Here is a 115,343-nt window from a genome sequence, read left to right as displayed (position 1 = left end):
TAAGCAGATACGCTTCCATTAGATAGCAATGTTTCAAACTGACTTTTATATACTCCTTGCTCAAACAGTGCTTCAGCAACACTTTTCATATTCGAATCTAGTCTGTCTGGATGAAAGTGTAAAGCAATCCTTGCATGAGATTTTAAATTAGCGACAGCTTCTTCAAATATTTCATCTGTAATATTAGACATTTTAAGTATATGATTAATCGTTGCTTTAGCCCCACGTTTTTCGTTCTCTGCATATTTTGAAATATACTCTAAAGCAAATAATTGAGATCTTAATAATTCCATAATCCAATCTCCCCTTTAATTGAACTGCCCTTAAACACTTCAATTAAAAGCTTATTCTTTCCTTCTTATGAAACGAACCTCATTTATTAAAAAAGTAATTTACTAAATCTTAATTATGTATACACGCATTTTTCATAGGCAAATGTACACATTCTACAGAAATTTGATACCCTAGCCATCGCTCAGCGATATGTTCAAATGATAAAACAGATCCCGTTGTAAAAAAGCGATGCTTCGGATTCAGATTGTCAGACAAAATTCCTTTGTGCTGTAAAATGGTACTTAACTCTATCGCTGTTTCTTCTGCAGAACTAATAATCGTTATGTCTTCTCCTAGTTCCTTTTTTATATAGGACTCTAAAAGTGGATAATGCGTACATCCAAGAATTAACGTATCTATATCTTCTTTCGTTAATGGAAGTAAAGCTTGTTTCACTTGCTGCGTGACATATGCTGTATCTTCTAATTGATTTTCTACAACTGTGGCTAAAGTCGGGCAAGCATAGCTATGCACTTCCAAATATGTATCCAGCTCGTGTAATGCTTTTTCATACATATTAGATTTTATCGTACCTACAGTTCCAATTACCCCGATTTCCCCTTTCTTTGTAACTTTAATTGCCGCTCTTGCTCCTGGATGTATAACGCCAATAACTGGAATGGAAAGTGCTTCTTGCAGCGCATTCAATGCAGCAGCTGCAGCAGTATTACATGCTACGACTAGCGCTTTTAATGGAAACTGTTTGAGGAACTCAACCATTTCAAATACGAAAGATTGCACCTCCTCTACACTTCTTGGCCCATACGGACAACGCTTATTATCACCAATATAATAAATGCTTTCTTTAGGCAATTGTCTTATAATTTCGCTCGCAACTGTTAATCCTCCAACTCCCGAATCTAGCACACCTATTACTGAATGTTTATGACATACAGACATTTACTTCATCCCCTTTTCAATCATCTAGCGCTAATAACATGTATTATATTACGAAAATTCAAATATCACATAACAATCCCTCTTACTTTTAATCACAAACTCTTCTCTATAATCTGATTATTACTATATCCATTGACGTATAAAAATTCATTTGTTACTCTTAAAGACGTTAATTTAATATTTAAATCCTCATTCGTATCTCGGTGAGGTAGAGGTTGCAATCATTAAGAGTATCATTTCAGGAGATGTAGTGGCATTGATGAAGGAATGAGAAAGGAATGGTTGCCGAAGTAAGTCGTGTCCACCATGCACGCTTGCTGGGTCTGCATTTAATAAGTGCAGAACTGTCACAAACGTTTCGTTTGTGGAGAGCTATCGAGAGGTATGTCGTGGGTTTCTTATAAGATAGAAAGCATGTAGCGGCAAATTACGTGCTTTTTTTGTTTTGTTTGGGACTTCTCTTCCTGACTCAGGAAGACATACATATCTCCTCGCTTGACTTGGTTATACTAACTTTGGAGGTATTTTCTATGCAACAAAAAAAATGGGGCTTTTGGGTACTAACAGCTTTCGTTGTCGGTAACATGGTTGGCGCTGGTATTTTCATGGTGCCAAGTACGTTGGCACAAACAGCAAGCCCACTCGGTGTCACTTTAGCTTGGTTAACTACAGGGTTTGGTGTTTTAATGCTAGCTCTTGTTTTCGGTAATTTAGCAATTCGTCGTCCTGATTTAACGACAGGGCCACAAAGTCATGCATATGCTTTATTCTCAACACCAAAAAAGAAAAAAATGGCTGGCTTCAGTATGGTATGGGGATATTGGGTTGCAAACTGGGCAAGTAACGTTGCCATCATTACATCATTTGCGGGATATTTATCACTCTTCTTCCCAATTATGAAAGATACGCGACTACTATTTTCAATCGGCTCGTTTAACGTAGAAGTCGGAAAACTAATTACATTTACGATTTGTTCCATCTTACTTTGGGGAACTCATATTATATTAACAAACGGTGTAAGCGGAGCTGGAAAACTAAACTTCTTAGCAACAACAACGAAAGTAACTGGATTCCTTTTATTCATCGTCGTTACGTTATTTGCATTCGAAGCTTCTAAGTTTGGACAATGGTACACACCGATGATTGATAAATCAGGTGCATCACACGGTCTTCTTTCACAAGTGAATTTAGCTGCTCTTACAACACTTTGGGCGTTTATCGGAATTGAATCAGCCGTTCTTTTATCAAACCGTGCTGTTTCTCCAAAAACGGTAAAACGCGCAACAGTTGCGGGATTACTTATTACAGTTGCCATCTACTTAGGAATCACAATTTTAACAATGGGTGTACTTCACGTTGATAAATTACAAGCTTCTGAACGTCCATTAGCAGATGCACTAAACGCTGCAATGGGTCACGGCGGCGGGAAACTGATGGCATTACTTGCTCTTACTTCCCTGTTCGGTTCTATCTTAGGCTGGATTTTATTAAGCTCAGAAGTACCTTATCAAGCAGCAAAAGAAGGTTTCTTCCCTTCCTTCTTCACGAAAACAAATAAAAAAGGAAGTCCAATTTACTCATTACGATTAACAAACATTATGTCGCAAGTATTCCTATTCTCAACATTATCAGGAACCATTGCGGAAGCTTATACATTCGTTATTACCGTATCAACACTGGCCTACCTCATTCCATATCTCGTTTCACCAATCTTCCAGTTAAAACTAGTCGCAACTGGTGAAACATATAAAAATGAAATGCGGGCAAGAATTACAGATGGCATAGTCGCAGTTATCGCACTTTGCTACGCACTATGGGTTATTAAAACCGGCGCATCCGATATAAAAACGTTCCTTCTCGGAATTGGTTTATTCGTAATTGGATTTGCTTTCTATCCATTAATGAATCGTGATCAGAAAAAAAATAACGAAAAGAAAAACGGGCAAGTTGCATAACGCAATTTGCTCGTTTTTTCTTTTGTAAAACATATATAATAGAACAAAGAGGTGAAAAACATGTCAATCGAATCGCTATGGAGCAGTCGCTTCCAACAACATATTCAAAATATCATTACATACTTTGCACGTATGATTAACGGTTTACTATATAGCTTTATCTTTATTTCATGCGTTGGTGCATATTATTATGCTCAGTTTCTAAAAGCATCTCCTTCTAAAGGAATATCTTTAATAATTATAACGATTGTACTTACATTCATTATAACGAGATGCCCTATCCGTACATTTATTCAAAAACCTGATGCTGTCTATTTACTAGCACTAGAAGAGAAATTAACATCTTATTTCAAAAAATCTCTTCTATACAATTACATCATTCAGCTTTTCCCATTGTTATTTACGTTCCTTATTCTCGTTCCACTTGCTATGCAATCATTACAATTAACGGTACCTTTTTTATGTACAATCTTTATCGTGTTAATGATTACGAAAGCCTGGAACATGTACATACATTGGATGTGGCGTGATAGTCACGAAAAAAATATATGGCTAATCATTTGTATTACTTGTAACGCCCTAATCATTTACATGCTGTTTTATTCCGCAAATGTTCTCATATTGGGCGGACTACTCTTACTACTTGCTTTCCTACTTCTATATACGAAAAAACAGCCTACAAAACGAATACCGTGGGATTACATAATCGAGCAAGAAGAAAAAATGAACGTTCGTTTTTATCAATTTGCTAACATTTTCACAGATGTTCCGCAACTGAATAAACAAGTAAATAAAAGAAAATGGCTTACAAATTGGATTGAACCTTTATTACATAAAAAACGAGCAACTTTCTTCTACTTACATACACTAGCATTTTTACGTGGAAATGATTATTTCGGTATATATATTCGCTTAGGATTGATCGGTGCTTTCGCCTTATATTTCATACCAAATATATACGTAAAAGGCGCTATCGCTTACATCGTTTTATATATGATCTCTATGCAGCTTCGTTCACTATGGAAATATTTTTCGGGAAATATTATTGTAGCATTATATCCAACCCATACTGAAGAAAGGATGAAGCAATTTCTTAGCTTAATCTTTATATCGCTAAGTATTCAACTCATTGTATTTTCAATTGTTATACTCATTGCTACAGGACAATTTTTACATAGTCTTATCATTATGATTATCGGATTAATCTGGATCAAATTTATTATTGTACCAAAAACGAAGCAAAGAATTTCCGCATTTTAACGAAAAGAATTATCTAAAAAGCCAAGGAGAAAATAAATTTTCTCCTTGGCTTTTTTATTTTTTAATGTTAAACCTATCGTTCATACTTAATTAAAAACTTTAGGTATGTTACTCCTGTTTTTCTTAAGCATAGGGTGCTATACAAACTCCCTTTCTTCCCCTTGATGTTTTAGGGTTTAATTATGATTTTTACATACAAAAATCATAATACATGTTTACATACTAATAAAAAGGGTATCTATTAAATTAACAGAGTAAAGGAGGGGCCTATATTGTGAATAAAAAAATGGAGCAATTGAAGCACCATGTTACGGATAATCAACGCAAACATGCTTTAACAACAAATCAAGGGGTAAAAATAGCTGAAGATGAATTTTCTTTAAAGATGGGCTTAAGAGGCCCAACCTTAATGGAGGATTTCCACTTTCGCGAGAAAATGACCCATTTTGATCACGAACGAATTCCCGAAAGGATTGTTCATGCACGCGGGGTTGGCGTACATGGTTATTTTCAGCTTTATGAATCGTTAGAAGCCTATACAAAAGCAGATTTCCTTACTAATCCTTCAAAGAAAACACCTGTATTTGTACGGTTCTCAACCGTTCAAGGTTCTAAAGGATCCAACGACACAGTAAGAGATGTACGTGGATTCGCCACAAAATTTTATACAGATGAAGGAAACTATGATTTAGTGGGTAATAATATGCCAGTATTCTTTATCCAAGATGCTATTAAATTTCCTGATTTTGTCCATGCAGTTAAACCAGAACCACATAATGATATTCCTCAAGGAGCTAGCGCTCATGATACCTTTTGGGACTTTGTTGCGCATAATCCTGAGTCCACTCATATGGTCATGTGGCAAATGAGCGACCGAGCTATTCCGCGTAGTTTACGAATGATGGAAGGTTTTGGAGTTCACACATTTCGACTCATTAACGCAGCAAGAAAAGCCCATTTCGTAAAGTTTCACTGGAAACCTACCCTCGGGGTTCATTCATTAGTATGGGATGAAGCTCAAAGGATTGCTGGGAAAAATCCTGATTTTCATCGTCAAGATTTATACGAAGCAATTGAAAAAGGGGATTATCCTGAATGGGAGCTTGGATTACAATTAATTCCAGAAGAAGATGAACATAAATTTGATTTTGATATTTTAGATCCAACGAAATTATGGCCAGAAGAAGAAGTTCCCGTAAAATTAGTTGGTAAAATGACATTGAACAAAAATGTTGATAACTTCTTTGCTGAAACAGAGCAGGTAGCTTTTCACCCTGGTCATGTCGTACCAGGTATTGATTTTTCAAATGACCCTCTTCTGCAAGGAAGATTATTCTCCTATACAGATACACAATTATCTCGTTTAGGGGGCCCTAATTTCCATCAAATCCCTATCAATCAGCCCGTATGTCCTTTTCATAATAATCAACGTGATGGTATGCATCAAATGCAGATTCATCGCGGTCAAACAAGCTATCATCCTAATGGATTAAATAACAATCAACCTGCAACCGTCCAAGCCGAACAAGGAGGATATGAACATTATCAAGAAAAGATTGATGGGCATAAAATTAGAGGTCGCAGTAAAAGCTTTCTTAACTTTTATTCTCAGGCTAAACTTTTCTACAATAGTATGAGCCCTATTGAAAAGCAGCACATAAAAGAAGCTTTTTGCTTTGAAGTTGGGAAGTGTAAATCAGACATAGTGAAGGCAAATGTAATTGCTCTCCTAAACCACGTCGATCGTCAATTAGCACAAGAAGTCGCTAACATTATTGGAGCTCCTTTACCTAAGGAAAATCACGAAGTAAATTCAGATGCAAAATCACCTGCACTAAGTATGTCCAATACTATTTTTAAATCTGATTCCAAAAATGTTGCAATTCTATTAAATGGCGACCCAAGCGTCTCCCTTCTGTCCGAATGGATTCAAGCTTTTGCACAGCATCGTATTAACTATAGCATCATAGATAATAAAATTTATCAGTTCAATGCTTCCATTAAAGTAACTGATACTTATACAACAACAGACTCCTCCCTTTTTGATGCAGTATTAGTGTTTAGTAGTGAGTCTGTCATTCACCCCCCTGTTTTAGAATTTGCAGAAACTACTTTTAAACATTTTAAACCGATAGCTCATGTCCTTAGTAATCCTCATGCTTTGGACCATAGTAAGATTAAACTGGATGGAGCAGGAGTTTATAACTTAACAAACACTTCAATTGAATCATTTATAGAAGGCATTGCCCAAGGAAGATTCTGGAGCCGATAATATAATATAAGGAGCGGATTAGAATGAGTAAAAAAATTGCTATTTTAATAACGGATTATTTCGAGGACACAGAATACACAGAGCCAGCAGAAGCTTTTAAACAAAAGGGATATGAATTAACAACTATTGAAGCAGAAAAAGGTAAAACGGTACACGGTAAGCAAGGAAAAAGTGAAGTCGTGATTGATAAAAGTATTGATGATGTTTCTCCAGAAAACTTTGATGCCCTCTTCATACCGGGTGGATTTTCTCCAGATATACTTCGTGCAGATGAACGTTTTGTTCGCTTTAGTAAAGCATTTATGGATGCGGAAAAACCTGTTTTCGCTATTTGTCACGGACCTCAGCTACTCATCACTGCACAAACACTTGAAGGACGTGATGTCACTGGATATAAATCTATTGAAGTCGATTTGAAAAATGCCGGCGGGAACTTTCATGACAAAGAGGTTGTCGTATGTCAAAATCAGCTAGTAACAAGTAGACAGCCAGAGGACATCCCAGCGTTTATTGAAGAATCGTTGCGTATATTAGGATAACTACCCTCCTTTTATTTACATGAAAATAGTTAATCATTGGGGTTTTATTCATCCCCTACTGATTAATTAGCCCTCACCAACTGGTCGTTTACAGGCAATCCGACCACCACAAATAGCAAGATAAATAAAAAGAGGGGAATCCAAAAGTTCAGTTTTAATAATCTTTTGGATTCCCCCTTTTCTCGCCCAAAAATTCCTTATCACTTTTCATAGGCAGTTCTCATATAGTGAAAATGACTATATAATTCCTATCCATAAGTTAAATAATGATTTCGCACATATATAAATACAAAAGATGGGAGCCTTATTTATGAATAACAATCCACCTTCAACGCCCCCAAATCCAACGGAAACGAATAATAATGAAGTGAGCTTACAAACGTTACGCGTTATTGGGCTAATTGTACTGATTAGTGGCTACATATTAGTAACGCTTTCTGAAGTAGGCACATTAAAAAATCTTTTGCTACAGCCTAGTACTACTCCAAATTTAGCTGAAGTTGATCCGTTCTAAAAATTATATAAAAAGCGAATCCCAGTATAACTGGTTCGCTTTTATATAGTTTCATCCAATTTGAGAAACATTTCTCTCATCCTCATACTTCTCTTTCCCTATCGCTTTCATAAATAGTAAAATACTGCTCATACCAACGATAAAGTACAGAGCACTCATGCCCCAAGATGCAATAAATGAACCTAGCATAACACCTAATGCCCCGTTCATTTTTGCCACTTGAAAGACCATTCCGTTAATCGCCATATAAGAACCTCTTGCCTCATTTGGCACCATATCTGCCATAATAGATTGACGCACTGGCACATACATCATCTCACCTACCGTTTGGAAAAGCCCTGCAATTAATAAAATCCATAAGCTATTGCTCGTTCCGAGTATTGTAAATCCAATTGTATAAATGAATAAACCTACATATAAGATTTTCAAATCGTTGAAGCTTTTCAGCATTTTAATAAGAAGTGCTGAACATAACACAACTAAAATTGTATTCTCTGCAGAAATCCAGCTCAGCATGCGAATCCCTGTTAAATCAAACGTAACACCATTCCCGAATAAAAAGTGCACCGTTTCAAATTCCTTCTGCAAGCGAACACCTAAATAATTATTAATTTGAAACTCTAAAGACAATGTACATATACTCGCTGCACAAAAAATTAAAAATGCTTTATCTTTCATCACGACTTTATAACTATCTGCCATATCTTTTAATACATTTTTCTTCTCCACCGTTTTTCGTGCTACATACACTTCTTCCATATACACAGCCATCACATATAAAGTAATAATTGCAACAAGCGTTAATACGATAAACAATTGCAATCTATAGTTTTCAAATAGTAACCCACCAAATATTGCTCCAATCGCAATGGATAAATTAATAGCCCAATAATTAATGCTGTACATTACTTTTCGATTTTCAGGTGTACTCACATCAATTAACATCGCCTCTGTCGCAGGATTCATAAGTCCAGATCCTAAACTATTCACTAGCATAAAGATAAATGTTAACCACGGTGAATCTACATAATCCGAATTCGCAACTCCCATACAAGCAATAGAAATGACTTGTATACTTTGACCGATAATCATAACCTTTTTACGCCCAAGCCGGTCTCCAACATATCCACCGTATAAACCAATTACTAATGAAGCTATGACATTAATGAGTAGTAACGCACCAGCAACCGCACTACCTAACTTTATTGAAAAATAAATCGCCATAAATGGAAAAATCATCGTGGACACAGTACGTGTTAAAAACGAAGTTATAATTCTAATTTTTATATTTCGATGCATACTCCAAAATCCCATTGTTTCCCCCTCCTTATGCTTACTTATTTTACTTTGAAAAAAAGGAAGAAAAAGGTTAGAATATTCTAAAGAGTTTCCCCTTTTATGATAGAAGGAAGTGTATATATGAAAATTATGGACTATTACATTAGACTAAGACTACATGCACAAGATCAACAACATATGCGAAATAGCTTACAAGAATTAGCTGATGTTTTATATTGCAGTACGAAAAACGTAAAGATTTTATTAAAGAAAATGAGTGAGGAACAATTAATTCGCTGGACTCCAGGACGAGGCCGCGGAAATAAAACGGAAATTCTATTTATACATAATTTCGTAGAAGCGATTGAGTCCTATACAGATGAACTGTTAGCGCAAGAAAAATTAAAAGATATCTTTCTTCTTTTAAAAGAACCCCTCCCCCTCGCACTTCAAAAAAAGATAGAAAATAAACTACATCATCATTTTGGATACGAACCTTCAAATGATATGTACGACGTATTAAAGATTCCTATATCAAGAAAGATATTCCCATTAGATCCGGCTTTTGTGGCTGTAACTACAGAGAGCCATCTTACGAGTCAAATTTTTGATACGTTAGTCGTCTATAACGATGTTACTGAAAAAATGGAACCACACATTGCGCATACGTGGGAATTAAGTGAAGACGGGCTTACGTGGACTTTTTATTTACGAAAGGATGTATATTTTCATAACGAAACAGTTTTAACTTCTAAAGATGTACAATTTTCATTTGAAAGACTAAAAGAAGTTCACTCTCCTTTCGAATGGTTAACAGAAGAAATTGTTCAAATTGAAACGCCATCACCACTGCAAATTCGATTTCATTTAGCAAAACCAAATTTATTTTTCTTACACTATGTAAGTTCCATGCAGCTCGCAATTTTACCGCGTGATACGAGTATTCAAAATCATCATTATATAGGTACTGGACCTTTCAAACTTGCTCATTACTCTGAAGATAATATCGTACTCGAAGCGTTCACTCATTATTTTAAAGAGCGCGCATTATTAGACCGTATTGAATTTTGGGGTATTCCTGACCATGTGCAAATAGATGCTGATTATGAACTACCAAACGAAGAGGAAAATGAAAGGCATGATATACAAATAGAAGAAATAGGTTGTATTTATGCTAGCTTCAACTTTACAAAACCTGGTCCTCATCACGATATTTACTTTCGAAAGGCTTGGAGAGAACTATATGATGTTGAAACGATACTTCGTAGCATAGAGGGTAGACGAACAATTGCTGCATCAAGCTTCTTCCCTGATAGAAGCCGCCTTGCAACAAGAAGATCCTACTCTTTAGAAAAAGCAAAAGAGTATTTGAAAAAGAGTACATATAATGGAGAAACGATACATATTTACTTCTTCGCATTTAAAGATAGTGCAAATGATGCATATTTCTTAAAAGAACGATGTGAAAGTTTAGGTATACAAGTAGAGCTTCACCCATTTCCCGTTTCAGATTATATAGATCGCTCTATTGATAAACATGCTGATATTATTTTCATGGGAGAAGTCTTTGCTGCCAATCATGAAATTGCATTCTTAAATGTATTTAAAAATAAAAGTTGCTTCGTAAATCGGTTCATGGACCCGCACTACGAAAAACAAATTAACTGTTTACTAGATACATTTTTACTAGAAGAAAATAAAGAAAAGCGTTATGAACTCATGTATGAGATTGAAGAGTTTTTACAAGCAGAACACATCATTTTATTTAACTATCACGTTTTAAAAAGAAAAACATACCCTTCTTCTTTAAAAAACGTAACAATTGATTCATTTGGTTGGGCAAATTTTGCGAAGTTATGGATACAGCCATCCACGTATTAAAGTGTGAGTTTTTATAAAAGGAGAAGGTACTACATCCTTAGTAGTACCTTCTTCACATACTATTATTTAATTACTCCATCTAAATGATCTTTCAAGTTCACTAAAAACTTCTCTATATCCGGATTCTTCACCACATCATAACAAGCAAAACTCTTTAACGGACTCATACCGAGAAACTTTTGCACGCGATGTAAATGACTAAGCGCTGATTCTAAACTTTCTCCTTCAAAGAACTTCGTCTTATCTCCAAATGCTTTTTCAGGTGCATTCCAAGTTGTAGAGAACATATACTCTTTCTCTTTTAATAAACCACCTGTTCCATATTCATCTGCACCTTTAAAGAACAAACCGTATTCATATACTTCATCCATATACGTTTTAAATAAGCCCGGTACACTAAACCAATAAATCGGTGTTTGATAAATAACAACATCGGCCCATAAAAACTTATCTTGTTCTTCTTTAATATTGTAACCATCTTGAATCGTTGTTGTTTTCACATGATGATTCTCGCCTAATACAGTAACCATATAATCTACTAACGTTCTATTTAATCGTCCTTCCTTTGTACCGTATTTTTCATGTCCATTTATAATAAATATATTTTTCATCGTTTTTCTCTCCCCTATATGATCTACTCTTCGGCTATTAAGCCGAGTTGCTGCTGTAGTGTAAGATTATCTTCTAAATGCCAATCTTCCGTTATCTTTCCGTCTTTCACATGTAAAATATCAATTGCAAAAAAATTAATTTTCTTACCATTATGCTTTCCTGTAAAAGAAAGACGGGCTGTTACTTTATCACCAACAACTAATAAGTCTTCAATCTCACAATGTATATCAGGCACAACTTTACGAAAATTTTGCGCTGCAAACTTTAATCCTTCAATGCCTTGTGGTCGCCCTTTCGGCAATGTATTATCGAAAAAATTTTCAGTAACAGTCTGCGGAATAAGTTCCTCCTTACCTGTATCCCAAAATGCATAAAAACGCTGCGCGGCATGAACCATTTCTGTCGCTTCTTTTTTACTTAGTGAGGGATCAATTGTCATTGCTTTTGGCCTTGGCATTTCTTTTAATAACTGAACTTCACCTTTTTGTTCCGCGCCGCATGCTACAAGCACAATACAAATAACAAACAAACTAAGAAATCCAAGTAACTTTTTTATCCCCATGGAAATCACCACCTCCTTATATAAATCCTTTTTGTTCCGTATTGCTATTGTATATGCACTAACTTCCTTTATGGAAGTAGTGATATTTTTTTCATATAGTTACCAAAAGTATAGTTTTGTGATACTATAAAGCAAATTCATCAAAAAAAATTTTATGGAGGCTAGTTCCATGAACAATATAGATCCAGTTGAATTAACGAAAGGTTTACCTGGCATACCTTGTCCTATCGCTAAAACGCTTGATGTAATTCGTACAAAATGGACGTTTTTAATCATTCGTGATCTTCTTATCGAAGGAACATTACGCTTTAGTGATTTACAAAAATCAATGAATGGGATTAGTCCAAAAACATTATCGCTTCGACTAAAAGAATTAGAGTCTCAAGGCATTATAACGAGAAAAGTATATCCAGAAGTTCCGCCTCGTGTAGAGTACACATTAACGGATAAAGGAAAGCAATTAGAGGGGATTTTTATTGAATTAAAACGGTTTGGGTTAAGTTTATAAAACAAAAACCCCTTACAGTCGTAAGGGGCTTCATTACTTCGCAAAACTTTCAGCCAACTGTTTCTCTCTCCACATAAATGTAATAGCGAGACCAACTATTAAAACAACTCCTGAAAATGCATATGGGTAATGAATGTTCATATCAAATAATATTCCGCCCATCGCTGGTCCTGCGATATTTCCTAAACTCGTATAAGTCGAGTTCATCCCAGCAACGAATCCTTGCTCTTTTCCAGCTGCTTTTGATAAAAACGTCGTTAAAGCTGGACGAAGTAAATCAAATGCTAAGAAAATGAAGCAAGTAACGAGAAGTACAATCCAATAATTAAAGACTACAGTTGAGACGAATGCTAATACTGCACCTACAATTAAACATATTTGGATTAATACTTTCTCACCGAACATGTCTACCAATTTGCCAAACATAAATACTTGCACAACTACCCCAAAGATTGAACTGATTGTAATAATTGCTGCAATATCTTTCGGCGAGAAACCAAATTTATGATCTGAGAATAAGCTAAACACAGTTTCATACGCCGATAATCCGAATGCGAGTACAAATACGATAATAAATGCAATTGCATACATTGGATGTAATGATTTCTTTAAATCACCAATAAAACTTGATTCTTTCGTATTAGAAGAAATCTCTGCAAGTTCTTCTTTCGTTAACGGTTCTTTTAAAATAAAGATTGAAATCACACATGCTATAAAAGCAATTGCTGCTGCAACGAAAAATGGCACACGTATACCGTATTCTGCAATAAATCCGCCGATTCCAGGCCCTATAATGAATCCAGTACTAATAGCCGCAGATAAGTATCCCATCGCCTTTGGACGTTCCTGAATAGATGTAATATCCGCAACATATGCCGTAACACCAGGCATAATAAAAGCAGCACTAATTCCGCCTAATACCCTTGCTACATAAAGCATCCATACATCTTTTCCTAATCCAAAAAGAAGCTCTGAAACACCAAAAATAAATAATCCAATGATTATCATTTTCTTTCTACCGTAAAGATCAACCCACCGGCCTGTAATAGGTGAAGTAATGAGCTGTGCCATTGCAAACACTGCAACGAGATATCCCATCGTCTTCCCTGTTAAATGCATATCATTCATAAAGGACGGCATAACCGGAATGATTAATCCAATCCCTAAAAAAGCGATAAATATATTACTCAAAAGAATGACCAATACCATCTTTTGTTCTTTTATCGGTTTCTTCACTTTCTAACACCTCTTCCCGTAAGTTCCTCTCAAAAAATAATGCCCAAGAAGCTTTTTCTTTATCCTGCTCTTTGCGGGCTAGTAATGAGTGAGGATGCCTCCACTCATTAGAATTTCACTCTATCCTTCCACACATACATAAGCATTAGGTGAATGACTATCATTCAGTTTTCCTCAAAAATGAACCTACCTTTTCAGACAGGTTCATCTTACTACTTCTTTATATGTAGTGCATGTGTTAAAAAATCTAGTACTTCTGCCTTTTGCAAATCCACTTGCTCATCATCTTTATGATCATATAAATAAACTTGTTCCGCTGCTGATTCAACTAGAGCGATAAATAACTTCGCTGTTCGCTCTGCGTGAACCGAATCACGAATTTCACCAGCTTCTTTCGCCTCACTTAAAAATTCGCTTAACCACATATAAAGAGGCTCATACACAGCTTCCCACTCTTTTATATGTTCTGTAGATGCAAGACCTGCATACATTAAAGCTTGTATTTCACGATATTCCTCTATAAATTGAAACACCGCATCGATTACTTGTGCCACTTTATTTGAAAAAGGTACATCTTTTTGTACTTTCTCTTTCACTGCAAGTATCATCTTTTCAACCATCACTTCTGCTATTGCAGGCATAACAGATAGCTTAGAAGGAAAATATAAATAGAAAGTTCCTTGCGCAATGCCAGCTAATTTCACGATATCAGAAATCTTCGTTTTTTCGACGCCCTTTTCCTGAAACACTTCAATAGCTGCATAGACAATTTTCTCTTTTTTATTCATCATCTAAACCCTTTCACACGCATATTGAATGACTGTCACTCATTTTATAAGATAATTGATTGTACTGTCAATAATAGTGAACTCTAAGAGGACGTCATTTTTTTATAATAAAATCTCCTAATAAACAATTAGGAGATAAAAATACAATATATCTTTAAGAAAGTGCCTTTAATCCTGTCACTCCACATACAATAAGAAACACACTAATAATACGCGCTTTACTTTTCGACTCACCAAACAAGAACATGTTTAACAAAACTGCACCTGCTGTTCCAATACCGATCCAAACCGCATACGCGACACTGACTTGTAAAAATAAGAAAGATGTATACAAGAATGCGAAGGATGTAGCAAACCCACCTATATAAATCGCACCATTGGCTAATGTTTTATCTTTACTATACATTTTAAGTCCTATCACACCGACTATTTCACTAATTGCAGCACAAAATACGAAAAACCAACCCATCTTTAAGCAGCTCCTTCCACAGTTTCTTCTTTATTATCAGCTAGCTTTAAACCGATAACGCCAGCTACAACCATCACGATAAAGAATAACTTCCCTACACTGAAACTTCCGCCGAAAAGAAATACATCCATCAAGAAAGTACCTACCGTACCAGCTCCGGCGAAAACAGCATATACAGTCCCGGTTGCAAGATGTTCACACGCTTTAGAAAGGAAGTGAAAATCAACAGCGATAACTCCTAAAATAATAATCCAATGCCACCAAGTATTAGCCGTATTAAAACCAAACACCCAAAAAATTTCAAAGATACATGTTAATATGACATATAACCATGCTCTATTTTTCATACCTCTCACCTCTTATGACTGACTTTCAGTCATTTTTATTTTAAAAAAATATACTCTTTCATCAATACTATATAAACCAATATCATCCTCATTTACCATTGTATTTGTTCCATTTTTAAACTAACTACATCCTTTTACACGAAAATGACTGAATGTCATTCATGTATATTGTACATGAACATTTTAAAAACTGTCAATGGCGAAAGTTTATTTAAAATTTCTTTCATCTGATTTGTATATTTCTTAATAATCTGTCAATACTGCTAGTAACATAATATTTTCTCCACTCCCCCTTGGAGAGATCCCTTGAATGGAGCAGTTAGCTTTTGCTAGCTGCTCTTTTTTATTTATCCGCACACTATGATGAAATACTCATAGATCAAATCCATTTTTCATCACATAACAACATCTATTTATTTTCCAATGAGCTTTTGTAAGCACGAATTTTATTCTCGAGCATCTTCTCTGTAACTTCTAAGTTTTCTCTTTGAATCTGAATAGATTTCCTATGATCTTCTAGGAGCTGTAAACGAGCTTCTGTTGTATGCTCCCCTTCTGTATATAATCTAGCGTATTCTCTTATTTTCGCTATTGGCATTTGCGTTTGTTTTAATTTCATTACAAACTGCAACCACTTTATATGTGACTCTTCGTAAAGTCGATTTCCATTTGTATCACGATTTGCAATTAATATATTTTCCTTTTCATAATAACGTAGTGTATGTGTGCTCACGCCTAATAATTTTGCTACCTCGCTAATTGTGTACATACTAAAACTCCCTTCACATGCTTACCCTCATATATTTTATAACCGTATCAAATTTATAAAAAACGTTTGACTTAGAGTATACTCTAACAAATACAATCTAACCATAAATGAATTTGAATTTAGGGGGATTTTATATGAAATATACTGTTATTACTGGCGCAAGTTCCGGAATTGGTTATGAAGCAGCTTTAGCATTTGCATCTCGCGGAAAAAATTTAGTACTTGTAGCTCGAAGACAAGAAGAATTAAACGAATTAAAATTGAAAATTAACGAAATGCATCCAGAATTGGATGTTGTCATTCGAAGAACTGATTTATCTGTTACTGAAGATGTTTATAAACTTTATGAAAGCCTACAATCTTTTCAAATTGAAACGTGGATTAACAACGCAGGTTTTGGTAATTTCGCCTCAATTGCTGAACAAAATTTAAATAAAATCGAGACGATGTTGCATGTCAATATAGAAGCACTAACAATACTCTCTTCTCTTTTCGTTCGAGATTATTCAAAGGTTGACGGAACACAGCTTATTAACGTTTCATCGGGCGGCGGATACACGATTGTTGCTGATGCTGTTACGTATTGCGCTACAAAATTCTATGTAAGTGCATTTACAGAAGGGTTGTCTCACGAATTGAAGGAACAAGGCGCAAAACTGCAAGCAAAAGTTTTAGCTCCAGCTGCAACTGAAACAGAATTTGCAAAGCGTTCATTTGATATTGATGAATTCCAATACGATAATGTTGTACCGAAATTCCACACTGCAAAACAAATGGCACAATTTATGCTCGATCTTTATGATAGCGATAAAGTTGTAGGGCTTGTCGATGGTTCTACTTATAACTATGAACTTAAAAACCCCATTTTTAAGTTTGCAGTAAGAAAAACGAATTCAATTTCTTAATTTCCCCTAAAACATAGATGCCCACTATTACGTAAATAATAGTGGGACTTTTTCTGTCTGAAAAATTCACCCAACATACCGAATCATCGCCACCTCATCACAATAATCAACCTTTGGACAATGCCTACAATCAATCCATACTTTCTCTGGCAATGCATCTCTATTCACAAAATCAAACCCGCACTTTTGAAAAAATTCCGTTTCATATGTTAAAGAAATAACTCTACTCACTTTTATTTTCGCAGCTTCATTCATGACATGATTCACTAACATACGTCCAATCCCTTTTCCTGCATATGTATGCGAAACGACTAACGACCGGACTTCTGCTAGGTCCTCCCCTAATACATGTAAACCAGCAACTCCAACAATTCTCTCGTCTTCTTTCATAACATATAAACATTGCAAATATTGATAAAGAGACAAAAGAGAACGTGGTAAAACAACTCCCTCTTTTGCATAAACCTCAATAAGACTATAAATTTCTTTCACATCACTCGTCACCGCATTACAGATTTTCATATTACATCCCCTTGCCCCTCAATATTAATATTTATAACTTAAAATGAATTTTAATTCATAATTTTATATAATAATACATCTCTCTTTTCTCCTCGTCAATCAATTTATACAAACAAAAAACCAAGCAATCTAATCGATGCTCGGTTCCTCATCTCGTATCGGCAATATTGTTGAATATTTAATTTCACGAAGTGCCAAACTCGTCTGTATACGTGTAATACCAAGCTTATTCAGCTTTCTAATAAACTGCTCTAGTTCTTTACGATCACGATTTGCAACCTTTAATAAATAATCGTACTCCCCTGTTAAACAGTGACATTCTAATACTTCCGGCATCGATTCTAATTCTTTCTCCAACACTTCCAGCTTGTCAAATTGATGAATATTTGTACTCATAAAAATAAAGCATAATAAATCAAACCCAAGCTTTTCTTGATTTAAAATTGCAACTTGCTTATCGATGAACCCTTCCCCATCTAACCTTTTTATTCTTGCATGCATCGCAGCCGGTGATAAATTAACGCGACGTGCCAGCTCTGCATTACTTACTTGTGACTCCTTCTGCAATATATCTAAAATTTGTACATCCAAATCATCCAACACTTTAATAACAGACGACTCCATTACAATTCCCCCTTTTTTCTTACCGATGATTATTCGAAAAAACACCTTATAATTTATCCAAAACTGAATATCATTCTGTAAATATCATTCACAGATAAAAATTTTATCGAGTTTTTACCATTATACAAAAGAATATATTACATAATAAAGAAAAATGCTAAAATTATTTACAATTCGTATTGATTATAAAAAAGGGGATTTTAGCATGCCTTATTTTTACGTCTTTTTACTATTACTAACGAGCTTATTATGGGGAGGAAATTTTGTCGTTGGAAAATCACTCGTCGATCATGCATCGCCGATGACACTGACAAATTTAAGATGGATGATTGCGATTGTTTGTTTATTACCAATGGTATGGTTTAAAGAAAAGAAAATCCTTCCACCACGTACCGCAATACTTCCTTTAATATTGATGGGAATTTCAGGGGTCGCTCTTTTTAACATTTTTCAATTTTTAGCATTAGAAAAAACATCCGCTACGAATGTAGGTCTTATCTCTACATTGAATGCAATTTCAATCGCATTATTTTCAGTATTATTTCTAAAAGAAAAAGTAAATACACTTCAAATCCTATCCATGATTCTTTCATTCTTCGGGGTTATCCTCGTCCTATTAAAAGGTGATTTCTCGCTTTTATTTTCACTACATTTTAATAGCGGTGATTTATGGATGATTGCAGCAGTTTGTATTTGGGGAATCTATTCTGTTTGTAGTAAATGGGCAACAAAAACAACTACACCACTTATGGCAACGTTGTACTCTGGTATTTTCGGCGTTATTTTATTACTACCGTTTAACATAGGTAGCTTCACTGTTTCAAATATAAATACTTCTTTCATCACATCACTTTTATATACTGGGCTTATTTCGACAGTTCTTTGTATGGTATTTTGGAATATTGGCGTACAAAAATTAGGCGCAACTACATCAGGTATTTTTCTAAACTTCAATCCAATTTTCACAGCCATTTTAGCATTCATATTTCTCGGAGAAGAATTAACGTGGATACAAATTTTAGGGACAATTGTCGTTGTAACAGGATGTTATTTATTTTCTCATTTCAAAACTGTTGCCGTTCAGCCAACTAGACCTTTAATACGAAAACATTCTTAATGAAAAAACATCGTCATCTGGGTTGGCGATGTTTTTATTTATTCTTCATTTCTTTTATATACTGCTTTTCCTCTTCTGGCGATAAACGTTCCGTCGCCTTACCAGTATCTCCACCTTGAAGGCTCCATAAAAAGTTATGCTCCTCAACAGTTTGAGAAAAATCTCCTTTTTCCCATCTATTTATAATAGAAAGTAACTTCATTTTATATTGAAAACCTGTACTATTTTTAATATCCCTTTTTACATTAGAAATTTCCTTTTTTGTCATTTCTACAAATCCCCATTTTTCAGAGGATTTTACCTTTTGGTGCACCATTTTATGCATAGTAAAAATAATTTCACCTTCACTAATTTGCGGGGCTTCTTCTGCAGCTTTTTTCTCTTTTTCGTTTGCCGCTCGCTCGGTTTGAATATTTTTATTTTCTTTTTCCACATATGCAAGCAATTTCTTTCCGCCAACTATAGAAGAGATGATTACCATAATGGTAATACATATACCTACAATCCATTTAAAAAGCATTAGCTCTTCATCGCTTCCCTAACAATATGACTATCTACATATTGCTTAAACTTCACGATTTTTCCATTTTCAAGCTGCCATACATGAACAAATTCTGCTTCAAATGATTTTCCTGTTTCTTTATAAACTCCAGAATACATACCTTCAGCAATAATTACATCTTTTCCGTTTACTTCATGATATGTATTTACACTTGCTTTATAATCATCCCAGTCTGATCCTAAACGGCTAAATACATTTTCCATTATAGCTTCTACGCCTTTATATGTTCCGCCGTACGGGAAACCTTCTGCCTCTGTCCATTCCACTTTTTCAGAGAAGGCTTCTGCTAAATGCTTTGCATTCGAAGACGCTGATCCTTCATACGTGCTTTGAATAATTTCTAAATTTGATTTAGGCATATTACTTCCTCCCGTTTATTTATTTTTACACAAGACGTAACTGACATAGTTACATCTTGTGTAAAAAAATATTTAAATTGTTTTACTCTTAATCTATTTGTTGTAATCATTATAGTTACAATACTTCTTCAAGTCAACAATTATAAATAAAATTTACTTCGTTTTCATTACTTTCTCTTTTAAGAAACGATCTACATATCCTTCTGCTTTTACTACGAATAAATACGCACCCATTGATAATAATGCAAGATCTAATTCATATCCTGGATTCTTTCCATCTCCTAATAAACCTGCTGCTCCATTTACCTTTACGATAGCTCCAGCTAAAATAAGAGCGAATAACAATCCTACATATCGTACACCTAAACCGATAATTAATAATATACCACCAACTAATTCTACAGTTGCTACGCCGTATGCAAGGCCACCTGGTAAACCGATGCTTGTAAACCATCCTGCTACATTATCGATACCTGATTGAAACTTTGCTAAACCGTGTGCAAAGAACGTAACTCCTAACACGATACGAATAATTAAATTCCCAATATATTGATTCATTTTGAACTCTCCTTTTTGTTTTGTTATGGTGAACTTTTATTCACAAGTCAAAACAATACGGTATTTTATTTCATTCGTCAAATACTTTTTTAAAGAAAACAAAAAACATTATCCCTTTCACGGATAATGTTTTCTTACAAAATAGCGCTAATTCAAGCTTTTATTCTATCGCATAAAAAAAGTTGAAACATTTTTCCAGCGCCAATATAGGGCAGCAAAGAAACGTCCTCTTCCACAACCATTCCAACAACATTCACTTTCTTATCTACAAGTAAATCATGTGTGGCAACTTGCATCTCCCCTGCATATCTACCGTACAATTCATTATCAATTGTAATACTGCCTTTCTTTCTTACAATTGTATGCATCGGCTGTAACACCACTCTATTTCCTTCCCTTGATTCTACAGATCGAATAACATCACGAGCTGGATCTAGTCTATTTGTATGCACTTGCTCTACCACTTTTAATACTTCTTTATCAGTTATAAATGATTTGTAACGCAATGGAATAATCCCTCTACTTGCACTAGCTACTTCTTGCATACTTTCCAAACTTGCGCTTATATCTCCAATCAATACTTTATCAACACCACAATCTTGAACAAGTTCTAAGTACGCTTCAAGCGGGCGCATATTGCGATGTTTTTCTAACGTTGGTAACCCTTCATATAACGGACCTCGTTTTTCCGCATCTCCTGGAATAAATGCCATCGTCTTTATTCCACACTTCTGTAAATATTGATTTTGCTTTTGTAAGAAGGACTTTGCTAGTCCTGTCTCTGGACGTGGGTAAAAATTATGCCATGCTTCTACATTCTCTACTCTTATATGTTCTGCAAGTAATTCTTTCCAAAATGGCTTTGTAATCGTACTCGCATTTAAAGCTACTTTCATCTTATGAGATACGCTTGCAATTTCTTTTGGCGCAATGCCGTAATCCATTCTTAAACCGGTAATGCCCCAGTCCAATAGTTCTTCCACATTTTCATATGTTAGCCCTAAATGGTGTAACGATTTTGGAGAAACATCAACCATTAACTCCATTTCATGTGCAAGAGCTTGTTTCCCTAATATTTGAATTAACTCTTTATACGTATTTGGATCATCTTCTGGAATGTGCAGTGATGTAAAAATAGATGTAAACCCATTTTCCTTCGCTACTTTTAGCCACTCTTCTTGTTTCTCTACTCGTTCTTTTGAAAGATAAATGGAAACTCCGATCATATAAATCTCCCTTTCTATTAATAGAAAAAGAGAAAGGAATCCCTTTCTCTATATGTTTTCTGCCATTTCTTCTTTAAATCCGAAGAAGTACGTAAAGATAAATCCGAAAGCATATGCAATTACTAGACCTAAGAAATATAGTAAATATTTATTGTCAGCAATTAATGGAATTAAAGATAGCCCTGATACGCCAATTCCAAGAGAAGCTGTTTGCATAACTGCTTGGAATGCACCACCGACAGCCGCTCCTAAACAAGCAGTAATAAACGGTTTCCCAAGTGGTAATGTCACCCCGTATAATAACGGCTCACCAATTCCTAAAAAGCCAACTGGCAATCCACCTTTAATTACATTTCGAAGTCGCTTGTTTTTTGTTTTCACATAAATCGCAATCGCTGCGCCCACTTGGCCAGCACCAGCCATTGCGAGTACTGGTAATAAAGGTGTTACCTGTGTTTGATTAATAAATTCCATATGAATTGGTGTTAAACCGTGATGCAATCCGACCATAACGAGCGGTAAAAATGTTCCTGCAAGTACTGCGCCAGCAAATGCTCCGCCAATATTTAAAATAGCATTAATTCCGCTCGTAATACCATCTGATAAGAAACCTGCTAATGGCTGAATGGCTAACATCGTTACGATACTTACAACTAATACAGTAATGAGTGGCGTCACGATTATATCAACTGCATTCGGCACTGCTTTTCGAACTTGTCTTTCCACTACAACCATAAGCCATGCTGCAAAAATAACTGCAAACAATCCGCCTCTTCCAGGCACTAATGCTTCACCAAACAATTTTACGTTTGCCATCGCCGGATTGAAAATTAGAATACCAGCAATTGCCCCAAGAACCGGTGTCCCGCCAAATTCTTTCGCTGTATTCCAGCCGACTAAAATTCCTAAGAATGTAAAGATACCGCCGCCAATGAGTAGTAACATTTGTAACCACGTTGCATTTGGATCAGCACCAGCGTTTTTCGCAAAGTTAGCAACCCCGTTTATAATTCCTGACGCAACAAGACCTGGAATTAATGGGATGAAAATACTCCCTATTTTTCGTAAAAAGTTTTTCACCGGTGTATTATTTTTCTTCTTAATCTCTGATTTCATCTCTTGCCCAATATCTTCAAGGTGATGATCTGCTACCTCACCAATTCGTAGTCCTGTCAAACCTTCCATTTCAGCTGCTACTTTATTTACTGTTCCTGGACCAACGACAACTTGAAGCGTCTCATCTTCTATAACACCCATAACGCCTTCAACTTTTTTCAAAAGGTCCATGTTTACTTTACTTTCATCATGAAGCGTTAATCGTAGTCTCGTCATACAATGAGCAATACTACGAATATTTTTTATTCCTCCAAGTTGCTCCGAAATTTCCTTGGCCATTCTCTCTTCTTTCTTCATAATAGAATCCCCCTCCCTATTATTTTATAGTGCTTTCTTCACAAACCCTTTAGCGTATTTTAGTTTCTCCAGTGCTTCCCCATATTCGCACTGCAACAACACCATAACAATTGCAGCTTTTACGTTACGTTCTGCCTTTTCATAATACTCTGTCGCTACTTCATAACTAGCGCCTGTTGCTTCCACAATAATTCTTTTTGACCGTTCTACTAACTTTTCATTTGTGGATTGAACATCTACCATTAAGTTTTTATATACTTTTCCTACACCAATCATCGAAGCTGTTGAAATCATATTCAGCACTAATTTTTGTGCTGTACCAGCTTTTAAACGCGTTGATCCTGTTAATATTTCTGCACCTGTCTCTACTTCCACATTTAACTTTGCATATTTACTTATTTCAGCATTTTTATTACAAGAAATACTCGCTGTACTCGCTCCTACGCTCTGTGCGTATTTCAAGCCGCCGATTACGTAAGGAGTTCTGCCACTTGCAGCAATTCCAATCACTGTATCTTTCTCATTTAATCCAATACTTTTTAAATCTTCTTCCGCTAACTCTTCGCGATCTTCGGCACCTTCCACCGCTTTAGTAAACGCTTTCAATCCACCTGCTATAAACCCTTGCACCATTTTATCATCCGTGCCAAATGTCGGCGGACATTCCACTGCATCTAGAATACCTAAACGACCACTCGTACCAGCACCAATGTAAATTAAGCGTCCCTCTTCTTCAAAAGATTTAATAACAGTCTGTACAACCTTTTCAATTTGTTCTATCTCTTTTTCAACTGCTAACGCAACAGTTCGATCTTCTTCATTCATACTTTGCAACACTTCTTTTATGCTCATTTCATCCAGATTCATTGTTTTCTCATTACGATGTTCTGTCGATAAATTTTCTAACATATTGCCACCCTCTTTGAAATTATATTTCACACTTTTATTATAACTTTAAGAAACTAAAAATCAATAACTCTTTCTTATTTTATGAAATAAAATTTCACTACATGACATATTTTTGTCAAAGATCATAAAGTGAAACTTTAATCAGTGGGGTTTTGTTCATCCCCACTGATTATTAGCCCGCACCAATCGGGCTTTTACGGGCAGTTGATCCCCCACCTAACTTTCTTTGCTTCCGCTGAATTTTGAAGTGGGGGGCTTACTGCCCGTTAACGGGATAAAAAAAAGATGAGTCTCCTCATCTTTTCTTCTACTTTAACTTCCGTAACCGCAGCGCTTCTTCTCGCGTCTCCATAAATTGATCCAATACTTTATTACCAATTCGATTGAAAGTAATAACATATAAAGCATCAATCATATTCAGTTGCGTCATTCTCGAAGCAATACTCGCAATACGATGATCTTGTTCTACATCTGGCATACAAAGGCGAATATCCGCTTCTTTATATAGGGGTGATGATTGATCTAATTTCGTAATTCCAATAACAGTTGCACCTTGTCTCTTTGCATACTGCGCCATTTCAAGCACATCTTTCGTTCGACCAGATGTTGAAATCGCAACAAATATATCGCCTTCTTTTAAATTTGTCACAAGCGGCAACATCATATGAAAATCAGATAGCATCATCGCTGTAAATCCAAGCCGCGTAAATTTATAAGCCCCGTCCATTGCTGGCGTAGCTGATCCGCCTACGCCGTAAAATATAATTTTATTCGCATTTACAATAAGATCTGCAGCTTTCTCAAGTTCCCTCTTATCTATTGCAGTAACACTCGCCTCAATTGCAGCTTTATTCACATAAGTAACTTTATTAAATAAATCATACGGTCCATCTTCTGTATTCATCACTGAAAAATCGTTAATATTATAATCAGCAATCGTTAATTCACGAACGAGTGCTATCTTAAATGCTTTAAAACTTCCGATTCCAATCGATTTACAAAAGCGAACGACACTCGCTTCACTTGCGCCTGCATTCGTTGACACTTCTTTCGTCGTTAAATTCGGTATAATCTCTGCATTCTCCATTATGTACATGGCAACCTTCTTCTCAGCTGGTGAAAATTGATCCATATTACTTTCAATTTTAAATAGTAATGTTGAAGCTTTCACTATTTAACCTCCACTTCTTACGGTTGCGTTCACTTATTTTCTCTTGCTTCAAGAAGGTAATAACCATCATCGCCAGGAGGATGAAACACATTTACAATGCGATTCCCTTTTTGATAAACAGTTCTTTCCCCTTCTGTCCACTTCTTTTCCCAACCGTTCATCCAAATCGCAACATCAGGTAAAAAAGCAGTATATTTCAGCTTCTGACCGTACTCACCATCTGCTTCTTCCGAAAAAATAGAAACCGGAAAATCTTTCACTTTTGATTCTTTCCATGCAGTAAATGGTATACATACTGCAATAAGTACGATTACACCGATAACCTTCTCCTTCGTAATCTTCACACTTCCCTCTCCTTGTCATATCACATACATAGATTTTACCATAATTACAAACCCTTCATGCTATATGACTATTGCTTTTGGGAATAAAAAAGAGCTTACCTACATCAGATAAGCCCTTCCCGTCTATACAAAATATTTCTTCAAAAGTGGCGGTGTAATAATCGTCGTCAATATAACAACAATAACAATCGCTGTGAAATTTTCTTTCGCTAATAAATTCGCCGTAAGTCCATTTGCAGCGATGATAAGCGCTACTTCACCACGTGATACCATCCCCGCGCCAATACTAATAGAAGATTGGAGATTAAACCCTGTCAGCCTTGCTCCTAAACCTGATCCGATTAACTTTGTGAAAATCGCAATGAGAGTCATAATAATAATGAACCAAAGCTGGCTTCCAATGCCTTGAAATGTAATTTCCATTCCGATACTTACGAAGAATACTGGAACAAATATTGCATAAGCGATCGGTTCAATTTTATGTTCCACTTCATGCTTATACTCTGTTTGAGAAATAGCAATTCCTGCTGCGAATGCTCCAATAATGCCTGCAATTCCCATCATTTCACTGTAATAAGAAAAAGAGAAGCAAATAATAAGAGCTGCACTAATTAACGCTTCTGTTACACGAAGCGGGACAAGCATTTTCATAATCCAAGGAACGACTTTCCAAGCAATAAAAACAATACTTACAAAGAAAATAATTTTCTTTACAATGACCAGTGTTATATTCACATCTTGTGTTCCTAAAAAACTCATTACAAATGCTAATAAAATAACGACAATGACATCATCAAATACGGCAGCACCTAAAATTGTTGTACTTTCTCTCGTATTCATTTTTCCTAGATCACGTAGCGTCTGCACCGTAATACTAACCGATGTTGCGCAAAGTAATAACCCTAAAAAAATGGCATGGGATTGTATTAATCCAAACAGCAATCCTGTTACATAACCACCGATGAAAGGAAAAATAATTCCACCGGCCGCTACTGCAAACGACGATTTCAAATTCCGATTTAACTCTTCTAAATCTGTTTCAAGTCCCGCCATAAACATAAGTAACAAAACACCAATCTCACTCAATTCATCAATCAGTTCAGAACTATTAATAATACCAAGTACAGCCGGACCGATAATAATACCGACAATTAACTTACCAAGTACAGAAGGCTGACCAAGTCTTACACTAATGTCACCAGCTAATTTCGTACAAAGTAAAATGACGACAAGTTCAAAATAAAATAACATAGCATCTGCTCCTACTTTAACTTTAATCAGTGGGTCGTTAACCCCCGTCCATTTCTGCAAGTAGTTTCCCCTATTGATCCGCATTTTATTTGTCATATTTTTATTTGACAAAATATTCTGAATTATATTAAGATTAATCCAGCAATTTTAAAAAACTACATACCATAACTGCACCTCCACTTCCTTACTTACTCTTTTTTAATGGGCTCATACTATAGTCGCAGTTATGGAAATGAAAAAACGGGGGGAGAGTCCAAAGTGAAGTCATTATTACGAAAAAAAGCGCTTAGTACTGAATCACCAAAGCAGCTAGCTAGAACATTAACTGCACTCGATTTAACATTTTTAGGAATCGGCGCCGTAATTGGGACAGGGATCTTTGTATTAACAGGTATTGTTGCAGCAAAACATTCTGGTCCTGGTATTATGCTATCATTCCTTATTGCTGCATTTACTTGTGCTTGTGTAGCCTTTTGTTACGCTGAATTTGCTTCTTCTATTCCTGTCTCAGGAAGTGTGTATACTTACGCATACATGACAGTCGGAGAAGTCGTCGCCTTCATCGTCGGATGGTGTTTAATGCTCGAATATTTACTTGCCGTTGCAGCAGTAGCTGTCGGTTGGTCTGGTTATTTGCAATCATTACTACAAGGGTTCAATATACACCTGCCCGCCATAATCGCCTCGGCCCCCGGCGTAGGAAAAGGTGGTCTCATCGATTTACCTGCTGTCTGTATTTTACTTCTTATTACGGGCCTTTTAAGTTTTGGTATACGCGAAAGCGCACGCATTAATAATATTATGGTTCTTATCAAGTTAGCCGTTATTATCGCCTTTATCGTAGCAGGTGCAAAATATGTAAAACCCGAAAACTGGACACCGTTCATCCCATTCGGATACGACGGTATTATTACTGGGGCTGCCACTGTGTTCTTCGCCTTCTTAGGATTTGATGCAATCGCAACAGCTGCAGAAGAAACGAAAAAACCGCAGCGTGACTTACCAATTGGTATTATCGGTTCTCTTCTTATTTGTACTGTTTTATATATGATCGTATCTTTCGTTTTAACAGGTATGGTTCCTTATACGCAATTAGACGTTTCTGATCCAGTTGCATTTGCATTGCATTTCGTTGGTGAGGATACAATTGCAGGACTACTCGCTGTTGGAGCGATGACTGGAATGACAACCGTTCTCTTAGTCGTTATGTATGGACAAGTTCGCGTTTCGTATGCGATGAGCCGTGACGGTTTACTTCCAAAAGCGTTAGCACGTGTAAATAAAAAAGTAAAAATCCCTTTATTAAATACGTGGATTACTGGCGTTGTTGCTGCTTTATTAGCAGGCCTTTTAGACTTACATTTGCTAGCGAATTTAGTAAACATCGGCACGTTAACAGCCTTTACATTCGTTTGCTGCGCAGTACTTATTTTACGAAAAACACACCCTGATTTAAAACGTGGATTCCGTACACCTTTCGTACCTGTATTACCAGTTGTCGCGATTCTTTGCTGCTTATATTTAATGATCAATTTGTCTAAAACAACATGGATTAGCTTTGCAGTTTGGCTTATAGTCGGCTTATGCTTCTATTTCTTCTACTCTAGGAAACATAGTCATTTAGCTATTGAAAAAACAAATGATGAAAAGAAAAAAGCATAACAAAATAGCTCGCCGTTTTAGCGGCGAGCTATCTTTCTGTACTATTATATTTTTTCGTCAACGATTGTAAAATGAAAAATATGCCGATGCAAGCTGTAAACCATGCCCAATTTCCTATTGATGTCGAGTATTTAACCATTCCAATACCTACAAGCAATAGAAAAATAATCACCTGATATATGAGCTTCCACTTTTGCATATATTCCCTCCTTTACTTCGTTCCCTTCTTTTTATTCTTCCAGGCATTCAAACTATCAAAGAAAAAGTTAATAAATAACGTTCCTAGTCCTGCTAATAAGAAAGTCATTAAAAATAAAACCCAAATACTTTTCTCTTTTAAGAGATAATATCCTACAAGGAGCACAACCGCGATCCATACATATTCAAGAATTCTTTTTAGCTTTTTCTGTTCCAAATTATTCGCTCCTTTTTTCTATGCTATTTTTAGTATAACAAAAAAGAAGCCTATCATGATAAGCTTCTTTTCTTCTCTCTTACTTGTTTATGCTTTTTTCAACGAGTGAAATTGCATATTCCATCGTACGATTCATTGTTTCTACCTGTGTATCTTTTACTTTTACATCTTTCACTACAGCTTCTGCCACTGTAATTTTTTGACTCAGTGCTTTCACTGAACCGTCCGTTACGTTTGCAGCTTGCGCCTTTTTCACTACTACTTTTGCAGATTCAATATGAACTTGTAATTTTTCTTTCAATGTTTTCGGTTGTTCTACTACTTTAGATTGTATAAATGTTTGATTTGCAGTTTTTAATTCATTATACGCTTGAATAATTTGCTCTCCATTACTTGCTACATTTTCAAACACTTGTTTTGCATTATTATAGCTTTTCTCTAGTTCTTGAAATGCTTCCTTTGAATATTGACCTGGCTTATCACCAAATTCATACGTACCAGCTAACACTTCTTTTACTTTTCCAAGTTCTTCAAATAACGCATTTACTTGCTCTAACTTCGTACGGTTAGAAAACTCATTGTACGCTGCTAATACTTCTGAAGAACTTAACGCTTTACTATATAATTTCGCAAGCGCGATTTTACCGTTTAACGGAATACCACCATTGCCGTTACTATCAGGATCAGCTCCAAGTGCAAATGGTACATTTGGATGATACACTTTTCCTGTAGCTGGTTGGCTATTTACTTTTTTACCATCGACATAAATAGCTACTTCACTTCCGTTATACGTTCCTGTTAAGTGATATGTTTTGTTTGCTTCTAATTGAACTCCAACACGTTTATAACTGCCGCCAATGTGAGCCCATAATTCAACATAGCCGCTTCCTGTAGACTCAAATCCAATTCCACCGCTCTCTGTATTTTGCAAAATACCTTGTCCACGGATTTGATTCATTGAAAATACCGTTTCTAACGTAAATGTATTTGCTACTTTCTCTTTTTGTGCTGCTGAAAATGGAAGGTATCCAAATGTATTAGATTGTCCGTTTAACTTCATAACATTCTTTTTCAATGCTTTATCATATTCAATAGTCACATTGCCCTTCACATCACCTTTTGTTCCAAATGGTGAATTGTCTTTAAATGTACCATCTGCAAAATTCACATCAAAAACATCAGCCTTTGGCACTTTTACATTCGGATCAATATCATCTTTTTTCGTAGTAATTTCTGCCGTTAACGGTTGCGCACTTTCATTACCAAACGAATCAATTGCAACGACTTCAAGTGTATATGTTTTCCCGCCATCTAACCCTGCAAGCGTAAACGTAAGATCTTTCGGCACTGGATCACGATAAAACTCTGAGAATGCTAACAATTTATTCTTTATTTCTCCCGTTTGCTTATCTCTAGCTTGTACACGGTAAGAATGAACAAGAAGGTTGTCCAACGCTTGTGGGAATGTTACTGTTGCTGCATTTGCTGTTACATTTGATACAGCAAGCTTTGCATCCTTAGCAAAGTAAGGCTTTTCTTTATCACGATCTTCTACATGTGTAAATGTTTCTTTCTTTGCTGGTAATTTAATTTTCCAAGGCTCGCCTGTCCAAGAATTTGTATGGAAATCACGGCGATTAATCGTCACTTCTTCTTCATCTACTTCTACTAATAAACCTTGGCTTAACGTACTAGCTCCTGGCGGGATATTCCCTTGTACTTTACCACCTTCAACTTCCATATAACTTACTGAAGATGTACCAACTGATGTAAAGTCTTTTTGATGTATCGATCTCGGATCATCTAACGGATAATGTGAATGACCTGAAAACGTAATAACTTGTGGATATTCTTTTAATACTGCATTAATTTTTGCGCTATCTTGCGTTCCCCATTCTTGGCTACCGTATACTGTATCTTTAATGTGCTGATGTAAAAATACAAAAATCGGTTTTTCTGGATCATCTTTTTGTGCTTTTACCATTTCTTCTTTTAACCAATTAATTTGCTTGTCCGAATAATAGCCATGAGTTGTTCCATTCTCGGGAGACATAACAAGGAAGTGATAACCTTTTACCACTTTATGATAATAAATTGATTCCATACCTGTTTTTTCTAAGAAACGCTTCTGTGCGCCCTCTACAGATAAACCGTTCCAATAATCATGGTTACCAAGAGAATTCATTCTCACGGCATCTTTATTTGCATTTTCATTATACACTTGCATGAAACGATCATATTGCTGCACTGACCCTGTATCCGTGAAATCACCTACAATAACAAATGCATCTTGCTTTGGTGCTAGTGTATTAAATTGTTCAATCGCTCTTTTCCAGCGAAATGTATCATCTGTTCCACTGTTTTTAATATGCACATCACTTACAACTGGAAAAACTATCTTCTTCTCACTTGATGCCCTTTCTTGCTTTTTCTCTTCCGCCTTGACTGATGTACTCCACGGAAATGATACGAATGCTAATACAAAAACCATTAATAATCCAATAAGGCCTTTTACTTTTCTTAAAGCATTTCTGTCCACTTGAATCCTCCTCATAATAATTGATTCATTACAAGGGCTATTTTATCTAATACATGTTAATGTCGTTTAAATAACAAATGAACTTTATTAGATTTTTGTAAATATACAGTTAATTAGAAATTAAGTCCAACATTCCTCGTACTATGGTATACAACCACCTTTTGTCTAAAAGAGTCTAATCATTCTTTTCCTATGACCATTTACATATAATCTTTTCTATAACACTAATGATAAGTTAAGGTTTAAGCCTATTAGACAATCTTAATTTTTAATATTTCCTTCTTTTTTTAACACATCGGCCATGCTTTTACATTTAATAGTAATAAAAGACAACTTAAAAGGAGGGGTTGTATTGAAGAACAAAAAAAATATTGGCTGTTTCGCTCCTTTATCTATCATTTATCCAGACCCTTGTCCACCGCCCCCTCCTCCAAATCCAAATTGTGAACGAGTAACAAATGAATTTGCAGGAAATTTCCTCATAACGAATAACACCATCCCCTCTGTCAAAGATGGATCACAATTAATGATACTGTGGCAAAGTGATGGGATACTACTTATATCAGGTACTGTCTCGGTTTACAATAGTACTAGCAGCACGGAAGCAATTATGATTCAAATTGTTGGAGCAGTAACTAATGTTTTCACTGTGTTTCCTGGTAATACAATATCTTACACAGGAAAAGACTTAGAGTCAGTCAGTATTATCAATATACAAAGTAACCCTTCACTATATTTAGAAGGTAAGTACTGTTGCGAATTTACATGTTGCTTATAGAATACCAATTTCATTGCTTTCTCAATAAAAAAGCATACCATTTACGGTATGCTTTTTTATGAAATCGGATAACGTACAGTAATACAAAACTCTCCTTGATTAACAGTTGTTCCTGTCGTAGTAATTCGAACAGTCGTAAAATATCGGACAGTGAAAGTACCACTACTTTGCGGTTGTACAGTAATTGTATCAATTACTGTAGCTCCAACTAAAAAATCAACTGTAATCGGGTTCGCACCTACATCATATTTCACGTAACCTGAACCATATACTTCTTGCGTGATATTATTTGTATATACAATTTGAGTACCAGCACCTGTAATAGACCAGTCTGTACATACTTGGTCTTGCACAAGTGTTTTATTAGAACAACAAGACAAACTGGAACTTCTCATTCCCATTTCGATCCTCTCCTATTCTGCTATGAAAGTGGATAACGTGTTGTAATACAAAATTCTCCCTGATACGTTCCAGCAGGTGTTGCAGGTAACACAACTTGTATACTATCAAAGCGACGATACGTAAAAGCAATACTCGTTCCTGGGTTTAATGTTTGTGTATCAATTGTACCCCCAGCAGAATCAAGCGCTTCTACAGTAATTGGGCCTGGTCCAACATCATATTTAACAAAACCAGTACCAACTACGTTTTGGTTAATATTATTTGTATAGAGAACATTATCAATTGCTGTTGCAACTACAGTAGCAGACCACGGACTACACACTTTATCTTGCACATAATTTTTATCTGGACAACAAGTTAATGCTGACCCTAAGCACTCACAAGACATAGTTGTTTCCCCTCTCTCTTTTATATTCCCTATATGTGTATGTCCCTCAGAGTCTTTTGCCTGTACTATTCATCTATTTTCAAAAAATATTCAAATGACTAGATAGATTCCGTTTTGTTTCTTTTCTTCATATATTTATAGACAAAGATACTAGCAACAATAAGAATAACGCCTCCTAATATCGGTAGCATATATTGTCCAACAACATCCGCTGCTTTTTCCCAATGCGGACCTAATTTCATTCCAAAATAAACATACAAAGTCGTTAACGGGAACATTGCTACAAATGTATATATGCTAAATTTCCATATGTTCATTTTCGCCATACCACACGGAACAGAAATAAGCGTTCGAACCCCTGGTACAAAGCGTCCAACAAATGCTACAACTGGTCCATATTTCTCAAAGAAATCATCTGCTTTTTGAATTTGTTCTTCTTTAATAAAGAAGTATTTTCCGTATTTTATTAATAGCGGACGACCACCATAATAACCAAGTGCGTATAACGTTAACGGTCCTGTCGTTCCGCCAAGTGTTCCAGCTAATACAGCTAGCCAAAAATTCATATCTCCCTCGTATACCCAATACCCAACCATAGGCAAAACAACTTCTGCCGGAATAAATTCGAACGTTAAAGCCAATACAACTCCAAAATAAGAAAACTGCTTTAAAAACTCGATTATATCTAAAATCATTTGCTCCATATTTTAACTCCTATCCTACGTTTACGTTATGCTTTTCTTGTAATTGAACTGGCGCCATTTTTACAATTCGGTTCAAAATAAATAACACAATTCCAATATCATCTAAAATACCGATAAACGGTAGGAAGTCTGGAATTAAATCAAGCGGCATCGCAACATAACCAACTAAAAAAGCAACAGATAAAATTTTCTTCTTTATTGAAACCTCTTTTGAAGTAAAAAAGTCAAATAGGAATGGAACAAATCGGCGAACATGAAATACAACTCTTAATCTACTAATAAGTTTTTTCATTTTTATATCTCCTCTCTTTGTATACGAAAAGGACCCTACCAAATATGGTAAGGGTCCTCAAAAAGACAGAAAGGGGCCTTTACCATTGCTGGTAAAGGTCTCACTAACAACGAAACGTTGCCAATAAAGCCGAGGGTTTCTCCCTGTAATGACGACTTTACTGTAATAAGTTACTCCCCTTTATACACAATTTTATACACTCACATTAAAATATTTCAGAGGGCTTGTCAATATATTTTATATCCCAATCCCTTTCGTAAAAAACAAAAAACGTATAGGAAATTTCTTACTATCTCATAATATACATAATCATTTTTGAACGAAAGGAGATGTTTCATTTGCATACCGTCTGGAAAGGTGCACTTTCACTTGGACTATTAAATATAGGAATTAAACTATACAGTGCCGTAGAAGAAAACGATATAAAATTTTTAAGCCTCCATAAAGAATGTTTAACACCTATTAAATATAAAAAATTTGCTCCTGATTGTACGGATGAAGAAATTGATGATAACGATATTGTAAAAGCCTATGAATACGCACCTCATAAATATATTATTATGAATGAAAAAGAATTAGCTGAATTACAACAAGCTCATGAACCACGATCCATTCGTATTATATCTTTTGTCCAAAATAACGAAATCGATTCTGTTCTTTATGATCGCTCTTATTTTATAGGTCCTACCCCAGGACATGAAAAATCGTATTTATTATTAAAAGAAGCTCTTGAACGTACAAATAAACTTGGGCTTATTCATATTTCTATTAGAAAAAAACAACATTTAGCTATTATCCGTAACTTTGAGGATGGTCTTATGTTGCAAACTATTCACTACCCTAATGAAATTCGCGCTATAACAAATACACCTAACTTACCAAGTAACGAAAATTATCCGATTCAAAAACAAGAACTCACAGCAGCAATCAATTTAATCCACCATCTTACAAATCCTTTTGAACAAGAGATGTATACAGATGAGTATAAAGAAGCCCTTACCGAACTAATCGAAAACAAAATTGAACAGCAGGAAAAAACCGAAACAATCTCTCCAGCTCCGAACATCATTAATATTATGGAGACATTACAGGCAAGCATTGAACAAGCAAAAATAAAAAGAGACAATAAAACAGAAAAAGAGGCCAAATAAAATTGACCTCTTTTTCTTTAAAGCGGATTACATTTCGGCATTTCAAGTCCAGACGATTGAGCTAGTTTTAATAAGTAGTAACATTCTTCTCTTGCCATATGATCTGCCATTCTAGCTGATAATGCACTTAATACTTCATGAGATAACTCGAGCTCTTCCACTTCATGTAAAAAATGCGAAAATAATTTCAATTCAAGTGAAACATCTTTCGTAAACTTCTTTAATGCAGGAAAATGATGCAGCTCTGTCCGTAAATACCCTGTCATTTCAACTGCCTTTAAGTAAAATTGTTCAAAATGCTTCGTAAATTCTTCGCTTTTCTCTTTCAATCTTTTTTCAACAAGATCTAATCCACCAGAAATAGAGCCTGCATGACCAGCCGCATCCGTTAACCAAACGAGATGATAATGTAATTCATGAAAAACAGGCGGAACTTCCCCTTTCTTCAAAAACTCTAAAACTGTTATATACTCTTCCACTTCGTTTACCATATGATTAATAAAAGTTGGCGTAAAATGAATCGTAATTTTCCCTTCCAGCTGTTTCTGTATAATATTTAATTTAAACGCCCGAATCTCCTTAGCGGCTTGTTCTGCCTCTTTTGAAAATGCCATCAGATTCACATTCCGAACTTTATTTAACAAATTCGTAAATGTTTCAACAAAGTAAGTAGCTTTTTTTATATCCTCTTTTTCCTTCGGAGCTAATGCATCCAGTAAAAATTGTGCATGATCAGTAAGTACCTTTAACCAAAATTGATGCTCAAACAACGCACTTTCTTCATAATTTCTCTCCACTAAATCCCCTCCGTCTATTCATCCTTCTCTATCACTTGAAGTTTATATCCATCCGGGTCTTGTACCACAATACTCTTCTCACTTTTGTTTTCTGTATATGCGATTTTATAAAATACTAACCTCTTCTTTACATTCCCTATGTTAGAAATTGAAAAGGTTAGAACATCAACTGAGTCCGTAACACTCTTCTCACGCCCGCCCAAACTGCGATTCATCACAAAACTAATTCTCGTTGAATCAGTATCATACCAAACCCCTGTAATATCTAATTGCGGCCTTTCTGAACTAGGTGTTATCCCTAAAATCCCTTCATAAAAATACAGAGTTTCCTTTAAGTTCTTTACTTCCAATACAATGAATTGTTTCACAGTCTCCACATTCATTCCCCCCGTACCTATTACTTTTTTATATGTGTCATAAATGCTCATTATGTCTGAATACAATACGTAGTAATGAACATGTAAGGAGGTTTATTCGTGAATAAATATATGAGATCATTCGTGCCCTATCATAGCCCTCTCGATCCTTGTCCTCCTATCGGAAAAAAATATTATTCTACTCCTCCTAATTTATTTTTAGGCTTTCAACCGCCAAACTTGCCGCAATTCACACCAAAAGAAGCACTACAAAAAGGGACTTTATGGCCTGTTTTTTATGACTATTATGAAAATCCTTATAAAAAAGGGCGGTGACTACTGACGTGAATCAATCGCTACCAGAAGAATACTATCAGCTTTTACTGGAGCTTCAAGAATTAGACTTTGTACTAGTTGAACTCACTCTTTATTTAGATACACATCCAGATGACACCGCTGCGATTAATCAATTTAATGATTTTTCCTATAAACGGAGAGTATTAAAACAAAAGATGGAAGAAAAATACGGACCACTCCAACAGTTTGGAAATAGCTATTCTAATGCCCCTTGGGAATGGAGCAAAGGTCCTTGGCCATGGCAAATATAAAGGAGAGAAACTATGTGGATTTATGAAAAGAAATTACAATACCCAGTTAAAGTGGGAACTTGCAATCCCGCACTTGCAAAATTATTAATCGAGCAATACGGTGGTGCAGATGGAGAATTAGCTGCTGCACTACGTTACTTAAATCAACGTTATACAATTCCTGATAAAGTCATTGGCCTACTTACTGATATTGGTACAGAAGAATTTGCTCACCTTGAAATGATTGCTACGATGGTTTATAAGCTGACGAAAGATGCGACCCCTGAACAAATGAAAGCTGCTGGTCTTGACCCTCATTACGCTGATCATGACAGTGCTCTTCATTACCATAACGCTGCTGGTGTTCCATTTACTGCAACCTATATACAGGCTAAAGGTGATCCAATTGCCGATCTATACGAGGATATTGCAGCTGAAGAAAAAGCACGCGCAACATATCAATGGCTCATTAACTTATCAGATGATCCAGATATAAATGACAGCCTACGCTTCTTACGTGAACGAGAAATTGTCCATTCACAACGTTTCCGAGAAGCAGTTGAAATTTTAAAAGAAGAACGCGATAAAAAAATATTTTTTTAAAACACGTATCCTAGCGATATGTGTTTTTTTATGTTAAAAGTTAAATCCTTCCTATTAAACATATAAATAGTATATTTATTCGATTTAATGCATTATTTTTTAATATTTTCAAAATTCCCTATTGCTTTCTAGTCATCAGACCTTTAAAATAATAACAGTTACTCGACAAATTATTTGAATTTTCGACAAAAACACTCATTAGGAGGATTTTCTTTATATGCATACAACTTTAAAACCAGCGCAAATACTTTCGATTAGTTTATTACTATTCGCAGTTTTCTTCGGTGCTGGTAATATGATTTTCCCGCCCCTTCTCGGTCTTTCTTCCGGAGAAAATATGTGGGTTTCCATTACAGGGTTTATTATTACAGACGTCGGTTTATCTTTACTTGCTATCGTTGCTGTTGCCCTTGCTGGTGGTAGTTTTAACACTTTAGCGAGCCGTGTTCATCCAAAATTCGCAGCAGTATTCGCTATCATTATTTATCTTTCAATCGGCCCACTATTTGTTATTCCACGAACTGGATCTGTATCTTATGAAATCGGGATTGCACCACTTTTCCCAGATCAATGGTATTCTATGTTAGTTTTTAGTGCGATTTTCTTTACAGTCGTTTACTTCTTATCATTAAATCCATCCAAGCTAGTAGATCATATCGGTAAAATATTAACGCCAATTTTACTTGTAATTATTGCAATTATGGCAACAAAAGCGATTCTTTCACCAGGGACGTTTGCAGAACCTATCGGTGACTATAAAGACATCCCGTTTTTCAAAGGATTTCTTGAAGGATTTTTAACGTTAGATGCAATTGGCGCTCTCGTACTATCAACAATTGTTGTAAATGCAATTCGTCAAAACGGTATACAAGAGAAGAAATCTATCGCGAAATATACAATCATTTGCGGAAGTATCGCTGCTCTATTCTTAACAATTGTTTACTTCTTACTCGGTTATATCGGAGCTTCAAACGGAAACTTAGGGCAATTCGAAAACGGTGGTCAACTATTAGCTACTGTTATGTATCAATTCTTTGGGACAAGCGGTAATATTTTATTAAGTATCGCCATTATCTTCGCTTGTTTAACAACGGCAATTGGCGTTGTAAGTGCATTTGCAAATTACTTCACAACAGTGCTAACAAATGTTTCATACAAAAAGCTTGTGCTATACGTTTGTATCTTTAGTTTCGTTATTTCAAACTTAGGATTAAGCTTATTAATTAAAATCACACTACCTGTATTAATTATTTTGTACCCAATTACAATCATTTTAATTTTCGTATCATTTATCGATAAATATACGAAACGTAAACCTTCTGTCTACATCGGAGCGATGATCGCAGCATTTATTATTAGCTGTATTCACGCACTTGATAATGTGGAAATGATACCAGATTTTATCGCTAATATCGTACACACCATTCCTTTTTATAACTTAGGAATTGGCTGGATCATTCCAGCAATAATCGGTGGTATAATTGGATACTTTATTCCGCAAACAGAAGCTGCAGGTGAAGTTTCTACAAAATAAAGAAAAGAAGCAAGCATGAAATCCATGCTTGCTTCTTCTTTCTCTTCACATCGTATGCTTAAAAGTAAATAACTCTTCTTTTGACTGCACAACAGATTGTTCCTCTTCTACAACATCCTTCTTTAGCTCTCCGCCTAACCTTACTTTCAACATCGCCTCTTCTATACTTTTCACAATCATATTTCCTGAAAAAATAGTAAGCCCAAAAAATGTAATTGGGACGAGAGGAATCCATGGATGCACTGTTAATGATCTAAAGTATACTCCAATTAAACCTGACCATTCATGCGTATAAGATTCCACCTCTTTTATAGGTCCACCAAACGTAACAGTCCCACCAAAGAACACTTCAAGTAATCCTAAGTGCAGTAAAATAGTAAGGCTCTGCGTAAACTGTTGAAGAAATACGAGTATAAAAGTCATATAGAGATGCGGAAAAAGATGTTTTATAACAATACGTCTTCTCGATCCGCCTAATATGCGCGCGGCATCAACAAATTCTTCCGTTCGCAATTTACGAACTTCCTTCGCAACATACAGTGCAATAACTGGCATTACAAGCAGTACAAGTAATACCACTTGAAACGAAGCCCTTTCAAAAAAGGTTGTTGTCTCCTCTCCGCTTCCAAATGCATTTGCAGATTGAAGAAAAAAATACGCAATCATAACTGTCGGAATAACTGTAAAACTATCAAAGAAAGCCTCAATTTTTGAAAATCCTCTTTTTATATACGTTCCGAGTACGACACCGAAAAACACACCTATTACCATTCTAAGTGCCGCAATTAAAATAGATATACCAATCGTCCACTTCGCGCCCTCAATGACTAAATGTAACAGGTCATACCCTTTCCGGTCTGTCCCGAGTAAAAATTGGAATGAAGGTGGAAACGGTGGCACTTGTGGATTTTCATCCGCATCATATTGCAATGTAACTTGTCTAATATGTCCATCATTCCATAACGTATTTCCGATGCTCAAAAGAACTAATAGGAGAAGAAACCCAATGCTTATCCAAAATCTTTTATCACGTTTTATATACGTCCACATATTATAATCTCTCCTTCATCGCAGCCGGAATGAGATAATGAAACAATTTAAATAAAATAAAAATCGGAATATATATAAGAAGCACACTAACGATGAAAACCTCAACTCTAATACCAAAATACGATTTCAAAAACATAAAAATACCACCCGTATTAAAAATCCATTCTATAATATATAAATTAGATAACATAAAAAAGATATTCGTTTTTGCAAAGAATAATGTACTAAGCAACACATTTCGTAAAATATGACGATTTAAAATATGAAAGCGCCCCAGCCCTTTCGCCTTAGCAAATAGTACATAATCTTTTTCTAGTTCATTTTCAAAACGAAGCACGACCATTTTTACAAACATAATCGTAGTCGGGATGCTCAAACACAATATTGGCAACCCCCTAATCGACTCGCCTCCAATTGAAGCAATTTGAAAAGGTAAAAAACCTGTTTGTTTAAAAAACCATACAACTAAAATTTGTGATACTAAAATAAGAAGAATATCTGGAATGGATTCTAGGAAGATAAGAAATGATTTAATTCGATGTTGTATACGCGGTGAACTACTCATAATTACATAAACGATACAAAATGCTACAAATAATGAAATAAAAAAAGCAGCCAAAAAAATAATAATCGTTTCTTTATAATGGACGAACAGCTGCGGAAATAAAAATTTACCTTTCACATATTGCAAATTGGAAATATCCATTAAGTTCACAAACACTTCTTTTAAACTCTGTATGTACTCTGATGCATGCAGCTCAAATCCATAAAATAATTTCGGCAGTGCTCCTAAACAAATAATCCCCAAAATCGAAATAAGAAATTGAATCGTCACTTCCATCCCATTCAAAAATACCTTTTTGACCATTTTCGCCCTTCTCTCTCTATAATTTACCTCTTAATTTTATTCTTAATTTTCTGAATTGTAAATATTTTAAAGGCAAAAAATCACTAGGCTATGATCCTAGTGATTCTTTATGCGCATGCCTTTCTCTTTTCGCAAACGGCATATACAAAATGAAACATCCAATAAGCGCAGCTATTTCTAATGAAATAATATAGTAAGGATGCGGCCCTAACATATCGAGTAATGAAGCTGTTTCTGGCTTATGAGCTAAAAACATATAATTACCACCTGTTTTGTAATTCACAAACGAAACAAGCGGAATCAATATGTTTAAAAATATCATCGTACGCTTAATAGATTGCAAGGTCGGTCTATAGCCTTCCACCCAAGTCATAAAGAGTGGTGCCCAAATAAGCAATACATGCGCGATAAAATATTCAATGAAACGAAAATGCGGAAAAGCATATTGCAAATTTGGTGTTAAAATGGCTTGTGATGCACCAATAACTCCCGTAAAAAATACAATCTCATATATTCGATAACTTTTCGTTACAATCATAATCGACGCTAACAACAAACTAATTGTACATAACTCAAACGGTAATGAAGTAGCTAGCTCAAAAATCCCCGCTTTCCACTCCCACATATGAAGCCCAATTTCACTACCTATAAATAAAAATGCAATCGCATATCGAACCGTTATATTCCACTCATTTTGACGTAATAAATCTTGGTATTGATACAGAAAAAATATCCCCACCAACATAATAAATAATATAATGGCATGTTGCCTTGAGTATGGAATAAACGGTTTTAATGGATGCGCACTAAAATAAGCTTCCATCTTCCTTCCTCCTCTCCTTCATACAATATTATTGTAAGAAAGAAACAACGAGTCAATTCATTTGCTTACAATAGGACAACCTCCACCTTACATTTACATATTCATACCTTACAAAACTGTAAGGTTATTGTAAGCTAAAACGATTTGTCAGATTCTTCACCTCTTCTATACTTAATGTAGATACTAAAACGAACGAAAAGGTGATAAATAGATGAAGAAGAAAAATAAAGTGTTAATTACTAGTGTAGTAGCAATCGGAATTGCAGCTGGATCATACTTTGCATTTGCTGGGGGCGGTTCCGAAGTAGCAATGGCATATAGCGGATACAAAGTAACTGAAAAACAAATCCAAAACGCGCAAAAATTTGGTGGCGAAGTTATTCCAAATGGAATTGAAACTATTTCATTCGATCCAACAAAAGGAACATATGAATTAGCTGTAAAAAAAGGCGATGAAGTGAAAAAAGGTCAGCTTCTATTTAAATACAATGACCCGACTGCTAAACAAGGTGTAACAGAAGCAGAAATGCAAAAGAAAATCGCCCAAAAAGAAGTAACGTTGTTCCAAAAACAAATTGATGCGGCGAAACAAAAATTACAAAAAGATAAAAATGCAGGCCTTCCTGCTGAAGCATTAAAAGCATCAGAAGCTGAAGTTGGGCAATTAGAATCACAACTTGAAATGAAAAAGTTTGAAGTTGAAAAAGCTGATGAAATGATTAAAGCAGCAAAAGAGAAAGTAAACACTCTTTCTGTAACAAGTCCTGCTGATGGCGTAATTGATGATATCGTGAAAACTGCTGACGAAAAAACAGGTATGAGCGGGGTTACTCTTCGTCACGCTGGTCAATTTAAAGTAAAAGGTCAACTTTCTGAATATGAGCTTGCTAGTATGAAAGTTGGGCAAGAAGTAACTGTTTCATCAAAAACTGTCGCTGGTAAGACTTGGACAGGAAAAGTAACAGAAATCGGTTCTACACCATTAAAGAGCATGGATGAAAATAAAACTGTTTCTAACTATCAATTCACTGTCACATTAGATAATAGTGACGAATTACAAAACGGCTTCCACGTTTACGTAACAAGTAAATCTGGCGAAGCAACTGGTACAATTGTTCCGAAAAGCAGTATCGTGAAAAAAGGTGACAAAAATGTTGTCTTCGTTGTAAAAGACGGTAAGGCGAAAGAACAAGCAGTTACTGTTGAATTTGAGACTGATAGCGAAGCAAAAGTTTCTGGAGTGAAAAAAGGAGAGGAAATTATCTCTAAACCTGAAAAAGACTTAAAAGATGGTATGGAGGTTGTCGCCCAGTGATTAACTTAAAAGGCATCACGAAATCCTTCCAAAATGGTGCAGAATCCGTTCAAATATTACACGGAATTGACGTAACACTGAACCAAGGAGAATTCACTTCTATTATGGGACCTTCTGGTTCTGGTAAATCAACATTAATGAACATTATCGGTTGCTTAGATAAACCGACGACAGGTACGTACGAACTAGCCGGTCAAAATATTTCAAACATGACTGAAACAGAACTTGCACACGTACGTAATAAAGAGATCGGATTCGTATTCCAAAACTTCATGTTATTACCGAGACTTACAGCGCTTCAAAATGTAGAACTACCTCTTATTTACGCTGGAGTCGATAAAAAAGAAAGACGCGAGCGCTCATTAGCTGCTTTAACAAAAGTCGGTTTAGCTGATCGCGCTACTCACTTACCGAACGAATTATCAGGTGGACAAAAGCAGCGTGTCGCTGTTGCACGTGCAATCGTAAATAACCCAAAGTTCATTTTAGCCGATGAACCGACGGGGGCACTTGATACGAAAACGAGTACACAAATTATGGACCTCTTTTACGAATTAAATAAACAAGGCTCAACAATTATTATGATTACCCATGACCGTGAAATCGGGGAAGCTGCAGCACGTCAAATTGTAATTCGTGACGGAAATATCGTCCAAGATTGGAGAGGTTAATTTTGAATACGAGTGAAAATATACGCATGGCCCTTTCCTCTATCTTTGCTCATAAAATGCGTTCTATTTTAACGATGTTAGGTATTATTATCGGTATTAGTGCCATTATTACTATCATTTCAATGGGTGATGGTACAAACGCAAAGTTTAAAAAAGAATTAGGCCAAGGAAAAGATAACGAAGTAACGATTTACTACAACAATCCTGATTACGGAACAGATAGTGCCAAAATCACACCTGATATGCTAAACCGTCTGCAAACTGTACCAGGCGTTAAAGATGTGTATCCAGACGTAAGTATGAAAGTAAAAGCATCTGCTGGTTCAAAAGATGTAAATCTTGATTTAAAAGGTGGAACAGGCGCCTTTATGACAGATTCGAAAATAAAATTAGTTCACGGTCGTGAATTAAATGACAGTGAACTAAATCAAGCAATCCCTGCTGTTATATTAAATGAAGAAGCTTTCAACAAATTATTTAGTAGTGGTTGGGAATCAAATCAATACACAGATATAAAAGGAAAGCCGTATAAAATAGTTGGTGTATACGAAACGAAAAATGACTTTGGAATGCCTATGCCTGAAGGTTATACATCACTTGAAAATGCGCCTGTCATTTCAGGAGTAAATGAGTATGACTCTGTAAGATTAACAATGACCTCTCCGACAGAACGTAAAAGTGTAGAAAAACAAGCTGTTTCTGTTTTAAACGAAATGAAAGCTCCTAAATTTGAGCACAAATTCGAAGCACAAGATTTAGGTGAATTTACGAAACAACTAGACGAATCAATCGGTATGATGAAAATGGTATTCGGTGGTATTGCCGCTATCTCCTTACTTGTTGGTGGTATCGGTGTAATGAACATCATGCTCGTATCTGTAACAGAACGTACACGTGAGATTGGTATTCGTAAAGCACTTGGTGCAACACGTGGTAAAGTATTAACACAATTCTTAATCGAATCTTGTATATTAACAGGACTTGGTGGTTTCATCGGATTCATGCTCGGTATTTTCTTCGCTTGGATCGTCTCAATCTTTGCTGGATGGCCACTCGTTGTCTCAAAAGAACTTGGACTTCTTGCAGTAGGTATCTCAATGTTAATCGGTATTATATTCGGTTTACTGCCAGCTAACAAAGCTGCCAAACTGGATCCAATTGAATGTTTACGATATGAATAAACAAAAACGTAGGAGTTTACACTCCTGCGTTTTTTATTTATCTACTAAATTGAGTTTCTTCTATTATATATGTTTCACGTTACAACTATCATTCAAATGCTCTTCATTATTTATAGATACTAAGGCTATTATCTAATTCTATTATTGCAAAAATACTATGTAACAGACGAAAATCAAGGCGTAATTTTTTCCATACTTCGACTGATTTTGTAACAATTATATCGATATTTTATTAAATTTCACCTCATTTATATATTTTCACGCCTAAAAAGATTATCGTTTCATAACTAAATTTCCATTCAAACAGTAAAATAAGCTATTTTTGTAACACTATAGATATCATCAAGAAATATTACTGTAACATTATTAACGTTACAGTAATTGAAATACTACTCATTTTGTGTTTCATATGCCCTAATACGCCAAAAAACAACAAGGAAGCGCTATTAGGAAATTCATGGAATTGTTACAGAATATTAATGCCCCATTACGAAAGCTTTGTAATTTTATGTTTTTCTCAAATAAGAAAATAATGGTTGCTATAATGAGGTCAACGAAAACAAATGCAATGGAGGCTATTATGAAAAAATTTATGGGTATAGCAACAGCAGCGGTTTTTGGTCTTGGGATTTTCACAACATCTGCTAAAGCAGAAACAATCGTAACGACTGACGTACTAAACGTACGAGAAAACCCAACTACTGAATCAAAAGTTGTAGGAAAATTATTAGATGGATATAAAGTAAATGTTTTACATACAGAAAATGGTTGGTCAAAAGTTCAATTGAATAGCGGTAAAGAAGCTTTCATAAGCGCTGACTATACAAAAGACACTTACTACGTAACAGCAAACGTATTAAACGTACGTGCTGGGGCAAACACAGACTCAGAGATTCTTGGTAAGTTGAAAAAAGATGATGTAATTGAAACAACACACCAAGTACAAAATGATTGGATTCAATTTGAATATAACGGAAAAACAGCTTATGTTCATGTTCCTTACTTAACAGGTAAAGCACCAGTTAAAGTTCAACCAGTAGCTAAAGTTGAAAAAACGACTACAGTTCAAGATACAGCTAAAGTTCGTGAAGCGGCTAAAGCTCAGGAAGTAGCTGAAACTCAAGCAAAAGCTAAAGCAGTGGAAGCAACTAAAGCTCGCGAAGCAGCTGAAGCCCAAGCAGAAGTTAAAGCTCAAGAAGCGGCTAAAGCTCGTGAAGCGGCTAAAGCTCAGGCAGATGCTGAAGCTCAAGCAGAAGTTAAAGCTCAAGAGGCTGCTAAAGCTCGTGAAGCGGCTAAAGCTCAAGCAGATGCTGAAGCTCAAGCAGCGGCTAAGGCTCAAGAAGCAGCTAAAGCTCGTGAAGCGGCTAAAGCTCAAGAGGCAGCTGAAGCTCGTGAAGCAGCTAAGGCTCAAGAAGCAGCTGAAGCTCGTGAAGCGGCTAAGGCTCAAGAAGCGGCTAAAGCTCAAAAACCAGCTACACAACAACCTGTTGCAAAAGAAACTGAAACAAGTGCACCATCATCTTCTCGTGAGTTACGTGTTGTAGCAACAGCTTACACAGCAGATCCACTTGAAAATGGTTATAAAGCAGGCGACCAAGTAAAATCAGCTTTAGGCCACAACTTAACAGCTAATCCAAACATGAAACTAATTGCAGTTGATCCAAGTGTCATTCCATTAGGTTCAAAAGTATGGGTTGAAGGTTACGGAGTAGCAATCGCTGGTGATACTGGTGGAGCTATTAAAGGTAATAAAATCGACGTTTTAATGCCAGATAAAGGTTCATCAAGTAGCTGGGGACGTAAAACAGTTACAGTTAAAGTATTAAACTAGTTAGTAAAAAAAGGAGTCAGTCTTATCGTTGAGACTGACTCCTTTTCTATAATTATTACATTCTTTCTTTCTCTTGAAAGTAAGCAATATTGTCTCGAAGCCATTCCCTCTCTGATATAAATAAGTTCCCTCGTTTTTTATATACTTTATCAAATATCCTTAAAACTTCTTCATGATTAGCAAACTTATGTAAGAAACGAAGAGCAATGATAATCTCTGCTTCATCCGTAGGCTCTACTTCATTTTTACGTCTTCTAGCAACAATTTTATTCACACGTTCGCAAATTGGTCTCATTGCCATTTCGTCGCCATACGTATAAATAGCTCGAACAGCTTCATATTTCACCATCACATTTCTATCCTGTAAAGCTTCAATATAAACTATTTGTAAGTCCGATCCCCCTATTTTTGCTAACACCTCAATAACAGTTGAACGAACATAGGCACTATTACTATATAAAAGCTTTGTTAACGGCAGAATCGATTGATTTGTTCCAATCTCAAACAATGTATAACAAATATTTGTAATCTCATCTTTATTTTCTTGAGTATCCAGCAACTTTAGTAAAGCACTCTCCGCTTCTAATGATTTACATAACTTTAAGGAAGAAACTGCCCAAAAACGAACACTATCGTTTTTATGGTAAATATACGGAATAATTTTATTTGTATCACTTACTTCTGGCAATGTATAAATATTACTAAGCAGTTCACTTAACAAAGTCGGGTTTTGTTCACATTCCAAACAATCTATAAGATAATCAGCAATACTGATCTCTTTCGTATTAATAGCGAGTTTCGTCATTAAATAATAAATGTCTTTCTTCATAGATACCTTTTTTGCTTTGATTACCTTCTGCTGTAAATAAGGAAAAGTTAATAAGTCATTTAACGCTTTTGCTTCATCATACGCACGATGCCAAATCTTTGTTTCCTCATCATCCATCCGCCTTAATAAATCATCTATATACTCTTCCATCTCCTTCTCTCCCCGTCCAAATTAAGTCTATCTCTTTGCATTCTATATACGATAGATTACTATTTCAACAGAAAAAAGAGGATGCCACAGCATCCTCTCTTTCTCTTCCCTATTCCACACAAGTAAACTGCGTCCAAGCTCCTACATAATCTAGTAAGAATAACTCCTCTTCCGCAATTGTACCGACGATATTTTTCCGTTCATCTATCGGCATTTCTTTCAAGATGATTTGCAGTTCACCTTTATACTTTCCGAATGAGTTATTACCAATTACAACTTGCCCTCTTTCCTGTAGCACGCTTTCACGCACTGGGAAGTCATAGTCTTTGTACTTTTTACGTACTTCTGTAGAACGTACCATATACTCTGTTATGTCGCCGCGTCTTACGTGTAATTCTTGCAGCGTAGCTCTCTTCTCTACTTCAGTCGCTTCGTCTACAAAGTGCACTTTTAGCTGTAACATGTAGCGATTTAAGTTTCCTAGTTTCTCTAACTCTTCCTCACTCGCATAAGCATTTCCGATAATGACATCATCAATTAACCCTGTTGCCCATAAATGCTTCGCTTGTACTTCAATTGGTAAATTACGATGCTCTTCTAATGTACATAATCCATCGTTAATATCCCATGGACCGATGTTTGCGACATGTGATGTAATAAAGGCTGCACTGCGAATACCATGCTTTTTAAAGCGTTCACTGCAGCGAATGAAATAATCGTACGGAAGACCAGTGAATTTTTGCGGATAAAAATTATGGCAACCAATTAAAGCTGATTTATTCGCTTGATGCGAAAGAATATTTTCTAAGTACGCAATATCGTTACTTACATTTAACTCAATTTTTAAACCGTACGGATTATTCGTCATTTTCGCTTCAGTTAACCCGTCGAAGCCTACATCTAAACGAATACCGTCTGCACCTAACTCCGCGAAGAATGATAAATCGCTATAACTAATACCAAGCTGATCAAAAACAGCCGGAGCTACATCTAAAATAACTTCCATATTGTTATCTTTTGCGTGATTGATAATCTCTTTAAATTCAGCTACAATTTCTTCTTTCGGACGATTCACAGATAACAAACAAGTAAATATTCTTGAAAAACCGTGTCGTGCCGCTGCGGAAATATAAGCCATATCTTTTTCTTTCGTTGAATGTTCTGGATAAAGTGAAATTCCTAATTTACGCTCCATGCTTTTGCATCTCCTTCACACGTTGTATTAATGCCATGCTCGTAAATCTATATTTTGCAGATAAACACGTTGCACATAAAATTGTCGGTACAATAATTACGTACGGTGATTGCAATCCTAACATTACATATGCACCCATTGAACAACCGATAAATAAAACTGATACTAGTAGTAACACTAATAAAGATTTACTTTGTACCCATTTCGAATAATGGGCAATACACTGTCCGACCACGAATGTAATTAAGATGATAATTGCTCCGAGCATTCTGTTTTCTCCTCTCCTGCTAATTGTTGTTTCTCATACATTTTGAAGAATGGATAGTAAATAACGAACGAGATAACAAAGTTAACAAGTACAAGTACACCAGCCATAATTGTCCAGTCCGTACTAATCACCGCTGCAATTGGTGCTAACATCGTAAATGGCAGTTTCGCCATCATAAGTGGAATCATACCTGAAACAACTGCGAAATATGATACTGTCGTTGTCACTAACGGTGTAATAACGAACGGAATAATTAAGATTGGGTTCATTACAATTGGTGCACCGAAAATAATTGGTTCGTTAATATTGAATAAACCTGGTACGAATGATAATCTACCTAACTCTTTTAGGAACTTAGATTTAGAGAACATAAACATAATTACTAAAGCTAACGTTGAACCTGATCCGCCAATCCATACGAACCATTGAATGAATTGCTCTGTAAATAAGTTTGGTAACTGATGTGCATTTCCTGTAGCCGTGAATACTTCCATATTTTCAAGAATTGCCGAATCCCACATCGGACGAATAATTGGTCCTAAAATCGCTGGTCCATGTATACCGAATGACCAGAAAAACACGATTAAGAATACTGTTAATAAACCACCGAATAAATTATTTCCTACTAATACTGATTTTAATGGTGCGATTAAATATGTGATCGTTGTATTCACATCAAATTTCAAACCGTAGCGAATACCCCAGAATAAAAGAATAACTGCTAGCGTTGGAATTAATGCTGCAAACGAATTTGAAACTGCGGGTGGTACACTATCTGGTAATTTAATCGAGATATTATGCTTAATCATAAAATGATAAATTTCTACTGCAATTAATGCTGTAACAATTGCGCCAAATAAAGACGTTGCACTTAATGTTCCTACTGAAATATATCTACCTGCATCAATAACACCTGGTACCGCTTTCGTAATTTGAATTGGTTCCACTGATGCTAGTAAAAAGGCGAGTACAGATAATAACCCTGCACTTAACTGATTGAGCTGATAAAAGTTCGCGAGCGAAGCCCCTACACCAAACGCCGCGTATAATGCCATTAGTCCTACTGTAAATCGGAATGGAATATCTAAAATATGGCGAAACGGTGCAATCCATTCCATATATGCATCAATTGGTAAATTTAAAAAGATAACGAAAAATGATCCGACGATCGTTAACGGCAATGTAGAAATAACCCCGTTTCGAATTGCTAATAAATGTCGTTGTCCTGCAATCTTTTGCGTTGTTGGCATAATCTTTTGTTCCATAAAACTCATAAACCCATTCATCAATAGCCCTCCTCTTTCTCTCTACTATAAAAGAATGAAATAAACTTTATAACATTATAATGTTTATATTTAAAAAGATATAATTATGCTAAAACTAATTGTTCTGCTTGCTTAAGCACCTTCAAACCATCACACATGCCATAATCTCGTTGGTCTATAATCGCAACTGGTATATTGTATGAATTTGCAAGAAACTCTACAGCTGGAAATAAGTATTTCACCTGTGGGCCAATTAAAACGACATCGGCTTCCTTAATTTCAAGCTTCACTAGTTCTGAATCAACCGCCTTAATTTTATAATTCTTCCCCTGTTTTTTTGCCTCTTCTTGCATTTTTCTTACGACCATACTCGTTGACATACCTGCTGCACAACATAATAAAATGTACATCTTATACGGTCACTTTCTCTTCTACTCGTTTATGAAGAGCAATAAATTCTTCAGCCAGTTCTTTCACTGTAATTGCATTCATTAAATGATCTTGTGCGTGCACTAACAGTAAACTGATTTCTGCATGATTTCCTCTTGCCTCTTCTTGAATTAAATCCGTTTGAATACGATGCGCTGCTGAAATTTCCTCACTAGCAAGTTTCATCTTTTCACCGGCATTCCCGAAATCTCCTTGTCTTGCAAAAGCAATTGCTTCAAGCGCCGCACTTCTCGCATTGCCACCATGTAAAATTAACGCAAATGGAGTTTGCATATCAGACATTTTAAATTCCCCCAAGCTATATGTTTTCTATATTTTCATCTTATTATGAAAACGCATACAATTAAACATAAAAAACTTCCGTTATGTAACGGAAGTTTTTATATACTTTTTCAAAATGATAATAAAATCTCTTGAAAATCTTCAATTACCTCGGTCTGAGTAAGTTTCTCTATCGTAGTTTGACTAGACATAATATCATATAAAAAATCATAAAGCCTTTGCAAATCTTCATTATTATTGCGCTTTACACTAAATAAAATAATTACTTGTACTTTTTTATCTCCCCAATCAACAGCCTTTTCAAGTGTGCAAAACATCAAAAAAGTTTCCTCACTTAATAACTGCATCGGATGCGGGATTGCAACTGAATTCCCAACCGCTGTCGGAGACGTATTTTCTCTTTCCATAACAGAAGCATAAAAGTTTTCTGGTACATAGCGTTTCTCAGCAGCTTTCTCACATAAAAACTGAATAACATCCTCTTTCGTAGAAGCACTATGATTTAAAAAGATTAAATCTTCCTTAATATAAGGCTGCACACTAGTATTCACATGCGTAAACAACCGCTGACCAATCGATTTAATCTCTTTATCATCAAATATTGAATTCACTTTTATAACTGGAACAGGCAAGCCACTCGGTATATGAATCGTACTAATAATACAATCTATTTTTTCTTTATAAAGATCTTCTACTTTCAATTGATAATAGCCTGTAATACCTACAATCTCTAATTTATCTCGGAACTGTGATAAAATTTTATATTTTAATAGTTGTGCACTTCCTTGACCAGTCGCACAAACTAATAAGCATCTTTTCTTTTGATTTTGCTCCTGCAAACGGCTCATAGCTCCGCCGAAGTGAATTGCAATATAACCAATTTCACTTTCAGGGATCGATTCACCCGTATATTCACCAATGATATCTCCAACGAGAACCGCAATTTCAAAAGCATACGGATAATTCTTTTTCACTTCTGCCAAAAGAGGATTTCTCGTATTTAACTTATACTTCAAACGATTTAATAACGTTTTTAAATGAATACCAAATCCAAATAATAATTCCTCATCATAATAAAAAATAAGATTCCGTTCTTCCGCTACTTTAAAAAGAATATGTTGCATAAATGCATATATATCTTTTCCTAATAGCTCTTCTACATTTTCATAGCGATTTCTCGTTGTAACAGCAGTACTTAATAAATGCATCGTCACATATAATACTTCTTCTTCTGGAAATGAAAATTTTAACTCTTTCTCTAAATCTCCTAAAATTTGCTTCGCAATTGTATATTCTTTCTTTATTATAAGTTCTGATTGCTCCACATGCAGTCCTTTCATATAATGTTGACTTTGACAACGCTTTAATGCGATTGCAATATGAATGACTAAATTATCAATTTCTATATCAGATAAATATATTGTTCCGCCTTCAATATACTTTAATATAATTGAACGAATGAGTGATATATGCGGTAGCGATAAATATGTCTCCGTCTGCTCAAATTGCTCATGAAACGGAGTATGATCATAACGCGGTAAACCATATTGTGATAAACAAGAACGAATATTAAATTCCTCTCCAACAATACGTATACCATAATACGGTCTCTTCTCAATTTGTAATTTATAGCGACCACATATATCTGTAACATCTTTCATAATTAAATTGACCGTTGATTTGCTCACATACATCTCTTCCGCTAATTCTGAAAGCTTCACATATCCCTCTGTCATTAAAACACGCTGCAGAATGTACGCTATTCTTTCTTCATAAGAAGTTGGGATCTTTTCCGTCTGTTTTTGAAATAGACTCACACAAAAGTCTTCAAATTTCTTCTTTTTTATAATTTCTAATTCGTACCCATTCCCTCTTTGCGATTCGATTTTCGCTCCGTTTTCTTCCAATATATCATTTAATAATTTTATATCCTTTTGAATCGTCTTCGTTGATACATGTAAACGGCCTGCTAAAAAAGCTCGATTTAACATCGATTTCTCTTCTAAAAATTCCTCTAAAATAGAAATTAATCGCTGATGCACCTTTGTCATAGCTCTTCCTCTCGCTCTTTATATATAAAGGGGGAAAAGCTGCTGAAATCAGTAGTTTTTCCCCTTTATATTCTCTCTATTTCTTTAATGTAAATCCGAATTTATCCCATGCTTATAAATAGTCTAGTAAGAAAATCTCTTCTTCTACAATTCGACCAACTACATTTGTTTTTCCTGTATTCACCATATCTTTTAATGCAATTTGTAATTCGCCTTTATACTGACCATATTGTTCATTATCAATTAATAAATCTCCACGCTTAATTTCACGCGTATTATGAGGTTTAAACTCTTCTTTTTTATATTTCACACGACTTTGTGTAGAACGAATCATATATTCAGATACATCTCCGCGATAAAAATGTGGTTCGTCTAATACGATAATTCTTTCTAGTTCTGTCGTTGTATCATATATTTCTATATCAAATGTTTGTTTCTCTTTATTTAATGCACCTAGTGCTTGTAATTCTTCTTCTGACGCATATGCGTTTGCAATAATAACATCATCAATTAATTCCGTCGCGAATAAATGTTTCGCCTGTGTTGTCATCGATAATTCACGATGCTGCTCTAATGTACATAACCCTTCTGTTACTGGCCAAGGTCCGTATGTTGCATCAAATGATGAAATAAAAGCAGCCGTTCTCATACCGTAATCTTTAAATTGTTTCGAGCATTTAATGAAATGATCGTATGATAACCCTGAATAACGATGCGGATAAAAATTATGACAACCAATTAAATTTTCACGATTTGGTCTGTGACTCATAATGTTATCTACATACTTCGTACCATTGCTCATATTAATCTCAATTTTCAAACCATACGGATTATAAGTCATAATTGATTCTTCTAATCCTGAGAAACCGACATCTAAACGAATACCGTACGCACCTAATTCATGGAAGAATGATAAATCATTATACGAAATACCTAATTGTTCAAAAACAGATGGACTAATATCAACTAATACTTGGAACCCTAATGCATTCGCATGAGAGATCGTTTCTTTAAATTCTTCTATAATTTTCTCTTTTTCTCCATCCACAGATAATAAACATGTGAACACACGTGTAAATCCATATTTACTTGCTAATGTTAAATACTCCTTATCTTTCTCTACTGTTGAATGTTCTGGATAAATAGAAATACCTAATCGTCTCATATGTACACGCCTCTTTCTTCATCATATTGTAAACCTTTTCAAATATATGTAGTGAAAAGTATATATCCCCTTCTTGTTCACTACTCTTTTGAATCCGCTTTCTTTAAAGAAAAAACAATTTCTATCATTCTTAACACCTACAAGTCTATACATCTATACTTTACATCTTTTTTTCATAGTTGTGTAGCTTTTACACAAATTTGTCAGTTTTTCACCTTAAAAATTGTTATCCGTTTTCAAGACACCTTCCTTGACTGTTGCATTGGCCAATACATATACTCGAAAGAAAAGAGAAAATTTTATATAGGGGATGAATATATGGGAGAAGCAATACTCGTAAAACGAGAACCGTTATGGACAAAAGAGTTTGTTGCTTTAATTTTTGCAAACTTATGTATGTTTTTAGGGTTTCAAATGTTAATTCCAACCTTACCTGTTTATGTGAAAGAAATTGGTGGCACAAGTTCCAATATCGGATTTGTTGTCGGCATGTTTACCGTTGCGGCACTTTTTGTTAGACCGCTAACTGGGAACGCCTTGCAAAAATTCAATAAAAAAATCATTTTAATGATCGGTACTGCTATCTGTTTACTCGCTATGGGCAGTTATCTTTTCGCCTCAACTATCTTTCTCTTGCTTGCTGTTCGTATTTTGCACGGAGCTGGTTTCGGTATTACAACGACTACATATGGAACTGTCGTTTCTGATTTAATTCCCTCAGCTCGCCGCGGAGAAGGCATGGGATATTTTGGCCTTTCTGGAACAATTGCAATGGCCCTCGGTCCACTTATCGGACTATGGCTTATGCAAACATATAACTTCACAATTCTTTTTTTATGTGCATTATCGTGCACAATTGTTTCATTAATATTAACGAAACTACTTCAAATCCAAAAAACGAAACAGCCTCCACAACAATCATCTAGTACTTTTCTCGATGGATTTATTGAGCGTAAAGCTTTACTTCCTTCATTATTAATATTATGTATTACATTAATGTACGGAGGAATCGGAAGTTTTATCACACTATTTGCTACAGAAGTCGGCATAGCTGATATTAGTCTCTTCTTTTTATGTAACGCACTAGCAATCGCTGTGACTCGTCCATTCTCTGGAAAGCTATATGATGCGAAAGGCCATACATTCGTCATCATTCCGGGAGTTATTATAACATTTACAGGTATTATTTTATTGTCGTATACGACGACAATTCCGAGCTTAATTATTGCTGCAGCATGTTACGGAAGTGGTTTTGGAGCGATTCAACCTGCACTACAAGCATGGATGATTGACCGCGTAGCACCGCATCGACGCGGCGTAGCAACGGCTACATTCTTCTCCGCATTTGACCTTGGAATCGGCGCTGGAGCGATTATATTTGGATTTATTGCTCATTTTACAAACTATGCAACTGTATATCGTTATTCCTCTCTATTACTTATTGCTTTTCTCTTCATTTACATTACAAGCATAAGAAAACAAAAGCATGGCGATAAAAACACGGAAAAAGCTGCTGGATAATTCAGTGGCTTTTTTTATCGTGTTAAAAGAATTATTTCCCCTCGTTTTGCTGTTATAAAACTACATGCATTTTCCTACATATTTTTTTAACTTTCATCAAAAAATATACGATGAACTCGCAGACGCTTTCCTTAATATTCGACTGAACAACATTATTCTAAAAAGTGTGATTTCTTTACAAAATTAAGATTTATACAAGTTGAAAACCAATAGAACACAGCTGTTTCTTTAAGGGATTGTAAACTTTTCTTCTCTTTGTAAATTTAGTGTAAATTTTACTAGCAAACCGTTTACAGTGCCTCAAGGTTCAGTTAATAATTACATCGTACATGAAATTTAAGGAGTGGAATGCGTGGAATATAATGTTCAAGATATGATCTTCCAGTTCATTGGTGGATTAGGTATTTTCTTATTCGGGATTAAATACATGGGCGATGGACTGCAACAAGCAGCTGGAGATCGTCTTCGCGATATTCTAGATCGTTTTACAACAAACCCACTTATGGGTGTACTAGCAGGTATGTTAGTTACTGTATTAATCCAATCCAGTTCAGGAACAACTGCTTTAACAGTCGGACTTGTAAGTGCCGGATTTATGACATTAAGACAAGCAATCGGTGTTATTATGGGTGCAAACATCGGTACGACAGTTACTGCATTTATTATCGGAATTAAAATCGGAGAATATGCTCTCCCAGTTATGGCAATTGGAGCAATCTTACTATTCTTCTTTAAAAATAAAAAAGTACATTCTGTAGGTCAAGTTGTATTCGGTTTTGGTATGTTATTCTTCGGTTTAGAATTAATGAGCGCAGGTATGAAACCTCTTCGTTCTTTAGAATCATTCCAAGAATTAACAGTTAGCATGAGTGATAATCCAATTTTAGGAATTGTTGTTGGTACAGTCTTTACTTTAATTGTACAAAGTTCAAGTGCAACTATTGGTATTTTACAAGAACTATTCGGTCAAGGTGCAATCGATTTACAAGCAGCTCTTCCTGTATTATTCGGTGATAACATCGGTACGACAATTACAGCTGTATTAGCAGCAATCGGTACTTCTATTGCCGCAAGACGTGCAGCATTAGTTCACGTTATCTTTAATATTATCGGTACAATTATCTTTACAATTTTATTAGTACCATTTACAAGTTTAATTCAATATTTCCAAACATCATTAAACTTGAATCCAGAAATGACTATTGCATTTGCACACGGAACATTTAACGTAACAAATACAATCATTCAATTCCCGTTCATTGCAGTGTTAGCATGGATCGTAACAAAAATTATTCGTGGTGAAGATGCAGCGATTGACTTCAAACCACAACATTTAAATCCAATCTTTATTGAACAATCTCCAGCCATCGCTTTAACTGAAGCTCAAAAAGAGATTATCCGTATGGCTGAGTTCTCATTACATGGATTAAAAGAAGCAAATCAATTTTTAAATACACAAGACAAAAAACACGCAAACATGGCTACTCAATTAGAAGGAGCTATTAACAATTTAGATAAAAAAATTACCGAGTATTTAGTTTTACTATCAGAAAAGCCACTTTCACCTACGGATTCTGAAAAACATTCTGTTTTAGCAGGTGTTGTTGGAGATATTGAACGTGTCGGTGATCATGTAGAAAACCTTGTAGAACTTGTAGATTTCCAAATTTCAAACCGTGTTTCACTATCCGATGAAGCATTAGCTGAATTAAACGAAATGCTTGAGTTAACAATTTCAACACTGCAAGACTCAGTTGAAGCTTTAACAAACTTCGATACTGAACTAGCTCAAACTGTTATTGCAAAAGAACGCAAAATCGACCAAATGGAACGTGTTCTTCGTAAACGTCACGTATTACGTCTAAACGAACGCAGCTGTTCAGGTGATGCAAGTATCATCTTCGTCGATATGGTAAGTAACTTAGAGCGCATTGGCGATCACGCTGTAAATATCGCTGACGGTGTTTTAGGCGAACAAGGAAAAATCAATTTAAAACAATCATTATAATAAGAAAGAGACGCTAACGTAAGCGTCTCTTTCTTATTATATTTTAACAACTGTTCTTCCTTTTAACTTTCCTTGCAATATAAGTGTAAACTTCTTCTCTAATTCTTCTAATGTACATTCTTCTGTATAAGACAGTAACTCTTTATTTCCCCATTCATTCGCTAAAAGCGTCCAAACATCTCTTCTCACATCTACTGGACATTGCACGGAATCTACTCCTAAAAGGCTTATGCCCCGTAAAATAAACGGATATACCGTTGTTTGTAGTTCCTGACCTGCCACATTACCGCATGTCGTTACACAACCACCATACTTTACTGTTTTTAAAGCTGTTTCTAACATACGTCCACCTACAGTATCAATAACTCCGGCGTATATCCCTTTTAACATTGGTCTTCCTGATTCATCATTCAATTCCGCGCGATGAATTACTTTTTTTGCTCCTAGACGTAGTAGCATATCTTTCTCTTCCATTTTTCCTGTCGCTCCTACTACGTTAAACCCTAACTTACTTAATATACTAACAGCTACACTCCCTACGCCGCCTGTAGCACCCGTTACTAAAACATCTCCCATATTAGGCTTGATTCCTGCCCCAATAAGCTTATATACCGACAACGCCGCAGTAAAACCTGCTGTCCCATACATCATACTTTCCTTTAATGACATTCCTTCTGGTAAAGGCACGACCCAAGATGATGGCACGCGAATATATTCTCCGAAACCACCAGAGGTATTCATACCTAAGTCATATCCCGTTACAATAACTTGATCTCCTGCTTTAATGGTAGCATCTTCACTACTCACAACTACTCCTGCAGCATCAATTCCTGGCGTATGAGGATATGTTCTCGTAACACCTTTATTACCAGTAGCTGAAAGAGCATCTTTATAATTTAATGAAGAATAATGAACTTGTATGAATACGTCTCCCTCAGGTAAACTACTTACTTCTCTCTCAACAACTTTTCTTACAAACTGATGATTTTCCTTTTCGTTCACAACGATTGCTCGGAATGATGTATGATTCATTATGCTCTCTCCTTTATCCGTCAAATTCTTCTTTATTATATAGAAGAAATAAGTAAGCTTACTCATTTCTTCTTGGCTATATTTCAACAAATCTTACTTCCCTATCACTTTCTCATAATATATATTTTCATTTCTACTAAAAGCCCTTATACTTATTCTACATCTGACAAATAATATATAGAAAATCTGACTTTTTATAAATATATTGAATTTTTACGAAATGTAAATGTTTTGTAATGTTTTTTTTCGCTAAATTTCATTATAATAAGTGGATATGAGTGTCGTATTTCAATCCAAATGAAGGAGTACAGGAAATGGAGCAAAACCCATCTTTGCAAGAAAATACACGCAATAAACCGAAAAAAAATAAGAAAAAAATAAAAATTATTATAAGCGCTATACTATTCGTTTTATTAATAGGCGGCGGTTATACTTGGTTTTTAGTAAATAAAGCATCTTCTGCTGTTCGAAATGCCGCACACGATTTAGCACGCGGTGATAAATCTGATTTACGTGATAAGGCTGTAAAACCTATTACAAACAATGTCTCTGTTTTAATAATGGGTGTTGATGAAAGCGATGTCCGTGGAAAAGAATATGGTGAAGCTATAAGAACAGACGCGCTTTTACTTGCAACATTTAATAAAGATAGCAAAACTGTTAAACTATTAAGTATCCCACGTGACACATATACTTATATTCCAATAGAAAAGAAAAAAGATAAAATTACACACGCTCATGCATTCGGTTCTGCTAAAAACGGAAAAAATGGTGGACCACAAGCAAGCATTGATGCAGTTGAAAAATTAATGAATGTTCCTGTCGATTATTTTGTAAAATTCAACTTTAAATCATTTATAAAAATCGTCGATGACTTGGGCGGTGTTGAAGTTGATGTACCAGTTGAATTTACTGAGCAAGATAGCAATGATAATGCTGAGGCTATTCACCTAGAAAAAGGTGTTCAAAAGCTAAATGGCGAAGAAGCTCTTGCTCTTGCTAGAACAAGACACATCGATAGTGATGCAATGCGTGGACAACGTCAACAACTCGTTATCGAGGCTATTTTAAAGAAGCTAACAAGTGTTGGTTCTGTAACAAAAGTTGGCAACATCATTGATGATATTAACGGACAATTCGTTACAAACTTAACATTTGATGATATGCTTTCATTCTATAAATATGGATCGGATTCGGAAATTGAGAAATTACAAATCCAAGGTGATGATTGCTATATGGCAAAAGGTGACGATACTTGTAGCAAATCTGCTGGTGGTGGTCGAACTTACTACTACAATCCAGATAAAAAAGAATTAGCTAATGTTACAAATGAACTTCGTACTCATCTTGGGCTACCTGCATATACAAAGTCTGACTCAGACTCTGATTCGAAAAAGACAAAAGAATCTAAGTCTGAAAATTCAAGTGAACGCGAATCAAGTAACAATGAAGTGAAAAATAAGAACAAAAATAGCAGTGAAGATACAGAAACATCGTCTAACGACAATGAATAGTAAAGAAGCCGTACTCTATGGAGGTAGAGTACGGCTTCTTTTTATTTCTTCAGAATTAAAAATCAGAACTTTCTAACTATCTTTTTTAATATTTTTAAATTATAATAAATAGTAGCAATCTATTCCAATTATCAGGGGGCTTATACATATGAAAGCTGCAGTAAAACATAACATCTCAGATTTTAAAGACTACTTAAAATCCAACGATATATACATGGAAGAAAATATAGATGAAAATGATGGCTCTGTTCATTTTTCAGTAGGATTAGAGACTGAAGCTGGCGCAAAGATTCAACTTATCGCTGCTTTCCAAAACGAACATCCTACGGTGGATATATACTGCTTCAATGTTGCTCACGTACCTGATGCAACATCAACAAATGATATTTTACATGTCATCAATGAATTAAATACATCTTATCGCTTTGCAAAATTCACATTAAATAAGCAAAATGCAATTGATATTTCAACATCTCTTGCATTCTCAGAACCAAACTTTAATCCAGCACTTGTCTTTGAACATACGAGAATGCTATATAAATTAGCGAATGACGAATATAAAAACTTAATGAAAGTTATTTGGGCATAAATAAAAGGATGGGCTGCAAGCAGCGCCATCCTTTTATTTCGATATCATATCAATCCACATCTTAACAGCAGTGCCGACAATTAAAATCGATAACATATATTGTAGTACTTTTTGATTTATCCTCTTCCCGACTCGCGCTCCAACTGGCGCAGCAAATATACTTGCAACCGCAATAATTAGAGCTGGAATGATAACTACTTGTCCAGTAATCACTTTTCCAGTCGTAATCCCTACTGAGGAAATAAACGTAATAGCGATAGATGTCGCTATCGTCATGCGCAATGGTAATTTTAAAATAACTAGCATAATAGGAACTAAAAGAAACGCACCTCCAGCTCCAATAATGCCCGAAACACCTCCTACAATAAACGCTAACACACTTGCTAACCATTTATTATACTTAACTGCTCCACTATTATTTTTCTTCGGTACAAACATCATCATAGCTGCAATGGTCGCCAATACTGTATAAACAACATTTACAGCGTGTTCATCTAATAGATTTGCACTAAAACTTCCTATAAAACTTCCTATTAATATACTAGCTCCCATATACACAACTAACATTTTATTCATATCAGTACTTTTCCGATATGCCCAGGCACCTGCAAAAGTTGCAAAGAATACTTGTACTGCTGTAATACCGCTCACTTCATGTGACGTATAGCCAGTAAATCCTAACAATACTGGAATATATAAGATCATCGGATAATTAATAATTGCACCGCCAATTCCAACCATTCCTGATATAAACGATCCTATAAACCCAATTATAAAAAGTAATAATACTTCACTCACCTTACATCCCCCTCCTTCTAAAAAGAAGGTGATTAAATGAATAAGTTTACATTCCCATCCGAAGCATCTGCTAAATATGCCCCTACACCTGCAAACTCTACGCCTTCCATAATCTCTTCCTCTTTTAACCCTAATAAATCTACTGTCATTTGACAAGCTACAAGTTTAATCCCCTGTTCTTTTGCCAAATCAATTAAATCTGGCAAAGGCATTGCATTATGTTTTTTCATAATGCCTTTAATCATCTTTGGTCCCATACCAGCAAAATTCATTTTGGATAACCCCATCTTATCAGCACCGCGTGGCATCATTCTTCCAAATACTTTTTCTATAAATGTTTTCTTTACATTCACATGTTCATCTTTCCTTAAAGCATTTAATCCCCAGAAAGTATGAAAAATAGTAACCTCTTGATCATACGCCGCTGCACCATTTGCAATAATATAAGCAGCCATTGCTTTATCGTAATCTCCGCTAAATAAAACGATTGTTGTTTTCTTCTGTTGTTCCATATTGTTCTCCCTCCAATTACCTATAGGGGTATTTTTATTTATAAAAATTGTTTCTCCCTATTCTACTTTTCCTTCCCAAGCTAACATACCACCTACCACATTGATTACTTGAAAACCGTAACTTTCTAAAAATTGAACAGCTCTTGCACTTCTCCCGCCTGAACGACAAACGATAATATATTCCTGATTTTTATTTAATTCATGCATACGAAACTCTAATAGTCCTAGTGGAATATTACATGCTTCTGGAATTTTCCCTTCAGCTACTTCTTCTACTTCACGTACATCCACAATATTTACCGCTTCTTTACGCAACAATTTTTCTTCTAATTCTTTTGTAGTCATTTCTTTCATTTTAAATTTCCTCCTCACAAACCATTCATACCACCTGAAACGTTTATTACTTGCTGAAACCCTAGTTTTTTCAATACCTTTGCTGCTTGCTTACTTCTCATTCCACTTTGGCAAATAACGATTACTTCCTTATTCTTATCTAATTGATTCGCCTTACTTGCTAGATCATTTAGGGGGATATTTTGAAAGCCTTTCATATGATTCCCTCTATATTCACCTACTGTACGGACATCAATAAAATACTTCCCCTTTTTCCCCACTATACTTTTCAATTCTTTGCCATTTATATTTTGAACACCTTTCACTGGTAAAAATCGTGAAATAACAAACCATGCAGCAAGTACAATGAAAAGCGTACTTAATATTGTGTTCATATAACCAACCTCTCTATATTTACAAAACTATTGCTTCACTACGCCTTCCTAATCCAAAACTTCAGCACATCGCCTTCTTCTTCAAGCTTTACGATGTCATGGCCACATTTATTTGCCCACGCTGGAATATCCTTAACTGACCCTTTATCCGTTACATGTATTTCTAACACTTCTCCAGTTTGTAGAGCATCCATTGCTCTCTTTGTTCTTACAATCGGCATTGGACATGCTAAACCTTTCGCATCTAACACTTGTTTTATATTCATCATCAATTCCTCCATTTTTTATTTATTTCATTATTCGTGCACTGCACAACGATTTGGACCAATCTCCATTTCACGCTCTTTATCCACACTTGGGTGAATTTTACCCATATTGGTTTGACGAATTTCTTCATATGCATTTGGCTGAGGTGGTAAGTTTTCTGTTACAACTTTACGGAACTCTCCCTCATCCTCAATATTTAATCCTGCATTATGCTCAAATAAATCTTTTAATTTTGCACTAACAATACCACTTTCGTTCATTTCACTTATTTTTGAATAATGAGCCGGTAACACAACTAAATTTTGAGATAGCTCTTTATATCGGCTATACAAAGTATTACGTAAATCACTCACCCAATCTTCAGCCTTACCAGCAAGATCAGGACGCCCAATTGAATCTACAAATAAAATATCGCCTGATAATAAATAAGAATCATCTACAATGAATGACGTACTTCCAATCGTATGTCCTGGTGAGTATAATGCGTCAATTACAATTTTAGTACCCCCCACCGTAATAACAGATCCTTCAACAAGCGGTTCGTATGAGAAAACAACTTCCTCTGCATCTTTTGGTGGTAACCAATACGTACCACCTACCTTTTCCGCTAACTTACGTCCTCCAGAAATATGGTCTGCATGTAAATGTGTATCCATTACATTCGTAATCGTAACGCCATGCTCTTTCGCAAATTCTTCATACGCTTCAACTGTTCTTACTGCATCAATAACTGCTGCTTCACCGTTTGAAATGACCATATAAGATAAACAGCCTTTTCCAAGACGGTTAAACTGATACATACTTCCGCCATTTTTTAAATCTCCAACTTTTACAGGCTTTACATGTTCACTCCATGCCTTCATACCACCAGCTAAATAATAAATATTTTCTAATCCAGCCTCTGTTAACTGCTCTGCCACAAATATAGAAGACCCTTCTTTTGCACATACTACTAAAACATCTTTATCCTTAGGTAATTCACTTACAATATGTTCTACACCATCTAACAAATCAAAATAAGGTTTATTAATAGAAGAAACTTGTTTTCCTTCAATTTTCCAATCTTCATAATCCTTCTCATTACGAACATCTAAAATAAACAACTCTCCGAATAAAACTTTCTCTGCAACATCTTTCGCTTTTAACGATTTAACACTCATTTAATTACCCCCATAGGTATATTTTCATTTAAAAAATTTTATTTTTTCACATTCCCTTGCCACTCTAACATACCTGGAATGACATTTTTCACATTTGCATAACCTTGCTCTTTCAACATGTGGCAAGCTACATCACTACGGTTACCAGTTCGGCAAACAACATAAATTTGTTTCGTCTGATCTAACGCTGCACTGTCTAACTCTCCTAACGGCATCGAAATGGCCGATGGAATATGACCAAAAGCGAATTCCGCTGCTTCTCGAACATCTAATACAATACACTCTTCCTCACTTAATAATATCTCTTCCAACTCTGCATTCGTAATTGTATGAGGATACTTTGCTACTTCATTCACTTCATGCTCATGCGCTTTCCTAATGTAATGCATCAAAACATCGCCCTCTTGTTTCGTCCCGATATATTGATGCCCTACTTTATTTGCCCAGCTTTGTATATCTACTGTAGATCCTTTATCTGTTGCCTTAATTTCAATCACTTGTCCTGATGCCAATCCTTCTATCGCCTTCTTCGTTTTCACAATCGGCATCGGACAAGCTACCCCTTTACAATCTAAACTCATATCCACTTTTATACTCATAGTCGATTCCTCCATAATTTATATACACATACCTGTAGGGGTATGTTAAAATGTTTTTGAAAATCTGTCAATACTTACGTTTGACAGATTATCGGCTTTTTACAAGTAATTGAACAGCTTCTTTAATTAACTCTTCATTTGAACCATTACCACTTTCAAACTGTTCACGCAAACATTGCTCTAAATTCGTTCCAACAACGAGCCCAATTGTACGATCAAGGGCAGAACGAGATGCCGTTAACTGTGTAATAACTTCTCGGCAATCCTTTCCTTCTTCCATCATACGAAGCACACCACGAACTTGACCTTCAATACGTTTCAATCTATTTTTCATATCTTGATTATATTCCATCCTATAATCACCTCATTACCATTATGTCACTATTTATAACCTATGACAATATATTATACCCTATAGGGTATTTTGTAAACCCCTATTTTAAATTTTCACCTTATATGTTCGCAAAACAAAAAATAAAACCTTAATCTATAAGTTTTTATCTTCCACTAAATCTTGAAGTAGAAGATGAAAAATATCAATATACAACACGTTCTGGCAGTACTGTCCCATACAATTTAAAACCACCATCTACATTCTTTACCTTATATCCTTTTTCCATTAACATGCGCGCTGCAACATACCCTCTCATACCAAGTTGACAAGTGATATATATTTCTTTGTCCATTGGCACTTCATCCAATCGATCACGTAATTCATCTAACGGAATATTAATAGAGCCTTTAATCATTCCTTGTTTTAGTTCATTGGGCTCCCGAACATCTATAAGATATCCACCATTGTCAACAATACGATCTATTTCATGCCATTGTACCGTTTCCACAAAACCATCTACTATATTACTTGCGGCATACCCCACCATGTTTACTGGATCTTTTGCAGAAGAATACGGCGGGGCATATGATAATTCTAAATCTGGTAAATCGATTACAGCTAAGTTTGCCTTCATTGCCGTCGCGATAACATCTATACGCTTATCTACCCCGTCACGCCCTAAAGCCTGTGCTCCGTAAATCTTTCCGCTATCTTTATTAAAAATTAATTTTATTAGCACTGGCGTAGCATTCGGATAGTATCCTGCATGAGAATTTGCCTGTACATGTACTACCTCATAGGGTATATTTAATCGTTTTAATATTTTCTCATTTACTCCAGTCGAAGCAACTGTTAAATCAAAAACTTTAGCCACAGAAGTTCCCATCGTACCTTTATATAAAGACTCCGTATGGCCATGAATAATATCTGCTAACATACGACCTTGACGATTAGCGGGCCACGCTAAAGGAATCATCGTTTCTGTTTCTGTAACAAAATCTTTCACTTCAATCGCATCACCAATTGCATATACATATGGGTCAGATGTTTGAAATTTCTCATTTACCTTTATCGTTCCTCTAACTCCTAATGCTAATCCTGCATCTTTCGCTAAACTACTCTCTGGTTGTACACCAATTGCTAAAATAATCATATCTGTTTTTATAACTGAGCCACTTTTTAAACGTACAACAGTCCCATTCTCTTCTAACGCATCTACACCATCTTCAAAAACAAGCTCAACATTGTGCACCTTCATATGCTCATGTACATATGCCGCCATTTCGTAATCAATTGGTGGCATCACTTGATTTGCCATCTCTACAAGAGTAACCTCAATCCCGCGTTCTCTTAAATTCTCAACCATTTCCACTCCAATAAATCCTCCACCAATAACCGTCACATGACGTGGTTTCTTCTCATCAATATACGCTTTTATACGATCTGTATCAGGTACATTTCGTAACGTAAACAACGCCTTCGCTTCTTCAATGCCCGGAATAGGCGGAACAATTGGTTTCGCCCCTGGTGAAAGAATCAAAACATCATATTCCTCGTTATATGTTTCATCTGTAGTTACATTCTTTATCGTAATTGTTTTCTCTTCTTTATTAATCTTTACAACTTCACTCAATACACGTATATCTAAATTAAAACGTTTTGACATCCTTTCAACAGTTTGTACTAATAACTTTTGTCTTTCTGTAATGACACCGCCAATATAATATGGCAATCCACAGTTTGCGAACGAAATGTATTCACCGCGTTCAACCATAATAATTTCATCTTCCTCACTTAAACGACGAAGCCTTGCAGCTACTGATGCCCCGCCAGCAACTCCGCCTACTACAACAATTTTTCTAGACATATTTCGAACCTCCATATTATTTAATTTTCTCATGCATCACACAGAAAAACCTATACCTGTATGGGTATATGATAGAGTATAAAAAATTTAATTTCAATCAATATGTCTTTCTTTCACAAATTTGAAACAAAAAAAGAACTTAGATATTTCTAAGTTCTTTACGAATGAATCAATCCATCGTTCTATTGTCATACTTCCTATAATCTCTTTGTAAAACTATACTCCATGTTCCCGCCTAGGGCTGCCGCTGTATCACCAGTTTCTCTAAAATCATGTGTATATATTTTTTCAAATGAACCGAAATCTACTTGCTTATAAAATTCAAAACAAGGGAATCCATCATGCTCCCCTTGAATATCAATACTACCATCCTGTTTCACACATACATTTAATACATAATCCACAGGAGGTGCATATACATTTAATGGATTACTTGCACTCGCACTCATTTTGAATTGCACACCTTCAGAATTCCATGTGATATCAGTGCACACAATATTTTCTGTACTTGCTTTCCCTGTTCTTTTACTCACAGAACCATCTGGACTTGTAATCTTCTCGGTCGTAATACCCGTGTTCGCATATGAAAACACTTCTTCTTTATAGAAATCAACTACTACCTCTTGCTCAACTCTAGAGCGCATCGCATTTACCGCATACGGTGTGAATTCACGTGAATCACCTTCGAATTGAATTACTTTTCCTGTTTCCATATCCTTCTTAGCCTCAGTCCAAGACATTGGAATAAATACACTGGCTCTAATTTTCACGATATTAGTCATAAGAAACACCTCTATAATTTTATTTTAGATGCTGAATGCTTATTAAATAAAACAGACCATAATTTCAATCCTAAAACCAATAGATTTCTCTTTTACTTTTCTATTTCCTTCTAAAAAATAACGCTATATTTATGTTTAGACTGTCGTTTTAAAGCTATATTCCATCTCTCCAGCTAGTGCTGCTGGGGTATCATCCGTTTTTCTGAAATCATGTGTGTATATCAATTCAAACGAACCAAAATCTACTTGTTTATAAAATTCATAGCAAGGGAAACCATCATGTACACCTTCAATATTCACAGTACCACTTTCATTAGCTCGTATAGTCAAAAAATAATCAGCTGCAGGTGCTGCTGCGTTTAAAGGATTACTTGCACTTGCTCTCATTTCAAATGAAACTTCATCTTCACTCCATACAATATTTGTACATACAATGTTTTCTGTACTTGTTTCTCCCTTTTGATACTCAATTGAGCCATCTGAATTTGTAATCTTCACGGTGACGATACAAGCATCTGCATATGTGAAAATTTCTCTTTTATAAAAATCAATATTCACTTCTTGTTCTAACCTTGAACGCTTTGTGTTCACTGCTTGTGGTGTAAACTCACGTGCATCTCCAGCATATTCAAACACTCTTCCTGTTGCAGGGTCCTTAATAGGTTCCAGCAATGCATATGGTGCAAATACACTCCCTCTAATTTTCACGATATTAACCATGTGAAACCTCCATTGATTCTATATTATATAAATCATTATTTGTTCTACCGACATAATATAGTCAATTTGATTGACTATATTATGTCGGTAGAACAATAGGTATTACATATAGTCAACTTAATTGACTACAAGTGCGGAGGTTATATATATGGATCAAACATTTAACGAGTTAGATCTTACATCGCTTTTATCATTATCATTTAGCACATTAATTACTGAGCTACATGACAAATTAAGTGAATTAGGATTTGAGGATATTAGGCCAGCACATGGTTTTATGTTCAAACGCATCCTTCCTAATGGGGCAACTGGTATAGAGCTAGCTGAGTATTTAGGGATTTCCAAACAAGCTATAAGTAAAATGGTGGATTCTCTTGAGAATAGTGGCTACGTTACACGTAAAACACACCCTACTGATAAAAGGGGTAAAATCATTGTTTTAACCGAACGTGGTTTAGCAGTAATGAAAGCAAAAGAAGAAATAGTAGCTGAAATAGAGCAGCGCTGGATTGAAAACATAGGTACAGAACGAATGCAAATGCTAAAAGAAGATTTAACAACATTCGTTACTAAAGAAAATACAGAGAAATTATCATCAAATATACGACCTGTCTGGTAAACAAAAACGAATCCATTTTAATTCATCTTCTTCAAAATGGATTCGTTTTTCTACAATAATATATTTATTACTCTCGTTTCATCTCTATCATTAACCCTAACTATTTGCGTCTCACTATTTGGTAAAAATATGATATAATTTCCCTTCCTCACATTCTTCCAAATAACTTTCCCTTCTTCATCCGTTTTCCCTATTGAAATCCCAATTTCTTTACTCGGCTCAGGTGATTCGTCTTTCATAAGTATAATTTCAAAACCTTTTATTGGCTGTTTTTCTTTATTTTTCACGTGAAAAGTTACATAATTAACAACCTTACTAAACTTCTTTTCATTATTTGCTATAGAACTAGACATTATGATAATGACCAATATACAACATAAAATCCATATAAGGTTATTATATTTATTCAGACCATTTTTTAAGATTATTAAAAACATCGTCTGTCACCCGGTTTCCAGAATTCCAAGAACTACTTCCTACTGTATGGGTAGCTATTATTGTTACACCCGTACGAGAATAGTCATGATATACAGGTGCTCCACTTTGACATCCATAAGTGTCCATCCTATATGTTAACATTCTAGGACTAGTGCCTTCAATTGGTCCATAATCTGTCCACATAGTATATTTTTCATTTCCTACTTTATCACACGGATACCCTGGAACTACTGCGAGTAACCCCTTTGGAGACTCTACGTTAGTAGTTCTATATCCTAACCAACCTGTATAATCTCCAGGAGATCCATTTAATTTAATGGCTCCATAATCAAATTCCGAATCTCCATCATCAGTCCATCCACTTACTGAATAAAGCTTTGTCCAACTATAAGGCAAATACGGTGCTTGGTTTCCATTTCTACCAGGAGTCACAATAACATTTTTTGCCCATCCACCAAGCTTTTTATTATAAACACAGTGCCCAGCTGTAAATACTGTATCTTTACTAATTAGCGCTCCTGTACATCCATAAACTTCTTGTCCATTAAATTGAATTACTAAGTGTACTATAGCCCTATAAGGATACAAAGTTGTATCAGTAACTCTAATTCGATCATCTCTTCCTATTATAGAATGTGTAAGAATATTAGATGGATAATTAAAATTACTGTCTCTTAATAAGTATCCCCAATCTTCCCCACCATGTTTACGCCCTTCAAATGAAGGTGAAACAAGATCTTCTCCCCTTCGATTATTACTATACAAAGATTGTTCTTGAAAAAGTACACGTTCTCCCTCATTTGAAACTGATGTCCACGGTACATCTTCTGCATACACCTTCTGATTCACCAAAAATACTGTACAAAAAAAGATAAAAAGAACACCAAAACTATAAAGAGCCAACCTACATCTTATAGAAATAAAGCTATCCAACATAACTTACCTCCTATACAAATGATAGCGAACAATTGAAGATCCCTTTATAAATTCTAGGTTTTCTTTTTTCAGAAGTCAATGTAATTAATAATGATAATCATTATTAATTACATTGACTTAACAAAATCACACAATTATTATATTCTTTACTCTGCGTTCAAAAATCTGTCTCATTAAAGGTTCACTTTATTACATAAACCCGTAACCTTCTCCACAACCAACTCCGCAGTATTCTCCTCCGGTGTCATCAATAAATTCGTAACCGGTCCATACACAACAGGGTTTAATTCCACTTCATACCCACCATATGAGAATTCTTCCTTCGTTGGTAAGTAACCAATATATCCATTCGTATATCCACCAAAGAAAGCTAATTCATTTTGAAGATTCTCTTTCACTTCTAATGCCGTTTCCGAAAAAGGTTCCATCGGTACACCAAAAAACATGCCATCATTAACTTGAAACAGTTGCACTTCTAAATTGATACTTAACTGCCGAATACCTTGCTTATATTTCTCTAAAACGATAGTAAGCCATTCATCCGTATTCACACCCCACTGCTCTTCAGCTAACTGGGCCATGCTTCGTATCTCATCAATTTCAGGAATATCCTTCAACTTCATTTGCATCGTACTCGAAACTGTTCTTACATTTACAATTGGGCTATATGTAACTGTTGGCAACATCGTTAATACATGTCCACTAAGCGTGTAAGCCATTTGCTTTAATGCTTCTCTTGAACCGCGATACTTCGCATTTACATTTCCAGCAGCTCCTTGAACAATCATAACAGGACAATTTACGGTCTTCTCAAGAATCTCTCTTGTCATCCCCGGATAGTCTGCTGATAATACATCACTATCACCTTTTAAAACATTCGGATGCGCCGTACAAAATACTACAATCCCAGATAACTCCTTCGTTTCAGCATCTCTTATTGCTAACATGCCAATTCGTTTATCTACAACACCATCTATATTTGTGCCCATCTTTGCTCTTCCATCAGATGTTCGCTCTCTTCGGTTGACCCCAATATCACCTGTCGTAACACCCCAGCCTACTTCGCATCGCTTCAAGTCGTTACTCGCAGTAACCGCACCGCGCACTACATTATTTACTAAAATCGTTTTATACGACTGTACGAGCGGATTATCACCGACCGTTTCTGGACCAGAGTGGGTATGTGTATAAACAACTGTTATTTGCTCAAATGGAACATGAAGTTCTCTTGCTACTCGCTCACGAATCATATTCGTATCTTCTATTAACATTCCAATATTATCAATGCTTATAAACACAGTTTTCATTTCATCTTTTTCAAATACAAAAACCGTTCCATAAATACGTTCTTCAATATTATTTATTCCTGTCTCTCTATGGTATCCGACAAAATCAATACCTATAGGCGGCGTAATATCCACCTTACCTACCCCTACTTTGCCCATTTGAACCTCTCCATTTCTCTATGTAACTCCCTTTTTTCAACAATAGCATATTTAATAAAAAGAACGGACATAGCATTCTATGTCCGTTCTTCCTTCACACATACTTCCGATGCACCATCTTTCCATCATAAGAAAACACAACACCCTTACTCTCCACAATGGACTCCATATGCACCGTTCTTCCCCATAGCTGATGAAGATATGGTAATACCTTTTCTAAGTATTTTAAATCGAGCTCAATTCCTTCATAACTATGTTTAATGTATAATTCTCCGTTCTTTAAGTAATCTCCATCTTCTACTACCAAGTACGGGAACCCACCATTTGTCCGCATATTTACGAGTTGATCACGCACATTCTCCCATTCTTTATCTATTACTTTATATTCTTTTCCTTGGCGCTGGAATAAGTACATATCTTCTCGCATAACAAGATCTTTATTTAAGTAGTTTCTTAGGAACGATACGTCCCATTCAATTTCGCGTACTTCAAACATTTTATCACGGCCAGATCCTGGTTTTACACCTCGTCGTTTCATTTCTTCTGTTGGATTGTTGTACCGTTCTTCAATATCTTCAAACATTTTAATACCGAGGTAGTATGGATTAATGCTTGTTTTTGATGGCTGTACAACACCCGCATTTAATTTCGCAAATTCGATTGCTTCATCAGATGTTAAGTCCATTTCACGAAGTATGCGTTGATGCCAGTAGGACGCCCAGCCTTCGTTCATGATTTTCGTTTCAAGCTGTGGCCAAAAATATAACATTTCTTCGCGCATCATCGTTAATATATCACGCTGCCAATCTTCTAACTCACGGCTATATTCTTCAATAAAGAGCAGTAAATCTTTCTCTGGTTGTGGTGGAATTTTCTTCTTTTTACGCACATTAGAACGTTCCTGCTTTTTATTGCGATTATCTAAATTCCATAAATCATCGTATTGCGACACCTTTTTCTTTTCTACTTCTTCATCTTCTAAATCATCAATACTCCATGCGAGCTTCGGACGCATAAGCGACGGATCAATATGCTCTTGAATGGCAAGTACGGCATCTAAAAATGTTTCTACCTCTGCCTTTCCGTACTTATGCTCATACGCTTTCACACGGTCTGCTGTTGCCGCCATACTCTCTACCATATCTCGCTTCGTATTTGAAAAACGAATATTATTTTTGAAGAAATCACAGTGTGCTAAAACGTGCGCTACAATTAATTTGTTTTGAATTAACGAGTTCGTATCTAATAAAAAGGCGTAACATGGATCAGAGTTAATAACGAGTTCGTATATTTTACTAAGCCCCAAATCGTATTGTAATTTCATTCTGAAAAATTGTTTTCCAAAACTCCAATGTGAAAACCTCGTCGGCATCCCATATGCACCAAATGTATAAATAATTTCTGCTGGACATATTTCATAACGCATCGGATAAAAATCAAGCCCAAATCCAGTCGCAATTTCCGTAATTTCTGCAATCGCATATTGCAGTGCTTTATCGTCACTTGCTCTCATTATTTTCCCTCCTTACACTTTCCCTTAAGAAAGTGTATGATGAAGAACAAGCTTTCATGAGGATTGATTGCATAATAAAAAGACACCCCCGCAAAAACGAGAATGTCTCATCTATTAACCTTCAATAATCTCCATCTTCTCCGTAATCGGAGTACGAGCTTTTCCTTCTGGTGCTTTATCGAAATAGCCGATATGAAGAATTCCAACGATACGTTGGCCTCTTGTTAAACCGATTCCTTCTATAAATAATGGATTGTAGTTTAATCCGCCTGATTTCCAAACACAACCTAATCCACGTTCCCAAGCAAGAAGTTGGAAGTTTTGCATAAATGCACATGTTGCAGCGTAATCTTCGTCACGCTGAATTTGACGTGGATCTTCATTCATATATACAACGATTTGTGCAGGTGTGCTTAAAAAACGATCTGATAAAATTTTACCGCGTTTCGCTCTTTCTTCTTCTGTGAAAGAGTTTAATACTGCGTCTACTAATTTCTTGCGGCCTTCTCCGATGTATAGTTTACAATTCCATGGTTCACGGTGCTTATGATTAGGTGCCCATGTTGCGTCGTTTAATAGTTCAATTAATAAATCTTTTTCTACTGCTTTATCTGTAAATGTACGTACAGAACGTCTTTCTTTAATCACATTTGCGATGGAAGTATATGTAGTCATATTTATCTCTCCCTTATTTTTATCTATATGTATAAGTTTATCGTTAGTATTGATATTGATTTTCAATTTCGATTATACCTTAGTTTTTTACTATTAATCAATGTTTTATGTTGGAAAACTTCTAAAAACGTCATTTCATGCTGTGAATAAAAAAACTTAGCTTGTTCACAAGTATTTCACATTTTATGGAAATGATATGTGTACAGTTTTCTACATTATCCATCTAGGAGGAGTTTACATGTACAAAAAAATCGCTGTTTGTATGACTATGGCAGCATTATTATGCGGGATATCCACCTTCCCTATATCCGCTGCCACGCCAAAAGAAGTAACACTGCATCACCATAACCCAATTTCAGAAGAAGAAATGCAATCGCTAGAAAAACTCGGCTATAACAAACATGAAATTTGGAAAGCTGCTCATATTGCAAGAATTAGTAATAAAGAAATAAAAGATGTTTTAGCTTACTATAAGCAAAATAAATCTTGGGAGAAAACAGCCGAGCATTTCGGTATAGATCCAAGTAAGCTGAAAAAGCATCATATGAATAAAGAAACAAAGCAAGCACTGCTACAACAGTTAGCAACTATGCAAAAATCCACACCGGATCAGCTAAAGCAAAAAATGAAAGAATATAACATCAAATTGCGTCATCTTACTGTGTTAACAATCATCTCTCAAAAAAGCAATACTCCTCTTGATGATGTATTAAAGATGAAAAAAGATGGAATGGACATTAAACAAATTGCCGAAAAATTAAATGTAAAAAGAGAAGATATACGAGCGGAAATGATGAAATTAGTGAAGTTTATTAAAGAACAAAAAACAAATTAAAATGCTAAAAAGGAAGAGCCATTCACCACTCTTCCTTTTCTTTATGAACTTTCAATTTTTAAGTATAAATTCCCGTATTTCCCAAAAACTAACACAAGTAAATGATATATGTTAGGGGTGAGAAAATGTTCGGTTTATCATCTAAAAAATCAAAAAAGACTAATACAAAAACACTTTGTTCTATCCCAGAATTTATACAAACCATGAAAGAATCAAGCGATTTTGTCTCTTATAACATACTTAAAGATGAAACGTTGTGCTTGTTTTATTATAAATCTGTCGTGGAAGCACTTATTATTAAACAATTTATTTTAACTCCTATAAAAAAAGAATCGGAACAAATCCAAAACATCTCTGATTTATGTAATATCATCTCTATTGAAGACATTATTACCTCCCCTTCTATTGATGATATTCGTGAAAAATTATTAGGTGGATATATTTTAATACGCTTAAAAAACAATTCGAATCCTGATCAATATGCTTTAATTCGTGCCGAAAGTACTGTTTTAGGAAAACGATTATATAACGATACAGAAAATGAGTATAGTGTAATCGGGCCTAAAATCGGTTTCGTTGAAAATCTTGATACAAATATCCACTTATTGCGCCGAAATATCGTAACGGAGCAACTCATTTTTAAAGAAGTTACCGTCGGATCTATATCAAAAACGAAAGTAGCAGTTGCTTATATAGAAGGAATTACAAATGAACAATTTGTCAACACCGCAATTCAACGGCTAGAAGACATTGACTTTGATGTCCCATTTGATTCAACTATGATTGAGCAATTTATTAGTGATAATAGCAATTCACCTTTTCCTGTTCTATTACCTACAGAACGATTAGATCGAGCTGTATTTGCATTAATTAATGGGGAAGTTTTAATCTTAACAGATGGCTCTCCATATGCTTTATCAGGACCAACAACGTTACTGGATTTTTTCATTTCACCAGAAGATTATTATTTACCGTGGATGATTGGATCGTTCTTTCGTATTATTCGTTTTTTCGGAGCTATATTTTCTCTTTTTTCCTCCGCTATTTATACAGCGGCTTTAACATATCATTATCAAATGATCCCTGCCGATTTACTAGGTCCTATTATTTTCTCGAGAGCTAACGTACCTTTTCCTCCTATTCTAGAAGCACTCTTTTTAGAAATTACAATTGAATTGCTCCGTGAAGCTGGAGCGCGTTTACCGACAAAAGTCGGACAAACAATCGGGATTGTTGGGGGGATTGTAATTGGCCAAGCATCCGTGGAGGCAGCTTTGACAAGTACAATTTTATTAATTGCAGTTGCTTTATCCGCTCTTGCATCTTTCACAACACCAACAGTAAAGATGTCTTCTACTATCCGGTTGTTACGCTTTCCGCTTATTCTTTTAGCCGGTGCATTCGGAGGATTAGGCCTCGCTGTCGGATTTGTATTTATTTTAGCTCATTTAATTAAATTAAAATCGCTTGGATCACCTTATTTGTTACCTTTATATCCATTTCGTGGTTTAGGTACAGCAGAAGGTTTTCTTCGATTACCATTTAGTCAAACGGCACAAAGACCTTCTTTTCTTAGACCAAAATCAAAATGGCGCTACAATCCAAACAAATCGAAGCAAAAACGTGATGGTGAGAATGAATGAAGAAAATTTTATTGCACCTTATTATCATTATCTTCTTCATTTTACAAACTGGCTGTACACAAACGTATATAGTGGATACGCAGCGTATTATTCATGTCGCTGGATTTGACATCACAAAAAACAAAAGATTCCAAGGAACTATTCTCTTCCCAGAGTACACACATGGTGTAAAGTCTAAACCAGAAACTCAATCAACATCTGCCCGTTCACTTGAGACAATCGCTTCACGATTAAATGCAAAATCACCTCACAATGTCGTTGTAGGTCAAATGCGTGTCGTCCTATTTGGAAAGGCTCTAGGAGAACGCGGAATGGGAGAGATTATTACTAACTTACAACGTGACCCAAATATCGGGCGCGATGTACAACTAGCAATTGTAGATGGATCAGCTGAGGAACTTTTAAATTACGGAAAAAAAAATGGATCTTTATACATTGCTGATTTACTTGAACAAAATATCCGAAATGAGAACATTCCACAAACCGCATTAGACATTTTTTTATATAATTACTACTCTTCTGTATGTGATGCCTATGTCCCTTATCTTAAAATGGACGATAATCATTCCATCGCTGTCAAAGGACTTGCTTTTTTAAAAGGCGATAAAGTCGTTATGTATACGGATAAAAGACATTCTGTTTTAGCAAAATTACTTATTAACCCTACGAAAAATGGACGTTACGAAGCAGCGATAACAAAGGATAAACATAAAGGTATGGTTGTTATACAAAACTTAGCTGGGGAAAATAAGTATGATATAGATCAAACTGGCGACATACCAAAAGTAAAAATCCATTTAAAATTAAATGGATTAATTAAAAACTCTCCAAATTGGATTGATCTAAGAAAAAAAACAAATATCAACTATATAAAAAAACAAATTGAAAGAAATGTTGAAAAAGACTGTGAAGATTTAATAAAACAATTTCAAGAAAAGAAAATTGATCCTTTAGGAATACGAGATGAAATTAGAAGCCATACGAGAAAATGGAATATAAAACAAATTCGAAATATGTATCAAAATGTAGCGGTGGATATAAATTTAGATCTTAATATTGTACAATCTGGAATCGGGGAATAGTGAGGTGAAATGAGCAATGAATACAATGAATAAAACAAAAACTGTCTCTCCATATTTTGCATTTATTTTATTGCATTCTCTCCAAATCGGAATAGGAATTCTCGGATATCAACGTGTAATTTTGAAAAATGCAGGTTATGATGCTTGGATTTCTCTTATTATTGCAGGTATTGCAACTCATATTGTACTGTTTTGTATGTTAAAAATGCTTGAAAAAGACGGAGATTTAATTAGCATTCATACAACAACCTTTGGAAAATGGATTGGCTCTATATTTTCTGTAATTTTCACTCTCTATTGCTTATTATTTTGCCTTACTGTTCTTCGTACATATATGGAAGTAATACAAGTTTGGATCTTTCCTACCATTAAGTTATGGAAACTTACGCTTATGTTTTTATTAGTCACTTACTACATTATAAAAGGTGGCTTCCGTTCTGTGACAGGGATATGTTTTTGGGGTATTGTTCTTCCTATGTTCGTTGTATTCTTTTTAGTCTATCCGATGAAGTATGCACATTTTCGTAATATTTTACCTATTTTTACGCATTCCCCTTTCGACATACTTGTGTCAGCAAAACAATCTGCATTAGAATTTCTCGGATTTGAAACAATTCTTATCTTCTATCCCTTTATTGAAAAAGGAAAATCTTTAAAAAGATGGGCTCACGCAGGGATTGTTTTTAGCACTCTAATTTATGTAGTTTTAGCTATTGTATCATTTATGTATTATAGTGAAGGACAATTGAATCACACTATTTGGCCTACTTTAACGATGTTAAAAATAATTAAAGTTCCTTTTATTCAACGGTTCGAATATATTATTATTTTTGTTTGGTTTTTAATAATTTTGCCGAATCTTTGTTTAACTATTTGGTCATCATGTCAAACGATGAAGCGTTCCTTTCATATTTCATTTAAATTTACACTACCATTTTTTATTTTCATCGTTTTTACAGCTTCTTTATTTTTTAAAAATCGGGAAAGTATCAACGCATTAAATACTGTACTATCTCAAGCGGGATTGTATATTGTATACGCTTATATCCCAATTTTATTTCTAGTTCATTCGCTAAGGTGGCGCTTCAAAAATCAGTCAAAAAAATCTTCAACCGATACACCGTAATCTCTGATACAATTTGATTAATACATTTGTAAAGGGGACAAGCGAATGAAAAAGTATGTATTTTCTTTACTTGCAGTACTAAGCTTAATTCTTGCTGGATGCGGAAGTACTGGTACAAATGACCAAAAATCTTCTGAATCAAAAAAAGAAGAACATGACCACGCATCGCACACTCAGCAAGCTGACATTCAAGAGAAAACAAAAGGAGTCGACACACTCCCGACCTTCCTAGATAAGCTTGATCCACAAATGAAAGATATCTACACCGTGGCTGGACAAAATGTAGAGCTATTAGATTGGATTCCATGCTATTGTGGTTGCGGCGAAAGTGTAGGACATAAAAATAATAAAAACTGCTTTATCCGTGAAATTAAAAAGAATGGTGAAGTTGTTTGGGATTCCCACGCAACGACTTGCGTCAATTGCCTAGAAATCGCAGTTGAATCTGCTTCCATGAAACAAAAAGGAAAATCAACGCTAGAAATTCGTAACTATATCGATAATAAATATAAAGAAGGCTATGGCAAACCAACACCTACGCCAATGCCAAAAGCTTAAAAAACGAGGAAACTCCTCGTTTTTTCTTTTCATTCACTTTTTTTCTTAACAAATTCTTTCAAGTGTATTTCTCCTTACTTATCACACACTATATATAACTCTCGGTAAGGAGGGTACACAGTGCAAACATATAACGACTATGATAAAGCTCTCTATTACACGTATTGCTGTAATTGGGATAAATTACTCGTTCTCATGGTTCAAACGAACGATCAATTATTTTCTAAGCGTATTGAGCATTTTTTACACGCTTATCAATACAGCAAGGAACTACCAGAAGTTGATAAACAATTGCAGCTCCTATTTCAATATATTGACCATGCATCCCAAAAGTCGCATGTAGAAGAAGTAGAACAAATTCAAATGTAAAATATAGCGCTATTCTCTTCCGGAGAATGGCGCTTTTTTAAAATGTTTATATCAATAAAAGTTTCTCCTTATAAAACTTTTATTGATAAACATATTTTTTCTTTCTTTTCCATACCACTTCATACTATAATTTAGTATGTAACTATTATAAGAGAGGTATAAAATATGGGACGAGAAAAAAAGCAAGAATATGCTTTACTTACCGCATGGGGAGCTTCTTTTATCGCTACACTAGGAAGTCTGTACTTTTCCGAAATCATGAAATTTGAGCCTTGTGTTCTTTGTTGGTATCAACGTATTTTTATGTATCCATTCGTTTTATGGCTTGGTATCGCTGTAGCAAAGAAAGATTATCGCATTGCAAGTTATTCTTTACCAATTGCAAGTATTGGTGCTTGTATTTCTTTATATCACTATGCAATTCAAAAAGTCGCAGCATTTTCAGCTGCTGGGGCAGCTTGTGGACGTGTACCATGTACGGGAGAATACATAAACTGGTTCGGCTTTGTGACAATCCCGTTTTTAGCACTTATCGGCTTTATTACAATCGCTGTTTGTAGCTTTATTGTCATCAAAAACAAATAAGGAGATGAAAGAATGAAAAAAATGCTTATATTTGGTGGTATTATTATCGCCTTGTTTGCGGCAATTTTCGCTGTAACACAAATGGAAGAAAAAAACGCTTCAACTAGCCAAAAAATTGATAATGCTACTGGTAGTCAAACAGATGGCCCTGACTACTACACAAATAAAATTTCTCTTTCAGATCTTCAAAAGAACTTAAAAGAGAAAAAAGAAGAAACAGTATACTTTTATCAAACATCTTGCGTTCATTGCCAAAAATTATCTCCTGTCGTAGTGCCAATGGCTAAAGACTTGAACGTTGATATGAAAGTTATGGATATTGAAAAATTAGATGTTCCTTGGGATGAATATAAAATTAAAGGTACACCAACAATCATTCATTTTAAAGATGGCAAAGAAGTGAGCCGTATTAGCGGTGAACAGCCGAAAGACAAATTAAAAGAATGGCTTGAGCAAACGAAAAAGTAACGAGAAAAGGAAACTCCTTCTACACATGAAATGGGCGTAAAATCCCACACTAATGTATAAGGAGGGGGTTTTATGCCAGAAGTAAGATGTTCTGTTTCCAACTGTTCTTTTTGGGGACAAGGTAACTTTTGTCAAGCAAGTGCGATCATCGTTCAGCCTGATGCAGATGAAACTGGTCAAACTGAAAATGATTCATATACAGCTGCTGTTTTAACAAACGAAACGCTAGAAAGTTCTGTAGCAACGAGTGTAGAGACTTGTTGTCATACATTTAAGCCTAGATATTAACAATTATTCCACCTCATATACGTGAGGTGGTTTTTTCTTTCTCTCTTCTTGTTTACGTCATCTCTAATTCTCCCTATAATAAAGTTAACATTTTTATGAATACGAAGGTGGAATACTATGGCTAAAACAATTGCAGATATCGCCAAATTGGCTGGAGTTGCAAAAAGCACAGTCTCTCGTTACTTAAACGGCGGATATGTAAGTGATAAAACAAAACTTAAAATCGAAGGTATTATTCAGGAAACAAATTTCTCTCCCAATACATTTGCTCAAAGTTTAAAAGCAAAAACAACAAATTTAATTGGTGTCATCATCCCCCGATTAGACTCCTTTGCTACAATGAAAACACTTATCGGGATCGATAAAACATTACAGGAAAATAACTATCAAATGCTTGTAGCAAATGCAAATCAAACAACCGGAACTGAAATACAAGCAATTGAAAACTTTATAAAACAAAAGGTAGCTGGCATTATTTTATTAACAAAAACATTAACGAATGAACATCAAAAAATTATGGCTAATTCAAACATCCCTATTTTATTCGTCGGGCAAGAATATAAAGATCAATATTGCCTCGTTCACGATGATTATGATGCAGCTTATGAGTTAGGGGCATACGTTTTATCGCAAGGCCATCGACATATTGCCTATTTAGGGATAGAAAAAGATGATATTTCTGTTGGAATAAATCGAAAAAATGGTTTTCAAAAAGCAATTGAAAATTTAGAACCGACTTGCAACGTTTCATATTACGAAACAACTTTCCGCATAGAAGATGCCATGAAACAAGTACAACATATTTTAGATAATAATCGCCCAACTCTTATCGTATGTGCTACAGATAACATCGCTCTTGGCGCAATGAAAGTCATTCACTCCCACTCTCTTTCTGTACCAGGTGATATTTCTGTAACAGGATTCGGTGGATATGATATTTCAGAAATGGTACACCCTAGTTTAACGACAATTGCGTTTGACTATGAGTATGCTGGAAAGCTTGCTGCCACTTCTCTTTCACAGCTTGTTGAAAACAAAACTATACCAAAAATATTACACTCTCGTTATACATTAAAAATCCAAGAAAGCGTTGACAAAATATAAAGGCGCTCTATAATAAAATTAAAACCGGTTCCACATTTTAAAAACAGGATTTTCAACATCATTTCCCTGTTTTTTATTTTAACTTTTTACGGAACCGGTTCCACAAAAGAAAATTTATAGTAAGGGGGAATTTTTATGGATATGAAACAAATTGCAACTCAAGTAATACAGAATATTGGTGGAAAGGAAAACATTGTTCGTGCCACACATTGCGCGACTCGCCTTCGTCTTATATTAAAGGATGATACGAAAATAAACGCTGCAGAAATCGAAAACATCGATGGAGTAAAAGGTGCTTTTGCAACGACCGAGCAATATCAAATTATTTTTGGAACTGGCATAGTAAACAAAGTATATGATGAATTCTCAAAACTAATTGGAATAGCCGAACTAGATTCTACAACATCAAACGATATACCTAAGAAAAAAATGAATCCTATCGCCCGCCTAGCAAAGACACTATCTAATATTTTTGTTCCAATTATTCCAGCTATCGTCGCAAGCGGTTTACTTATGGGTCTACTCGGAATGTTGAAAGCGTTTAAATTAGTTCCTGGAGATCACTCACTTATCCAATTACTTGATATGTTCTCAAGTGCAGCTTTCATCATTTTACCTATTTTAATTGGAGTTAGTGCCGCTAAAGAATTTGGTGGAAACATTTTCTTAGGTGCAGTTGTTGGTGGTATATTAACTCACCCAAACTTAACAAATCCTTGGACTCTTTCAAATGCAAAACCCACTGTTTTACATTTCCTTGGTATGGATATTGATATGATTGGCTATCAAGGTACTGTTTTACCTATTTTATTATGTGTATATGTTATGAGTACAATTGAAAAAGAACTTCGAAAACGTGTTCCGAACTCTTTAGATTTATTAGTTACACCATTCTTAACAATTATTATAACTGGCTTTTTATCACTTATTATTATCGGACCAATTGGATATAAAATCGGTGACGGCATTACGTACCTTTTAAATACAATTTATCAATTTGCAGGACCAGTAGCTGGACTTATATTCGGTGGATTGTATTCAACAATCGTTCTTACTGGCTTACATCATAGCTTCCACGCTATTGAAGCGGGCTTACTCGCAAATAAAGATATCGGTGTCAATTTCTTACTCCCTATTTGGTCAATGGCGAACGTTGCACAGGGCGGTGCTACTTTAGCTGTCTATTTCAAAACAAAAAACAAAAAAACGAAAGAAATTGCAATTCCAGCAGCAGCTTCAGCATTTTTAGGAATTACAGAACCAGCTATCTTTGGTGTCAATTTAAAACTTGGTAAACCATTTATTGCAGCAGCTATTGGCGGCGCAATTGGAGGCGCTTACGTTGTTTGGATGCAAGTAGCGGCTAATGCATACGGTTTAACAGGTATTCCGATGCTTACAATTGTTGCACCTCTTGGCATGATGAACATGATTCACTATATAATTGGTTTCGCTATTGCAGTTATCACTGCTTTTGTTGCCACATTCATTTTATATAAAGAAAGTAAATAATAACGGGGTGAAAACCTATGTCAAAATATAAAACAATACTGCAATCTAATAAAGACGAATTACATTCTTTATATGAAATTGCAAACCAAGATTCATGGAAACCAATTTATCATATCCACCCACCATTTGGATTAATGAATGATCCTAACGGTGTATCATACTACAATGATGAATATCACGTTTTTTATCAGTGGTATCCATTTGGTCCCATTCATGGAATGAAGCATTGGGGGCATGTGAGGTCAAAAGACCTTATTAACTGGGAGCGTATGCCTGTAGCCATCATCCCTACTGAAAGCTATGAATCACACGGTGCATATTCTGGTAGTGCTATCGTAAAAGATGGCCTTCTTCATCTACTTTATACAGGGAATATAAAAAAGCCTGATGATTCCCGTGATACAAAACAATGTATGGCAACAATGGATTCACAATATACGATGACGAAATATAGTAATAATCCTGTTATTGATATAATTCCTGACGGATATACAAAACATGTACGTGATCCAAAAGTCTGGAAACATAATGATATGTACTATATGTTACTCGGTGCCCAACGTGAAAATAAAACAGGAACTCTATTACTATACAAATCACAAGACCTATACAATTGGCATTTCCAAGGCGAAATTACAACAAACTTAAAAGAATTCGGATTTATGTGGGAATGCCCCGATTACTTCCAATTATCAGGGAAAGATATACTTCTCTTTTCACCGCAAGGAATTGAAAAAGACGGAGAAAACTTTCACAATGTATACAATGTCGTTTATGCTATAGGCCATTTCGATATTAAAAATTTATATTTCCATGTTGATTCCTATTACGAAGCTGATAAAGGATTCGATTTTTATGCCCCTCAAACTTTAGAAGACTCTACTAGTCGTCGCCTATTGTTTGCTTGGGCAGGATCAAGTGAAATCACATATCCTTCTGATGATTATATGTGGGCTCATTGCCTAACACTTCCACGTGAATTAACATTAGAAGATAACATCTTAAAACAAAAACCAGTTTCAGAATTAACAAAACTACGAACAACAAAAAAAGACATTTCAGGAGATATAACAGCTGGATTAAATGTATTATCAACGCTTGATGATGAAGACTCCTATGAATTAATTGTTACACTTAAAACAGAAGATGCAAAGCGTTTTGGTCTTTCTCTCTTCCACAATGAGGAGGAATGTTTCCCCATTACATTTAATCGGGAACAAGGTACTATTTCTATAGACAGAGGCAACTTCTACCATCAATTTGGCGGAGAATATGGATTTGAACGCTGTAAAAAAATCAATATTCAAGATACGATAGAACTACAAATATTTGTAGATAAAAGCATCGTGGAAATTTTCTTATACGATGGTTCAACAGTCTTTACGTCCCGAGTTTTTCCCCGAAAAGACATGAAACATCATATCGCAATCTTTTCAGATGCAAAACTAAGCTTTACCATCACACAATATAAGCTGAAAAGAGGGATTGTATGAGAAATGTCTTTTGTATAGGTGAACTATTAATTGATTTTGTGTGCCGAAATACTAACGTTTCTTTAGTAAACGGTTCAGATTTCGAAAAAAAAGCTGGTGGAGCACCCGCTAACGTTGCTGCTGCGATTACAAAATTAGGTGGACACGCTACATTTATGGGGCAAGTAGGAAACGACCCATTTGGTGAGTTTCTTGAACAAACTTTACAGCGTGCGCAAGTCGATACATCCATGCTCATAAAAGATAAACAAACAACACTTGCATTCGTATCCATCGATCAAGATGGCGAACGTGATTTTACTTTTATGCGTGGTGCAGATGGTGAATATCAATTCAATAGCATTGATTTATCAAAAATACAAACGAATGATTTAATACATTTCGGTTCAGCGACAGCTTTACTATCAAGCCCATTAAAAGAAACGTATTTTCAGTTGTTACAATATGCGAAAGATAAAGGCCATTTTATTTCTTTTGATCCAAATTATCGAAGTGCACTCATTACAAATACAGAACAATTCTCTCAAGATTGTCTAACCTTTATAAAACATGCACACTTCGTAAAAGTAAGTCAAGAGGAAGCTACTATGCTCTCTAAAGAGAGTGATTTACAACAAGCTGCACTCAAATTATTAAATTATGGCGCAAAAGTAGTAGCTATTACACTTGGAAAAGACGGTACCCTTCTTGCGACAAATGAAGGTCAAACTATTGTCTCTTCTATTTCCATTCAACAAGTCGATACAACTGGTGCTGGTGATGCTTTCGTTGGAGCAATGTTATATCAGATTGCCCAAAGTGAACATACACTTTCGTATCATTTCAAAGACTTAACAGCGTTTATCTCCTTTGCAAATAAAGTAGGCGCTATCACATGTACAAATTACGGTGCAATTGCCTCTCTTCCATCATTAACAGATATAAAAGCATACGATTAATCGTATGCTTTTTTACATCCCTCTCCAAAAATCATGCATAATAAAAAAGTACAAAATAACGAGAACGGCCGTCCCGCATAAGGTAATGCGCCGATATATACTCTTCTCTCCTTCCCTCGCTTTCACAAACGCCCAAATAAATCCGAAGAACAATATTAAATCAACATATGGAACATAAAAAGAAAAGACGAGAAACGCATATAAATACACGATAAATAAACAGGTCGTTACTAAGAAAACTTTAAACGCAAATTCACTTTTCATAATATAACCGCCCCCTATCTGTACTGTATTATATTCAGCAAAATACAATAGTTGCAGTTAAACTCCAAGTATAAATAAGCTACCGTCTATAATACGGTAGCCATTACGGAACATTGTATTTCCGTTTATATATATTACTTAAAATCGAAGAAGGAATTTGCTCGTAACGAACTTTCTCTCCTGTTTCATCTATAATATACGAATTGTTTCCTATATAATATATTCCATCTTTTCGTTTTGAGTACACTGGATATCTTTCATTTGGCAATACCGTTTTCACTTTCGTTAACTGTCCATTTGGTTCTTGCCAATATATATCCGCGCGGTCTACTAGCGTAAGTACTCCAATTTGTTCTTCTTCTATTTTTCGACCATTCCAGCTCACAACGCGATAACCAAGCTTATTCGCTTCATATTCGGGGCTCGTATGAAAACGAGAAATGATTACTTTTGTTTGTAATTGTACTCGGTCATATAACCATTGTATATCCCTGTCATGCATACGAATGCAGCCATTTGATTCCCTACTTCCAATCGTCCATTCCCGGTTCGTCCCGTGAATTGCATATTCATTCTTATCTAGTCCAAGCCACCTCGTACCAAGAGGGTTATTCGGTGCACCCCCAGGTATTTTTTTTCGATGGTATTCTTTATTTTTAAATTTAGTTATAATACAAAAATTACCTTCAGGCGTAGGTGTACGATCTCTTCCAGTCGTTACTGGAAATGTTTTTGTGTAATTTCCATTTTCAAAAAAAGACAACTGGTTCGTCGTAAGATTTACTAATATTAAATGATCTGTATTAGCAAAAGCACTAACCGGTAGGATGAAAAATAATAGTATGATGAAACATAACTTTTTCAGCTATATCCCCCCTAGCGCTCCCTATAATAATTGGAATTAACATTACTTTGCTCTTATAAATGAAAACTATCCATTTACAATAACGCCCCCATTTACATGTATCATTTGCCCAGTAACATAGGATGAATCACCAGATGCCAAGTATACATATGCCGGCGCTAATTCATATGGTTGACCAGGTCTTTGCATCGGAACATTGCTCCCAAACTGAGAGACTTTCTTCTCATCAAAGCTCGATGGAATAAGCGGTGTCCAAATCGGGCCTGGTGCAACACCATTTACCCGAATCCCTTTTTGCACTAACGATTGAGAAAGTGATCTTGTAAAAGCTACGATTGCTCCTTTCGTTGCGGAATAATCAATTAACGTTTCATTTCCTTCATATGCAACGATAGATGCCGTATTTATAATGACATCCCCTTTCTTCAAATGAGAAAGAGCTGCTTTCGTAACGTGAAAATAAGAAAAAATATTAATACGAAATGTTTTTTCTAGCTGTTCTGCTGTAATATACTCTAGCCCTTGCTGCGGATATTGCTGTGCAACGTTATTCACTAAAATATTTAAACTACCTAACTGCCGGGCGGTCTCTTCCACAATATCTTTACAATGCTGTTCATTACTCAAATCCCCCGGCAACAATACACACTTTACACCTTCTTTTTCAACACGTTGTTTCGTCTCATTTGCATCTTCTTCCTCATCTAAATAAGCAATCGCAACATTTGCTCCCTCTTTTGCAAAAGCGATGGAAACTGCTCGTCCAATTCCGCTATCTCCTCCCGTAATTAACACATTCTTCCCTTTTAACTTTTCACTTCCTTTATAGTTTGCATCTTCAAACTGCGGAAGGGGGCTCATTAATGATTCAATACCTGGCTGCTTATTTTGATGTTGCGCAGGCATTGTTATAAAGTTTTTTTGCTGTGGCATAGCTTCTTTCAACTCCTTTTCCTTAGCATGTGCACAATAAAAAGCTGAAATTCACACATCGTTTTACGATTAATATTCGAATTTAAGACACAAAATATGAATTGTTATAAACTTTTTATGCAAAACTATTGCAAAATAGATAAAAAACGAATATTATATATAACTGTTGTGAAAATTATTCGTAAACAGAAAGGATGTTTATATGTTTAACCTTTCAAAACATAAAACTTCTATTAAAACTGAAATTATGGCAGGTATTATTACCTTCTTAACAATGGCATATATCATTGTCGTAAACCCTGTTATCCTTGGAGATGCAGGTGTTCCATTTGAACAAGCATTTACAGCAACAATTATTGCTGCTGTTGTCGGAACATTATTTATGGCAATCTTTACAAACTTACCAATCGCAATCGCGCCAGGTATGGGATTAAATGCTTACTTCTCTTACTCTGTTGTAAAAGCGCATGAAGGCATGACTTTCGCAATTGCATTCTCTGCTGTATTCGTAGCAGGTATGATTTTAATTTTGCTATCATTTACATCTTTCCGTACAAAATTAATGGAAGCAATTCCTGAAAACTTAAAACATGCAATTACTGCTGGTATCGGGCTATTTATCGCCTTTATCGGTTTACGTTTAACAGGTATCGTTACAAAAAATGATGCAAACTTAGTTGGACTTGGTGATCTTCACTCTGCTCCAGTACTACTAGCATTAGCTGGACTTGGAATTACAATTGTCCTTATGTCTTTAAATGTAAATGGCGCACTATTTATCGGGATGTTATTAACTGGTATTATCGCTTTCTTCACAGGACAATTAACATTCTCAAACGGTGTTACATCAATGCCTGGATTACCAGAAGGAATTATCGTTTCAAATCCAATTACTGCTGTATCTGACGTAATTAACTACGGATTATACGGCGTTGTATTCTCATTCTTCCTTGTTACACTATTCGATACAACAGGTACATTACTTGGCGTTGCACAACAAGGTGGATTTATGAAGGACGGAAAGCTTCCAAAAGCAGGACGAGCTCTTCTATCTGACTCATTCTCAGCAACTATTGGTTCTATGTTCGGAACGACACCATCAACAGCTTACATTGAATCATCTGCTGGTGTTGCAGCTGGTGGTCGTACTGGTTTAACAACTGTTACAGTAGCTGTTCTATTCGCATTAGCAGCATTCTTCGGACCATTAGTAAGTGCTGTTTCTGGTGTATCAGCTATTACTGCTCCATCATTAATTATCGTTGGTAGTCTTATGATGGGTTCAGTTCGCCACATCGATTGGGACGCATTTGATGAAGCATTCCCAGCATTTTTAGTAATCTTAAGCATGCCACTTACATCAAGTATCGCAACAGGTATCGCACTTGGATTTATTTCATATCCACTTATGAAAGTGGCAAAAGGTAAATTCCGTGCTGTTCACCCACTTGTATATGTATTTGGAATTTTGTTTGCTTATCAATTGATATTCTTACCACATTAAAATCCCTCATAAAGAGGGATTTTTTTATACATAAAAAGTAGAGCATCGAAATTCGATGCTCTATTTTCCTTTTTTAAAAGCAATATAAAAAGGCTACAGAGAAATTCTTCTCCGCAGCCTAATATTTATTTTTGCAAGAACGCCTGCAAATCTGCAAACTGTCTCTTTGCATCTTCATAGCCTTGCTCGTATAGATTTTGTAGTTTTGCTGTATCTTTTTCCATACGATCTACTTGAAGCGGTACTTCTGGACGAATAACAAATAAATTCCCAGCTTGTTCTTCTTTTTCAATATAGTGAAGTGTTTCATTATACACTTCATAACGATTTAGCATCGTGTTCACAAGGTTCGGATATTTTTTATAAGCTTTCGCAGCAATCCACCCAAATCTTGATTTTTTCTTTGCGTAACCATGATTTCTCGTTAAAATTACGACTGATTTTTTAAATCCATCTTCCTGTGCTTTACGAACTGGAATTGGATCAGAAATCCCGCCATCTAACAGTTGCTTACCACGATAATTTACGACTGGTGCAATGAAAGGCAATGAACTAGACGCTTGTAATAAATTTAGTGCATCATCATTCGTTCCTTCTTTTTCAAAATAAACAGACTGTCCTGTTTCACAATCCGTCGTTCCTACAAGGAAACGTTCTGGACTATTAAAGTATGTTTCAAAATCAAACGGCACATGCTTTTCTGGAATTTCATGAAAAATGAAATCCATATCAAATAGCTGACGTTTTCTCCATAAATTTTTATACGATAAATATTTCGGATGTGATGCATAATCAATATTGACCGTTTTATTTCTATTTCTTTGTCTGGAAAGATACGACGCTGCATGACAAGCACCAGCTGATACACCGATTACATATGGAAAATATAAATCTTGTTCCATAAAGTATTCTAATATCCCGCCCGTGTATACACCACGCATACCGCCGCCTTCTAATACTAACCCCGTATTTTCAAGCATGTTACTCTCTCCTCTATATATATTGACTCTTTAATTATTCACCATGTTAAGTATCTTTTTCTATTATATATGAGTTCTTTCAGAAATTATATTTAAAAGCCTTGAGAAAAAGGAGTTTTTTCTTCCAATTATATTTCCAAATGACCGGAGACATCCTTTATAAACCTTTGAATAAAGTCTTGCTCTTCTTTCGTATATCCATCTAAAAGTAACAACCACTTTTCTTCAGCTTGCTTATGCAATTTTTCATGAGCTTTATATATTTCATTCCCACTCTCCGTTAAGCTGAAGAAGATTTCTTTTTGATTATCTAACATTTGCATCTTCTCAACGAATTGCTTTTGAAACAACTTTGTACAAATTTTAGAGATTGCTCCCTTCGTCAGGCCCATTTCTGTCGTAATTGCCGTTACATTCATCAAACCATTTTTTCCGATACATTCGATTACATGTAACTCAGATAAAGACATACTACTTACGCCTGTCTCACGAAGAAACTTCTCATTTTGTCGTTTTAAATGTTCTTCTTTTTTATGCAAAAGTGTACGAATGTCCGAAAGTATTTCCATTTGCTTCGTTGCATGCTTCAATCCGTTCGCCTCCTAAGTTTCCAAAGAAACAATTTAACTATATACCATTTTAAAACCATTTTTTCATCTTTACAAGTAAGAAAATCATGTTAAAATAAATTTAGTTTCCGAGGAAACTAAATCACAAGGAGGTTAACATGATGAAAAACTCTAAACTAACTTTTATTTTATATGTTGTCTGTATTAGTGCCTTACTCGGTTCCTTCGCTCAAAATATTTACACACCTATCTTACCGATGATTCAAAATTCTTTTCACACTTCTCTTTATCTTGTAAATGTAACAGTTTCACTTTTCACATTCGTTCTTGCAATTATGCAGCTCGTATATGGACCTTTAATTGATACAAAAGGGAGAAAATCTGTCCTTATCCCTAGTTTGGTCATTAGTACAATTGGTTCAATCGGATGTGCCTTTTCGGCAAACATTTATTTATTTCTCTTTTTTAGAGCTGTTCAAGCTATAGGAATAGCGGCTATACCTGTAGTTTCAGCAACGATTATCGGCGATTTATTTGAAGGAAAAGAACGCGGAGAAGCGATGAGCCTATACCAAATGTTACTTGCCCTCGCACCTGCAATGGCTCCTCTCATAGGTGGTTATCTTGGCAGTATAAATGGTCACTTATCTGTATTTCTCTTTTTATCTACACTTGGCATTATCTTATTAATTATAAACATTTCACTACTCCCAGAAACAAAGCCAAATATAATTAAACAATCTAAAGCACAAAAGAATTACTCTCTTATCTTAAAAAATAAAACTGGATTTTCTATTACTCTTATTGGCTTCATTCAATTTTGTATTTACTTTTGCTTTCTCGTTTTTTTACCGAGTATTTTAACAAATTCATTTCATTTAACTGTAAATAAAATTGGTCTTATGTTTGTACCAATGTCTCTTTCTATCATGCTAGGAAGTTTTTGCTACAAATTTTTGCAAAAACGCCTCACAACAAAGCAAGCTTTATTTATTACGAGTTTCTTCAATATTATATGTGTCGTTTTATTCTCTTTCACATATAACATCAATATCCCATTCATCATTATCGTTACATCTTTGTACGGTTTTAGTATGGGACTTTCTATGCCAACTCACACTACTTTATTAACAGAAGAATTCGTACAAGAACGCGCAACAGCTATTGGTATGTACAACTTCATCCGCTATCTTGGTATGGGCACAGGGCCACTTATAGGTGGATTTCTTTTATTTAACCAAAATTACTTTTGGATTTTCTTCCTAGGCGCAATTATGTTTTTACTTGTAATCTTATATACAATGAAAATGCTAAGTTTTCATTCTGTACAAAAAGCAAAATAGAGCCCCCAAAAAGGTCGGCTCTATTTATCCTCTTTGATCCGCAACAATATGAATATCAATATACTTTGTTTGTCTCATAATTTCATTTACAATAGAGCCTTTTCGTATTTCTTCCCACCTTGTTCTAGCCGATTGTCCAAGTAAAATTTGTGTTACTTGCAATCTTTTCGCGACTTCAATAATAACATCCGCTGGCTTTCTTCCCTTTGCTTCTTCTAATACAAAACTTGCATCAAATTGATTCGTGAGCGCCTTCCACTCTTCGATCGTCTGCTTTTTTCCAGCTGAAATAGAATCTATATTTTCCCTCTCAACGTTTAATACGTACAATTCAGCATTTAACCGATCAGCCATGCGCCATCCCCGTCGTATTAATTTCTCCGCTGTTGAACTGTATTGTACACAAACGAGAATTTTTTCTTTTACGCCAATCGGTTCTATTACTGTTTGGCTAATTTTCTCGTCCATATCATCCGCAACTTCTCGAAGTGATAATTCCCTAAGTGCTCCTAAATTATTAAGTGTAAAGAAGTTTTGTAAGCTTTGCTGAATTTTTTCTTCTTTATATATCTTTCCGTCTATTAGTCTCTTCCTTAATACCTCGGGCGTTGCATCAACGAGCTGAATTTCATTTGCTTTTTGTAAAATAAAATCTGGAATTCGTTCTCTTACTTTTACATTCGTAATTTGAGCTACAATATCATGAACACTTTCTAAATGTTGAATATTAAAAGCTGATAATACCGATATACCAGCCTCTAACAATTCCTGCACATCCATATAACGTTTCTTATGTTTAGAACCAGGAACATTACTATGCGCAAGTTCATCCACTACAACTACTTGCGGCGCGCGTTTTTTTATTCCTTCCACATCAAGCTCATAAAATACCTTTCCTTTATACTGTATTTCTTTCAAAGGAACTTTTTCTAAATCAGCAATTGCTTCTTCCGTCTCTTTTCTTCCATGCGTTTCAATTAAACCAATTACAATATCAATTCCATCTTTTTTCATTTCCCTTGCATCAAAGAGCATTTTATAACTTTTTCCTACGCCTGGAGCTGCTCCTACATATAGCTTTAACTTTCCGCGATTTTGCTGACGAATATATTCTAAATATTCCTCTGGCGTTCGCCTTTGAAACTTCGGTTCATAATCATCTGCATACAAAATAAACACTACCTTTCATTCGAAACAACGCTACCTCAATCCATTAGATTGAGGTAGCACTGTTACTATTTCATTAATTTCTGTAATGCCAAATTTAGCTTTAAGACGTTTACGCGGGTCTCTCCAAATAAACCAAGCGCAGCACCTTCTGTTTGATCTTTAATCAATTGATTAAGTTTTTCTTTCGGAATATTCGTTAATTTCGAGATGCGATCCACCTGCACCGAGGCCGCCTTTGGACTAATATCAGGATCAAGCCCTGAACCTGAATTTGTCACTAAATCTATTGGTATTTCTGTAACCGGAACAGCTGGATTTTTTTCCTTCCAGTCCGCAATACTTTTCTCTACTCGCTTTGCTAAATCTGGATTAGATGGTGCATAGTTATTTGAACCAGATGCTTCAGCCTTATATTCAATACTAGAAACACGCCCTTGAAAATAACGTGGATCCGTGAAGTTTTGACCAATTAATTTAGAACCAATCACTTCATTTTTATCATTATATATTAGACTTCCATCCGCGTTATCCTTCATTACTGCTTGTGCAATACCAGTAACAATAAGTGGGTATACAAGTCCACACAACACTAGAAATGTAAAAGTAATACGGATAATTGGTGATAGTATACTTTGTTTCTTCTCCATCTTTTTCCCCTCTTCCTTATATAAACAAGCCGACAATCATATCAATTACCTTAATTCCAATGAACGGAACGATAACTCCGCCAAGCCCATAAATAAGTAAGTTTCGGCTAAGCAATGCATTAGAACTCATCGGTTTATATGCAATACCTTTCATCGCTAACGGAATGAGTAATGGAATAATAACAGCGTTAAATATTAATGCTGATAAAATTGCTGACAGTGGTGATGTTAGTTTCATAATGTTTAATGCTTCCATTTGCGGAATCGCAAGTGTAAACATTGCTGGAATGATTGCAAAATATTTCGCTATATCATTCGCAATACTAAACGTCGTTAAAGCACCTCGCGTCATTAACAATTGCTTACCGATTCCTACAACCTCAATAATTTTCGTTGGATTTGAGTCTAGATCAATCATGTTCGCCGCTTCTTTCGCTGCTGTCGTACCACTGTTCATCGCTAATCCAACGTCCGCCTGTGCTAATGCTGGAGCATCATTTGTACCATCACCTGTCATCGCTACAAGTTTCCCTTTATCTTGCTCTGCTTTAATAACAGCAATTTTATCTTCCGGTTTACACTCGGCAACGAATTCATCTACTCCAGCTTCTTTTGCAATCGTTGCTGCTGTTAACGGATTATCACCTGTACACATAACCGTTTTAATCCCCATTTGGCGCAACTGTTCAAAACGATCACGCATACCCGGTTTTACTGTATCCTTTAAATAAATTAAGCCATAAATACGATTATCTACTGCAACTACAAGTGGTGTTCCGCCCTCTTTTGAAATTAAGTCTGCTTTTTGATTTACATCTTTCGGAATTGTTCCGCCTTGTGACTCAACCCATTCAATAACGGCACCTACAGCACCTTTTCTCACTTTCGTTCCGTCTTGTAAATCAACACCACTCATTCTCGTTTCTGCTTTAAACGGAACAAACTCACCTTGTTCTGCAAGTTCTCTATTATATGATATAGATTTTCCCTGCACATACTCGATAACAGATCGACCTTCTGGTGTTTCATCTAAAACAGAACTAATAGCGGCCCACTTTCCAACTTGCTCAATCGTTTCATTTCCTACAGGTAATAATGTATGAGCCATTCGGTTCCCAAAAGTAATTGTACCTGTTTTATCTAAAATAATTGTATTAATATCGCCAGCAGCTTCTACTGCTTTCCCTGACATCGCTAACACGTTAAATTTTGTTACCCGGTCCATCCCAGCAATACCAATCGCTGATAGCAAACCACCAATTGTCGTTGGAATTAAACATACTAACAACGCTACAAGTACAGCAGTATCAATTTGAAAACCTAAATAATTTGTAAAAATCGGCAACGTCACAACGACGATCAAGAAAATAAGAGTTAAGCTCGTTAATACTGTATTTAAAGCAATCTCATTCGGCGTTTTTTGACGAGCAGCTCCTTCTACTAAAGAAATCATTTTATCGATAAATGATTCACCAGGATTACTCGTAATGACAATTGTAATTTCATCACTTACGACCATCGTTCCACCTGTTACGGAACAAAAATCACCGCCTGCTTCTTTTATAACAGGAGCTGATTCACCTGTAATTGCAGATTCATCTACAGATGCTAATCCTTTGATTACTTCGCCATCACTTGGAATCATTTCTCCTTGTTTTACGATAACAACGTCACCTTTTCTAAGATCAGTTGCTGAAACTTGGACAATGTCTCCATTTTCTTTTACTACATTTGCAAACACATCTTTCTTCGACTGCTTTAAAGAATCGGCTTGCGCTTTACCACGACCTTCTGCTAATGCTTCTGCAAAATTCGCAAATAAAACTGTAAATAATAGAATGAGAGAAACTGTTATATTAAACCATCCTGGTATACTACTAGAACTGCTTGGAAGAAAAGATAACATGAACGTAATGATAAATCCAATTTCCACAACGAACATAATCGGATTCTTTATCATGACCTTCGGATTCAATTTCGCAACGGATTGCTTCATCGCATGTGTTACGATATCACGATCCATCGTTTTCGCTTGTCTAACTTCATCTTCTACAGCATGTATTTGGGACTCATTTAATTGTTTTTCTTTTACTACTACCGGTCTCATCATTTACCCTCCATTACTTCAATGTAAGAAATTCTGCAATTGGACCGAGTACTAACATTGGGAAGAATGTTAATGCACCGACAATTACAATTGTTCCGATGAAGATGCCACCAAATAAACTATTATCTGTACGGAACGTTCCGACTGTTTCTGGCACTACCGTTTTTTCTTTCAATGAAGCTGCCACAGCTAGCATCGTAATTAAACTGAAGTAACGTCCTAAAAACATAACTAAACCAGTCGTAATATTCCAAAACGGTGTATTATCTCCTAATCCTTCAAATCCAGATCCGTTATTCGCAGCTGACGATGTATATTCATATACCACTTGCGTCAAACCGTGGAAACCGGAATGAGAAATAGCATCCGTCCCTAAATTTGTTGAAAGAGCTAATGCCGAAAATCCTAAAATGAGCAATGGATGAAATAAAATCGTGACCGCGATTAATTTCATTTCCTTACCTTCAATCTTTTTACCTAAAAACTCTGGTGTCCGTCCAACCATTAACCCAGATATAAACACCGCGATAATTGCATACATAATAATGTTTACAAAACCTGCTCCAACGCCGCCATACACAGTATTTAACATCATATTTACAAGCGGAACTAAACCGCCAATTGGTGTTAACGTATCATGCATCGTATTAACAGCGCCTGTTTCAGCAGCTGTCGTTACCGTTGCGTATAGTGAAGAAAATACTGTTCCAAATCGTACTTCTTTCCCTTCTGTACTTCCTTGTACATGTTCGATACCCATTCCATTTAATGCCGGATTCCCATTTAGTTCAGATGTCGTAATCGTTATAAATCCTAGTAAAAACACCATAAAAAGTGATACGAAAAGGATGCGACCTTGTTTTTTATTTCCTACCATTCGTCCGTACGTAAATGGAAGTGCTGTTGGTAATAACATCATAAGCATCATTTGCAAAATATTACTCATTTGTCCTGGATTTTCAAAAGGATGCGTAGAGTTCGCTCCGAAAAATCCACCGCCGTTATTTCCAAGTTCCTTTATGGAAACGAATGATGCAACAGGTCCACGTAATATACTTTGCTTTGCCCCATCAATCGTTTGTGCTGTAACCGCCCCATCTAACGTTTGCGGTACGCCAAGTGCGACAAAAACTAGTGCCGCAATAAATGCAATAGGAAGAAACACTCTCGTTAACGCTCTCGTAAAATCAACGAAAAAGTTACCAAGTTCTTTTCCAGCAAGTCCTCTTATAAAAGCCATAACGAGCGCTAATGTCGTTGCTGGTGCCGCAAACATTAAAAATGTAATCCCGATTAATTGTGATAAATAGGATAAACCATTTTCACCGCTATAATGCTGTAAATTTGTATCAGCCATAAAACTAATCGCTGTATTAAAAGCGAGCGTAGGCTCCATCCCTTCAATATGCGCTGGATTTAACGGCAGCACACCTTGTAATCTGAAAATGAAATATACAACAACAATCATAAATCCGTTGAGTAAAACTAATGATAATGCGTACTGTTTCCACGTTTGATTGTATTCTTTTACACCCGTAATTTTAAAAATAAGTTTTTCAAAAGGCCCAAATACTTTATCTAGCGTTTTGCTACCTTGAAAAGCTTTTTCTAAATAAACCCCCGTTGGCTTTGCTACTAAAATAAACAAGAGCATTGTAATAATGACTGCAACCCAAATCATAATGAATGATTCCCCCTAATTAAAACTTCTCTGGATTTAATAATGCATACACTAAATACACTGTAATTGCTGCGACAATAACCGATAAGACAATCATCATGATTGCTTTCCTTCTTTCACAACTTTATCTGACCAACTTGCAAGACTTGCCATTGATGCAACTAATAAAATAAAAATCCCGACCATTACAACATCTAACATAGCTATCCCTCGCTTTGATTTTTGTTAAAATTTACCATTTAAATATTAAAAAAGAACACTGAGCTCTACTCAGTGTTCAAAAAATGAACAACAAAAAGTAAACCTCCTCTCTAAACGCTTACGAGGTTAGCTGTCGGATTCGGGCCTAAAGAGTAGCCCTACTTTCAAAACTGAAAGATTCACCCCAAGTGACGATGCACAAAATTGGTTCCCCCGCTCCATTTCTGGAACTCAGCGATTTTAGGTTTTTTTGGAAATTTTATGAATGATTTATGAGAGTAAATATACTCCTCTATATTTCACTTGTAAAGGAGTAAATTACTGAAAATAATAATATTTACATTCATTTAAACGCTTACATTGAAGATTATTACTATTATTTCATCTATTTTCTTTATTTCTCTTCTCTTTTCTTAAAAATGACCTTTTAAATATGAAATAAAAAGAGCGAATGACATGAAGTGCATAGCTTGTTGCACTCAGCATTCGCTCTTTTTTATTCAACCTTTATTCTCCTCGTAAAAATGCACGTAAATTTCTCCCGCGAATATAAACTTGTGTCAATTCTGCATGTAGCTGCTCATACTCGGTAATATCTACCTCTAAATACAAAGCATCTTTTGATGGTAATATAATATACGGCCCTGGAAAAAGGGGATCGATCTGAACCAATTCTTGAACTCGCTCTACCGATACTGCCCAACGATTTGCTATATCTCCAAGTAATAGTACCTTCATCATTTCTTCCCCCGCCCTATTCAAAAAATAAAAAAGAAATATTATCACAATTTGTAAACACGACAAACTTAGCTCCAATTGTTTCATAGAGCCTCGCTGGATATCGTTTATTCCTTGTAACAACAGTAATAGGTGCTTGAAAAGAAAAGCGAATGTGTTCTGTGAAAAAACTAACGATTGGAAGCTCATCCCCTAGTAAAATCACCTTCTTAATACACTCACAAATACTAGTAAAGTCCTGCTCCTTACTGCAGCTATAAGTCCAATCAAACCCACAATTCCTAACTTCAGCCGCTATCTCTTCATTTGCTGTAAAAATAATTAACTCATGTTGAAATGATACTAAATCTCTTAAACTATTTACCTTACTTTCTTCTCCAACACAAATAAGTGTTAGTTCCATGTACCTCATCCTCCTTAGTATAAAAGAAATCAAACATAGATTGATATTCCCCTATACTAATCAGATCGATGAAGTGATGTATCCATCATGGCACCGTCCTCTCTCAAGACGCTTACGAAGTTAGCTGTCGGATTCGGACTTTGAGAGTAGCCCTACTTTCAAACTTGAAAGATTCACCCCTAGTGACACTGCACAAATTGGTTCCTCCGCTCCATATAATTGGACTCAGCGTTTACAAAAAAATGTATTCTGGCTGATATATTACTCCTGTATTTTGAAAAAGTAAACAGAAAAAAAGCCAGTTATAAAACTGGCTTTTCACTTATCTATACACGCGTTCTATTCACTTTATACGCAAAATGATTCGTCGGTCCATGACCACTACCAATATTCAATGGCTCTTCAATTGCTATACTAATAAATCGTTTTGCTTCTTGAACAGCATCTTCAATTGAGTATCCTTTCGCAAGTCCTGCTGTAACCGCTGAAGCAAATGTACACCCACTTCCATGCGTTTGCTTTGAAGGAATTCGCTCGCTTCTAAACTCAATAAATTTTTCTCCATCAAAGAGGAAATCAATTACTTCATTCCCTTGATATTCTGCATGTCCGCCCTTCATAAGCACATATTTAGCACCTAATTCATGCAATATTTTTGCAGCTTCCTTACTATCTTCAACATTATGAATCTCCATCCCAGTTAACACTTCTGCTTCTGGGACATTCGGTGTTATAACAGTTGCTACTGGTAATAAATATTCTTTTAATGCTTGAACTGCTTCTTGCTGTAATAATGATGCACCGCCTTTTGCAATCATAACGGGATCTAGCACAATATTATTCCAGCCAAACTTTTTAATTTGTTCTGCAACAATTTGAATTATTTCACTACTAAATAACATTCCTAGTTTCACTGCATCTGGTGTTACATCCGTACCAATTGAATTCAGCTGTTCTGTAATACCTTCTAATGGAACAGGATATACCCCTTGAACGCCAAGCGTGTTTTGAGCAGTAATTGCCGTAATAGCCGTCATTCCGTATACACCAAGCTCTTGGAATGTTTTTAAATCTGCCTGAATTCCAGCACCGCCGCCGCTATCAGACCCTGCAATTGTTAAAGCTTTATTCACTTTCATCCCACTCATCCTTTTCTATCCAAAATAGCGATGATAAATCGTTTTTGCTTCGCTTATATCTTTCGTTCCATGTACGAGCACACGGCCATCTTTAAAGGCTACTAACCTCTTGTCTTCAACAGAAAATGATAGTAAATATGGATTTATATTTAAATCATTTACACGACCTTCCAACAACTCTTTATATTGTTCAAAATTCATTTCATCTTTATGAGGTGGTCTAATTTGAACTGTATTTCGCCCGCATAAAACTGCTGTTTTTGATGTGTTTTCTTTATTTAAATACGGATATAATGCATTCTCTCCGCATGAAGGACAATTATGCTGGCGAAGTTTTTGCACATTCATACATGAATACTCATTCTTCCACATATCAAACGATACAAGCCCATCTCGAAGTGATTCGTAATCTTCTACTAACAGTTTAAGAGCTTCTGTTACTTGATGAGAAACGACAAGAGATACAGCAGGTGATATAATACCCGCTGTATCACATGTTGCCCCGCCAAGCGGAATCGACTGTAATAAACATGATAAACATGGTGTTTTACTAGGAAGGATTGTGTAAGAAAGACCGTAACTACCTACACATGCACCGTAAATCCATGGAATAGAATATTTTTGTGATATATCATTTACAATAAAGCGCGTTTCGAAATTATCAGTCGCATCAATAATTACATCAACATTTATAACAAGTTCTTCTAGCTCTTCAGCTGTTACATCTTGAACGAGAGCTTCTATTGTTACATCACTATTAATCTCTTCTAAACGTTTTTTAGCCGCTATAGCTTTTGGAAGATTATTCTTTACGTCGCTCTCTGCATACAATTGTTGTCTTTGTAAATTACTCCAATCTACATAATCACGGTCAACAATTGTTATCTTGCCAACACCTGCTCTTACAAACATCTCTGCATTTGCACTACCTAATGCACCTGCACCGATAATAAGCACATGCTTTTCTCTTATCTTTTGCTGTCCTTCTTCTCCAATTGGAGAAAATAGTTCTTGGCGAGAATATCGATTATTCAACTACGCTCATTCCTTCTAAAGGACTACTTGCAGTTGCACAACGCTTACGTGCAATGCGACCTGCTTCAAATCCTAAACGGCCTGCTTCAATACTTAATTTCATTGCTTGTGCCATTTTAATAGGATCTTTTGCTCCTGATACAGCTGTATTTAATAACACGCCATCTGCTCCTAATTCCATTGCAAATGCCGCATCAGCTGGGCTACCAATACCGGCATCAACGATAACTGGTACTGTCGCTTGTTCAATAATGAAGCTCAAATTTAATGGATTTACAATACCAAGTCCTGATCCGATTGGAGATGCTCCTGGCATAATCGCATGCACGCCAAGCTCTTGTAATTTACGTGCTAATACAACATCATCAGATGTATACGGAAGTACGATAAATCCTTCTTCCAGTAACATTTCAGATGCCTTTAATGTTTCTACCGGATCAGGTAATAACGTTCTATCATCACCAATAACTTCTACCTTTATCATGTCACAAAGCCCAGAAGCTTTTGCTAATTTTGCAATACGAACAGCCTCTTCAGCGTTTTTTGCTCCTGCTGTATTTGGTAATAACGTATATTTTTTCACATCAAGTTTCTCTAATAAATTAGGTTGCTTTGCATCAAAGATATCCATACGACGTACTGCAAACGTTAAAATTTCAGCTTCAGAAACGTCAATTGCCTTTTGCTGTACGTCAAAATCAGGGAATTTACCTGTTCCTAATAAAAGTCTAGAATGAAATGAAAATGGTCCAATGTTTAACATAATCAACCGCCTCCTACGAAAGTTACAATCTCAATTTGGTCTCCATCAAAAACAGATGTATCTGTATGATCATCTTTTTGTAAAATATCTTTATTACGCTCTACTACAACAATTCTGTTATCTAGCTCTAAATGTGTAAGTAGCTCAGCTACTGTTTTTACACTCGCTGGCACTTCAATTTGGTTACCATTAATTTTTAAATTCAAACTTCCATCCCCTTTCTAAACTCTTCTAGAAAGCAATGAATCTAGCAAATGATTCTCTTGCTTTCCTTCTATTAAATCAGCCATATATTGGCCAGAAATAGGACTTAATAAAATACCGTTTCGATAATGGCCCGTGCAAGCATATAAACCTTTTATTTCTTCATGCTCTCCCATATAGGGAGCTTCATGATTCGATTGTGGTCTTAATCCTGCCCACGTGCTTTCCCATTCTGCTTCTTTTAAAGCTGGCAATATTGTATAAGCACGCTCTAATATAGAAGTTATACTTTCTGGCTGCACAGTTTTATTGAACGTATGTGGCTTCATTGTTGCCCCAATTACGTAACGTCCACCGCGCTTTGGAGTAATGTAAAATCTTTCTTGAAAAATAGGTGCTTTTAAAAGTTGTTTTCTACTTCTTACCGCAACCACTTCTCCTTTAACTGGATATGTACCCCAATCGCGGTGAAAATAACTGAGTAACTTCGTGCTCCATGAACCTCCTGCAATAACGACTTTCTCACATGTGACAATACCTTCACTTGTAATAACTCCAGTCACTTTATTATTTTCAATACGGATATCAAATACTTCTGTCTGTTCATATATATCAGCACCGGAAATCGCTGCAGAATGTGCGAATGCTTTCGTAAGCTCTGGTGCAATAACATGACCGTCTTTCGGATAATATACTGCTCCTATAATAGATTCGGATAGATATGGCTCTTTTTCCCGCACATGGTCTCCCGTTAGAAAATAAGAATCTTCACCTGTTTTCTGCTGCCAATCCATAATGTGAAGAATTCTTTCCTTCTCATCTTCATTTTGAGCAATACGATAAATTCCTTTTTCTTCATATCCAATATCAACACCCGTCTTTTCACGTAAAACTGCTGCAAGTTGTGGAAATATAGCTCGGCTTTCTCTAGCAAGTTCAAATAGCGGATCATACGCATCCCATTCTGCCTGAACACCAAGTAAACCAGCAGCTGCTTTTGAAGCTTCCGATGCAATACTTTGCTTCTCCACAATCGCTACTTTATGTCCTCTTTCTGCTAGAAAATGTGCAACTGAACTACCAATTACACCACCACCAATAATCGCTACATCATACTTCTCACACATGTTTTTCCGCCCACTTTCTTATTGATTCCTTATAAGATTTCGCTTTGCTATACGGGTTACTACTACTTACAATTCCAGACATAACTGCTATACCGCTTACACCGTTAGTAAGAACATCCACTGTGTTTTCTGGGGTAATTCCTCCAATTGCTGTAATCGGTATAGATAAACACCTTGCAATGTCTGAAATTTCTTCAAGCCCTCTCGCTGGCACACCTTTTTTACAATCTGTCGGAAATACATGGCCATAAACGAGTGAATCCGCTCCATTTTTAAAAGCTACTATTGCTTCATCTAGCGAATGCACAGAATAACCGACATGCAAATACGAAAACTTTTCTTTCACTGACTTTACATCTGTACTTCGATATCCTAGTTGAACACGAGGAATATTTAATAAAATTGCAATATCAATTCGATCGTTTATGACAATTTTAGAAGCCGGAAAGCCCTCCATTAATAGACTTTCCACACCTTCATATAATTCCTTCGTACTCTTCTCACGCTCACGAATATGCAGATAATCAATCTCACTCTCAATTTGCATCGCTACATTCACTAACTCTTCGAATGGCATATGGCCATTTGAGATTACGTGGAGCTCATTTTTCATATTCATTCGCCTACTTTAAAATATTTTCGAATAATTCATCGGCTGGGACGGTTTCTTTCGTCATTCCTTTGTCCTTCAGCCACTTATTTTGTTTCTCCCAAGATTCTTTTGAATCTGATAAGAATGGCTCATCTTTCGTTTCCATCTTCTCTAATAAAATTTTCATACTTTCCTTTTCAACTTCTGGCACAAGTGGGAAGTTTTCTTTTTCTTGATGATTTAATAAAATATTCAATGCTTCATCTGGGTTTTTCTTCATGAAATCATAGCCTTTTTTCGTACCACGTAAGAAAGCTTGCAACGCCTCTTTATCTTTTTTCAACGTTTTATCACCTGTTACAAACACAAGCTCATGATAGTTTGGTACTCCGTAATCAGCTGGATTAAAGTACGCTGGTTCATGGCCTTCATGACGCATAACAGGTACTTCATGGTTAATGTATGCCCCTGTTACCGCATCTACTTTCTTCGTAATTAATGCTGGTACTAAATCAAAGCCAACATCTACTACTTTCACTGTATCAGGATTACCACCAGCTTCTTTTACCATCGTTTTTAAATACATCTCACTTAATGGTGTTCCAGAGTATCCTACTGTTTTTCCTTCTAAATCTTTCGGTGATTGAATGCCCGCTGATTTCAGTGATACAACATGATTTAATGGTGAACGTACGACAGCCCCAATTGATTTCACTGGAATTTGCTCATTCGCTCTCGCCATAACAACATCTGGCTGATAATACAAGCCCACTGTCACCTTCCCTGCTGCTGCCAGCGTTAATGGATCAGTCGGATTAGAAGGGAATTTAATATTTACCTTTACACCTTCTTCTTTAAAGTATCCTTTTTCAATTGCTGCATAGATAAAGCTATGTACCGCATTTGGATACCAATCTAACATGACTGTTATTTCTTTCTCTTTTTTACTTTTGTCTGATGCTGAATTACTCGAACATCCTGCAATTATTGCAATTAATAATGTAAACACAAAGATGCGCTTTAAAAATTTCATGAATGCTTCCTCCAACTAATGAATTTCTTTTCTAATATGGAAATAATTACGACGAAGAAAATAGCTAATAATGATAACAATACAATAGGTGCAAATACGCCAGCTCCATCTAACTGCGTCATCATTCTCTTACTGAAATATCCAAGCCCAGCTTGTGCACCGAGCCATTCTCCAATTGCTGCTCCGATAACACTAAGCGGAACTGCAATTTTTAAAGCTGAGAAAAAATAAGGAAGAGCAGACGGCAACTTTAATTTAAGAAAAATATCTCTTTTTGTTGCTCCATATGTAACTAAGAGCTCCTCCCATTCTTTTTTCGTACTACGCAGTCCATCATACGTATTGACCGCAATTGGGAAAAACGTAATTAAAACTGTGACAACAACCTTACTCCAAATTGTATATCCAAACCATAAAACAAATAGCGGAGCAAGCGCAGTAATCGGAATCGTTTGTGAAGCAACTAATAATGGATAAAATGCTCTCTCCATCCATGTACTCGCATTCATTAACATCGCTAGCCCTACACCTAATACGATAGAGATAACAACACCTATTAAAACGACGTATAACGTTGCAGGTAAATGAACTGTAAATAATATGTCTTTTAGTTTCCATATCTTCATTAAAATCGCAGAAGGTGACGGTAAAATGTACATCTCATCTACAATTCTTGCTCCTATTTCCCACACAGCTAGTAAAATACTAGAAAGTGTAATAGCAGGAACTAATTCTTTCAATCGGTTCATCACACAAGTACCTGCCTTTGTAACATACTAAGAAGCTCATCTTTCAGCGCTAATACTTCCGGTTTATATAAATCTTTTCGTGTTCTGTTATGATCAAGCGGTACAGTCCGTTCAGTCAAAGTCGTTATCGGCTGCTGTTCCACTACTAAAACTCGGTTTGAAAGAAATAACGCTTCTTCAACATCATGAGTAATGAATAAAATTGTTTTTTCCCACTCTTGCCATTGTTCAAACAACCATTCTTGCAAAGAGGTCTTCGTTAAAGCATCCAACGCACTAAATGGTTCATCTAACAGCAATATCTCCCCGCCTGTTAATAAAGTTCGAATAAAAGATACACGTTGTCTCATACCACCAGATAAATCTTTCGGATATTTTTTCTCATACCCTTGCAAACCAAATTTATGTAACAGTTCCTTTGCCTTTACTTCTGCTTCTTTCTTCTGTACACCTTGGCACTCTAGCGGCAGGGCAGCATTCTCAATAATTGTTCTCCACGGCAAAAGCATATCTTTTTGCGGCATATATCCTACAGGATGGTGCTTTGTTTCTGTCAGTTCTATCTGTCCAGTACTTACCTTTTCTAGACCTGTAATAAGGCGAAATAAAGTACTTTTCCCACATCCACTCGGTCCGATAATACTGACAAACTCTTTCTCATGTATAGAAGCATTTAATTCATGGGTGATTGGTTTCTCATCGTAATGAAAAGAAACATTATGAAACTGTAGTATGTTCTTGCTCCTCAAATCCCCACATCTCCTTACGATAGGACATATCCCAGAATAAATATTCAAATCGACTGGAATTTAAGAAAATCTCCTCTAATCTTTCTAGTTCTTTCTCAGACTTTCCAACTGCCATTTCATTTAATAAATCTATTAACCAAATACAAAGATTACCGTATTCTTCCGAACTATATCCTTGAATCCACTCACCAAAAAACTCATGATCTCTTGCTCCAGGAATATCATTTAAACGCTTTCCAATTTCCCAATAGCTCCACATACATGGAAGAAGCGCTGCTATTAATTCCGCAAGTGTGCCATTTTGAGATACAGACATCATGTAATTTGTATAAGCTAAATTTTTAGCAGATGGTTTCGCAGACTCTATCTCCTCTATAGAAATTCCAAGTCTTTTTGCATATTGTTTATGGATTGTCATTTCGCCATTTAATATTCCATCAATTTGTTCAGCGAACTTTCCCATTACTTGTGGATTCGTTGCTTTTACAACACCAATCGCATATAACTTTGCATAATCTAGCAGATATAAATAATCTTGAATAATATAATACTGGAATTTATCTTTTTCTAACGTGCCATCTCCCATACCCACTACAAACGGATGATTATGACTCATCTCCCATACCGGTTGCACAGTTTCTAATAATCTATTGCAAAATTTCATTTCTCTATCCCCTTTCAATATATGTATCTAAATAAAAAACCACTTCTATATATAAGAAGTGGTTACAGCAAATAAAGTTATACATTTATTCGATGTTCCACTTCCCTTCGCTAGTATTACCTAGATCAGGTGTTGTAAGGGTTAAGGATTATTCCTCTCTCAGCAAGTCAAGCACCCCTAGTGGTTTCAATATGAAATTTTCAAATAAAAAAGCCCCGTTTCTATACGCAAAGAAACGGGGACTCATTGTTAGTGTCCGAATTGCTTCCCTACGCTAGCATAATCTAGATCAGGTAATAAAAAGGATCAAAGGCTTACGGCCTACTCTCAGCTGGCAACACCAGCTCTCCTAGCAAACTATAAAATTATCACTGTCAGTATAACACCCTAATAAGACATCATCAACTTTTTTAATTTTCTTAATTATCAACATAATATCAAAATTATACAATACATACATTCTATTTTAGAAAATAAAACCCTGATTAATTGTATAAAAAGGAATCATTATCTTCAAAAAATTTATTTTTATATTGATTTCATATTACATTTATGTGAATACCCCCACTATATTATATCTTTATACTATAATAAAATTACAACTATACAACTAGAGGAGGTCTCTATTCCATGAATATGAAAGCTACTGCTTTAACAGCAACTACTGTAGCGATTGCTTCTTTACTTCCTTCTATGGGTGAAACAAATGTACAAAAAGCAAACGCTGAACAATTATCTAATATTAAAACTGGGTATGTCAAAGTCGATCAAGTAGCATTACATACAGAAGATAACGTAAAAAGCACATCAATTGATACAATTCGCTTTAATACAAAAGTGAACATCCTTGAAACAACTAATGGTTGGTATAAAGTATCTGTTCATAATAAAGTAGGTTATGTACAAAAAGATGCTATTTTACTAAAAAACAAACTTCAATCTAATGATCAATACATCGTTAATGCTAATGCATTAAACGTTCGCTCTGAACCTAATTTAGAATCTTCCATTTTAGATGTATTACCAAATGGTAAGTTTATTACCGTTCAAGAAGATCAAGGCGAATGGTATAAAATATCACATAATGGCCAAACAGGTTACGTACAAAAAGCATTCATATCTAATGGTTCACAACCCTTAGTAAAAGGAATCACCGTTCAAAATAATACAAAATATACTGTTGCAACACCTAATCTAAATGTACGTAGCACCGCTAGTACAAGTAGCGCTCTACTCGGTTCATTACAAAACGGTACACAAGTACAAGTAGTAGAAACTGTAGGTACTTGGTATAAAATTCGTTTTGGCACAGGATACGGATATGTAGCAAAACACTATGTAGTACAAAATCAACCACAAGCTAAAACAGATCAGCCTTCATCAATTCCAGCTGCTTTCAAATTCCCCGCTCAAGGAAGAATTAGCTCAACCTTTGATATACGCTGGGAACAAATGCATTATGGTATAGATATTGCCGCTCCAGGAAACGTCTCTATCCAAGCTGCTGCTGCAGGTAAAGTTGTGAAATCTTATTATTCAGCTAGCTATGGCAATGTTGTTTTCATTGCGCATCAAATCAATGGGAAATTATATACAACTGTTTATGCTCATATGAAGGATCGCACTGTACAAGCTGGTGATCAAGTACAAACTGGACAATTAATAGGTCATATGGGAAACACAGGTCATTCATACGGGCAACATCTTCATTTTGAATTACATAATGGAGAATGGAATTTTGAAAAAACAAATGCAGTAAATCCACTGCCATATTTAGTTAGGTAAATTGTATGCCACGCAATATACCTCTTATAATTGAATACGTAGCCTTTTTAGGTTTAATCTGTTGTTTAATCATTTACAATACAAATATTGTATTTTTATCTATTATTATTGCTTTTGTTGCATTAGAAATTATGATGGAATCATTTCAAGTGCAACTAAAACAAAAAATTGCCCATATTTATAATGCTATTTTTCTTTTGAGTGCTCTCATAACAAATATAATTAGTAATGGCTTTTATTTATCTACTGTATTTCCAGTATTCTTTATGGCTGTTTTATTATTTGTAGCTAGATATATTAATGTCCCTTATAACCAAAAACAAAAACAAGAAGCTTAGAAAGAGGAGACACTGTGTACCAATCTTTCAAAGATACTCCAATAAAATACATATTGAATTTGTATAAGAAAGCCAATACTTTTTTTGGTATACAAGGAAGTTATACTGCACAACTTCTCCTATATGGAATGTTGTTTCTTGTCTTAATCACTTTCTCCTTGTTTTACTAACAAAAAGGATCTCACATAAACTGGAGATCCTTTTTAATTTATATTAATTTTTCATATCGAAAATATTGTTTATCCACAAGCATATTTTTCATAAATAAAGCTCAAATTATATTTTTTCTCTAAGCTCATTCGTTGTTCGTCATCGCACCAATAGAAAAGAATATCATGAATCGTTGCGTAACGCTTATTTTTAAGAAATAGCCTAAAGAATGATGGTAAACAATCATGTAATTGTATAAATATATAATTGCGTAGTGTTTCTTCTTTATATTCAATGCCCTTACAAATATACAGTAATTCTTCACAATAATATGCATGCTGTGGAACTTGTATCATTTCGAAAAATGGCACATAAGATAGTAGCTTTCCAATAAAATGACCATATCGATCCATTACTCCTATCGTCATATGCTCCATCATTTCTTTCATCACATATAAATAATCATCTACATGCGTTGTCTTTAATGGGTATAAGCGATCGGAAATTTGAGATAATACAGCTCTTTGACATGCTAAAACTGCCTGACTAGGTCCATAATATGATAGGAAATCTGTACACTTACGATATTTCCGTAATAAATCATGTGTATACAAATCATATACAAAAGTATTACAATACATTGCTAAACTCATCATATCACTATTTAATTGCTCTTTTGATAATGATTTCGCTCTCTTGCACATATAAAAGAATGTAAATTCCAATACTTCTTTATGAGATAATAAATGTTTACAATCGGTTATACACTTCTCATTAAATTTAACTCTATCCCAAATTTCAATATCCCTATCTGTCAATTCATCTATACGATATTTAATAATTAAATAATTTAAAGCAACTGATTGCGTCAAAAGATCCCATGTTTCATATTGCAATGAAGTATGAACAAACTCAGCTAATCCTTGCGCTATCATAAAATCATTTGCCTCTTCATACCAACCAATCTCTTGGCATAAGCGAAGAATACGCACTAAAGTTGGAATTTCATCTTTATGAAACTGCGGTAATTTCTTTGCTTTATTCATGCCATATACGATAAATGCCGCTAAATTTTCTTCTTTATAAAATTCTTTCTCTTTCCATACTAATATAGTTCGTTCTTTCCCCTCACCTTTTGGGTGACAAGGTACAAGCAAAGAAAATAATTCAGCGAAATTATTTGGTTCTATATATGTATCTGTAACCAAATTCCAATTTGGATCGCCCTGTACAGCCTTCATATAATTCCCCTTCCCTTTTCATCTATGTAGGAAATATTAATTTATTATCGCACCACTAAAAATTAATATTGTTATATTCAAAATCTCTCATAATACTTATATCTATCAGTATATCATCTTTTCTCTTATTAAAAATTAAGAATAACAAATTTTAAAAAAATGTCGAAATTATTAACCACATACTTATTATATAATGTCTCAGATACATCACGCTAACATATTAGTTTAATCCATATATACTAGAATAATGTATCTGAAATTTATATATAATTTAGCTCTTTATGAGTGACCATTAAACTCTCGGTTAATGAAAGTTTCAATTTACTCTGTACGCTCTGAGATTTCGCTCAAGGCAAATCCAGCTTGATCATCTGCTGATTCCCTTATAGCTAAATCTCCTAGTGCTAACATGCCAATAAGTTGACCACTATCAACTACTGGTAATCGTCTAATTTGATGCTGTGCCATTAGCTCTGTAGCTTTTTCAATAGAATCATTTGGAGAAACTGAGATAATATTTGTTGTCATTACATTTGTAATCTTATTAGATCCAGGATGTTTTTCAGCAATCCCTCGAACGACTAAATCACGATCAGTAACAAGCCCAACAACTTGCTCATTTTCAACAACAGGAATTAATCCAACCGATTCTTCCTTCATTTTTACAGCTGCCTCATATACATTGTCTAGCGGTGTACAATGTACAATATGGGTACTCATTAAGTCTCTCACTCGTGTCATTATGATTTCCTCCTTTTTATACATACCATAGCTTTTCCAAAATTCCTTTATTTATTTCTGGAAAGTAACGTAATAAAAAGGATTAACAAAATAAAAAAGAGCCAGCATAATGCTGACTCTTTTTGTATGACCCGTACGGGATTCGAACCCGTGTTACCGCCGTGAAAGGGCGGTGTCTTAACCACTTGACCAACGGGCCATGGCTCCGCAGGTAGGACTCGAACCTACGACCGATCGGTTAACAGCCGATAGCTCTACCACTGAGCTACTGCGGAATAATATATGGTGGGCCTAAATGGACTCGAACCATCGACCTCACGCTTATCAGGCGTGCGCTCTAACCAGCTGAGCTATAGGCCCATATACTTTACAGGGGCAGTAGGAATCGAACCCACACTGGAGGTTTTGGAGACCTCAGTTCTACCTTTAAACTATGCCCCTAAATGATGCCGGCTAGAGGACTTGAACCCCCAACCTACTGATTACAAGTCAGTTGCTCTACCAATTGAGCTAAGCCGGCATAAAAAAATGGTGGCTCGGGACGGAATCGAACCGCCGACACGAGGATTTTCAGTCCTCTGCTCTACCGACTGAGCTACCGAGCCAACATAAATGGCGGTCCCGACCGGGGTCGAACCGGCGATCTCCTGCGTGACAGGCAGGCATGTTAACCACTACACCACGGGACCATTTGGTTGCGGGGACAGGATTTGAACCTGCGACCTTCGGGTTATGAGCCCGACGAGCTACCGTGCTGCTCCACCCCGCGACAATATAAAGTTTTAAAAAATGGAGGAGGTAGAGGGATTCGAACCCCCGCGCGACTCTCGCCGCCTGTCGGTTTTCAAGACCGATCCCTTCAGCCGAACTTGGGTATACCTCCATGAAGGAAAAAAATAAATATTTTATTATTATATGTCTAAACCATTAAAGAAAAAATGGAGGAGGTAGAGGGATTCGAACCCCCGCGCGATTCTCACCGCCTGTCGGTTTTCAAGACCGATCCCTTCAGCCGAACTTGGGTATACCTCCGAGACATATATTAAATAAAGTGGAGCCTAGCGGGATCGAACCGCTGACCTCCTGCGTGCAAGGCAGGCGCTCTCCCAGCTGAGCTAAGGCCCCATGTTTTTTGGGAATATCGGGAAGACAGGATTTGAACCTGCGACCCCCTGGTCCCAAACCAGGTGCTCTACCAAGCTGAGCCACTTCCCGTTAATAAAAGCGCGCCCGAGAGGAGTCGAACCCCTAACCTCTTGATCCGTAGTCAAACGCTCTATCCAATTGAGCTACGGGCGCATATGGTGCCGAGGGCGGGGGTCGAACCCGCACGGTGGTCACCCACCGCAGGATTTTAAGTCCTGTGCGTCTGCCTGTTCCGCCACCCCGGCATGTCATATTGAAAATTGGAGCGGAAGACGGGATTCGAACCCGCGACCCCAACCTTGGCAAGGTTGTATTCTACCACTGAACTACTTCCGCAAGACATGTATGAGTTATTTTATTAAAAGTGCGGGTGAAGGGAGTCGAACCCCCACGCCAAAGGCGCTAGATCCTAAGTCTAGTGCGTCTGCCAATTCCGCCACACCCGCATATTTCATTAAAATGGTGAGCCATGAAGGACTCGAACCTTCGACCCTCTGATTAAAAGTCAGATGCTCTACCAACTGAGCTAATGGCTCTTAATGGCTGGGCTAGCTGGATTCGAACCAGCGCATGACGGAGTCAAAGTCCGTTGCCTTACCGCTTGGCTATAGCCCATTAATTAAGAATGGTGGAGGGGGGCAGATTCGAACTGCCGAACCCGAAGGAGCGGATTTACAGTCCGCCGCGTTTAGCCACTTCGCTACCCCTCCGACATATATGGTGGAGGATGACGGGATCGAACCGCCGACCCCCTGCTTGTAAGGCAGGTGCTCTCCCAGCTGAGCTAATCCTCCATTTTGCCTGGCAACGTCCTACTCTCACAGGGACAAGGTCCCAACTACCATCGGCGCTAGAGAGCTTAACTTCCGTGTTCGGTATGGGAACGGGTGTGACCTCTCTGCCATCATTACCAGACTATATTCATTTAAGACAAGAATCATTTTAACTCATTTGACCTCGAAAGTCAATAAGTTTTTTATATTCTTTCAAAACTAGATAACATTTGCTACATATTATATGGTTAAGTCCTCGATCTATTAGTATTCGTCAGCTCCACATGTCACCATGCTTCCACCTCGAACCTATCAACCTGATCATCTTTCAGGGATCTTACTAGCTTACGCTATGGGAAATCTCATCTTGAGGGGGGCTTCATGCTTAGATGCTTTCAGCACTTATCCCTTCCGCACATAGCTACCCAGCTATGCCCTTGGCAGAACAACTGGTACACCAGCGGTGCGTCCATCCCGGTCCTCTCGTACTAAGGACAGCTCCTCTCAAATTTCCTACGCCCACGACGGATAGGGACCGAACTGTCTCACGACGTTCTGAACCCAGCTCGCGTACCGCTTTAATGGGCGAACAGCCCAACCCTTGGGACCGACTACAGCCCCAGGATGCGATGAGCCGACATCGAGGTGCCAAACCTCCCCGTCGATGTGGACTCTTGGGGGAGATAAGCCTGTTATCCCCGGGGTAGCTTTTATCCGTTGAGCGATGGCCCTTCCATGCGGAACCACCGGATCACTAAGCCCGACTTTCGTCCCTGCTCGACTTGTAGGTCTCGCAGTCAAGCTCCCTTATGCCTTTGCACTCTACGAATGATTTCCAACCATTCTGAGGGAACCTTTGGGCGCC

General features: G+C 35.9%; 126 protein-coding genes, 20 tRNA genes, 2 rRNA genes and 5 riboswitches (2 of these 153 cut by a window edge). Of the genes, 42 read left to right on the top strand and 106 right to left on the bottom strand.

Translation table 11 applies throughout. The features are described from left to right. Positions 1-293: the beginning of a DUF3626 domain-containing protein gene (locus NST90_RS04350; protein WP_000422025.1), read on the bottom strand. The gene continues 793 nt to the left of window position 1, outside the view; the window shows 293 of its 1,086 coding nt (coding positions 1-293); its start codon is at positions 291-293; its stop codon lies beyond the left edge, outside the window. 109 nt (positions 294-402) lie between these two features. After that, entirely contained in the window at positions 403-1,233 is an 831-nt protein-coding gene (racE, locus tag NST90_RS04345; protein WP_000109669.1) for a glutamate racemase, read from the bottom strand. Between the two features lie 201 nt (positions 1,234-1,434). After that, a riboswitch (Lysine riboswitch) is annotated at positions 1,435-1,616 on the top strand. A 147-nt stretch (positions 1,617-1,763) separates the two neighbouring features. On the opposite strand from racE, the gene NST90_RS04340 reads away from it, so the two are divergent. From NST90_RS04340 to NST90_RS04320, 5 genes are all read left to right on the top strand, one after another. Then, a complete protein-coding gene (locus NST90_RS04340) occupies positions 1,764-3,188 on the top strand; it encodes an amino acid permease (protein WP_001186301.1) in 1,425 nt (474 codons plus the stop codon). 60 nt (positions 3,189-3,248) lie between these two features. After that, positions 3,249-4,448 (top strand): ABC transporter permease, encoded by a 1,200-nt coding sequence (locus NST90_RS04335; RefSeq protein WP_000021359.1) that lies wholly within the window; start codon positions 3,249-3,251, stop codon positions 4,446-4,448. Positions 4,449-4,722: 274 nt separating this feature from the next. Further along, positions 4,723-6,720 carry a catalase gene (locus NST90_RS04330; RefSeq protein WP_025709952.1) on the top strand — a complete coding sequence of 666 codons (1,998 nt, stop codon included), beginning with the start codon at positions 4,723-4,725 and terminating at the stop codon, positions 6,718-6,720. A 23-nt stretch (positions 6,721-6,743) separates the two neighbouring features. Continuing rightward, the gene (locus NST90_RS04325) at positions 6,744-7,259 is read left to right on the top strand and encodes a type 1 glutamine amidotransferase domain-containing protein (protein WP_000037522.1); all 516 of its coding nucleotides are present in this window, start codon (positions 6,744-6,746) and stop codon (positions 7,257-7,259) included. Positions 7,260-7,569: 310 nt separating this feature from the next. Next, positions 7,570-7,773: a hypothetical protein gene (locus tag NST90_RS04320; RefSeq protein WP_001063866.1), complete on the top strand. Its 204-nt coding sequence runs from the start codon at positions 7,570-7,572 to the stop codon at positions 7,771-7,773. 51 nt (positions 7,774-7,824) lie between these two features. Here the strand turns inward: NST90_RS04320 and NST90_RS04315 are convergent, their stop codons facing one another. Next, positions 7,825-9,087 (bottom strand): MFS transporter, encoded by a 1,263-nt coding sequence (locus NST90_RS04315; protein ID WP_000508230.1) that lies wholly within the window; start codon positions 9,085-9,087, stop codon positions 7,825-7,827. A gap of 84 nt (positions 9,088-9,171) precedes the next feature. Between NST90_RS04315 and NST90_RS04310 the strand changes: the two genes are divergently transcribed. Beyond that, positions 9,172-10,932 carry an SgrR family transcriptional regulator gene (locus tag NST90_RS04310; RefSeq protein ID WP_025709951.1) on the top strand — a complete coding sequence of 587 codons (1,761 nt, stop codon included), beginning with the start codon at positions 9,172-9,174 and terminating at the stop codon, positions 10,930-10,932. Between the two features lie 62 nt (positions 10,933-10,994). Here the strand turns inward: NST90_RS04310 and NST90_RS04305 are convergent, their stop codons facing one another. Continuing rightward, complete coding sequence (locus NST90_RS04305) at positions 10,995-11,543, bottom strand: NAD(P)H-dependent oxidoreductase (protein ID WP_000789190.1); 549 nt, start codon at positions 11,541-11,543, stop codon at positions 10,995-10,997. Positions 11,544-11,566: 23 nt separating this feature from the next. Next, positions 11,567-12,106 carry an ester cyclase gene (locus NST90_RS04300; protein WP_061113259.1) on the bottom strand — a complete coding sequence of 180 codons (540 nt, stop codon included), beginning with the start codon at positions 12,104-12,106 and terminating at the stop codon, positions 11,567-11,569. A 169-nt stretch (positions 12,107-12,275) separates the two neighbouring features. On the opposite strand from NST90_RS04300, the gene NST90_RS04295 reads away from it, so the two are divergent. Continuing rightward, positions 12,276-12,614: a helix-turn-helix domain-containing protein gene (locus tag NST90_RS04295; RefSeq protein WP_061113258.1), complete on the top strand. Its 339-nt coding sequence runs from the start codon at positions 12,276-12,278 to the stop codon at positions 12,612-12,614. Positions 12,615-12,647: 33 nt separating this feature from the next. Here the strand turns inward: NST90_RS04295 and NST90_RS04290 are convergent, their stop codons facing one another. From NST90_RS04290 to NST90_RS04270, 5 genes are all read right to left on the bottom strand, one after another. Then, positions 12,648-13,850 carry a tetracycline resistance MFS efflux pump gene (locus tag NST90_RS04290; RefSeq protein ID WP_000742952.1) on the bottom strand — a complete coding sequence of 401 codons (1,203 nt, stop codon included), beginning with the start codon at positions 13,848-13,850 and terminating at the stop codon, positions 12,648-12,650. A 212-nt stretch (positions 13,851-14,062) separates the two neighbouring features. Next, positions 14,063-14,641, bottom strand: coding sequence for a TetR family transcriptional regulator (locus NST90_RS04285; RefSeq protein WP_002023345.1), 579 nt, complete (start codon positions 14,639-14,641; stop codon positions 14,063-14,065). Between the two features lie 151 nt (positions 14,642-14,792). After that, a complete protein-coding gene (locus tag NST90_RS04280) occupies positions 14,793-15,107 on the bottom strand; it encodes a multidrug efflux SMR transporter (protein WP_000539671.1) in 315 nt (104 codons plus the stop codon). Positions 15,108-15,109: 2 nt separating this feature from the next. Further along, positions 15,110-15,454 carry an SMR family transporter gene (locus NST90_RS04275; protein WP_000796022.1) on the bottom strand — a complete coding sequence of 115 codons (345 nt, stop codon included), beginning with the start codon at positions 15,452-15,454 and terminating at the stop codon, positions 15,110-15,112. A gap of 409 nt (positions 15,455-15,863) precedes the next feature. Further along, positions 15,864-16,223 (bottom strand): MerR family transcriptional regulator, encoded by a 360-nt coding sequence (locus NST90_RS04270; RefSeq protein ID WP_000288066.1) that lies wholly within the window; start codon positions 16,221-16,223, stop codon positions 15,864-15,866. Between the two features lie 134 nt (positions 16,224-16,357). Between NST90_RS04270 and NST90_RS04265 the strand changes: the two genes are divergently transcribed. Further along, positions 16,358-17,128, top strand: coding sequence for an SDR family NAD(P)-dependent oxidoreductase (locus NST90_RS04265; protein ID WP_025709950.1), 771 nt, complete (start codon positions 16,358-16,360; stop codon positions 17,126-17,128). A 66-nt stretch (positions 17,129-17,194) separates the two neighbouring features. Here NST90_RS04265 and NST90_RS04260 read toward each other — a convergent pair whose 3' ends face one another. Both NST90_RS04260 and NST90_RS04255 read right to left on the bottom strand, forming a co-directional pair. Further along, a complete protein-coding gene (locus NST90_RS04260) occupies positions 17,195-17,650 on the bottom strand; it encodes an N-acetyltransferase (RefSeq protein WP_000686669.1) in 456 nt (151 codons plus the stop codon). Between the two features lie 129 nt (positions 17,651-17,779). Further along, complete coding sequence (locus NST90_RS04255; RefSeq protein ID WP_025709949.1) at positions 17,780-18,274, bottom strand: Lrp/AsnC family transcriptional regulator; 495 nt, start codon at positions 18,272-18,274, stop codon at positions 17,780-17,782. Between the two features lie 205 nt (positions 18,275-18,479). Between NST90_RS04255 and NST90_RS04250 the strand changes: the two genes are divergently transcribed. Beyond that, positions 18,480-19,391 carry a DMT family transporter gene (locus NST90_RS04250; RefSeq protein WP_001146239.1) on the top strand — a complete coding sequence of 304 codons (912 nt, stop codon included), beginning with the start codon at positions 18,480-18,482 and terminating at the stop codon, positions 19,389-19,391. Between the two features lie 34 nt (positions 19,392-19,425). Here NST90_RS04250 and NST90_RS04245 read toward each other — a convergent pair whose 3' ends face one another. From NST90_RS04245 to NST90_RS04205, 9 genes are all read right to left on the bottom strand, one after another. Continuing rightward, positions 19,426-19,911: a PRK06770 family protein gene (locus NST90_RS04245; protein WP_283748294.1), complete on the bottom strand. Its 486-nt coding sequence runs from the start codon at positions 19,909-19,911 to the stop codon at positions 19,426-19,428. After that, a complete protein-coding gene (locus NST90_RS04240; RefSeq protein ID WP_001126697.1) occupies positions 19,911-20,312 on the bottom strand; it encodes a nuclear transport factor 2 family protein in 402 nt (133 codons plus the stop codon). Before NST90_RS04240 ends, NST90_RS04245 begins: the two co-directional genes overlap by 1 nt. A gap of 153 nt (positions 20,313-20,465) precedes the next feature. Then, entirely contained in the window at positions 20,466-20,870 is a 405-nt protein-coding gene (locus tag NST90_RS04235; RefSeq protein WP_001077751.1) for a DoxX family protein, read from the bottom strand. A 152-nt stretch (positions 20,871-21,022) separates the two neighbouring features. Then, on the bottom strand, positions 21,023-22,096 hold the full coding sequence (locus tag NST90_RS04230) for a MupG family TIM beta-alpha barrel fold protein (RefSeq protein ID WP_025709948.1): 1,074 nt from the start codon (positions 22,094-22,096) through the stop codon (positions 21,023-21,025). Between the two features lie 48 nt (positions 22,097-22,144). After that, positions 22,145-23,509 (bottom strand): PTS transporter subunit EIIC, encoded by a 1,365-nt coding sequence (locus tag NST90_RS04225; RefSeq protein WP_000711297.1) that lies wholly within the window; start codon positions 23,507-23,509, stop codon positions 22,145-22,147. Positions 23,510-23,533: 24 nt separating this feature from the next. Further along, positions 23,534-24,418 carry an N-acetylmuramic acid 6-phosphate etherase gene (gene murQ, locus NST90_RS04220; protein ID WP_000892348.1) on the bottom strand — a complete coding sequence of 295 codons (885 nt, stop codon included), beginning with the start codon at positions 24,416-24,418 and terminating at the stop codon, positions 23,534-23,536. 307 nt (positions 24,419-24,725) lie between these two features. Then, on the bottom strand, positions 24,726-25,589 hold the full coding sequence (locus NST90_RS04215) for a MurR/RpiR family transcriptional regulator (protein WP_025709947.1): 864 nt from the start codon (positions 25,587-25,589) through the stop codon (positions 24,726-24,728). Between the two features lie 29 nt (positions 25,590-25,618). After that, complete coding sequence (locus NST90_RS04210; protein ID WP_000704958.1) at positions 25,619-25,933, bottom strand: hypothetical protein; 315 nt, start codon at positions 25,931-25,933, stop codon at positions 25,619-25,621. A 123-nt stretch (positions 25,934-26,056) separates the two neighbouring features. Continuing rightward, positions 26,057-27,268, bottom strand: a complete 1,212-nt coding sequence (locus NST90_RS04205; RefSeq protein WP_114555741.1) for a cation:proton antiporter — start codon at positions 27,266-27,268, stop codon at positions 26,057-26,059. Positions 27,269-27,385: 117 nt separating this feature from the next. Between NST90_RS04205 and NST90_RS04200 the strand changes: the two genes are divergently transcribed. After that, complete coding sequence (locus NST90_RS04200; RefSeq protein ID WP_002197441.1) at positions 27,386-28,846, top strand: amino acid permease; 1,461 nt, start codon at positions 27,386-27,388, stop codon at positions 28,844-28,846. A 28-nt stretch (positions 28,847-28,874) separates the two neighbouring features. Here the strand turns inward: NST90_RS04200 and NST90_RS04195 are convergent, their stop codons facing one another. From NST90_RS04195 to NST90_RS04185, 3 genes are all read right to left on the bottom strand, one after another. Continuing rightward, on the bottom strand, positions 28,875-29,045 hold the full coding sequence (locus NST90_RS04195; RefSeq protein ID WP_001174840.1) for a hypothetical protein: 171 nt from the start codon (positions 29,043-29,045) through the stop codon (positions 28,875-28,877). A gap of 12 nt (positions 29,046-29,057) precedes the next feature. Beyond that, positions 29,058-29,261, bottom strand: a complete 204-nt coding sequence (locus NST90_RS04190; protein WP_000435803.1) for a hypothetical protein — start codon at positions 29,259-29,261, stop codon at positions 29,058-29,060. A 79-nt stretch (positions 29,262-29,340) separates the two neighbouring features. Beyond that, complete coding sequence (locus tag NST90_RS04185; RefSeq protein ID WP_025709946.1) at positions 29,341-31,800, bottom strand: FN3 and LamG domain-containing metallophosphoesterase family protein; 2,460 nt, start codon at positions 31,798-31,800, stop codon at positions 29,341-29,343. Between the two features lie 352 nt (positions 31,801-32,152). Between NST90_RS04185 and NST90_RS04180 the strand changes: the two genes are divergently transcribed. Further along, positions 32,153-32,578: an S-Ena type endospore appendage gene (locus tag NST90_RS04180; protein WP_000791330.1), complete on the top strand. Its 426-nt coding sequence runs from the start codon at positions 32,153-32,155 to the stop codon at positions 32,576-32,578. A 56-nt stretch (positions 32,579-32,634) separates the two neighbouring features. Here NST90_RS04180 and NST90_RS04175 read toward each other — a convergent pair whose 3' ends face one another. The 4 genes from NST90_RS04175 to NST90_RS04160 all read right to left on the bottom strand — a co-directional run bounded on the left by NST90_RS04175 (position 32,635) and on the right by NST90_RS04160 (position 34,364). Further along, entirely contained in the window at positions 32,635-32,979 is a 345-nt protein-coding gene (locus NST90_RS04175) for an S-Ena type endospore appendage (protein WP_000525814.1), read from the bottom strand. Positions 32,980-32,999: 20 nt separating this feature from the next. Continuing rightward, on the bottom strand, positions 33,000-33,368 hold the full coding sequence (locus NST90_RS04170; protein WP_025709945.1) for a DUF3992 domain-containing protein: 369 nt from the start codon (positions 33,366-33,368) through the stop codon (positions 33,000-33,002). Between the two features lie 98 nt (positions 33,369-33,466). Beyond that, positions 33,467-34,072: a DedA family protein gene (locus NST90_RS04165; RefSeq protein WP_000437066.1), complete on the bottom strand. Its 606-nt coding sequence runs from the start codon at positions 34,070-34,072 to the stop codon at positions 33,467-33,469. Between the two features lie 10 nt (positions 34,073-34,082). Beyond that, positions 34,083-34,364, bottom strand: coding sequence for a DUF1232 domain-containing protein (locus NST90_RS04160; RefSeq protein ID WP_000733852.1), 282 nt, complete (start codon positions 34,362-34,364; stop codon positions 34,083-34,085). Between the two features lie 338 nt (positions 34,365-34,702). On the opposite strand from NST90_RS04160, the gene NST90_RS04155 reads away from it, so the two are divergent. Beyond that, positions 34,703-35,515: a Ku protein gene (locus NST90_RS04155; RefSeq protein ID WP_098770291.1), complete on the top strand. Its 813-nt coding sequence runs from the start codon at positions 34,703-34,705 to the stop codon at positions 35,513-35,515. Positions 35,516-35,532: 17 nt separating this feature from the next. On the opposite strand, the gene NST90_RS04150 is transcribed toward NST90_RS04155, so the two are convergent. Continuing rightward, the gene (locus NST90_RS04150; RefSeq protein ID WP_000440975.1) at positions 35,533-36,312 is read right to left on the bottom strand and encodes a DUF2935 domain-containing protein; all 780 of its coding nucleotides are present in this window, start codon (positions 36,310-36,312) and stop codon (positions 35,533-35,535) included. Positions 36,313-36,326: 14 nt separating this feature from the next. Further along, on the bottom strand, positions 36,327-36,740 hold the full coding sequence (locus tag NST90_RS04145; protein WP_001986206.1) for a VOC family protein: 414 nt from the start codon (positions 36,738-36,740) through the stop codon (positions 36,327-36,329). 48 nt (positions 36,741-36,788) lie between these two features. On the opposite strand from NST90_RS04145, the gene NST90_RS04140 reads away from it, so the two are divergent. From NST90_RS04140 to brnQ, 4 genes are all read left to right on the top strand, one after another. Further along, positions 36,789-37,004: a spore coat associated protein CotJA gene (locus NST90_RS04140; protein ID WP_001046257.1), complete on the top strand. Its 216-nt coding sequence runs from the start codon at positions 36,789-36,791 to the stop codon at positions 37,002-37,004. 8 nt (positions 37,005-37,012) lie between these two features. Beyond that, positions 37,013-37,276, top strand: a complete 264-nt coding sequence (locus tag NST90_RS04135) for a spore coat protein CotJB (RefSeq protein ID WP_001076510.1) — start codon at positions 37,013-37,015, stop codon at positions 37,274-37,276. A 12-nt stretch (positions 37,277-37,288) separates the two neighbouring features. Continuing rightward, complete coding sequence (cotJC, locus tag NST90_RS04130) at positions 37,289-37,858, top strand: spore coat protein CotJC (RefSeq protein WP_000265273.1); 570 nt, start codon at positions 37,289-37,291, stop codon at positions 37,856-37,858. A gap of 217 nt (positions 37,859-38,075) precedes the next feature. Continuing rightward, positions 38,076-39,392: a branched-chain amino acid transport system II carrier protein gene (gene brnQ / locus NST90_RS04125; protein WP_000557552.1), complete on the top strand. Its 1,317-nt coding sequence runs from the start codon at positions 38,076-38,078 to the stop codon at positions 39,390-39,392. A gap of 45 nt (positions 39,393-39,437) precedes the next feature. Here brnQ and NST90_RS04120 read toward each other — a convergent pair whose 3' ends face one another. The 3 genes from NST90_RS04120 to NST90_RS04110 form a co-directional block, all read right to left on the bottom strand. Beyond that, positions 39,438-40,442 (bottom strand): ABC transporter permease subunit, encoded by a 1,005-nt coding sequence (locus NST90_RS04120; RefSeq protein WP_000269948.1) that lies wholly within the window; start codon positions 40,440-40,442, stop codon positions 39,438-39,440. 1 nt (position 40,443) lies between these two features. Further along, complete coding sequence (locus NST90_RS04115) at positions 40,444-41,310, bottom strand: ABC transporter permease subunit (RefSeq protein WP_000239675.1); 867 nt, start codon at positions 41,308-41,310, stop codon at positions 40,444-40,446. 88 nt (positions 41,311-41,398) lie between these two features. After that, positions 41,399-42,133, bottom strand: a complete 735-nt coding sequence (locus NST90_RS04110; RefSeq protein WP_000388681.1) for a TIGR02206 family membrane protein — start codon at positions 42,131-42,133, stop codon at positions 41,399-41,401. A 211-nt stretch (positions 42,134-42,344) separates the two neighbouring features. On the opposite strand from NST90_RS04110, the gene NST90_RS04105 reads away from it, so the two are divergent. From NST90_RS04105 to entC, 4 genes are all read left to right on the top strand, one after another. Next, complete coding sequence (locus NST90_RS04105; RefSeq protein WP_000728830.1) at positions 42,345-43,448, top strand: efflux RND transporter periplasmic adaptor subunit; 1,104 nt, start codon at positions 42,345-42,347, stop codon at positions 43,446-43,448. Further along, positions 43,445-44,119, top strand: coding sequence for an ABC transporter ATP-binding protein (locus NST90_RS04100; protein ID WP_000609104.1), 675 nt, complete (start codon positions 43,445-43,447; stop codon positions 44,117-44,119). The genes NST90_RS04105 and NST90_RS04100 overlap by 4 nt, the downstream gene beginning before the upstream one ends. Before the next feature lie 2 nt (positions 44,120-44,121). Further along, complete coding sequence (locus NST90_RS04095; protein ID WP_001097719.1) at positions 44,122-45,300, top strand: ABC transporter permease; 1,179 nt, start codon at positions 44,122-44,124, stop codon at positions 45,298-45,300. A gap of 457 nt (positions 45,301-45,757) precedes the next feature. Further along, entirely contained in the window at positions 45,758-47,131 is a 1,374-nt protein-coding gene (gene entC, locus NST90_RS04090; protein ID WP_283748293.1) for a cell wall-binding protein EntC, read from the top strand. A 55-nt stretch (positions 47,132-47,186) separates the two neighbouring features. Here entC and NST90_RS04085 read toward each other — a convergent pair whose 3' ends face one another. The 8 genes from NST90_RS04085 to NST90_RS04050 all read right to left on the bottom strand — a co-directional run bounded on the left by NST90_RS04085 (position 47,187) and on the right by NST90_RS04050 (position 54,786). Beyond that, positions 47,187-48,110, bottom strand: coding sequence for a HEAT repeat domain-containing protein (locus NST90_RS04085; RefSeq protein ID WP_016121939.1), 924 nt, complete (start codon positions 48,108-48,110; stop codon positions 47,187-47,189). Between the two features lie 109 nt (positions 48,111-48,219). Further along, the gene (locus tag NST90_RS04080) at positions 48,220-49,305 is read right to left on the bottom strand and encodes a MupG family TIM beta-alpha barrel fold protein (RefSeq protein WP_000440054.1); all 1,086 of its coding nucleotides are present in this window, start codon (positions 49,303-49,305) and stop codon (positions 48,220-48,222) included. Next, on the bottom strand, positions 49,295-49,573 hold the full coding sequence (locus NST90_RS04075) for a hypothetical protein (RefSeq protein ID WP_000900048.1): 279 nt from the start codon (positions 49,571-49,573) through the stop codon (positions 49,295-49,297). Before NST90_RS04075 ends, NST90_RS04080 begins: the two co-directional genes overlap by 11 nt. Continuing rightward, positions 49,549-50,859 carry a PTS sugar transporter subunit IIC gene (locus NST90_RS04070; RefSeq protein WP_001013053.1) on the bottom strand — a complete coding sequence of 437 codons (1,311 nt, stop codon included), beginning with the start codon at positions 50,857-50,859 and terminating at the stop codon, positions 49,549-49,551. Before NST90_RS04070 ends, NST90_RS04075 begins: the two co-directional genes overlap by 25 nt. Before the next feature lie 83 nt (positions 50,860-50,942). Beyond that, positions 50,943-51,248 carry a PTS sugar transporter subunit IIB gene (locus tag NST90_RS04065; protein WP_000275642.1) on the bottom strand — a complete coding sequence of 102 codons (306 nt, stop codon included), beginning with the start codon at positions 51,246-51,248 and terminating at the stop codon, positions 50,943-50,945. A gap of 1 nt (position 51,249) precedes the next feature. Further along, positions 51,250-51,570 (bottom strand): PTS lactose/cellobiose transporter subunit IIA, encoded by a 321-nt coding sequence (locus NST90_RS04060; protein WP_001282173.1) that lies wholly within the window; start codon positions 51,568-51,570, stop codon positions 51,250-51,252. Positions 51,571-51,680: 110 nt separating this feature from the next. After that, entirely contained in the window at positions 51,681-53,621 is a 1,941-nt protein-coding gene (locus tag NST90_RS04055) for a BglG family transcription antiterminator (protein ID WP_025709940.1), read from the bottom strand. Positions 53,622-53,733: 112 nt separating this feature from the next. Further along, positions 53,734-54,786 (bottom strand): DUF871 domain-containing protein, encoded by a 1,053-nt coding sequence (locus NST90_RS04050; RefSeq protein WP_283748292.1) that lies wholly within the window; start codon positions 54,784-54,786, stop codon positions 53,734-53,736. Between the two features lie 318 nt (positions 54,787-55,104). On the opposite strand from NST90_RS04050, the gene NST90_RS04045 reads away from it, so the two are divergent. After that, positions 55,105-56,307, top strand: coding sequence for an MFS transporter (locus NST90_RS04045; protein ID WP_000503239.1), 1,203 nt, complete (start codon positions 55,105-55,107; stop codon positions 56,305-56,307). 352 nt (positions 56,308-56,659) lie between these two features. Next, positions 56,660-58,315, top strand: coding sequence for a Na/Pi cotransporter family protein (locus NST90_RS04040; RefSeq protein ID WP_000456270.1), 1,656 nt, complete (start codon positions 56,660-56,662; stop codon positions 58,313-58,315). Positions 58,316-58,351: 36 nt separating this feature from the next. Here NST90_RS04040 and NST90_RS04035 read toward each other — a convergent pair whose 3' ends face one another. Then, positions 58,352-59,347 (bottom strand): YhdH/YhfP family quinone oxidoreductase, encoded by a 996-nt coding sequence (locus NST90_RS04035; protein ID WP_025709938.1) that lies wholly within the window; start codon positions 59,345-59,347, stop codon positions 58,352-58,354. Positions 59,348-59,661: 314 nt separating this feature from the next. Between NST90_RS04035 and NST90_RS04030 the strand changes: the two genes are divergently transcribed. Together NST90_RS04030 and NST90_RS04025 are read left to right on the top strand one after the other, a co-directional pair. Then, positions 59,662-60,861: an LCP family protein gene (locus NST90_RS04030; RefSeq protein WP_000437391.1), complete on the top strand. Its 1,200-nt coding sequence runs from the start codon at positions 59,662-59,664 to the stop codon at positions 60,859-60,861. A gap of 148 nt (positions 60,862-61,009) precedes the next feature. Beyond that, positions 61,010-61,450, top strand: a complete 441-nt coding sequence (locus NST90_RS04025; protein ID WP_000642362.1) for a hypothetical protein — start codon at positions 61,010-61,012, stop codon at positions 61,448-61,450. A gap of 33 nt (positions 61,451-61,483) precedes the next feature. Here NST90_RS04025 and NST90_RS04020 read toward each other — a convergent pair whose 3' ends face one another. The 11 genes from NST90_RS04020 to NST90_RS03970 all read right to left on the bottom strand — a co-directional run bounded on the left by NST90_RS04020 (position 61,484) and on the right by NST90_RS03970 (position 69,217). Continuing rightward, positions 61,484-62,248: a sulfite exporter TauE/SafE family protein gene (locus tag NST90_RS04020; protein ID WP_046392368.1), complete on the bottom strand. Its 765-nt coding sequence runs from the start codon at positions 62,246-62,248 to the stop codon at positions 61,484-61,486. 32 nt (positions 62,249-62,280) lie between these two features. Next, on the bottom strand, positions 62,281-62,760 hold the full coding sequence (locus NST90_RS04015) for a DsrE/DsrF/DrsH-like family protein (protein WP_000437742.1): 480 nt from the start codon (positions 62,758-62,760) through the stop codon (positions 62,281-62,283). Between the two features lie 57 nt (positions 62,761-62,817). Beyond that, entirely contained in the window at positions 62,818-63,114 is a 297-nt protein-coding gene (locus NST90_RS04010; RefSeq protein WP_000661810.1) for a rhodanese-like domain-containing protein, read from the bottom strand. 14 nt (positions 63,115-63,128) lie between these two features. Continuing rightward, positions 63,129-63,488 (bottom strand): rhodanese-like domain-containing protein, encoded by a 360-nt coding sequence (locus tag NST90_RS04005; RefSeq protein WP_001092318.1) that lies wholly within the window; start codon positions 63,486-63,488, stop codon positions 63,129-63,131. Positions 63,489-63,526: 38 nt separating this feature from the next. Next, entirely contained in the window at positions 63,527-63,757 is a 231-nt protein-coding gene (locus tag NST90_RS04000; protein ID WP_002093886.1) for a sulfurtransferase TusA family protein, read from the bottom strand. A gap of 27 nt (positions 63,758-63,784) precedes the next feature. Beyond that, positions 63,785-64,915: a rhodanese-like domain-containing protein gene (locus NST90_RS03995; RefSeq protein ID WP_046392366.1), complete on the bottom strand. Its 1,131-nt coding sequence runs from the start codon at positions 64,913-64,915 to the stop codon at positions 63,785-63,787. Between the two features lie 38 nt (positions 64,916-64,953). Next, a complete protein-coding gene (locus tag NST90_RS03990; RefSeq protein ID WP_046392365.1) occupies positions 64,954-65,514 on the bottom strand; it encodes a sulfurtransferase TusA family protein in 561 nt (186 codons plus the stop codon). Between the two features lie 88 nt (positions 65,515-65,602). Next, on the bottom strand, positions 65,603-65,866 hold the full coding sequence (locus NST90_RS03985) for a metal-sensitive transcriptional regulator (protein WP_000456206.1): 264 nt from the start codon (positions 65,864-65,866) through the stop codon (positions 65,603-65,605). 184 nt (positions 65,867-66,050) lie between these two features. Continuing rightward, positions 66,051-67,715 (bottom strand): CoA-disulfide reductase, encoded by a 1,665-nt coding sequence (cdr, locus tag NST90_RS03980; protein WP_046392364.1) that lies wholly within the window; start codon positions 67,713-67,715, stop codon positions 66,051-66,053. A gap of 197 nt (positions 67,716-67,912) precedes the next feature. Further along, positions 67,913-68,497 (bottom strand): DUF3238 domain-containing protein, encoded by a 585-nt coding sequence (locus NST90_RS03975; RefSeq protein WP_006914827.1) that lies wholly within the window; start codon positions 68,495-68,497, stop codon positions 67,913-67,915. Positions 68,498-68,632: 135 nt separating this feature from the next. Continuing rightward, a complete protein-coding gene (locus NST90_RS03970; RefSeq protein WP_044306903.1) occupies positions 68,633-69,217 on the bottom strand; it encodes a DUF3238 domain-containing protein in 585 nt (194 codons plus the stop codon). 148 nt (positions 69,218-69,365) lie between these two features. Between NST90_RS03970 and NST90_RS03965 the strand changes: the two genes are divergently transcribed. Next, positions 69,366-69,836, top strand: coding sequence for a MarR family transcriptional regulator (locus tag NST90_RS03965; RefSeq protein WP_000372890.1), 471 nt, complete (start codon positions 69,366-69,368; stop codon positions 69,834-69,836). 50 nt (positions 69,837-69,886) lie between these two features. Here NST90_RS03965 and NST90_RS03960 read toward each other — a convergent pair whose 3' ends face one another. The 5 genes from NST90_RS03960 to NST90_RS03940 all read right to left on the bottom strand — a co-directional run bounded on the left by NST90_RS03960 (position 69,887) and on the right by NST90_RS03940 (position 74,843). Next, on the bottom strand, positions 69,887-70,273 hold the full coding sequence (locus tag NST90_RS03960; RefSeq protein ID WP_000478589.1) for a DUF2606 family protein: 387 nt from the start codon (positions 70,271-70,273) through the stop codon (positions 69,887-69,889). After that, positions 70,239-71,210 carry a serine protease gene (locus NST90_RS03955; RefSeq protein WP_016121930.1) on the bottom strand — a complete coding sequence of 324 codons (972 nt, stop codon included), beginning with the start codon at positions 71,208-71,210 and terminating at the stop codon, positions 70,239-70,241. Before NST90_RS03955 ends, NST90_RS03960 begins: the two co-directional genes overlap by 35 nt. Before the next feature lie 173 nt (positions 71,211-71,383). Beyond that, positions 71,384-72,655 (bottom strand): neutral/alkaline non-lysosomal ceramidase N-terminal domain-containing protein, encoded by a 1,272-nt coding sequence (locus NST90_RS03950; protein ID WP_061113603.1) that lies wholly within the window; start codon positions 72,653-72,655, stop codon positions 71,384-71,386. Positions 72,656-72,749: 94 nt separating this feature from the next. Beyond that, positions 72,750-74,168, bottom strand: coding sequence for a stage V sporulation protein SpoVR (gene spoVR / locus NST90_RS03945; protein ID WP_001202694.1), 1,419 nt, complete (start codon positions 74,166-74,168; stop codon positions 72,750-72,752). 114 nt (positions 74,169-74,282) lie between these two features. Continuing rightward, a complete protein-coding gene (locus tag NST90_RS03940; RefSeq protein ID WP_000214821.1) occupies positions 74,283-74,843 on the bottom strand; it encodes a nitroreductase in 561 nt (186 codons plus the stop codon). A 238-nt stretch (positions 74,844-75,081) separates the two neighbouring features. Between NST90_RS03940 and NST90_RS03935 the strand changes: the two genes are divergently transcribed. The 13 genes from NST90_RS03935 to NST90_RS03875 all read left to right on the top strand — a co-directional run bounded on the left by NST90_RS03935 (position 75,082) and on the right by NST90_RS03875 (position 86,844). After that, positions 75,082-75,678, top strand: coding sequence for a hypothetical protein (locus NST90_RS03935; protein WP_046392362.1), 597 nt, complete (start codon positions 75,082-75,084; stop codon positions 75,676-75,678). A 125-nt stretch (positions 75,679-75,803) separates the two neighbouring features. Then, entirely contained in the window at positions 75,804-77,321 is a 1,518-nt protein-coding gene (locus NST90_RS03930) for a spore germination protein (protein ID WP_000467489.1), read from the top strand. Further along, positions 77,318-78,403 (top strand): Ger(x)C family spore germination protein, encoded by a 1,086-nt coding sequence (locus NST90_RS03925; protein WP_016121927.1) that lies wholly within the window; start codon positions 77,318-77,320, stop codon positions 78,401-78,403. Before NST90_RS03930 ends, NST90_RS03925 begins: the two co-directional genes overlap by 4 nt. Before the next feature lie 16 nt (positions 78,404-78,419). Beyond that, a complete protein-coding gene (locus NST90_RS03920) occupies positions 78,420-79,529 on the top strand; it encodes a GerAB/ArcD/ProY family transporter (RefSeq protein ID WP_001095034.1) in 1,110 nt (369 codons plus the stop codon). 45 nt (positions 79,530-79,574) lie between these two features. Beyond that, entirely contained in the window at positions 79,575-80,087 is a 513-nt protein-coding gene (locus NST90_RS03915) for a PCYCGC domain-containing protein (RefSeq protein WP_000761027.1), read from the top strand. Between the two features lie 120 nt (positions 80,088-80,207). Continuing rightward, positions 80,208-80,456, top strand: coding sequence for a YhdB family protein (locus tag NST90_RS03910; protein WP_001195459.1), 249 nt, complete (start codon positions 80,208-80,210; stop codon positions 80,454-80,456). Positions 80,457-80,621: 165 nt separating this feature from the next. After that, complete coding sequence (locus NST90_RS03905) at positions 80,622-81,041, top strand: disulfide oxidoreductase (protein WP_000532263.1); 420 nt, start codon at positions 80,622-80,624, stop codon at positions 81,039-81,041. A gap of 12 nt (positions 81,042-81,053) precedes the next feature. Further along, entirely contained in the window at positions 81,054-81,509 is a 456-nt protein-coding gene (locus NST90_RS03900) for a thioredoxin family protein (RefSeq protein ID WP_046392361.1), read from the top strand. Between the two features lie 72 nt (positions 81,510-81,581). After that, positions 81,582-81,797, top strand: a complete 216-nt coding sequence (locus NST90_RS03895; protein WP_001115482.1) for a DUF1540 domain-containing protein — start codon at positions 81,582-81,584, stop codon at positions 81,795-81,797. Positions 81,798-81,914: 117 nt separating this feature from the next. Beyond that, entirely contained in the window at positions 81,915-82,901 is a 987-nt protein-coding gene (locus NST90_RS03890) for a LacI family DNA-binding transcriptional regulator (RefSeq protein ID WP_001140402.1), read from the top strand. A 135-nt stretch (positions 82,902-83,036) separates the two neighbouring features. After that, entirely contained in the window at positions 83,037-84,413 is a 1,377-nt protein-coding gene (locus NST90_RS03885; RefSeq protein WP_000367318.1) for a sucrose-specific PTS transporter subunit IIBC, read from the top strand. Between the two features lie 17 nt (positions 84,414-84,430). Further along, complete coding sequence (gene scrB / locus NST90_RS03880) at positions 84,431-85,906, top strand: beta-fructofuranosidase (RefSeq protein ID WP_046392360.1); 1,476 nt, start codon at positions 84,431-84,433, stop codon at positions 85,904-85,906. Then, positions 85,903-86,844, top strand: coding sequence for a carbohydrate kinase (locus NST90_RS03875; RefSeq protein WP_001246640.1), 942 nt, complete (start codon positions 85,903-85,905; stop codon positions 86,842-86,844). The genes scrB and NST90_RS03875 overlap by 4 nt, the downstream gene beginning before the upstream one ends. A 12-nt stretch (positions 86,845-86,856) precedes the next feature. Here the strand turns inward: NST90_RS03875 and NST90_RS03870 are convergent, their stop codons facing one another. From NST90_RS03870 to NST90_RS03860, 3 genes are all read right to left on the bottom strand, one after another. Further along, positions 86,857-87,108 (bottom strand): hypothetical protein, encoded by a 252-nt coding sequence (locus tag NST90_RS03870; protein WP_000834195.1) that lies wholly within the window; start codon positions 87,106-87,108, stop codon positions 86,857-86,859. A 103-nt stretch (positions 87,109-87,211) separates the two neighbouring features. Continuing rightward, a complete protein-coding gene (locus tag NST90_RS03865; protein ID WP_025709928.1) occupies positions 87,212-87,973 on the bottom strand; it encodes a L,D-transpeptidase in 762 nt (253 codons plus the stop codon). Positions 87,974-88,039: 66 nt separating this feature from the next. Beyond that, on the bottom strand, positions 88,040-88,906 hold the full coding sequence (locus NST90_RS03860) for an SDR family oxidoreductase (RefSeq protein ID WP_001136261.1): 867 nt from the start codon (positions 88,904-88,906) through the stop codon (positions 88,040-88,042). Positions 88,907-89,108: 202 nt separating this feature from the next. On the opposite strand from NST90_RS03860, the gene NST90_RS03855 reads away from it, so the two are divergent. Next, positions 89,109-90,410: an NCS2 family permease gene (locus NST90_RS03855; RefSeq protein ID WP_000482715.1), complete on the top strand. Its 1,302-nt coding sequence runs from the start codon at positions 89,109-89,111 to the stop codon at positions 90,408-90,410. A gap of 125 nt (positions 90,411-90,535) precedes the next feature. On the opposite strand, the gene NST90_RS03850 is transcribed toward NST90_RS03855, so the two are convergent. Beyond that, a complete protein-coding gene (locus NST90_RS03850) occupies positions 90,536-91,390 on the bottom strand; it encodes a patatin family protein (protein ID WP_000892679.1) in 855 nt (284 codons plus the stop codon). A 128-nt stretch (positions 91,391-91,518) separates the two neighbouring features. After that, positions 91,519-91,980, bottom strand: coding sequence for a MarR family transcriptional regulator (locus tag NST90_RS03845; RefSeq protein WP_016121923.1), 462 nt, complete (start codon positions 91,978-91,980; stop codon positions 91,519-91,521). Between the two features lie 140 nt (positions 91,981-92,120). On the opposite strand from NST90_RS03845, the gene NST90_RS03840 reads away from it, so the two are divergent. Then, complete coding sequence (locus NST90_RS03840; protein WP_042866434.1) at positions 92,121-93,302, top strand: MFS transporter; 1,182 nt, start codon at positions 92,121-92,123, stop codon at positions 93,300-93,302. 24 nt (positions 93,303-93,326) lie between these two features. Here the strand turns inward: NST90_RS03840 and kdpDN are convergent, their stop codons facing one another. The 19 genes from kdpDN to tenA all read right to left on the bottom strand — a co-directional run bounded on the left by kdpDN (position 93,327) and on the right by tenA (position 108,304). Continuing rightward, positions 93,327-94,481, bottom strand: coding sequence for a KdpD-like non-kinase potassium sensor (kdpDN, locus tag NST90_RS03835; protein ID WP_074619043.1), 1,155 nt, complete (start codon positions 94,479-94,481; stop codon positions 93,327-93,329). Positions 94,482-94,537: 56 nt separating this feature from the next. After that, a complete protein-coding gene (gene kdpC, locus NST90_RS03830; protein ID WP_000412594.1) occupies positions 94,538-95,119 on the bottom strand; it encodes a K(+)-transporting ATPase subunit C in 582 nt (193 codons plus the stop codon). Positions 95,120-95,135: 16 nt separating this feature from the next. Further along, complete coding sequence (gene kdpB / locus NST90_RS03825) at positions 95,136-97,226, bottom strand: potassium-transporting ATPase subunit KdpB (protein WP_142318462.1); 2,091 nt, start codon at positions 97,224-97,226, stop codon at positions 95,136-95,138. Between the two features lie 13 nt (positions 97,227-97,239). Further along, complete coding sequence (gene kdpA / locus NST90_RS03820; RefSeq protein WP_006914749.1) at positions 97,240-98,907, bottom strand: potassium-transporting ATPase subunit KdpA; 1,668 nt, start codon at positions 98,905-98,907, stop codon at positions 97,240-97,242. 19 nt (positions 98,908-98,926) lie between these two features. Continuing rightward, positions 98,927-99,004 (bottom strand): K(+)-transporting ATPase subunit F, encoded by a 78-nt coding sequence (gene kdpF / locus NST90_RS03815; protein WP_223153441.1) that lies wholly within the window; start codon positions 99,002-99,004, stop codon positions 98,927-98,929. Then, a complete protein-coding gene (locus NST90_RS03810) occupies positions 99,004-99,108 on the bottom strand; it encodes a SipW-dependent-type signal peptide-containing protein (RefSeq protein ID WP_000887894.1) in 105 nt (34 codons plus the stop codon). Before NST90_RS03810 ends, kdpF begins: the two co-directional genes overlap by 1 nt. A 101-nt stretch (positions 99,109-99,209) precedes the next feature. Next, positions 99,210-99,355: riboswitch (cyclic di-AMP (ydaO/yuaA leader) on the bottom strand. A 134-nt stretch (positions 99,356-99,489) separates the two neighbouring features. Then, on the bottom strand, positions 99,490-99,612 hold the full coding sequence (locus tag NST90_RS03805) for a hypothetical protein (protein ID WP_001034421.1): 123 nt from the start codon (positions 99,610-99,612) through the stop codon (positions 99,490-99,492). Between the two features lie 3 nt (positions 99,613-99,615). After that, positions 99,616-99,849 carry a hypothetical protein gene (locus tag NST90_RS03800; RefSeq protein WP_001985933.1) on the bottom strand — a complete coding sequence of 78 codons (234 nt, stop codon included), beginning with the start codon at positions 99,847-99,849 and terminating at the stop codon, positions 99,616-99,618. 13 nt (positions 99,850-99,862) lie between these two features. Beyond that, a complete protein-coding gene (locus NST90_RS03795) occupies positions 99,863-100,249 on the bottom strand; it encodes a hypothetical protein (protein WP_000424090.1) in 387 nt (128 codons plus the stop codon). Between the two features lie 93 nt (positions 100,250-100,342). After that, positions 100,343-100,490: riboswitch (cyclic di-AMP (ydaO/yuaA leader) on the bottom strand. A gap of 85 nt (positions 100,491-100,575) precedes the next feature. Continuing rightward, positions 100,576-101,388: a bifunctional hydroxymethylpyrimidine kinase/phosphomethylpyrimidine kinase gene (thiD, locus tag NST90_RS03790; protein WP_000867387.1), complete on the bottom strand. Its 813-nt coding sequence runs from the start codon at positions 101,386-101,388 to the stop codon at positions 100,576-100,578. Between the two features lie 15 nt (positions 101,389-101,403). Further along, positions 101,404-102,423 carry a thiazole biosynthesis adenylyltransferase ThiF gene (thiF, locus tag NST90_RS03785; RefSeq protein ID WP_001065417.1) on the bottom strand — a complete coding sequence of 340 codons (1,020 nt, stop codon included), beginning with the start codon at positions 102,421-102,423 and terminating at the stop codon, positions 101,404-101,406. After that, on the bottom strand, positions 102,416-103,186 hold the full coding sequence (gene thiG, locus NST90_RS03780; RefSeq protein ID WP_000931981.1) for a thiazole synthase: 771 nt from the start codon (positions 103,184-103,186) through the stop codon (positions 102,416-102,418). Before thiG ends, thiF begins: the two co-directional genes overlap by 8 nt. A gap of 2 nt (positions 103,187-103,188) precedes the next feature. After that, complete coding sequence (thiS, locus tag NST90_RS03775; RefSeq protein WP_001049502.1) at positions 103,189-103,392, bottom strand: sulfur carrier protein ThiS; 204 nt, start codon at positions 103,390-103,392, stop codon at positions 103,189-103,191. Positions 103,393-103,407: 15 nt separating this feature from the next. Further along, on the bottom strand, positions 103,408-104,517 hold the full coding sequence (gene thiO, locus NST90_RS03770; protein WP_000333313.1) for a glycine oxidase ThiO: 1,110 nt from the start codon (positions 104,515-104,517) through the stop codon (positions 103,408-103,410). After that, positions 104,510-105,130: a thiazole tautomerase TenI gene (gene tenI, locus NST90_RS03765; protein WP_000787170.1), complete on the bottom strand. Its 621-nt coding sequence runs from the start codon at positions 105,128-105,130 to the stop codon at positions 104,510-104,512. Before tenI ends, thiO begins: the two co-directional genes overlap by 8 nt. A 10-nt stretch (positions 105,131-105,140) precedes the next feature. Next, on the bottom strand, positions 105,141-106,142 hold the full coding sequence (locus NST90_RS03760; protein WP_000670416.1) for an ABC transporter substrate-binding protein: 1,002 nt from the start codon (positions 106,140-106,142) through the stop codon (positions 105,141-105,143). Next, positions 106,139-106,891 (bottom strand): ABC transporter permease, encoded by a 753-nt coding sequence (locus tag NST90_RS03755; RefSeq protein WP_001080853.1) that lies wholly within the window; start codon positions 106,889-106,891, stop codon positions 106,139-106,141. The genes NST90_RS03760 and NST90_RS03755 overlap by 4 nt, the downstream gene beginning before the upstream one ends. Continuing rightward, positions 106,891-107,640, bottom strand: a complete 750-nt coding sequence (locus NST90_RS03750) for an ABC transporter ATP-binding protein (RefSeq protein WP_001256824.1) — start codon at positions 107,638-107,640, stop codon at positions 106,891-106,893. Before NST90_RS03750 ends, NST90_RS03755 begins: the two co-directional genes overlap by 1 nt. Then, the gene (gene tenA / locus NST90_RS03745; protein WP_044306892.1) at positions 107,609-108,304 is read right to left on the bottom strand and encodes a thiaminase II; all 696 of its coding nucleotides are present in this window, start codon (positions 108,302-108,304) and stop codon (positions 107,609-107,611) included. The genes NST90_RS03750 and tenA overlap by 32 nt, the downstream gene beginning before the upstream one ends. A gap of 85 nt (positions 108,305-108,389) precedes the next feature. Next, a riboswitch (TPP riboswitch) is annotated at positions 108,390-108,493 on the bottom strand. A gap of 60 nt (positions 108,494-108,553) precedes the next feature. After that, positions 108,554-108,665, bottom strand: a riboswitch (TPP riboswitch). Between the two features lie 269 nt (positions 108,666-108,934). Between tenA and NST90_RS03740 the strand changes: the two genes are divergently transcribed. Both NST90_RS03740 and NST90_RS03735 read left to right on the top strand, forming a co-directional pair. Then, positions 108,935-110,089, top strand: coding sequence for an SH3 domain-containing protein (locus NST90_RS03740; protein WP_001056037.1), 1,155 nt, complete (start codon positions 108,935-108,937; stop codon positions 110,087-110,089). Between the two features lie 5 nt (positions 110,090-110,094). Continuing rightward, positions 110,095-110,427 (top strand): hypothetical protein, encoded by a 333-nt coding sequence (locus tag NST90_RS03735; protein WP_001137823.1) that lies wholly within the window; start codon positions 110,095-110,097, stop codon positions 110,425-110,427. 239 nt (positions 110,428-110,666) lie between these two features. On the opposite strand, the gene NST90_RS03730 is transcribed toward NST90_RS03735, so the two are convergent. The 24 genes from NST90_RS03730 to NST90_RS03615 form a co-directional block, all read right to left on the bottom strand. Beyond that, the gene (locus tag NST90_RS03730; protein ID WP_283748291.1) at positions 110,667-111,818 is read right to left on the bottom strand and encodes a DUF3965 domain-containing protein; all 1,152 of its coding nucleotides are present in this window, start codon (positions 111,816-111,818) and stop codon (positions 110,667-110,669) included. Between the two features lie 321 nt (positions 111,819-112,139). Next, the gene (locus tag NST90_RS03725; RefSeq protein WP_000199011.1) at positions 112,140-112,559 is read right to left on the bottom strand and encodes a CBS domain-containing protein; all 420 of its coding nucleotides are present in this window, start codon (positions 112,557-112,559) and stop codon (positions 112,140-112,142) included. Between the two features lie 127 nt (positions 112,560-112,686). Further along, positions 112,687-112,758: transfer RNA gene (locus NST90_RS03720), tRNA-Glu, on the bottom strand. A 1-nt stretch (position 112,759) separates the two neighbouring features. Further along, positions 112,760-112,834: transfer RNA gene (locus NST90_RS03715), tRNA-Asn, on the bottom strand. 8 nt (positions 112,835-112,842) lie between these two features. Further along, a tRNA-Ile gene (locus NST90_RS03710) sits at positions 112,843-112,919 on the bottom strand. A 10-nt stretch (positions 112,920-112,929) separates the two neighbouring features. Then, positions 112,930-113,000: transfer RNA gene (locus tag NST90_RS03705), tRNA-Trp, on the bottom strand. 6 nt (positions 113,001-113,006) lie between these two features. Further along, positions 113,007-113,079: transfer RNA gene (locus NST90_RS03700), tRNA-Thr, on the bottom strand. 9 nt (positions 113,080-113,088) lie between these two features. Next, a tRNA-Phe gene (locus NST90_RS03695) sits at positions 113,089-113,164 on the bottom strand. An 8-nt stretch (positions 113,165-113,172) separates the two neighbouring features. Further along, positions 113,173-113,248, bottom strand: a tRNA-Asp gene (locus tag NST90_RS03690). 3 nt (positions 113,249-113,251) lie between these two features. Next, a tRNA-Met gene (locus NST90_RS03685) sits at positions 113,252-113,328 on the bottom strand. Positions 113,329-113,349: 21 nt separating this feature from the next. Next, positions 113,350-113,442: transfer RNA gene (locus NST90_RS03680), tRNA-Ser, on the bottom strand. A 56-nt stretch (positions 113,443-113,498) separates the two neighbouring features. After that, a tRNA-Ser gene (locus tag NST90_RS03675) sits at positions 113,499-113,591 on the bottom strand. 20 nt (positions 113,592-113,611) lie between these two features. Further along, positions 113,612-113,684 (bottom strand) — tRNA-Ala (locus tag NST90_RS03670). A gap of 16 nt (positions 113,685-113,700) precedes the next feature. Then, positions 113,701-113,774, bottom strand: a tRNA-Pro gene (locus tag NST90_RS03665). A gap of 10 nt (positions 113,775-113,784) precedes the next feature. Next, positions 113,785-113,858, bottom strand: a tRNA-Arg gene (locus tag NST90_RS03660). Between the two features lie 3 nt (positions 113,859-113,861). Beyond that, positions 113,862-113,950, bottom strand: a tRNA-Leu gene (locus NST90_RS03655). 16 nt (positions 113,951-113,966) lie between these two features. Next, positions 113,967-114,041, bottom strand: a tRNA-Gly gene (locus tag NST90_RS03650). Between the two features lie 29 nt (positions 114,042-114,070). Then, positions 114,071-114,151, bottom strand: a tRNA-Leu gene (locus tag NST90_RS03645). Positions 114,152-114,165: 14 nt separating this feature from the next. Continuing rightward, positions 114,166-114,241, bottom strand: a tRNA-Lys gene (locus NST90_RS03640). Between the two features lie 4 nt (positions 114,242-114,245). Further along, positions 114,246-114,320, bottom strand: a tRNA-Gln gene (locus tag NST90_RS03635). A gap of 11 nt (positions 114,321-114,331) precedes the next feature. Then, positions 114,332-114,415: transfer RNA gene (locus NST90_RS03630), tRNA-Tyr, on the bottom strand. 8 nt (positions 114,416-114,423) lie between these two features. Then, positions 114,424-114,499, bottom strand: a tRNA-Val gene (locus NST90_RS03625). 5 nt (positions 114,500-114,504) lie between these two features. After that, positions 114,505-114,620: ribosomal RNA gene (gene rrf / locus NST90_RS03620) — 5S ribosomal RNA — on the bottom strand. A 102-nt stretch (positions 114,621-114,722) separates the two neighbouring features. Continuing rightward, positions 114,723-115,343 (bottom strand): 23S ribosomal RNA (locus NST90_RS03615) (it continues 2,301 nt past the right edge of the window).

Source organism: Bacillus sp. FSL E2-8900 (assembly GCF_037966225.1).
Classification (GTDB): domain Bacteria; phylum Bacillota; class Bacilli; order Bacillales; family Bacillaceae_G; genus Bacillus_A; species Bacillus_A cereus.
The sequence above is the reverse complement of the archived record's forward strand: the minus strand, read 5'-3'. Positions and strand labels throughout refer to the sequence as shown.

Excerpts from the sequence above, each read along its gene's own strand:
- NST90_RS04175 (WP_000525814.1), bottom strand. The coding sequence starts at position 32,979 with ATGGGAATGAGAAGTTCCAGTTTGTCTTGTTGTTCTAATAAAACACTT.
- NST90_RS03840 (WP_042866434.1), top strand. The coding sequence starts at position 92,121 with ATGAAAAACTCTAAACTAACTTTTATTTTATATGTTGTCTGTATTAGT.
- entC (WP_283748293.1), top strand. The coding sequence starts at position 45,758 with ATGGAATTGTTACAGAATATTAATGCCCCATTACGAAAGCTTTGTAAT.
- NST90_RS03920 (WP_001095034.1), top strand. The coding sequence starts at position 78,420 with ATGAATACAATGAATAAAACAAAAACTGTCTCTCCATATTTTGCATTT.
- NST90_RS04035 (WP_025709938.1), bottom strand. The coding sequence starts at position 59,347 with ATGAATCATACATCATTCCGAGCAATCGTTGTGAACGAAAAGGAAAAT.
- NST90_RS03890 (WP_001140402.1), top strand. The coding sequence starts at position 81,915 with ATGGCTAAAACAATTGCAGATATCGCCAAATTGGCTGGAGTTGCAAAA.
- NST90_RS04205 (WP_114555741.1), bottom strand. The coding sequence starts at position 27,268 with ATGCGGATCAATAGGGGAAACTACTTGCAGAAATGGACGGGGGTTAAC.
- NST90_RS03740 (WP_001056037.1), top strand. The coding sequence starts at position 108,935 with ATGAATATGAAAGCTACTGCTTTAACAGCAACTACTGTAGCGATTGCT.
- NST90_RS04195 (WP_001174840.1), bottom strand. The coding sequence starts at position 29,045 with ATGCAAAAGTGGAAGCTCATATATCAGGTGATTATTTTTCTATTGCTT.
- NST90_RS04070 (WP_001013053.1), bottom strand. The coding sequence starts at position 50,859 with ATGAATGGGTTTATGAGTTTTATGGAACAAAAGATTATGCCAACAACG.
- NST90_RS03855 (WP_000482715.1), top strand. The coding sequence starts at position 89,109 with ATGTTTAACCTTTCAAAACATAAAACTTCTATTAAAACTGAAATTATG.
- NST90_RS04340 (WP_001186301.1), top strand. The coding sequence starts at position 1,764 with ATGCAACAAAAAAAATGGGGCTTTTGGGTACTAACAGCTTTCGTTGTC.
- NST90_RS04225 (WP_000711297.1), bottom strand. The coding sequence starts at position 23,509 with ATGAAGAAAGAAGAGAGAATGGCCAAGGAAATTTCGGAGCAACTTGGA.
- thiG (WP_000931981.1), bottom strand. The coding sequence starts at position 103,186 with ATGTTAAACATTGGACCATTTTCATTTCATTCTAGACTTTTATTAGGA.
- NST90_RS04315 (WP_000508230.1), bottom strand. The coding sequence starts at position 9,087 with ATGGGATTTTGGAGTATGCATCGAAATATAAAAATTAGAATTATAACT.
- NST90_RS03885 (WP_000367318.1), top strand. The coding sequence starts at position 83,037 with ATGGATATGAAACAAATTGCAACTCAAGTAATACAGAATATTGGTGGA.
- NST90_RS03875 (WP_001246640.1), top strand. The coding sequence starts at position 85,903 with ATGAGAAATGTCTTTTGTATAGGTGAACTATTAATTGATTTTGTGTGC.
- NST90_RS03730 (WP_283748291.1), bottom strand. The coding sequence starts at position 111,818 with ATGAAGGCTGTACAGGGCGATCCAAATTGGAATTTGGTTACAGATACA.
- NST90_RS03970 (WP_044306903.1), bottom strand. The coding sequence starts at position 69,217 with ATGGTTAATATCGTGAAAATTAGAGGGAGTGTATTTGCACCATATGCA.
- NST90_RS04295 (WP_061113258.1), top strand. The coding sequence starts at position 12,276 with ATGAACAATATAGATCCAGTTGAATTAACGAAAGGTTTACCTGGCATA.
- NST90_RS03990 (WP_046392365.1), bottom strand. The coding sequence starts at position 65,514 with ATGAGTATAAAAGTGGATATGAGTTTAGATTGTAAAGGGGTAGCTTGT.
- NST90_RS03915 (WP_000761027.1), top strand. The coding sequence starts at position 79,575 with ATGAAAAAGTATGTATTTTCTTTACTTGCAGTACTAAGCTTAATTCTT.
- NST90_RS04310 (WP_025709951.1), top strand. The coding sequence starts at position 9,172 with ATGATAGAAGGAAGTGTATATATGAAAATTATGGACTATTACATTAGA.
- thiO (WP_000333313.1), bottom strand. The coding sequence starts at position 104,517 with ATGTGTGAGAAGTATGATGTAGCGATTATTGGTGGTGGTGTAATTGGT.
- NST90_RS04065 (WP_000275642.1), bottom strand. The coding sequence starts at position 51,248 with ATGTACATTTTATTATGTTGTGCAGCAGGTATGTCAACGAGTATGGTC.
- NST90_RS03810 (WP_000887894.1), bottom strand. The coding sequence starts at position 99,108 with ATGTTAGATGTTGTAATGGTCGGGATTTTTATTTTATTAGTTGCATCA.
- NST90_RS04120 (WP_000269948.1), bottom strand. The coding sequence starts at position 40,442 with ATGTGGACGTATATAAAACGTGATAAAAGATTTTGGATAAGCATTGGG.
- racE (WP_000109669.1), bottom strand. The coding sequence starts at position 1,233 with ATGTCTGTATGTCATAAACATTCAGTAATAGGTGTGCTAGATTCGGGA.
- NST90_RS04080 (WP_000440054.1), bottom strand. The coding sequence starts at position 49,305 with ATGGAGCGTAAATTAGGAATTTCACTTTATCCAGAACATTCAACGAAA.
- NST90_RS03735 (WP_001137823.1), top strand. The coding sequence starts at position 110,095 with ATGCCACGCAATATACCTCTTATAATTGAATACGTAGCCTTTTTAGGT.
- NST90_RS03930 (WP_000467489.1), top strand. The coding sequence starts at position 75,804 with ATGTTCGGTTTATCATCTAAAAAATCAAAAAAGACTAATACAAAAACA.
- NST90_RS03940 (WP_000214821.1), bottom strand. The coding sequence starts at position 74,843 with ATGACTACATATACTTCCATCGCAAATGTGATTAAAGAAAGACGTTCT.
- NST90_RS03900 (WP_046392361.1), top strand. The coding sequence starts at position 81,054 with ATGAAAAAAATGCTTATATTTGGTGGTATTATTATCGCCTTGTTTGCG.
- kdpC (WP_000412594.1), bottom strand. The coding sequence starts at position 95,119 with ATGGAGAAGAAACAAAGTATACTATCACCAATTATCCGTATTACTTTT.
- NST90_RS04255 (WP_025709949.1), bottom strand. The coding sequence starts at position 18,274 with ATGGAGTCGTCTGTTATTAAAGTGTTGGATGATTTGGATGTACAAATT.
- kdpF (WP_223153441.1), bottom strand. The coding sequence starts at position 99,004 with ATGATTGTCTTATCGGTTATTGTCGCAGCAATTACAGTGTATTTAGTG.
- murQ (WP_000892348.1), bottom strand. The coding sequence starts at position 24,418 with ATGTTAGAAAATTTATCGACAGAACATCGTAATGAGAAAACAATGAAT.
- cdr (WP_046392364.1), bottom strand. The coding sequence starts at position 67,715 with ATGTCTAGAAAAATTGTTGTAGTAGGCGGAGTTGCTGGCGGGGCATCA.
- NST90_RS03905 (WP_000532263.1), top strand. The coding sequence starts at position 80,622 with ATGGGACGAGAAAAAAAGCAAGAATATGCTTTACTTACCGCATGGGGA.
- NST90_RS03850 (WP_000892679.1), bottom strand. The coding sequence starts at position 91,390 with ATGCTTGAAAATACGGGGTTAGTATTAGAAGGCGGCGGTATGCGTGGT.
- NST90_RS04105 (WP_000728830.1), top strand. The coding sequence starts at position 42,345 with ATGAAGAAGAAAAATAAAGTGTTAATTACTAGTGTAGTAGCAATCGGA.
- NST90_RS04030 (WP_000437391.1), top strand. The coding sequence starts at position 59,662 with ATGGAGCAAAACCCATCTTTGCAAGAAAATACACGCAATAAACCGAAA.
- NST90_RS04325 (WP_000037522.1), top strand. The coding sequence starts at position 6,744 with ATGAGTAAAAAAATTGCTATTTTAATAACGGATTATTTCGAGGACACA.
- NST90_RS04300 (WP_061113259.1), bottom strand. The coding sequence starts at position 12,106 with ATGGGGATAAAAAAGTTACTTGGATTTCTTAGTTTGTTTGTTATTTGT.
- NST90_RS04015 (WP_000437742.1), bottom strand. The coding sequence starts at position 62,760 with ATGGAACAACAGAAGAAAACAACAATCGTTTTATTTAGCGGAGATTAC.
- kdpB (WP_142318462.1), bottom strand. The coding sequence starts at position 97,226 with ATGAGACCGGTAGTAGTAAAAGAAAAACAATTAAATGAGTCCCAAATA.
- NST90_RS04230 (WP_025709948.1), bottom strand. The coding sequence starts at position 22,096 with ATGATCGGAGTTTCCATTTATCTTTCAAAAGAACGAGTAGAGAAACAA.
- NST90_RS04275 (WP_000796022.1), bottom strand. The coding sequence starts at position 15,454 with ATGAAAAATAGAGCATGGTTATATGTCATATTAACATGTATCTTTGAA.
- NST90_RS04280 (WP_000539671.1), bottom strand. The coding sequence starts at position 15,107 with ATGGGTTGGTTTTTCGTATTTTGTGCTGCAATTAGTGAAATAGTCGGT.
- kdpA (WP_006914749.1), bottom strand. The coding sequence starts at position 98,907 with ATGATTTGGGTTGCAGTCATTATTACAATGCTCTTGTTTATTTTAGTA.
- NST90_RS03960 (WP_000478589.1), bottom strand. The coding sequence starts at position 70,273 with ATGTTTTTAATAATCTTAAAAAATGGTCTGAATAAATATAATAACCTT.
- NST90_RS04145 (WP_001986206.1), bottom strand. The coding sequence starts at position 36,740 with ATGAGCATTTATGACACATATAAAAAAGTAATAGGTACGGGGGGAATG.
- NST90_RS04250 (WP_001146239.1), top strand. The coding sequence starts at position 18,480 with ATGCCTTATTTTTACGTCTTTTTACTATTACTAACGAGCTTATTATGG.
- NST90_RS03895 (WP_001115482.1), top strand. The coding sequence starts at position 81,582 with ATGCCAGAAGTAAGATGTTCTGTTTCCAACTGTTCTTTTTGGGGACAA.
- NST90_RS04050 (WP_283748292.1), bottom strand. The coding sequence starts at position 54,786 with ATGAGACGATTAGGTATTTCTATTTATCCAGAACATTCAACAGTAGAG.
- NST90_RS04265 (WP_025709950.1), top strand. The coding sequence starts at position 16,358 with ATGAAATATACTGTTATTACTGGCGCAAGTTCCGGAATTGGTTATGAA.
- NST90_RS04110 (WP_000388681.1), bottom strand. The coding sequence starts at position 42,133 with ATGGAAGCTTATTTTAGTGCGCATCCATTAAAACCGTTTATTCCATAC.
- cotJC (WP_000265273.1), top strand. The coding sequence starts at position 37,289 with ATGTGGATTTATGAAAAGAAATTACAATACCCAGTTAAAGTGGGAACT.
- NST90_RS04160 (WP_000733852.1), bottom strand. The coding sequence starts at position 34,364 with ATGAAAAAACTTATTAGTAGATTAAGAGTTGTATTTCATGTTCGCCGA.
- NST90_RS03755 (WP_001080853.1), bottom strand. The coding sequence starts at position 106,891 with ATGAACCGATTGAAAGAATTAGTTCCTGCTATTACACTTTCTAGTATT.
- NST90_RS03725 (WP_000199011.1), bottom strand. The coding sequence starts at position 112,559 with ATGACACGAGTGAGAGACTTAATGAGTACCCATATTGTACATTGTACA.
- NST90_RS03870 (WP_000834195.1), bottom strand. The coding sequence starts at position 87,108 with ATGAAAAGTGAATTTGCGTTTAAAGTTTTCTTAGTAACGACCTGTTTA.
- NST90_RS03925 (WP_016121927.1), top strand. The coding sequence starts at position 77,318 with ATGAAGAAAATTTTATTGCACCTTATTATCATTATCTTCTTCATTTTA.
- NST90_RS03995 (WP_046392366.1), bottom strand. The coding sequence starts at position 64,915 with ATGAGTGTTAAATCGTTAAAAGCGAAAGATGTTGCAGAGAAAGTTTTA.
- NST90_RS03965 (WP_000372890.1), top strand. The coding sequence starts at position 69,366 with ATGGATCAAACATTTAACGAGTTAGATCTTACATCGCTTTTATCATTA.
- NST90_RS04305 (WP_000789190.1), bottom strand. The coding sequence starts at position 11,543 with ATGAAAAATATATTTATTATAAATGGACATGAAAAATACGGTACAAAG.
- NST90_RS04115 (WP_000239675.1), bottom strand. The coding sequence starts at position 41,310 with ATGGTCAAAAAGGTATTTTTGAATGGGATGGAAGTGACGATTCAATTT.
- NST90_RS04005 (WP_001092318.1), bottom strand. The coding sequence starts at position 63,488 with ATGAACACAATATTAAGTACGCTTTTCATTGTACTTGCTGCATGGTTT.
- NST90_RS04055 (WP_025709940.1), bottom strand. The coding sequence starts at position 53,621 with ATGACAAAGGTGCATCAGCGATTAATTTCTATTTTAGAGGAATTTTTA.
- NST90_RS04335 (WP_000021359.1), top strand. The coding sequence starts at position 3,249 with ATGTCAATCGAATCGCTATGGAGCAGTCGCTTCCAACAACATATTCAA.
- NST90_RS04045 (WP_000503239.1), top strand. The coding sequence starts at position 55,105 with ATGGGAGAAGCAATACTCGTAAAACGAGAACCGTTATGGACAAAAGAG.
- tenI (WP_000787170.1), bottom strand. The coding sequence starts at position 105,130 with ATGAAAAATGAGCTCCACGTAATCTCAAATGGCCATATGCCATTCGAA.
- NST90_RS03795 (WP_000424090.1), bottom strand. The coding sequence starts at position 100,249 with ATGGAACTAACACTTATTTGTGTTGGAGAAGAAAGTAAGGTAAATAGT.
- NST90_RS03800 (WP_001985933.1), bottom strand. The coding sequence starts at position 99,849 with ATGATGAAGGTACTATTACTTGGAGATATAGCAAATCGTTGGGCAGTA.
- NST90_RS03985 (WP_000456206.1), bottom strand. The coding sequence starts at position 65,866 with ATGGAATATAATCAAGATATGAAAAATAGATTGAAACGTATTGAAGGT.
- scrB (WP_046392360.1), top strand. The coding sequence starts at position 84,431 with ATGTCAAAATATAAAACAATACTGCAATCTAATAAAGACGAATTACAT.
- NST90_RS04165 (WP_000437066.1), bottom strand. The coding sequence starts at position 34,072 with ATGGAGCAAATGATTTTAGATATAATCGAGTTTTTAAAGCAGTTTTCT.
- NST90_RS04025 (WP_000642362.1), top strand. The coding sequence starts at position 61,010 with ATGAAAGCTGCAGTAAAACATAACATCTCAGATTTTAAAGACTACTTA.
- NST90_RS04270 (WP_000288066.1), bottom strand. The coding sequence starts at position 16,223 with ATGTACACAATTAGCGAGGTAGCAAAATTATTAGGCGTGAGCACACAT.
- NST90_RS04170 (WP_025709945.1), bottom strand. The coding sequence starts at position 33,368 with ATGTCTTGTGAGTGCTTAGGGTCAGCATTAACTTGTTGTCCAGATAAA.
- NST90_RS03975 (WP_006914827.1), bottom strand. The coding sequence starts at position 68,497 with ATGACTAATATCGTGAAAATTAGAGCCAGTGTATTTATTCCAATGTCT.
- brnQ (WP_000557552.1), top strand. The coding sequence starts at position 38,076 with ATGCATACAACTTTAAAACCAGCGCAAATACTTTCGATTAGTTTATTA.
- NST90_RS03950 (WP_061113603.1), bottom strand. The coding sequence starts at position 72,655 with ATGGGCAAAGTAGGGGTAGGTAAGGTGGATATTACGCCGCCTATAGGT.
- tenA (WP_044306892.1), bottom strand. The coding sequence starts at position 108,304 with ATGAAATTTTGCAATAGATTATTAGAAACTGTGCAACCGGTATGGGAG.
- NST90_RS04240 (WP_001126697.1), bottom strand. The coding sequence starts at position 20,312 with ATGCCTAAATCAAATTTAGAAATTATTCAAAGCACGTATGAAGGATCA.
- NST90_RS04320 (WP_001063866.1), top strand. The coding sequence starts at position 7,570 with ATGAATAACAATCCACCTTCAACGCCCCCAAATCCAACGGAAACGAAT.
- NST90_RS04235 (WP_001077751.1), bottom strand. The coding sequence starts at position 20,870 with ATGAATCAATATATTGGGAATTTAATTATTCGTATCGTGTTAGGAGTT.
- NST90_RS04000 (WP_002093886.1), bottom strand. The coding sequence starts at position 63,757 with ATGATGAATATAAAACAAGTGTTAGATGCGAAAGGTTTAGCATGTCCA.
- NST90_RS03935 (WP_046392362.1), top strand. The coding sequence starts at position 75,082 with ATGTACAAAAAAATCGCTGTTTGTATGACTATGGCAGCATTATTATGC.
- NST90_RS03860 (WP_001136261.1), bottom strand. The coding sequence starts at position 88,906 with ATGCCACAGCAAAAAAACTTTATAACAATGCCTGCGCAACATCAAAAT.
- NST90_RS03760 (WP_000670416.1), bottom strand. The coding sequence starts at position 106,142 with ATGAAATTTTTAAAGCGCATCTTTGTGTTTACATTATTAATTGCAATA.
- NST90_RS04010 (WP_000661810.1), bottom strand. The coding sequence starts at position 63,114 with ATGAAAGAAATGACTACAAAAGAATTAGAAGAAAAATTGTTGCGTAAA.
- NST90_RS04200 (WP_002197441.1), top strand. The coding sequence starts at position 27,386 with ATGGGCTCATACTATAGTCGCAGTTATGGAAATGAAAAAACGGGGGGA.
- NST90_RS03955 (WP_016121930.1), bottom strand. The coding sequence starts at position 71,210 with ATGTTGGATAGCTTTATTTCTATAAGATGTAGGTTGGCTCTTTATAGT.
- NST90_RS04060 (WP_001282173.1), bottom strand. The coding sequence starts at position 51,570 with ATGTCTGATATGCAAACTCCATTTGCGTTAATTTTACATGGTGGCAAT.
- NST90_RS04285 (WP_002023345.1), bottom strand. The coding sequence starts at position 14,641 with ATGATGAATAAAAAAGAGAAAATTGTCTATGCAGCTATTGAAGTGTTT.
- NST90_RS04245 (WP_283748294.1), bottom strand. The coding sequence starts at position 19,911 with ATGCTTTTTAAATGGATTGTAGGTATATGTATTACCATTATGGTAATC.
- NST90_RS04075 (WP_000900048.1), bottom strand. The coding sequence starts at position 49,573 with ATGCTCGGAGCAATTATCATCTTAATTACATTCGTGGTCGGACAGTGT.
- thiD (WP_000867387.1), bottom strand. The coding sequence starts at position 101,388 with ATGAAAGTGAATAAAGCTTTAACAATTGCAGGGTCTGATAGCGGCGGC.
- NST90_RS04085 (WP_016121939.1), bottom strand. The coding sequence starts at position 48,110 with ATGGAAGAGTATATAGATGATTTATTAAGGCGGATGGATGATGAGGAA.
- spoVR (WP_001202694.1), bottom strand. The coding sequence starts at position 74,168 with ATGAGAGCAAGTGACGATAAAGCACTGCAATATGCGATTGCAGAAATT.
- NST90_RS04260 (WP_000686669.1), bottom strand. The coding sequence starts at position 17,650 with ATGAAAATCTGTAATGCGGTGACGAGTGATGTGAAAGAAATTTATAGT.